Below are 115343 nucleotides of genomic sequence, written 5' to 3'. Positions count from 1 at the left end.
CGTAGCCGCCGGCAGGGCTGCCAGGGCCGCCACCGGGTCCGGGTGGGCCGCCGGGTCCGCCGGTCGACGGGGGCGAGATCACCCAGTCGTCCTCAGCGACGCCGTAGGACGGGCCGCCCGGTGCCTGAGGCTGTCCCGTCTCCTGCGGATACCCGGTCTCCTGCGGATACGCGGGCGGGGCCGGTGGGGCGGACTGCTGAAACCCTTGCGGGGCACCGAGGCCGAGGCCTGTTGGACCTCCGGGGCCGGGCGGGCCTCCAGGACTGTTCGGACCTCCGGGGCCTCCGGGGCCTCCGGGGCCGTTCGGCGCACCGGGTCCACCGGGGCCGCCGTATCCCCCTTGGCCGCCCTGACCGCCCTGGCCCCCCTGCCCGCCGAACCCGCCGGGAGCCCCGGGGCTCGTGCCGCCGGGTCCGGGCGGGGGTGGTGACGGCCGTGACGGATCACCGGGGAAGCCCGAGGGGGCCTCGCCGTAGGGCGGGATCGGCTCCGCGGGCCGGTTCATCTGCGAGGGCCGGGAACCCTGGTAGTCGAATCCACCGTGGGTGGGGCCGGACTGCCCGGGCGGCGGCTGTTGCTGCTGGAAGTGGGGCGCCGGGTTCTGCCCGCCGGGACCGGAACCGGGGCTACCGGGACCGGAACCGGGGCTACCGGGACCGGAACCGGGGCTACCGGGACCGGAACTGGGGCCGCCCGGACCGGGACCGCCAGGACCGGGGGGCCCGGGGGGACGCGGAGCGGCCGGGGTGTACGAGGTCGCGGTGTTCGTCAGGAAGTTCCACCGGCACTCCTCGCAGAACGGCGCCCCGCCCTCACGCGGGGTACGGCACTGCGGGCACAGCTCGGACTCGGGCGCCGGGTCGGGCACCGCGGCGAGATGGGGGCGGCCGCCCTGGCCGGGCGGTGGGGCCGAACCGGGCGGCGGAAAGCCGTAACCGGCGGCCGGGGGAGGCGGGGGAGGTGGCGGGGGCACGGCACCGGCCATGCGGTGACCGCAGACCTCGCACCAGTCGTCGGAACCCGACTGGTGTCCGTTCGGGCAGGTCGGCATGTCGGTGCTTCCCCCTCTCCAGTTCCGGTCCACCGGGGACCGTAAGTCGTACATGGCGCGTTCGTAGCGCGTGCGCACCGCTACGCGCTGTGTGCGTACCGCTCTACTTCTTTACACGAACAGTCTTTGTGGACCGTGTCTCGAGAGTCATCTCGTCGGCCTCCGCGACCTTAGCCTTCAATCGCACAGTACCTGCCGAGGCGTCGACCACGTCCACCACCTTCGAAAGCAGTTTCGCCGTATCCGCGTTTCCTGAGGCGCTGGCGAGCTGAACCGCGCGGCCCAGTTTGGCAGTTGCCCCGTCGACATCGCCCGCTTTGCGGGCATCCAGACCCTGTTGGATGACTTGTGCCAGTTCCGCCTGACCTGTGTAGTGCGCGACCTGCGGATTGATCGACGTGGACGCCGTCATGTCATCCGTCCACACGGCCCGTACGAGACCCTGTGCGCCCAGCGTCTGGGCGGCGCCGTCCCCTTGTGGGATCACCAGGGAGACCCGGGCCGCGAGCATCTCCTGCCCGAGGCCGGCCTCGGGGACCTCGACGCAGACGTGGTAGTCGCGGGACTCGTCCCCCCAGGAGCCGGTGGGGTAGTCACCGGAGCGCGGGCCCGCCTCGGTGCGGCGGTCGGTCAGCTGCTCGACCGTCGGCGCGACCTGCTTGACGAACTTGACGGAGGTGCCGACCGGGGTCCACAGCCGCAGCGCGACGTCCGCGACCTCCTTGCCCATGGCCGTCTCCATCATCTGCGTGAAGTCGGCGGACAGGCCCGCCGGATCGGCCACGATGTCGGCGGTGCCGAGCAGCGCGGACGCGATGCCGGTGACCTCCTTGACCTCCCAGTCAGTGCCGACGCCCCGCGCGTCACAGGTGAAGAGGCCGGCGCAGGCGTCCAGGGCCGCCTTCAGGTCCTCGGGCGACTCGTGTTCGTTGCGGCCGTCGGTGAGCACGATGCCGTGCCGGATGGTGACGTCCGCCGAGGACAGCAGGCGGTCGGCCAGCCGCAGCCAGGTGCCGATCGCGGTGCCGCCGCCGGCGCTGAGCTTGCGCAGCGCCTGCTTCGCCTGGTCGCGGGTCTGCGTGTCGGCGACGGCGAGTTCACCTCCGCCCGGATAGACCTCCTTGGCCACATGCGTCCCGCCGATCACCGCGAAGTGCACGCCGTCGCGCAGCGCGTCGATCGCGGCGGCCGTCGCGTCCCTGGCGCCGCGCATCTTGGTCGGCGGGTAGTCCATGGACCCGGAACAGTCGACCATGATCGCCACAGCCGCGTCCGGGCCCTGCCCCGGTGTGTACAGGTGGGGTGCCGCGACGGCACTCCCGATCGTGCCGCCGCCGGTGGAGGTCACCGTCACGATCGCGTTGACCTCGCGGCCGCCCTCCGGCAGGTACTCGTTCTGGTACACCTCTACCGAGAACTGCGGCACGTTCGACTTCGAGAAATTGGCCATACCTACTCTGCTCCCCCTCAGGACTCCCACGGGACGTGGGTGACAGCGGTGCGCGGACCGGCCCCTTCCGGTCCTGGCGCCCGAGACCGACACTGTTTCGTACGGCTCGTACCGCTTCGGCCTCAGGCCGATCCTGCCCCCTGTTGCGGGGCCGGGAACGGAAGGACGGCCACTGTTACGTTGTCGTGGCCCCCGCCGTCCAGGGCGTGACCCACCAGGACCTGGGCGCTGTGCAGCGGTCGGTCCGCGGCGTCGGCCGGGATGACCTCGGCCAATTCCTCGGCTCCTTCCGCGTAGTTCCACAGGCCGTCGGTGCAGACCACGACCACACCCGGCCGGTCCGGCTTGAAGGAAGCGGTGTGCGGCTCCAGTTCGTACGCGTCCGCCCCGAGCCAGCCCGTGATGGCGTGGGCGCGCTGGTCGGCGTACGCCTCTGCCTCGTTCATCAGGCCCGCGGCGACCATCTGGGCCGCCCAGGAGTCGTCCTCGGTGAGCCGGGCCGGCGGTGCCGACCGGTCCACGGGCACCCAGTAGACGCGGCTGTCACCGACCCAGCCGACGATCAGCAGGCTGGGGGTGACGACAGCGCCGACGAGCGTGCAGGCCGGGGCGTTGACATGCGGCTGGTGTTCCTGGGCCGCCGCCGGGGCGCGGTCCGCCAGGGAGTTGACCGCCTCGGCGGCCGTGAGGATCGCTTCGTGCATGGCCTGCTGCGGGTGTGTGCCGCGGGGCAGGGCCGCCAGGAGCGACTCGTTGGCCGCGCGGGAGGCGGCCAGGGAGGCCTCGTCGGGGCGGGTCGCCGAGGAGACGCCGTCGCAGACGATCGCGACGACCGCGGGCGAACCGTCGGGCAGCGCGGTGGCGGACACCGTGAAGGCGTCCTCGTTGCGGTGGTGGCGCAGCCCGCGGTCGCTGACCGCGGCGACCGTGTCCAGCTCCTGCTCCATGTGATCGCGCTCGCGTGGCTGCGCGTGCCCGCAGTTCTCGCAGTAACCGTCCCGGTCGACCTGGCCCGCGCGGCACGCCACGCAGACCTTCAGGCCCGCGGGGGGCGTCGGGAGGTCTGCCGTGGCCGTCCGCGGATCGGCGGGCGGCACCTCGGGCGGCAGCGGAGCGGCAAGCGGGTACTCGTCAGGTTCCGCCGACGCATGGGCCGGAGGAGCGGGAGCCGATGCCTGGGCCGCGGCACGGGACGGCGTTCGAGCAGGTGCAGGGGCCGGCGCGTGAGCCGGCGTAGGGGACGGCGCCTCGGCATGTGGCGGGACGGACGACTGGGCCGCCGGCTGTTCGGACTGCTGTCCGGACGGCCGGGCAGACGCCCGGCCGGGCCGGTCGAGCCGTATGCCGGGGCTGTCGGAGCCGCCCGACTCCCGGCCGTCGAGGTCCGTCGGCAGCACCATGGCCGCCGGTGTGTCCGAGCCGGCCGGCTCGGGCGCGACCGGCCAGTCCACGGCGGCCGCGGCCGAAGGGGGCCGTGGTGTCGAACCGTTCATGGCGACGGTGGGGTTGTCGTCCGGCGGCACGGGTACGGCCGACAGGTCGTACCCGCACGCACCGCAGAAACGGTCCCCCGACTCCAGCGGTTCCTCACAGCTGGGGCAGGCGGCCAGTTGGGGCATCTGCGACATGAATTACACCCACGTCCGGGGGCGGTAGCGGTTGGCGCGCTCCACCAGATCGATCCTCTCGTCGCCACCCTGGGCGAGCCTGGCCAGTGTCCGGTACGACCGCTCCAGACCGAAGCGCAGGCCCCGCTCGTCCAGGTCACTGCCGAGCAGTACGGTCCGCGCACCGGTGGTCGGTGGGGCGGAACCCTGGATACCGGAGAGTACCCAGTCCAGGGCACAACCAAGGACCTCTGTGGACAACTGCTCGCGGCGCACCGCATCCAGACCATATCCGTCCAGGGCCTCGACCTGGGCCGCGGCCGAGGTCAGGTCGTCCAGGAACGGTGCTCCCGGCGCTCCCGGAGCCGGCGGTGCTCCAGGAACCGCAGGAACCCCTGGAACCCCAGGAACCCCTGGAGCGGGTGGAGCGGGCGGTGCGGGCGGTGCGGCCTCCGCCAGGCGTTGCCTCAGCCGCGCCCGGACGGCGGCGACCCGCGCCGCCGTGTAGTGGATCGAGGACTCCGGCACCGACTCCAACGTCCGTACGGCGCCGGGGCGGTTGCCCGCCGCGAGCTGGACGCGGGCCAGGCCGAAGGCGGCGCTCACAAAGCTCGGGTCGGTCGTCCACACCAGCCGGTAGTACTCGGCGGCGTTGTCCAGCTGTCCGAGGACCTCCGCGCACAGGCCGAGGGCCAGTTTGGGCGCGGGCTCGCCCGGGAACGCGTCGTAGATCGCGTCGAAGGACACCGCCGCGATCTCGTGGTCGCCGGTAGCCAGCGCGGCCACGCCCCGGTACCAGACCACCCGCCAGTCGTCGAGGTGGTCCGCCTCCAGGGCTTCGAGCGTCCTGGTCGCGTGGCCGAACTCGCCCATCTCCAGGCGGGCCCGCAACTCGCGCAGCCGCAGTTCCAGGGAGCCCGCGGGCGCCGCCTGCAGGGCGGCGATCAGCTCCGCGGGCGCGGACGCCATGAGACCCGCCAGGAACCCGGCGTTCGGATCGCCGGGGTCGACATGGGGGACCGACAGGGCGAGCGACGCCGCCGCGGTGTCCAGCGGCTTCACGAGTGAAGCCGGAGCGGGCGGGAGGGCCGCAGAAGTGCCCGGCCCGGCCGCCGGCCCCGGAAAGCCGTTCGTCCCGGCCGACAGCGCCTGTGCGCCGTTCGGCCCCGCCGTGAGTCCCGGAGAACCATTCGGCCCCGCCGTCAGGGCCGGAGAACCGTTTGTGCCGCTCGCCGGTGCTCGCGTGCCTCTCTTCTTCGCCCGTACGGGCACGACCCGGGCCCCCAGCCGCGACACGTCCCCGCTCAGCTTGCCGAACAACTCCGTGTCCGTGACCCTCAGTTCGGGCCCGAACAGCGTGGACAGCGCGGGCCGCGGATGTCCCGTCTGCACGGCGACGACCTCACGCAGCACCCCCGTGAGCTGTTCGGCCATCTCCTGCGCGGAGGCGAACCGGCGGCCCGGGTCGGGGTCGGTGGCCCGCACGAGCAGTCGGTAGAACGACTCGTAGGTGCGGAAGACCTCGATGTTGTCCGGGTCGGGCAGGGAGTCCACGAACACGTTCGTGTAGCCCTGGAAGTCGAAGGTCAGGACCGCCAGAGTGCGGGCGACCGTGTAGAGGTCGGAGGCGACCGAGGGGCCGACGTCGGCGACCTCGGGGGCCTGGTAGCCGACCGTGCCGTAGATGGCCGACTCGTTGTCGTCCATCCTGCGGACCGCGCCCATGTCGATCAGCTTGAGCTGGTCCTCGGTCTGGATCGCGTTGTCGACCTTGAAGTCGCAGTACAGGAGGTTGCGGCTGTGCAGATGGCCGAGCGCCTCCAGCGCCTCGATGCCGTACGCGCACGCCTGTTCCACCGGCAGCGGGTCGCGCTTCCCGGCCGTGGTGCGGCGGTCGTTGGCGATCTCCTTGAGGGACTTGCCGCCGACGTACTCCATGACGATGTAGCCGTCGAGGGAGCCGGTGCGCTGGTCGAGGTGCTCCACGAAGTTGTAGATCCGCACGATGTTCGCGTGCTCGATCTCGGCGAGGAAGCGGCGCTCGGAGATCGCGGCGGCCATGGCGTCCTGGTCGCCCGTGTCGAGGAGGCCCTTGAGGACCACCCAGCGGTCGGACACCGCCCGGTCGACGGCGAGATAGACCCAGCCGAGCCCGCCGTGCGCGAGACAGCCCATCACCTCGTACTGGCCGTGCACGATGTCGCCGGTCTGCAGCTTCGGCACGAACGAGTACGGGTGGCCGCACTTGGTGCAGAAACCCTCCGTGCGCCCGCTGCGCTCACCGCGCGCACGTCCCACGGGGGCCCCGCAGTCGGAGCGCGAGCAGAATCGCTTCCGCTCCGGAACCTCGGGGTTCTCCTGCACCATCGCGCGGGGGTCGGGCCGCGGCACGTCCGGGACCTGTACGAGACCGACGCCGAGCCTGCCGCGGCTGGACGACCCGGCCGCCGAACCGGCGCTGCGCACCGACACCGAACGGCCCGTCGACGGCCCCGAGACGGAGCGCGAGAGACGGCCCGACACCGAACGCCGGGACTGGGCCGACCGCGACGAGGCCCGGGAGGACGCACGGGAACTGGCGCGAGAACTGCCGCTGCCGCGGCCGGAGCCGCGAGAGCTCTTGCCACCTGCCGTGAGCCCGGTCGGCACGGAGCCCACCATGCCTCCCCCAGAGGAGGGACCCCCAGACGAGACGACCGGCGCCAGACCGCAGGTGTCGCAGTACAGCTCGCCGCCGCCCACGTCCTCGTACGACCCCGTGCAACCGGGGCGCTGGCACTCTTTCTGCTGACTCTGCCGACCCTGCTGACCTTCGTCCGGCTGACTCATGACTCCCCCCTCCGGTCCTGTGGTCCGCCGTGGCCGGGGACCCTCGGTACGAGCACTTCGGCGGCCGCCTGCTGATAGCGCAGCACCGCCTGTTCCGCCACCCGCAGGTCACAGGGCGCGCTCCACAGCATGCGGCGCGCCGCGTCGTACCGCTCCACGAGCAGCGGGTCCTCGGCGAAGCCGTGCCGTGCGACCTTCGCCTTGTACGCGTCGAGCCGGCCGCGCAGCTCCGCGCGGACCGCGAGTGGCTCGGTGACCTTGGTCAACGACTCGCGGGCCCGCAGCAGTTCGTCCTCGGCCCTGTCCTCCAGGGACTCCAGGAGGGGTGAGAGGCGGTGCCACTGCGCGTGCCTGCGGTACTCGGAGGCCGTCGCCAACTGCTCCTGCAGCGCCGTCGACGGGCCGCTCACCGCGGGCACCTCGGACGCGGCGATCTTCGCCAGTACCTCGCCGCGCGCGCTCCTCGCCTCGGCCAGCGTGCGGTCCGCGCGGTTCAGCACGTCCCGCAGCCTCACCAGCCGCGCCTCGGCGTCCTGCCGCACGGTGAGCACGGCGTCGATCTCGCGGCGCACCTCTTCCAGGGCGAGCGCCTCGCGGTCGTAGCGGGTCGTGTCGGGGCGTCCGCCGCCCGGCGCCGAACTCCCCTGCGCGGGGGCCCAGAAGGCCAGCGGATCGGACACCACCTGCTCACGCAGCGATGTCAGCGTGCGCGTGATCTGCTCCAGGTCGTCCCCCGACGGATGCTCACCGGGCCGGACGCCCACCGAGTGCGCGAGCCGGCGGGTGCGCTGCAACTCCGCGGCCAGCAGGTCGATCCGCGCGGGCAGCGCCGACCACACGGCGTCGGCCGTGACGACCATGTCCAGCGACTTCGCGTACAACTCGTTCATACGCTCCACGAGTTCGGCGAGAGTGAAGTGCTCGCTCAGCCTGCCCGTACCCGCCATCGTGGGCGCGGCCGCCGTGGCGGAGGTGCTGCCGGCCACCGTGACGCTCGCGCCGCGCAGCAGTTCCGTCAGCTCCACGAGGTCGTCGCGGTTCGACCAGCGTCTGCGGGAGCGGATCTCCCGCGCGGAGCGCAGCGTGGCCGCGTACGCGTCGAAGTACGCCCACAGCAGGGTGATCGATGCCTCGGCGGTCCCCCAGCGCTCCTTGGTCGTGCCGGTGAGCTCGGCGCCTTCGAGGAGTCTGCGGCCCGCGTGGTCCTGCAGGGCGAGGAGCGAGGTCTCGATGGCCTCGTGCTCCGCGCCGAGCCGCGCCAGCGCACGGTCCACCTCGTCCCGGTCCAGTACCGGCCCGGATGGTCCCGCGACGCCCATCGATCACCTCTCGCTCTTGATTGTGCCCGGTTGGATCGTTGGCTACTTGTACTTGACCGGCGGTGGCCCGGACGACTTACCGAGGCTCGCGGCGAGCCACTTGTTGTACGACTTCTGCCAGCCGTCCTTGCGGTAGTCCACCAGGATCTGGTTGACCCGGCGCACCAGATCGTCGGCGCCCTTCCTCATCGCCACGCCGTAGTACTCGTCGGTGAACGGCTCGCCCTTGAGCCCGACCGTCGGATCCTGTGCGGCCTGGCTCGCGGCGAGCGCCCCGTCGGTCACCACGGCGTCGGCCTCACCGAGCTGCAGCCGCACCAGGCAGTCGAGTTGGTTCGGCACGGTGCGCTTCTCGAAGTCGGCGGACGCGACGAGGGTGCCGTCCTTCTTGGCCGCGTCCAGCGCGTCCCAGGCGGTGGAACCCGTCGCCGTGCAGATCCGTTTGTCCGCCAAGGACTTGTCGAGCCCGGTGATGTCCGACTTCTTCGGGGCGAGCACCTGCTGGCCGGTCACGAAGTAGGGCGAGGAGAAGGCCACCTGCTCCAGCCTGGTGCAGTTGATCGTCATGGTGCGCACCACCATGTCGACCTTGCGGTCCTGGATCGCCGGGACGCGCTGATCGGTGGGGATGGCCCGGAAGCGGACGTTCTTGGGCTTCTTGCCGACGATCTGGTCCGCGATCTCGTGCACGAGGTCGATGTCGAAGCCTTCCAGCTCGGCGTCGTCCGACTCGCTGTTCGGGTCGCGGTAGCCGAAGCGGTAGCTGTTCTGATCGACGCCGACGATCAGAAAGCCGCGCTTCTTGATCGCCTGGACCGTCGCGCCGTTCTGGTCACCCGAGGACGGGGCCAGGCTCTGCTTCTCGGGATCGGGGCAATCCGGGGCCCTGACCTGGTCGCCCCTGGCCACGCCCTGCCCGTCGAGGTCCGACGCGTCGTCCTCGCGTGACTGGGTCACCGGCAGCAGCAGCGCGAAGACCGCCGCCAGGGCACAGACGACCGCCATCGCACCCACTCCGCCCCAGCCCCTCAGGCTGGCCCGCAAACGTCGTGCGTTCATCGTCATGCCCCCTCTCACCGGTACTCCGACAGCCTGCGCCCGATACCGAGCACCGCCCCTGCCGCGGCCAGCACCGCGAGCACCGCGGCGCCCACCACGAGGCCGTTCATCGCGCCCAGGCCGTCACCGGCCGCCTGCTCGAACTCGGCGCGCTCGTGCTTGAGCGCGGCCGCCAGGTTCGTGTCCACGCTGTCGAAGCATTCGCCCGTCGGCTTGTCCGCCTTGGAGCCGATGATCCTGTCGAGCGCGCCCTGGTAGTTGCCCAGCGTGTCCTGCTCGCGGGCTTCCGAGTGCCGTTGCTTCCAGACCTTCATGCTGCCGGTCGCGGTCTCGACCGGCTTCACGCCCGCGCTGTCGTCGGCGAGGTCCTCGGCGGCGGCCAGCTTCGTGGTGAGGTCCTTCATCTGCTGCTCGAAGGCGTGGTCGAACGTGTCCACGGTCCTCTTGTCGGCGCCCGTACCCACGTCCGTGGTCTCGGCGCCGCGGGCGACCAGCGTGAGGTTCTCGTTGCCCCTGGCCTTCAGCGAGGCGATCCGGGCGTCGTTCAGCGTGTTCAGCGAACGCACGCCGTGCTCGTACGACTCGTCCAGCCCGGCGCGCGCGACGCTGTGGCCGACGACCAGCCAGAGCAGGACGACCGTGGCGGCGGCCGTGCCGGTGGCCAGGCCGTGGTTCAGCACGCGGTTCGTCCGGCGGTAGTTGCGGCGCTGGGCCCACACGAGGCCGCCGATGGCCAGGACACCGGCGCCGATCGCGATCCACGGGTAGGGCGTCGCGTCGTCGTAGTCGGAGCGCAGCTGCTGGTTCTCCACCGTGTAGAGACGCTCGGCGTCCTCGAGCATCACCTGCATCTTCGAGTTCGCATACCGCAGGTAGGCGCCGCCGAGGGGGTAGCCCTGGCGGTTGTTGGCACGGGCACGCTCGACCAGGCCCTTGTACTCGGGAAGCATCTTGTTGAGCTTGGTGATGGTCTTCTCCGAGGTGGAGCCGGGCTCGGAGTTGGACGCCGCCGTCACCAGTTTGTCCGCGGCCAGACTGATGTCGTCCTCGTACCGCTTGCGGGACTCGGCCGTTTCCTGGCCGCCCGCGAGGAAGCCGCTGGACGCCGCCGTGTTGGCGTCGGCGAGGGAGCGGTAGATGTCGGCCGCGTCGGCGCTCAGCGGCTGGCTGCTGTGCAGCACGTCGTCCGCGGCGGCCGAACGGTCGGCCATCTCCCAGGCGGTGACCGCGCCGAACGTGACGACCAGGACGGCGAGGACGGCGCCGATGACGCGCAGCCGCCCGGGCTCGGTGGTCGCCGCGGCACGCAGCCGGTCGACGCCCTCCGCCCACGCGGTGCGGCGAGGGGGCGCGGCGTCGGGCACACCCGGCCGGCCCTGCGGCCCCGGCGGCGGAGCCTGCGGCGGGACCGCAGGCATCGTGGCCACCGGTGCGCCCGGTGGCGCCGCGGTGCCCTGCTCCTGGTGTGTCACCTGACCTCCCCCATGGTCGACGCCGGTCACCTCCGCCCGGAGCCAGGAAGCACGGGAAGAGAGGCACGGCCGCAAGTATCCCCGCCGGGACCGACATCCGCACAGGCCCTGACTCGATCTTGTTCGGATTGCAGCTCAGCGATGATCCCGTATTACCCCTGCTCATGAATACGCCAACCCGAACAGTTCGGTTCCCGGCGTGCTCAGTCCCTCTCGTAAAACTCCCTCACGCGGGCGTGCGCCCGGGCCGGAGCGCCCTCGTGGTCGAGTCCGAGGAGCGCGGATCCGAGAACCGGCCGGGCGGTGATGACCCGGGGCGCGGCCTTGGGGGCACGCTCGGCCAACAGCTCCCGTACGCGGTCGTCGAGTTGAGGGTGACTGGCGGCCAGGACGCCGCCGCCGAGCAGGACCGGCGCCTCCTCGTCCAGCAGGTCGAGCCGGGTCAGGGCGACGACCGCCATGCTCACGATCTCGTCCGCCAGCCGGTCGACGAGCGCGCGGGCGACCGGGTCGCCGTCCGCGGCCGTGGCGAACAGGACCGGCGTCAGCTCGTGGCGCCGCACGTCCTCGATGTGCTCCAGGTGCAGGGCCTCGATCAGCGCGTACATCGTGGGGAGGCCGAAGTGCGCGGGCAGGGCACGGGCCAGTTCGGTGGCGCTGCCCCGCCCGTCCTCGGCGCGCGCCGCGTGCCAGAGCGCCTCCTCGGCGAGGCCCCAGCCGCCGCCCCAGTCGCCGGACACGCGGCCGAGAGCGGGGAAGCGGGCGACCCGGCCGTCGGGGCGCATGCCCACGCAGTTGATGCCCGCGCCGCACACCACGGCGACGCCCCGCGGCTCCTCGACGCCGGCCCGCAGGATCGCGAAGGTGTCGTTGCGGACCTCCACGGTCGTCCCCCACGCGCGCGCGTGCAGCGCGGCGGCCAACTGCTTCTCCTCCACGGGCAGATCGGCGTTGGCGAGACACGCGGAGACATGGCCGACGGCGGTGACGCCCGCCGCGGCGAAGGCCCGGCCGACAGTGTCGGCGAGCGCGTCCACCGCCTGCCGGACACCGACCGCGGGAGGCCGGAACCCGCCGCCGCGCGCCGTGGCGAGCACGCTCCCGTCGCCCGCCACGACCGCGACGTCGGTCTTGCTGTTCCCCGCGTCGACGGCGAGGACGATCCTGCTGGTCTCCGCGTCGACGGCGACGCCGGTCCTGCTGGTCTCCGTGTCGGCGGCGGGGACATGTGTGTCGGCGGTCAGGCCCTGTGCGGTCACGCCCACGCGAGGTGCCCCCGGTTGTGCGCGATCAGGCGGTCGGTGAGGCCCTCGGCCTGCGCGTACTGGCCGACCAGCGGATGCGCGAGCAGCGCCCGGAACACGCGCTCGCGGCCCCCGCGCAGCGCGGCTTCCAGGGCCAGGTCCTCGTACGCGGTGACGTGCGCCATCAGCCCCGCGAACAGCGGGTCCACCGGCGCCACCGGCAGCGGGGTGATCCCGGCGTGCCGGACCGCGGCCTGCACCTCGATCACCGCGTCGTCGGGCAGGAACGGCAGCGTCCCCCTGTTGTACGTGTTCACCACCTGGTACGGGTTGCCACCCCCTCCCAGCAGGGACGCGGCGAGGTCGACAGCGGCCTCCGAGTAGTACGCCCCGCCCCTCCTGGCCAGCAGCTCCGGCTTCTCGTCGAGCGCCGGGTCGCCGTACATCTCCAGCAACTCCCGCTCCATCTCGGCCACTTCCGCGGCCCGCGACGGCTTCGTACCCAACTCCCGTACGACCTCGTCGTGCGCGTAGAAGTAGCGCAGGTAGTAGGACGGGACGACCCCCAGCCGGTCGAGGACCCCGCGCGGCAGGCGCAGGTCACCGGCGAGGGCGTCACCGTGCTCGGCGAGCAGTTTCGGCAGGACGTTCTCCCCCTCGGGACCGCCGAGTCGCACATGGGTTTCCCAGGTGAGGTGGTTGAGGCCCACATGGTCCAGGTGCACATCGGTGGCGGCGACCCCGAGGAGTCCGGCGAACTTTCGCTGGAAACCGATCGCCACGTTGCACAGTCCGACCGCCTTATGACCGGCCTGGAGCAGGGCGCGGGTCACGATGCCGACGGGGTTGGTGAAGTCGATGATCCAGGCGTCCGGATTGGCACGCCGGACGCGCTCGGCGATGTCGAGCACCACAGGGACCGTACGCAGCGCCTTGGCGAGGCCGCCGGCGCCGGTCGTCTCCTGGCCGACGCAGCCGCACTCCAGCGGCCAGGTCTCGTCCTCGTTGCGGGCGGCCTGTCCGCCGACGCGGAGCTGGAGCAGCACCGCGTCGGCGCCCTCGACACCCGCGTCGAGATCGTCGGTGGTGGTGACGCGCCCGGGGTGCCCCTGCTTGGCGAAGATGCGCCGCGCCAGGCCGCCGACGAGCTCCAGCCGGTCGAGGGCGGGGTCGACGAGCACCAGCTCCTCAATGGGCAGGGTGTCCCTCAGCCTCGCGAATCCGTCGATGAGTTCCGGTGTGTAGGTCGATCCTCCGCCGACGACGGCCAGCTTCACCCTTTGACTCCTGTCAGTGTGACGCCTTCGATGAAGGCCTTTTGCGCGAAGAAGAAGACCGCGATCACCGGCGCCATGACGAGCAGGGTCGCGGCCATCGTGAGGTTCCAGTTCGTATGGTGATTGTCCTTGAAGGACTCCAGCCCGTAACTGAGCGTCCAGGCCGCCGGGTTGTCGCTGGCGTAGATCTGCGGACCGAAGTAGTCGTTCCAGCAGTAGAAGAACTGGAACAGGGCGACCGCGGCGATGCCCGGCTTGGCCAGCGGAATGACGATGCGCCACAGGGTGCGCAGGTCACCGCAGCCGTCGACCTTGGCCGCGTCGAGGTACTCGTCCGGGATGGTCAGCAGGAACTGGCGCAGCAGGAAGATGCTGAACGCGTCACCGAAGGCCATCGGGATGATCAACGGCCACAGGGTGCCCGTCAGATGCATCTGCTTGGCCCAGAACAGGTACATGGGCACGATGATCACCTGGGGCGGCAGCATCATCGTGGAGATCACGAGCATCATCGCGATGCGTCGTCCGCGGAAGCGGAACTTGGCCAGGGCGTAGGCCACCGGGACGCTGGAGACGACGGTCAGGACGGTGCCCAGGCCCGCGTAGAGCAGGGTGTTCCGCCACCAGGTGAGGAAGCCGGGGGCGTTCCAGACCTGCGAGTAGTTGTCCCAGTTCCAGGAGCGCGGCCACAGTGCGCTCGTCAGGGCCTGCTGATCGTCCATCAGGGACGTGAGCAGGATGAAGACGAACGGCAGCACGAAGAACAGCGCGGCCGCGATGCCGAGGGAGTGCACGCCGATCCAGTGCAGCAGCGCCCGGCGGCGGGCGGCGCGTTCCGCCGGACCACGTCCGGTCGGGTTGGCCGGGCCGTCGGCGGGGGACACCGGGGGGCGTGCGGTGACGGTGTTGGTCATGGGGATCAGTCCTCCACCGTGATCAGGCCGCTGCGGCGGCGCATCAGGAGCGCGGTGAACGCCATGGACAGGGCGAACAGCACGAGAGCGACCACACAGGCGGAGCCGGTGTCGAAGCGCTGGAAGCCCAGGTTGTAGATGAGCTGGGGAAGAGTGAGCGTCGACTTGCCCGGATAGCCGGGCTCGTAGATCTGGCCGGCGCCGGCACCGATGACACCGCTGGCCGTCTTACCGGCGATGAGCGGCTGTGTGTAGTACTGCATGGTCTGGATGACACCGGTGACCACCGCGAACAGCACGATGGGGGAGATGTTCGGCAGTGTGACGTAGCGGAATCGCTTCCAGGAGCCGGCGCCGTCCAGTTCGGCCGCCTCGTACTGCTCCTTGGGCACGTCGAGCAGGGCCGCCATGAAGATGACCATGAGGTCGCCGACGCCCCACAGTGCGAGCAGCGTCAGCGCCGGCTTCGACCAGGCCGGGTCGTTGAACCAGCCGGGCTGCGGCAGACCCAGGTCGCCGAGCAGCTGGTTGACAGGGCCGGTGCCGGGATTGAGCAGGAAGGCGAAGGCCAGGGTCGCGGCCACGGGCGGGGCGAGGTACGGAAGGTAGAAGAACGTACGGAACAGGCCCGTGCCCGTCTTGATCTTCGTGATCAGCAGCCCGATCCCGAGCCCGAAGAGGACCCGGCACGCCACCATGATCACCACGAGCCACAGGGTGTTGCGCATCGCGGGCCAGAAGAAGGGGTACTGACTGAAGACGTACGTCCAGTTGGTCAGGCCGTTGAACGTGGGCGGCCGGAAGCCGTCGTACTTCATGAACGAGAAGTAGACGGTCGAGAGCAGCGGATAGACGAAGAAGACGCTGAAGCCGATGAGCCAGGGGGAGAGGAACGCCAGCGTGCGCAGCCCCTCCCGGCGGCGCTTCGAGCGAAGCGTCGCCGTGTGGCCGGAGACGGTTGCCATGGGACTACTTCGCCTTGGCGATGTCGGTGTCAATCTCCCCGGCGGTCTTCTTCAGACCCGCGTCCAGGTCCTTGGACTTCCCGGACTCGTAGTCGTACGCGAAGTTCTGCAGTGACTCCTGGTAGGTGCTGCCGTTGACCGCGGCGGGCGCGGTGTTGCTGTTCGGGTTCTGGGCGATCTTCACGAACGCGTTCATCGCCACGTCGTTCTTGAGCTTCGGCGACTTCAGCGCCTCGAAGGTCGAGGGGACGTTGTTGATGGCGTTGGCGAAGGAGACGACCGCGTCGGTGTCGGTGGTCATGTACTTCACCAGCTCCCAGGCGGCGTTCTGCTTGCTGCTGGTGCTGGCGAGGCCGATGACCGTGCCGGTCAGGAAGCCCTTGCCGTAGGTGTCGGCCTGGTCGTCCGGCACGGGGAAGGGCGCGACGCCCCAGTCGAACTTCACACCGGCGTCCTTCATCATGCCGCCGCGCCACTCGCCGTCGATGTTCATGGCGATCTGCCCGGTCTGCAGCGGGTTCTGCGCCGACCACTCGTCACCGAAGGTGGAGCGGTACTTCTCCAGCTTCTTGAAGCCGCCGAGCGACTTGACCATGTCCTGCTGCCAGGTGAGCAGTTCCTTGAAGGCCGGGTCCTTGGCGACGTTCGACTTGCCGTCGGAGGTGAAGTACTCCGGGCTCCACTGCGCCGCGAGGTGCGGGACGGTGACCTCGTAGCCGTGGAAGTTCGGCATGAAGCCGAGCTGTGAGTAGCTGTCGCCCTTGCTCTTGGTCAGCTTGACCGCGTCGGCCTTGAACTCGGAGAGCGTCTTCGGCGGGGACTTGATGCCGGCCTTCTCGAACGCCGTCTTGTTGTAGTAGAGGCCGTAGGCGTCACCGAGCAGCGGCAGCGCGCAGCGCGTCCCCTCGAACTGGGTGTAGTCCAGCATGGGCTTGGGGAACGTCTTCGCGGTGTCGATCTTCGACTTCCCGAGGAACGGCTTGAGGTCGGCGAAGACCCCGGACGAGCAGAACTTGCCGACGTTGCTGGTCTCGGGGGAGGCCACCACGTCCGGGGCGTTGGAACCGCCGGCGCGCAGCGCCTGGTTCACCTTGTCGGCGTCGACGTTGCCGACGATCTTGACCTTGATGGTGGGGTGAGCCTTCTCGAAGGCCGCGACGTTCGCCTCGATCGCCTTGACCTCGTTGGGGGCGCTCCAGGGGTGCCAGAAGTTGATGGTGGACGGCTTGCTCACGTCGTCGTTCGCGCCGGACGTACTGGAACCGGTACAGGCGGAGGCGGTCATCGCGAGTGCGGTGACCGCTCCGGCGAGACACACGCGGCTGATTTTGGGCATGACGGAACTCCTCGGGACAGGGACGGGAACGGGTACTGCACGGCGTGTGCGTGCCGACGAGGGCATGGCTCACGCGTGGTACGGCGTCTGCGGGAGGTTCTGTGGGCGGTTCTGGAAGTGGTGCTGCGGGAGACGGGTGGAGCGGGATACCCCGGTTTCGGGGTGTGCCTGGGGAAGGGGGCGGGGTCGCGCCCGCGGATCAGGCGGTCGGAGGGATCAGGCGGTGGGACGGATCAGGGGGTGCGATCCGTCGTGTCGAAGACCTCGTCGCGGGTGGCCGCGAGGGCGGACTGCAGGGCTCCGACCAGCACGGGACTGCCGGGTGTCGTGCTGAGGCGGATGGGAGGCCGGGGTACGGCCAGCTCGGCGAGCTCGGACTGGATCAGGGCCCGCAGGGGTTCCCCGCCGGCCGTGATCACCCCGCCCGCCAGGATGATCAGTTCGGGGTCGATCACGGTGACGACCGCGGCGAGGCCGGTCGCCAGCCGGGTCGCGTACTCGGCGAGCACGGCTTCGCCCGCTCCGGGCGTCGTACGGGCCGCCTCGGCGACCACGGCCGCGGCCTTCTCGGTGAGGCTGCCGCCCGGCGGCGGTGTCAGCCCGTGCTCGCGGGCCAGGCTCAGCAGGGCGCGGCGCCCGGCCAGTTCCTCGAAGCCGCCCGAATTGCTGCGGGCGACGTTGCGGATGAGCGGGGCTCCGGGCAGGGGGAGGAAGGCGACCTCGCCCGCGCCTCCGGTGGCGCCCCGGTGCAGCCGACCGCCGATCATGACCGCGGCGCCGAAGCCGCGCTCTCCCCAGAGCAGGGTGAAGTTCTCGCAGTCGCGTGCCTCGCCGATGCGCTGCTCGGCCACGGCGGCGAGGTTGACGTCGTTCTCCACCTCGAAGGGGATCGGGCCGAGCGCGGCGGCCAGCTCCGCCAGCAGACCGGGCGAGTGCCAGCCCGGCAGATGGGGGGCGTAGCGCAGATGGCCGGTGCCGGGATCGAAGGCGCCGGGGGTGCCGATGACGAGCCGGTGGATGTCGGCCCGGTGGAGTCCGGCGTCCTTGACCGCCCCGTCCAGAGCCCGCAGTACGCGGTCCACGGCGCCCTGGGCGCTACGGCCGGGGGTCGGCAGTTCGAACTGCCCGATGGTGCGGCCGGTGACATCGGCGATCGCGGCACGGATACCGGCCGGGGTGATGTCGAACCCGGCGACCCGGGCGGCGGCCGGATTCACCGCGTACAGCTGAGCATTGGGCCCCGGCCGCCCCTCACTGGTGCCGGTGACGAGGACGAGCCCCGCCGCCTCCAGCCGGGCCAGTAGCTGCGAAGCGGTCGGCTTCGACAGGCCGGTCAGCTTGCCGATCCGGGTACGGGACAGCGGGCCGTGCTCCAGCAGGAGATCGAGCGCGGCGCGGTCGTTCATGGCGCGCAGCACGCGCGGGGTGCCCGGTATGCCGGAGGTTCCTGCCATGATGCTCGCCACCTGCCTTTCGGCTGCCCAGCTTCCCAGCGGACGTGAGGCAAAGTCCACCTCGACCCACTGTTAGGAAACTTTCCTGTTCGGTGGGAGGAAAATAGGCCTGCGAAGCGGAAGCCGTCAACAGGGAGCCCCCGCGGAAACGGAGTCGTTACCTGCGGGGCGGCGGTCTCGGGGGCGGGCGGAGACGATGTTCGCCCACGGCACCGTGTGGGCGGCGCCGTAAGGGGCCGGGCCGTACGGCATGCCGACGTACAGGTGCGTGGCGGTCGCGAAGATGCTCGTGCCCAGCCGCTGGTTGGCGCCCGAGGTGCCCGGCAGGCCGACCTTCCCCGGCTCGACCGGTACATCGCTGTCACCGGGGTTGCCGAGCAGGGAGAAGGCGTTGACGGACCCGGCGTCCGCGGCCGTGCCGATGTCCTCGCCGGGAACGCCGACGGCGAGCCGGGTGTTCTGGGCGGTGGCCAGGGCGCCCGGCACGGTACTCACGACGGAGACCTGCTGGCCGAAGTGGTCGGCCTCCTCCGGAGCGCCCACCACGTCCTCGGGGTTCTGGCTGATGTCCCCGAGCTGGCTGGCCTTTCCGGCGGGCGGTGATCCGCAACGTCACGACGCGGCCCGCCTCCTTGACGGTGCCGAGGGCCTCGCCCGGGGAGCCGCTGGCGAGGATCGAGTCCGTGGCGGTCGACGGGCCGGCGACACCATCCCTGAGTGCAAGGCCCAGTGGGCCAGGCACAATCTCATCGACTTCGGGTTCTAGGGGACAAATGAACGACAAGCAACTCATCGAGAAGATCGGCGAACATCCTGAAGGGTACGGCCTGAACGGCACCTACCATTCGACGGCCATGTTCCTCACGGGGGTCGACATCGGCAGGTCGGGCGGATTGCTGCGCGGATTCACCGAGTGGCTGGTGGTCCGCAGGGGCGAGCTCAGCAGCTTCTACTGGCACAAGCTCGTCCTTCTGGACTACTTCCCCGACGTGGATTTCCAGGACTGGAAGGACCCTGGTGAACTGACCCCGGAGCAGCATCAACAGGTCGTGGATCTCTTGCTCTCGCTTGTCCTTGAGTTTCTGGACGTGCGGAACCAGCCGCGAGAACTGGGTCTGATGTACACGCGGTACGAAGCGATGTACGCGCACCTCCGGGAATAGACGAACAAGGGCCGCCCCACTGGCATCTCATGGGTGGGGCGGCCCCTTTCCGTTGTGACCGGGCTCGGTCGAACCAGCTGTCCCGGGACAGCTCCTTTGTGCGCGACGGATCCTCCAACAGGCAGGGAGCTGTCGAGCAATAGTTCTACGGTTCTGTCGTGCTTTTGCCTGAGGAGATTGGCGAGGTCTTCGCGGTGGGCGCGGTGATCGGTGCCGGGTGGACGCGGCGGTCGAGGGATTCCAGGATGGAGGTGATCTCGTTCCCCTGAGGAAGGCGGCCGCCCTGCTGGAGTCGCCTCTGGCGGGCGCGTTCTGGGAAATGGTCCTGGGTCATTACGACGAGGGCGCCACGGCCTCGGTCTACGCCGAGTTCGCCCACCGGCGCGGCTGGCTCGCGCCCGACCGGGTTCTGACGCCCGACGAGTACCGGACGCTGCGGGACAGGGCGCGCTCGTGGGCGGGCGAGGACCGTGTGTGGGCGGATGTCACCGCCGAGTTCGGCCCTCCGTCCATGCTGATCGGAGGGACGAACCCTTACTACGGCAAGACACTCGGTTACCTGGGCGAAGGCATTGAGGAACCGATCGTGTTCTTCCACCTCTGGAACGGCAGCGCCCCGGACGCTGAGGCATCGTGGCCCGAGCTGAAAGAACCCCTCCTGCTTGGCCTGCGCTTCGGAAACGGGCCGTTCCGTGAGTCCTTCACCTTTACCCCCGAGGGGCAGCGCAGGCGCCCGGAGCGTGATTCCGACGCGCGCTGCCACTGACGGCCAACAAGGCTACGAAACGTCGGCGCGACGATCCTGGACCTCTCGGTGCTTGCGCGAGGGGCGCGTGCAGCTTCCCGGAAGTGATCTGTACCTCGGTCAGTAGCTGCCAACGGTTGTCGGTGCGGTTGAAGTCACGGTGCGCACGCGGTGGGCGAGTTTGTGGGCCGGCCGCTGGTGAGCTGGTCAACCCGAGCACGGGTTTCGTTCCGGTCAAGCGGTCTTGCTGTCCAGCCTTGCCAGGATTTCGGCCACCCCCGGTAACGGAGCGCCCAGGTAACGGGCGCGGACGCCGTAGTCGAGGATGCGGCGCAGGTACGGGCGGCCACCGCCTGCCGGTGACCGTCCCACGAACGCCACAGTGGCCTTGTTGTCGAAGACGGGCCGTCGTCTGAAGAAGCTCTCATACAGGCTCACGACCTGCTCGTAGTAGCGGCGGTCCAGCTCGTTGAGCTGGTCGGCGGAAAAGCTCGACGGCGGGACGTAGCGGGGAACGTGGAAGCTCGGGTACTCGGCCATGACATCACTGAAGTCGCGGAGTGTGTGCGGTGCCGGGCCGACGGTGTGGAAAGTCTTTCCGGCTGCCTCCTCGAAGCGTGTCGTGACCTGGGTGACGACTTCTGCGACATAGTCAACGGGGACGAGGTCGAGAGTCGCTTCGTAGTGGCCTGGTATCGCATTCACCTTGCCTTCGGTGAATATCTTGAGCACGGTGTAGATATTGTTGAATTCGCGAATCCTGCCGGTTCGCTCGGCCCCTGTGACGATGCTCGGACGAATCACGGAGACCGGTATTCCGCCTGCGGCAGCCGTCTGTAGCAGGACTTCTGCCTTGAATTTGCTCTCCTCGTAGTCTGTGCCGAATACCTGGCCGACGTCGAGCTCGTCCTCCCGTATGGGACCGGGGCGTTCACCGCAGACGTAGGCGGTGCTGACGTGAATGAGGGGTATCGGGCCGCGGACGCCGTCCTGTGCCAGTCGCAGCACGTTTTCCGTGCCCTGCAGATTGACTTTCCGGTAGGTGGCCGGGGGGCGTCCGAAATCGGTGACGGCGGCGGTGTGCACCACCCGCTCGACGCAGCCGAGGAGTCTGGCGCGGACCTCTGCCGGAAGACCGAGACCTGGCAGTGTCACATCGCCCCTGACGGTGGCGACCGTCCCCGGGCGCAAAGTACTCGACAGGGCGGTGGTGTGCAGTTTCCGGTGATTGTTCCGGACGATCTCGGGCTGTGAGTGGAGGACTGCGATCACGGCGTGTCCCGCCTGCACGAGGCGTGCGACCACCTCTGCTCCCACGAGCCCGGACGCCCCGGTCACCAGCACGTTGAGCGGTGTCGGCGTCGTCATGACTGCGTCGTCCTCAGTTCACGGACCAGGTCGACGACGTCGCCGACCGAAACGACCGTCGTCGACCGGTGCACGCCGATCTCGGGGAGCGCGAATGCGCGCTCGAGGGCTATCGCCAACTCGATCAGTCGTAGCGAGTCATATCCGAGATCCTCGACGAGCCGGATTTCCGTGCGCACTTCCTGGACAGGCTGAGGAGCCATGGCGTGTATGACGTCGGTGATCTGTTCTGAGGTGCCCTCTAACATCATCTTCCGCTTTTCCCGTTTCCTGAATTGATCAGGTTGTGGCGAGGTACGGCTGTCATGTCTAGCAAGTAAACAGAGCTCTTGACAAGCTGTGGGGCGGTGGCTTCCATGGGGAGTCACAAGTTTGTCAATCTGTCACGGGGGTGTTCATCCAGTGACCCTGCTCACTGGCTGGCTTCAGTCTGTCCGTCCTCATCGCGGTGTCTATTTCGCCGACGACTCGGCTGGGTGGAGTTTCTATAGCTACGGGGAGATCGCGCGACGAGTGGTGGGCATTGCGACTCGATTACGTGACGCCGGAGTACGGCACAATGACGTCGTTTGTCTGATGCTGCCCACAGGCCCGGAATTCGTCAGCGCGCTCTTCGGCGTCTGGAGTGCCGGAGCGGCAGCCTGTCCGATGGCCCCACCAGGGGTCTTCGCGGCCCCGGGGCGATTCCTGGAGCATGCGCAGGAACTCCTCGCAACTGCCAAGCCCCGGGCGGTCGTCACCAGCAGAGCCTTCACGGAACTGGTCCGCACCGCCATGGACCGGGCTGATATCCACGCGCACCTCATGGCAGCAGAGGAAGCCGAGGGGTACGAGGCGAGCCCGGCAGGCATGGCTGCTCCGGCCCAGGGGCTCCCCGCAGAGGACGCCCAGGCTCGCACTGCGCTCCTTCAGTTCACATCCGGCTCCACCGGCAGCCCGCGCGGTGTGCGGATCTCCACCGCGAACCTGGTGTCCAACGTGTCGCTGATCAGGCAGTGGCTGGGTTGGGGTCCCGACGACGTCGCCGCCTCGTGGCTGCCCCTGCACCACGACATGGGACTCATCGGCTGTCTCATCACCCCGGTGGTCACCCAGACCGACCTATGGCTCATGCGTCCGGACCAGTTCCTCAGGGATCCGGCCCGCTGGTTGGCACGGTTCGGCCACGGGCAGGCGACCCTGACGGCAACTCCAAGTTTTGGACTCGCATACGCCGCCCGCCGGACAGAGCCGGCGGACCTGGCGGGGATGGACTTCTCGCGGTGGCGTTCGGCCATCGTCGCGGCCGAACCCATCGATGTACGGGCCCTGCGAGGCTTCGCGGATCTGCTCGCTCCCCAGGGGTTCCGGCTTGAGACCTTCCGGCCCGCATACGGCTTGGCGGAGGCGACACTCGCGGTCACCGGCAGCGAGCGGATCCGGGCGCCGCGACTAGTCAGGCCCAACTGGGAGACGATGCGCTTCGGAGAGCCGGTGAAGATCGAGGAAGAGAGCCCCCTGGACAACGTGACACTCGGCGACCGGCCGACGGGATGGCTGGTCGGATGCGGGAGTGCGCTGACGGACACCCGGGTCACGGTGCACGGGGCCGACGGCGCGAACCTCCCGGAGGGAACCCTCGGTGAGGTCGTCGTGCGTGGGCCCGGGGTCGCCGGCGGATACCAATCGGGCGACCCGGTTGGTTCGACGCGGATCGCGGAGGACCGGCTCGTCTCCGGTGACGCCGGATTCCTGCTCGACGGCGAACTGTTCGTTGCCGGTCGTATCGCGGACGGTCTCAAAATTCGTGGCCGCAGTGTCTACGTCGAGGATCTGGAGGTCAGGGCAGTCAGCGCCGGCGGTATCAGCAAGGGTCGGTGCGCGGTGGTGAGTTCACCGGGCCCCGGCCAGGGCGAGATCGTGGTGCTGATCGAGGCTCAGCCCGGTCCTTGGGCGGAACGGATCGCCCGCGCTCTGCGGGCGGAACTGGGTACCGGCCCGAAGATCCGTGTGGTGGGCGGAGGCCCCGGCCTGATCCGGCGCGGTACCAGCGGAAAACCACGTCGCCGGCACATGTGGGAGGAGTTCCAGTCCGGCCGCCTCGGCGGACAACTGCTCCTCGAAGAACCGGCAGACACGACGGGAAACCACCACAGATGATCCTTTCCCTGGAGTACTTACGACAACTGCTCGACGAGTCCCTGGGACACATCGACGCTCCGGAGGGCTTCGGCGCAGTGCTGGAGGGGTCGATCGCGGAAGGGTTCGGCAACGACTCCTCCGACATCGACTTCCTTCTGCTCGACCCCGGCGAGCATGCGCACCCGACGATGCCGACGGTTTTGTTCATCGACGGCCGGCGGGTGGAGATCCGGATCCGCTCCGCGGCCCAGGTCCGTGAGCAGGCGGAGCGCGTGCTGACAGAAGCCCTTGCCGGCCCCCGGCACCTCGCGCGAATCACCCTGGACGAACTGGACCGCTGCCAGCGGCTGCTCGGCGGGATCCCGCTGCTGCGGTCCGACCTGGTGGAGTCAGTACGAGCTGTACTGTCCCCCGCCGAGTTGGCCGAGGCCATCGGCCGCTGGTGCCACGTACTGGCGCTGCGCTCCGCGCGCTACGCGGTCGCGCTGCTGGCCCTCGGAGCGCGGGAGGAAGCAGTGCGGTGGGCCCGTACGGCAGTGCTGCGGGCGGCGAAGACCTGGGCTGTGCGGCACGGTGAGACCTATCTCGGCAGCAAGTGGATCTCCCAGCAGCTCGGCAGGATCAGTACGGGGGAGGAACTGAGTGCCAGGCTGTGGGCGTTGCTCGACAGGGATGGTCCAGACGACCTGTCGGACGACTCCTATGTCAAGGCCTGTCTGGAGCTGGCGGGTGAGTTCGGTGTCGCCGACCCCGTCCCGTCGGCCGAACGGGTGCAACTCGCAGCCGTCCGCACGGTGACCACCTGGCAGCTCGGCGAGAGCGTGCATGTAGTACGGGGCAGGCGCGATGTCTTCGTGCTCCGTAGCGACGCCGCCCGGGTGTGGCGGTCGCTGGCGTTCCATGTCCCCCTGCCCGTGCTGCTGGAGAGCATGGGGCCGGGGGCGGCCGCGGGGCCGCTGATCGCGCAGTTTCATCGACTCGGCCTGATCGGGCTGCGCTGGCAAGGCGGTGGAGAGATCGCTCTCACGCCGCCCACCACGCTGTCTCCGTCGGCCGTTCGGCCGGTGCTGTCGGTGGACGGAGCCGTGACCGCGGACGACGGTCCGCCCGTCTCGCTGGTGCCGCTTCCCGCCCGCCGATTCGCTGCGGCCGGGATGTCCCTGGTCTGGAGCAATGTCATGGTGGAAAACGCCCGCGAGGACATGATCGGCGCCCTTGCAGGCGAGCAGTGGGGCGTCTTCAGCTCCGCATCGCACCGCATGCTGCGCAAGGCGTGCGTCGGGCTGCTCGCCGCCTACGGGATCAACCCGGTGCCTGCAGAGGAGGAGGCACCCCTGCGAGTGCGAGAGATACCGGAGCTTCCACCGCAGGTAGGGCAGGCGATCGATGCTCTGGAGTCGGACCTGAAGGTGGCAGACCGTGCCGCCGGCACGCACAGGCTCGACGCGTTGGACGCCGTCGTTCGCTGGATCCGCGACGTGGCGGACATCGAAGGCTTTCCGTCCTCGTTCGTCTCGCCCGCGGCTTGGCGGGAGACACTGGACATCGGGTACGACTGGGTCCGCCTCGGCGCCTACCTGGACGCGGACTTCCCCATCGAGGAGGCACGGGATCTGCTCGCCTCCGGCGGCAGTCAACCCGGCCTGAAGCCGGAGCGGGACCAGGTTTCGGTGGGGCATGCAGCAGGCTAGGGGCGCGGACGGCGCACTGTACCGCTCACTTCGGGACGCGACCGACTCGATGTCCCGTTACCTCGCCGCGCGCTTTCCGCCCCGCACCCACGGCATCGCGGTGCTGGCCACCTTCGTCTGCGCTTACGCGCTGTACTGCCGGGCGGGTGGCGGGGGCGGTGGCTGGACCGCACCGGTCGGAGCGGTTTCCTTCGTCCTGTTGTTCCTGCAGATGAGGCTGATCGACGACCTCGACGACTGCGCCAGTGACGCGCAGGGGGGCAGCGTGGATGAAGTACGCAGGCGCCGGCGCGCACTGCTGTGGGCCCTGGCGTCCGTCGTCGCGGCAGTCTGCGCGCTCAACGCGCCATGGCCGGCGGCCTGCGCCCTCGCCGTCGTGGCCGTGGCCCTCACCGCCCTCACCCCGTTCGTCCTGCGGCGTTTCCTGATCTCCCGCAGATACCTGCTGGGTATCGCCTACGAGATCGGCCCGGCGATCGTGCTGCTGTACGTGTACGCCTTCTGGACGGAGACGAGCGGGCGGACCCTGCCGTTGGGCGCGGTGGTGACGGCGACCGTGCTGCTGTGGACGGGGTATGAGTTCTGGAAGTTCTCCCGCAAGATCGGCCTGGCGGAGTTCCAGCCCTACGGCCTCTCGTGGGGCGGCGCGACCGTGACCCTGCGCGTGCTCCTGGCGGCGGCTGCGGCGGCGGCCGTCCTGCTCGCCGTCCTCACCCGTGTCTCGCCCGTACTGCCGTTGTACACATGCGTCCTGTGCGCGGCCTTCGCCCTGTGGATCGCGCGTGAGCCCGCCCCGGCGGATCCCGGCAGGTACGCCCCGGTGAACCCCAGGGTTCCGCTGCCCCGATGGCGGGGTCTGCCCTTCGTGGCATTGCTGCAGGCCGGGATCGTCCTGACCGCCGTACTGCCGCTGCGCCCCTCGTGACCGGGTCGAAAGGACTTCACATGCAAGCGCCCATGGGTTGCCTCACGCACAACAGCCCGCCCGACGATGTCGACCGCCTGGCCGGTGGGAAAGGCCGAGGCCTGTACCGGCTGACCGACGCGGGGCTGCGCGTCCCGCCCTGGGCCGTGATCGGTGCCGACGTCTTCCACCGCCACTGCCTGACCGGCGGACTCACGCCAAGACTGCGGGAGTTGCTGGAGAAGTTACGCGAGCAGAACGTCGAGTCGTGCGCCCGGGAGATCGAACAGCTCATTCTCGCTCATGAGCCCGACCCCGAGACGCGGAGTGTGATCGAGGACGCCTACCGCCAAGTGGGGTCGGGCCCGGTCGCGGTGCGCTCGTCCGGAGTGGAGGAAGACGGCGAACTGGCGTCCTTCGCGGGCCAGTTCACCACCTACCTGAACATCTCCGGGTTGCCCCAGGTCGTCCGGCGAGTCCAGCAGTGCTGGGCCTCCGCATACTCCGCCCGCTGCTTGACCTACCGGCTCCGTCACGAACTCCCACCGCGTGAACTGGAGATCGCGGCGGTGATCCAGTGCATGGTGCACGCCGACCGGAGCGGCGTGCTGTTCACGGCCAACCCGGTCACCGGAAGCCGGGACGAGTTCGTGGTCAGTGCCGTCCACGGGCTGGGCGAGGGACTGGTGAGTGGAGCGGTGGACGCCGACACCGTGGTGTTCGACCGCGTCGAAGGAGCCGTCAAGAGCTCTGTTGTCGGCGAGAAACGGCAGCGGTACACCACCGCGGCGGGTCAGGACGGATACGTGGTGCGGGAGGTACCCGCGGACCAGCGGGCAGCGCCCGCCCTCACCGCAGCAGATCTCGCGCGACTACGGGAGGCCGGACGGCGTGCGGAGGAGATCTTCGGGCGCCCGCAGGACGTTGAGTGGGCCATCTCGGGCGACGACCTGTGGATTCTGCAGAGCCGTACGATCACCACGCTGCCCACTCCCGACCGGCCGCCCTCGCCTCCGGCGCACGTCGAAGAGACCGAAGACGCCGAGGAGGAGCAGGGGGAGCTGCGGATCTGGGACAACTCCAACATCATCGAGAGCTACAGCGGCATCACCGCGCCCCTCACCTTCTCCTTCGCCAGCCACGTCTACCACCGGGTCCACGTTGAGTACTGCCGTACGCTCGGACTGCCGTACGCCCAGCGCTGCGCCATGGACGACTGGCTGCGCAACCTGCTCGGCCAGTTCGGGGGCCGGGTCTATTACAACCTGTTCAACTGGTACCGGCTCGTGGGCCTGTTACCGCTGTACCGCATGAACCGCCGGGTGCTGGAGATCTCCATCGGCTCCGCGCCGCTGGATGAGGATCAGGCACAGTCGGTCAGCCCGTTGCGGTGTCGCTCCCGAGGCATCGAACGCTGGTACCGGTTCGTCATCACGCTACGTTTCCTGCGCTACTTCTTGTTCGTCCAGTGGGCGGTACGGCGCTTTCTGGCGCACTTCTACGCCGTGTACGACCGGTTCGAGGACGTCGACTACAACGGTCTTCCCGCCGAGGAAGTGCACCGCCACTTTGTGGCTCTGGAACAGGATCTGATCCTCAAATGGGGGCCGATGGCGGCGCTGGAAGCTGTCATCGGCTGGTGCTTCGGTCTGCTCCTGGCCCTGACGAAACGCTGGCTTCCTGACGCACCCCAGTGGTTCTACTGGAAGGTCGCCCGCCCGCTGGGCGAGGTCGAATCGGTGGAGCCGGCCCGCAGGCTGTCGGCGCTGGCCGAGCGGGTACGCAGGGACCCGGACCTGGAACGTATTGTCACCCAATGCGATCTGGAGGAGATCTACCAGCGGTTGTCGGCTGAGGGTCACCAGGAGATCGTGGACGAGATCGACACCTACATACGCCGTTTCGGCTACCGCAGCCTGAACGAGCTGAAGCTGGAGGAACCGGATCTGCGGCAGGATCCCACGCTGTTCTTCCGGATGCTGCGGGGTGCCCTGGACGCAACCACCACACCGGCCGGTGAGCAGGACGAGAGCGTCGGCGAGCAGGACGTCCTTGCCGTGATCGACGAGCGACTCCACGGTGTGCGGCGCATGGTCTACGCCCTCATGCGCCGCAAGACGCGCAAGGCCTTCGCGGCGCGGGAACGTGTGCGCTTCTGCCGGACCCGGGCTTTTGGCATCGTCCGCCGCATGATGCGTGCCATGGGAGCCGACCTGGCCCGCAGTGGTGCACTGGCAGCCGACCAGGACGTTTTCTATCTGCGCCTGGACGAACTGCTGGCGGGTATCGAGGGCAGGATGCCGCGGCAGGAACTGGCCGCGCTGGTGGAGTTGCGCAAGGGGCAGGAAGCGGAGTTTGCGTGCTGGGAAGCCCCTGCCCGCTTCACCACCACAGGCCCCGCCTACCGTACGGCCGATCTCAAGGCGGCCGGCTGGACACTGCGGACGGAGCCGGACTCGGACACGTTTGCGGCGAGCGGAGAGGAACTGCGCGGCACCCCGTGCGGCCCTGGTGTCGCCGAAGGAGTGGTCCGGGTGATCAGCAGCCCCCACGATGTCGGCGGCGGCGTCCTCGTCGCCTATCGCACCGATCCCGGCTGGGCGGCCGTCCTGCCGTCCGCGTCGGCGCTGCTCATCGAACGGGGCAGCCCGCTGACGCATGTGGCGATCATCGCCCGTGAGCTGCGGCTGCCGACCGTGGTCCAGATCGACGGATTGACGCGCCGTCTCAGGACAGGGATGCGCGTGCGTGTGGACGGGACGTCGGGGACGGTGACGATCCTTGATTGACCGACGGAGCGGACATGTTCGCCCCAGGGTGTTTGTGTCGCTGAACGGGGCGGACAACGTTGGCAAGAGCACCCAACTGCGCTGGCTACGGTACGGACTGCCGCGCGCGGTGAATCTGGGCACTGTGTACCGCTGGTCCCCTCGGCTGACGGCACTACGGGCGGGGGAGGAGGCCGGCACCTACGCCCGCTGGTGGTTTGAGGAAAGCAGCACGGAAGAACACGTCGATGCGCTCTTCTCCGGGCTGGTCGCACGGCGCCGGGCCAGGCCGCGGCTCTCACTGGAGGACCGCGGCCGGCCGATGCTCGTCGCCGTGTGCACCGCGACGGCGGTGGTCAAGGAGGGACTGGACCACGTCGAGGCCCTGCGGCGAGTGGAGCGCCTGAGCAGCCGGTACCTGGCCGACGGCCATCCCGATGACGACCGGCAACTCGATCTGTTGCTACGGCACGAGCGTGACCCGGACTCCGAGGCAGCGCTGGCGCTCGCCCGCGAGCCGCGTCTGTACTCCCGTTGGTACCGCCGCTATCAGCGGGTGCTGGCTGAGGTACTCGACATGCAGGAACGCCTGGGCTGTTACGACGCCGTGGTGGTCCGACGTGACCGGCCGATCCTCGACGTGCAGCGGGACCTGCGCGAGTGCCTGAGGAAACTGGATCTCGATCCACGGCCCCTGCCCGACGGTGAGCCCGGTTCCCTGTTGGTATGCCGCCGGGGTTGGGGAGGAGATTCCTCGCATACTGTCAGGCTCCGGCTCAGTGACCTTGCGAAGGACGCCTCCGTGCGCGGCTGGACGAGCGGACCTTGGACGGCGTGGGAACCGCAGGAGACGGCGGAACTCGTCAGCGAGGAACTGCTCCACCGCGACGTGCGGGGGAGAAGGGTGGAGCTGTGCCTGGACAACGGGGGCGACGAAGCGCTGATGGCTCATCTCCGGAGGATCTGGGGGAGACGGTGCCGGATGCCGCGGGAGGACAGCCAACGCCGCAGGTGAAGTAGTCGTACTCCTTGTCTCCGTGCAGTTGTCGGAGGAACTGTGCAGCCGCGTTCCCTGGCGTGGTCGAACTGCGATCGCAAGTCGGCCTGGTGCAGGTGGTCGCGGGGTGGGGACTGGATTCAGCGAGCGTCGACCTGGGGGTGCTGGAAGGGGCTCCTCGGTCACCGCAAGCCACGGGCGTTGTTCCAGTGGATGCAACGGGTTCGCTGTTCGGGGAGATTATCCTCTGGGTTACCGACGGATATCTCTCGGCAATTGAATATGCGTGGTACGGGGATGAGCCGCCCAGCATACTTCCGGATATCGAAATGATCTCCATCGAGATGCGGGTGTAGCCTGATTCCTTAAGTGTTGCTGATAAGTCTTAAGGGTATGTCCTCGCCTTGGTGTTTTGATGACTCTGGGGGGCGTCTTTCTCGTGGGCTACCCCGTCAGTTCTTCGCCGTATCGCGTGTGGGAAGGCCTTGGAGAAGAAATGGGTGCGATGTCATCAACTTCGGATTTCAGGAGCCGCGTGGGAGGCAAGCAGTACATCGAGTTCGTTGAGCAAATCCGTGACAGGCCGGGCCTGTATGGACTGAATGGTACTTACCATCCGACCGTCATGCTTCTGCTCGGGTTCGACTTGGCCCGGGACGGCGACCTGCTGCGGGGTTTCAGGGAGTGGCTGGTCGTGTGCAAGGGCGAATGTTCCAGCCTCATGTGGTATGCGTTCGTTTTTCAGGAAGCGCTGCCTGGCGTCAGCCTTCGGAACTGGGGACGTCTGGAGCCGGAGCAGGACCTGCACGCGGTCGACGTCCTGTTCTCCCTGGTGCTTGAGTTCCTGCAGGAACGGGATGACGCGTAGCGCACCCCTCCTCCACGAGGACTCCCTCGACTACACCCCCCTCGCCCGCAGCGTCACCCTCGCCCGCCGCAGAGCCGCACGGCTCGTCACCGAGCGGGGGCATCCCGCCCTCGCCGGGGACGTCACGCTCGTCGTCTCGGAGTTGATGACCAACGCCCTGCTGCACGGCAGCCTCCGGGACCGGCTGATCCGCGTACGGATCTCGCTCACCGCCGCTGTACTCCGCGTCGAGGTCAGCGACCCGCGTGGGAAGCGGCTGCCGTGTCCGCGTTCGGCGGAGGACACGGACCAGTTCGGGCGTGGGCTGCTGCTGGTCGGGGCGCTCGCGGAACGGTGGGGATGCGAGCCGCGAGCCGTGGGGAAGGCGGTGTACGCGGAGTGGAGCCTCACGTCTGCCATGACGGTGACGGGCGTGATCCGCTCATGAGCGTGCTGGAGTGACGGGCTACGAGACTGCTGGCGCGGTTCTTACTCGAAGAATTTGAGGCTGTACCCGGGAGACTCCGGCGAGGACCGCGCCCGCACCCTTGCCCTGCTCCAGGGATGAACAGCGCCGAGAGCCCTGAAAACACCCTTGCCACAAGGGAGTTGACATCTTGCATATGACGTCAACGACGGCCGTTTGTCGTGGGGGTTAATGCATGTAGCGACTTACGGTCTCCGGGTGGATGACGAGACGAACCCAGTCTTCGGCCAGGATCCCGGCGAGGTCGTCGGCGCGGACCGGGTCGTCGAGGTTCCAGTAGCGAGCCGCCAGGCGGGCGGCCAGGTCGTGTGCTCCGTCGGGTTCCACCGTGGTGCGGCCGGCGACCGACAGCCAGCGCTCGCGTTCACCCACTGGGGCGGCGACGACGATCGAGGCTCGGGGGTCGCGGCGTAGGCGCCGCACTTTGAGTGTGACCGGACCGGTGAACAGTTGGATCGTGCCCTCGGCAGTGGCCTCGAACCACACCGGCCGGGGCTGTGGCGGGAGTGGCCCTCCGGCCACGGACAGGAACCCGTGCAGGGGGCGTCGGAGGAACTCGAGGTCCTGGGTGGTCAGCGAACTGGCGTCGGTGCTCATCACAGCACTTCCTATAGGCGAGGAGGAATGGTTCCGAGGTCATTGGACGAGGCTTCGACTCGTTCGGAACGGGTGTTCCGAGGACGTTGGTCAAGAAGCTCAGCCGCTGTCGGGGCGGGCTCCCCGGCGTGCAGTGCTTCCACCGATCGGCGTCCTGCGGGGCCCGGAGCCGCTGGGAGATCATCGCCGCCAGGCTCCCGCCGCTGCGGCCCGCACGACGTAGTCCTCGAAGGTCCGGGGCGCGCATCCCAGGACGGTGGCGACGCCATCCGTCGTCCCGGCGATCACCCCGCGTTCCATCAGCACGAACATCTCGGCGACGTGGTGGGCATCGTCCTCGCTCATGCCCTCCTCGACCAGCGTCGCGGCGTACTCGGCGGGGGAGATCTGCCGGTAGGTGAGGGGTCGCCCGGACGCCCGGGAGATCAGTTCGACGGCCTCGGCGAAGGTCAGTGCGCGCGGCCCGGTCAGCTCGTAGACCCGCCCGGCGTGCCGACCGGGCTCGGCGAGCACTGCGGCCGCGACGTCGGCGACGTCCTCGATGTCGATGAACGGCTCGGGAACCACACCGGCCGGAAGTGCCAGCTCGCCGGCGACCAGCGGGGCGTGGAAGACGTCGTCGTCGAAGTTCTGATCGAAGTTCGACGGCCGCAGGACGGTCCACCCAAGCGCCGAGCCGCGCACGGCATCCTCGGCCGAACGCATGTCCAGCCCGAACGTGGAGTCGCCCCAGGTGTCGGCACCGTGTCCGGAGAGCAGGACCAGGTGTTGCACTCCGGCGGCCTCGGCCCGGGCCACGAACTCGTGCACCGGGCCCGGCACGGGCGGAGGCACCACGTAGGCGACGGCGATACCCCGCAGGACCGCATCCCAGTTGCCGGGGTCGGACCAGTCGAACCGGGTCTGGCTCGATCGGGAGGCGGCGCGCACCTGCGTGCCGCGCAGCCGCAAGCGGGCGACGACTCGCCGGCCAGTCTTGCCGGTTGCGCCGAGGACGAGAGTGGTGTCGTTGCTCATGACGCCGATTGAACACGGCCGACTTGGACAAACCCATAGGCAAAAAGCCGGATCGCCTGCGTATTCGTCTAAACTTGCTGAGGTGGACGCGTTCAGTGACCTGATCCGTGGAGTGCGAGCCCACGGCTCGTTGTTCGGCAGCTCGACCCTGTCCCCGCCCTGGGCACTGCACTTCGTCGACGGCGCGCCGCTGACCCTGTGCACCGTCCTCACCGGGGCGGGCTGGATCGTGCCGGAGCACCGTCCGCCCGAGCCGCTTCGCGCCCGCGAGACGATCGTCGTGCGCGGCCCTGCGACGTTCACTTTCGTCGACGAGGTCGGCACCCGGGCCGAACCGATCGCGTGCGGCGAGCACTGCGCGACGCCCGAGCAGGGCGGGACCCGGCACCGGCGCGGCTGGAACGACCGCGGCGGGGACGCCGGTGACGGCCACGGTGCGACGACCTTGATCGTCGGCGCCTATCCCGTGCGCGGCGAGATCAGCCGCCGCCTGCTGGACGCGCTGCCCGTCGTGCTGCGCGTGGACGCCGGGGGCACGGCTGACGCAGTGCTGGACCACCTCGCCGCCGAGGTCGCCGTCGACACGCCCGGCCAACAGGTAGTACTCGACCGGCTGCTGGACTGGATGCTGGTCTGCACGCTGCGCGAGTGGTTCGACCGGCCCGGCAGCGAGCCCCCGGCCTGGTGGGCCGCCCAGCGGGACCCGGTGGTCGGCCACGCCCTGCGCCTGCTGCACGCCGATCCGGCGGCACCATGGACGGTCGCCGCGCTGGCCGAGTACACCGGGGTGTCGCGTTCGACGCTGGCCAAGCGGTTCGCCGACCTGGTTGGCGAACCGCCGCTGACCTACCTCACCTGCTGGCGCATGACGCTCGCGGCAGATCTGCTGGTCGAGCAGGAGACCGCAACCGTCGCGGATGTCGCCCGCACCGTGGGGTACGCCGACCCGTTCGGGTTCAGCGCAGCGTTCAAACGGGTCCGTGGCATCAACCCGAGCGAGTTCCGGCGCACCGCGACCACTGACTTCCCAGCGGCCGAGCGGCCCGTTCCACCCCACACCACCCCGGCCGGTTCGAACGCCTGAACATGGGGTGAGCGGCCCGGGCTCCAGCAACCCCTCCTGCTCGCCGTGCGTTTCGGAGACGGGCCTTTTCGCGAGTCCTTCACCTTTACCCCGAGGGGCAGCGCAGGTGCCCGGAGTCCGACGCGCTCTGCCGCTGACAGCCGACGCGGTTACGAAAGACCGGTGGGACGAGCTTGAAAGCTCCCCGTGTTCCAAGACCCGGCTGCCTGCCCGCAGTGCGATCGACGTCAGGTGCTGGTGAGCGGCGCAGACGGGCCCGTTTCAGTGCAGCGACGCGGTGAACTCGGCCCAGGTGGTGGGAGCGAGACGAAGTATCGGGCCGTCGGGGTCCTTGGAGTCCCGGACGGCGACGGTGTCCGGAACGTTGCGGGCGACTTCGACGCACTCGCCGCTTCCAGTGCTGTAGCTGGACTTCACGAAGTCGAAGCCGTGTATCAATGCATGTCCTCGCTGATGCTCTCGATCAGTCTGAGCGAGTCCTTGGGGGCCAGGCTCAGTCGTGCCGTGCGCTCGAAGAATGAGGTGTACGTGGCGCTCTCGGTGTCGTTCTCGACCCACACGGTAGCGGCGATGCTGTCGACGTGGACCACGTCCACAGCATCGGTCTCGGCGAACGAGAGGATGTTGAAGGAGCCGCCGACGCAAGCGTGGCCGCCCGCTCGGAAGGGCAGTACCTGGATGCGCACATTGGGGAGTTGAGCTGTCTTCAGCAGGTGCTGCAACTGTGCGCGCATCACTTCAGGGCCGCCGACCTGCTGGCGCAGTGCTCCTTCTCCGATCACCGCGTAGAAGCGCAGCGGTTCGGGTCCTGACAGGCGGTCCTGACGTTTCATCCGGACGTCGACGATCCCCTCGATCTCGTCGGGATCATTCCAAAGCCCCTCACTGACAACGATCGCCCGTGTGTACTCGGGTGTCTGCAGCAAGCCCGGGATCAGTGCCTGTTGCCAGGCTCGTACGCCGGTCGCGACGTCCTCCATGGCGATGTACTCCGCCATGGCGCCGGCCTGGGGAGTGTGCTGCCACCAGCCCTTGGCCTTACGGCGATCGCGGTCCAGCTTCGCCAACTCCAGCAGCCGGGCTACCGCCTTCGGGTCCTCCAGTCCGTAGAACTCGCAGAGCACTCGGATGTCCGGGTCCCGCATGGGCACCCAACCCTGCTCCATCTTCACGATTTTCGAGTTGGTCGCAGTGATGGTCTGAGCCGCCTGGTGCTGGGTCTTGCCCGACGCGTCGCGCAGCCGCAGCAGTTCGCCACCGAGCTTGCGTCCCAACACCGTCGACGCTCGGTTTCCGAGTTGAGCAGATCGATTCACGGCTCCAGTGTCGCTCTGCTCGCACTGCGCAGTCGACAACGTTCACTCGATGGAGACAATTGTCTCTCAGATTCTTGCACTCGCGGCAATTGGCCTACTACGTTCGGTGCCCGGTCGCCTACCCGGCGGCCTCGGTTACCGCACAGGAGGCCCGAGTCCCATGGCCGAACCCCCCACCGCATCCGAACCCCTCCTTCACGAGGACTCCCTCGACTACACCCCCCTCGCCCGCAGCGTCACCCTCGCCCGCCGCAGAGCCGCACGGCTCGTCGCCGAATGGGGGCAGCCGGCCATCGCCGGGGATGTCGCGCTCGTCGTCTCGGAGTTGATGACCAACGCCCTGCTGCACGGCAGCGTCCGGGACCGGCTGATCCGCGTACGGATCTCGCTCACCGCCGCCGTACTCCGCGTCGAGGTCAGCGACCCGCGTGGGAAGCGGCTGCCGTGTCCGCGTTCGGCGGAGGACACGGACCAGTTCGGGCGTGGGCTGCTGCTGGTCGGGGCGCTCGCGGAACGGTGGGGATGCGAGCCGCGAGCCGTGGGGAAGGCGGTGTACGCGGAGTGGAGCCTCACGTCTGCCATGACGGTGACGGGACTCGATCCACTCATGAGCGTGCAGGAGTGACGGGACTACGGGGCCGGCGCGGTTCTCACTCGAAGAACTTGAGGCTGTACCCGGTGTTGGTGGGGGCTCCGGGGACGTTGGCCCGGCGGTATGTGGTGTTGCCCCACCAGACGGCCGTGCCGGTGTAGTAGTAGCGGTTGGCCCACGAGTACGGCGTGCCCTTGGCGACCGCGTGGAACATGGTCGGGAATCGGTTGCCGGAGGGCGGGCCCGCGGTGGCGTCGCCGCGCGGCAGGACGAACGTGTGGTGGCCGGGGCCGTCGACGTTCAGTGTGGGGTCCCAGCCCGACATCATGGTCGCGGCGTGCGAGCCGAACAGGCAGCCGTTGCTCTTGTACCAGTCCCAGACGTACGTCGGATCGCCGCCGGCCCGCAGCCGCAGATCGGCGATGCAGTACTGGTTGCTCCAACTGCCGTTCGCGGAGTACGCGATGTGCAACTGCCCGTTGGGGTCGACGATCGGCTGGGGCGCCTCGTTGATGTACGGGTCGCCCACGACCCGCTCCCACGACTCGCGCGGCTGCGAGATGACGTACCGGCCGCCGGTGGTCGTGGTGGGACCGCTCATCCGGGCGATGTAGAGGTTCTGCTCGACGTTGATGTCTCCGGACCAGCCGGACCACACGAACCAGCGCTGGCCGCCGAAAGTGAAGGGCGCCCCGTCGATGGCCCACTTGTCGTCGGGCAGGGCGACCTTGGTGGCGGCGGAGTAGCCGGAGGCCGGGCTGGCCGAGCTGATGTGGTACATGCGGTGGGCCGCACTCGTACCGGCGGTGAAGTAGATGCGGTACTTGCCGTCGTGGTGCACGATCTCCGGGGCCCAGACCTCGCCGAGGCCGCCGGTGTCCCGCCACACCTGCTGCTTGGGTGCGCCGGCGATCCCCTCCAGGGTGGACGCCGACCGCACCGCGATGCCGCCGTCCACGGACTTGGCGGAGACGTAGAGGTCACCGACCTTGATGACGCTCGGGTCGGCGCCGGCGAGGGTGGTGCGGCCGAGCGTGGACAACTGGTCGTCCGCCGAGGGGGTCGCGGCTTCCGCGGGGCCGGAGGTGGTCACGGCCTGCCCGAGGGTAAGTACGGCAACGAGTCCGAGCGGAAGCAGGCCGGTGAGCCAGCGGGTGGGGGACATCAGGTTCCTCCCAGTCGTGTCCACGTCAGAGAGCGCTCTCAGAGCATCTCCGCGTAGTGACGGGCCGTCAATATGAGGGGCGACCTCGACCGGCTTCATCGCCATCAGCGTGGTGAGCAGGAAATCTGGAGGAGTTGCTCAAGCCGACAGGGCCCGGACCGCGTGTCGCGGTCCGGGCCCTGCCCCGTGCGGTGCCGCCCTGCGGCGGCGGTGCGTCAGCTCTGTGCGGTGTCGTCGCCCGCCTGCTCGGCGCCCTCAGCTGAGCCTGTCTTCTCGCGCATCTTGCGCACCAGCTCCGCCTTCTGCTCGGCTGCGCCCTGGCGGTCGAGGTTGCGGTACGGGCCGTTGTTCTGCCGTTCGGCGCGGGACAGCTTCTTGCGCTGGCCGCCACCCATGCCCACGGGGTTGTTGATGTTCTTGCTCACGGTCACGGGTTCTCCCGGTAATGATGTGAAGTGATCTACGGACTCATCGGTGGAGGACGGGCGCCGACGTCGAAGGACGTCAGCGGGGGCCCATCACGCTCTCACTCGTAAATCGGCGTCTGGAAGAACATGACAAAGACGTTACCCGGTTCCGTCAGCCCCGCGCACCAACCTTTTCGCCGCCCCGGCGTCGGCCGGGCCTTCGGCGGGCGCCCGGGGTCAGCCGCCGTAGGAGAACCTGTACCCGGTGAAGTCGGCGACATGGACGTACCCGATGCGCTGGTAGAGGGCGTTGCTGGTGGGGTTGTCCGGGTCCGTGAACAGGACGACGTCCGTCGCGCCCGCGGTCAGCGCGGCCCTGCTCGCCTCGACCGTCACGGCGCCCGCGTAGCCGCGGCCCCGGAGGTGGGCCGGGGTGTAGACGGGGTCCACCCGGACCATGCCGCCGACGATCGAGGTTGCGGCCGCCATCGAGACGGGAGTGCCGTCCGGGGCCTCCCAGAACGTGAAGTGCCTGTCGCCGAACCGCGAGTCGTCCCAGGAGCCGGCGTCGATCAGGTCGATGGAGCGCTGCTCCCCGACGTCGACACAGAACTCACGGCACCAGCGCACGACTTGCTCACGGTCCTTCCCGCCCGTGATGCGACCGCGGCCCTCCGGGCGCGACTGCGGTGGGGTGAGCGTACCGAGGCGGTAGAGATGCGTCCGCCAGAAAGGTACTGACACCGCGCTCGTGTGCCGCTGCCATGCCTCGGCGAAGGCGCCGGCGGTGTCATGGTCCGCGATGACGTTGGAGGGCGAGTGGCCGAGGCCGGCCAGGTGAGCGACGAGGGCGTCGGTCTCCTCGACGGAGAGGGGGGTGAGGCCCAGACGGCCGCGCGGAGTGAGATAGGAGATCGCGCGGACCTCGCCTCCTGACTCCAGTCGGCCGAAGACGGCCGCTTCGGCGTCGCGTTCGGCCGCCCCGCGTATCCGCAGTTTCTCGATGTCGGTCAGGGGAGTGTTGTGCAGGGCGGGGCGAGTGCGCAGGAAGTTTCCTGCTTGGGCGAGGAAGTCGTCGACGTCTTCGGTGAGTTGCCAGTCATCCGGGAGCATCCTTCAGGATCCCGAATGTTCTCGGCTCGCGCCGCTGGTATGTGCATCAGAGATGCACCGTCGCCACGACCGGTCCAACGCCTTTCAGCCATGTCTCTCTACGAGCTCTTGGCGGCCCCCTTGCTCGTGTCCGCCGCCGATGAGCTGCTCGCAGAAGGGGACGCATTGCCGGCGCCGTCGTTGTTGCATGCCGTCAGCGTCAGGCCGAGGGCCACTGCGGTCATGGTCAGTACCGAGATCTTCCGAGTGCGCATGCTGGTGTCTGTCCTCTGCGTGGGGCTGTCGCGCCGCTCCTGGGGAGCGGGCGGGCGAGTGAGCTGGACGGCTGGTCGTCCGGGTGGCTTTCTGTCCTCTCAGACAGTCGGCGTGGTCGCCCCCGTTGCATTTTGATCGTGCTCAGGACACGTTCGTGACATGACGGTGGTCGCGTTGTGATGTGCCGCAAGCGGAGCCATCGCCGCAGGTGACGGTGGTCGTAGGCCTGGTCGGCATCTCGTGGGGAGTGTGGCGGGCCGTCGTCGGCGGGGTCCATGCCGGAGGTTTCGGTGTACAGAGCGCGCCAATATGGTGGACCGATGACGTCGATCAGGAAGTTCCAAGTCACCTTCGACTGCGCGGAGCCCGAGCGCGTCGCTCGTTTCTGGTGCGAGGTGTTGGGGTACGTCGTCCCGCCGCCGCCGGAGGGGTTTGACACGTGGGACGACTTCAAGCGCTCGCAGCCACCTGAGGAGCGGGATTCATGGTTCGCCTGCAGTGATCCCTCAGGTGTCGGCCCGCGACTGTACTTTCAGCGCGTCCCCGAAGGGAAAGCTGCCAAGAACCGGCTGCATCTCGACGTGCGGGTCGGCACCGGACTCGTGGGTGAAGAGCGCCTGGCCGTACTTGAGGCCGAGTGCGCACGACTGGTCGCGCTCGGCGCGGTACACGTGCAAACACTGTTTGCCGATGGCGTCAACGAGTCGTGCATCCCGATGCAGGACATCGAGGGCAACGAGTTCTGTGTCGACTGAGGGGCCGATCAGCAGCCCTGATCCGTCCGTGCGTGACCGCGCCGTCCAGGAAGCCGGGGACATCGTGCGCGCGGTCCACCGCGAGGCTGCCGGTGGCTGACTGACGCTGGGCGCTGCGCGCGGGCCGACCGCCTTCACTCGAACGAGTGTGTCGAACGAACGAGTGTGTCGAACCGTTACGGCGGTCGCCGGGCCGCAGATGAGTGCGTGAAGCGGCAGTGGGAAGTGGGATGGATGGCAGCGGGACGGCGCCCGGATTGCTCCGGATGCCGCCCCGCACGCCCGCACGCCCGCACGTATGAGAAAGGTCTCGCCGCTACTTCGTCGCATTTGACGGTACGACCGCCGGCGGTGCCAGTGGGGACGCTGCCTGTGACTGGGCGGACCCTGTGTTGGAGTAGGCCGACGGGGCCGCCATGCCTGCTGTCGGGTCGGGGGCCGGTTCGTTGTCCGGCTGGGCCGGGAGGCCGCCCACGATGCGGATGTCCGCCCGGTCGAAGGCCTGCTTGATGCGCCAGCGCAGTTCGCGTTCCACCGTGAGGGCCTTGCCCGGCATCGTCTTGGCGGAGACGCGGACGACCATCGAGTCCAGGATCACGCTGTCGAGGCCGAGGACCTCTATCGGGCCCCACAGACGCTCGTTCCAGGGCTCGGCCTTGCTCATCGCCTCGCCGACCTCGGCCAGCACCGCACGGACGCGGTCGAGGTCCTCGTCGGAGCGGACCGTGACGTCGACGCCCGCCGTGGCCCAGCCCTGGGAGAGGTTGCCGATGCGCTTGACCTCGCCGTTGCGGACGTACCAGATCTCGCCGTTGTCGCCCCGGAGCTTGGTGACCCTCAGGCCCACCTCGATGACCTCGCCGGAGGCCACGCCCGCGTCGACCGTGTCGCCCACGCCGTACTGGTCCTCCAGGATCATGAAGACGCCGGAGAGGAAGTCGGTCACCAGGTTGCGGGCGCCGAAACCGATCGCCACACCCGCCACACCGGCGGAGGCCAGCAGTGGCGCCAGGTTGATCTGGAACGTGCCGAGGATCATCAGCGCCGCTGTGCTCATGATCGTGAAGGACGCGACCGAACGGAGCACCGAGCCGATGGCCTGGGAGCGCTGGCGGCGGCGTTCGACGTTGACCAGGAGGCCGCCGAGTGCCGTGCCGTCGACCGCCTGGGCCGTTCGGTTCATGCGGTCGATGAACTTCGTGATGGTCCGCCGGATGGCCACTCTGAGCGCCACGGCTATGACCATGATGAGCAGCACCCGCAGTCCGATGCTGAGCCATGTGGACCAGTTCTGTTCGACCCAGCTCGCGGCGTTGTTCGCGCCTTCCTGGGCGTCCTGGAGCGTCGGCGACGTCGGTTCCTCGGTGGGATCGGCGGCCGACAGGACGGACAAGAACACGGCAGGTACCTCCAGGCGTAGCGGTCCGCCCGGGGCAGGGATATCGGATGGAGTGCCGTTGGGCGGAAACACCACACTAACGGGGCACCGTGTGCGGATCGTTGCAATGTTCGAGGGAGAGACTGTGCTCACCTGGGGATGAACAAGGTGACGAACAAGGTGTGGTCGAAAACACTCCCAGCCCGTTACGGGGACATGGTGGCGCTTCCACCAGGCATGAGGGGAGACTGACTACAGATCGTCCCGGCGCGAGCCACGCGCCGCCGGCGTACAAGGAGGCCATCCGTGCCGCATGTCCTGGTCCTCAACGCGTCGTACGAGCCCCTCGGCGTCGTACCGCTCCGCCGTGCGCTCGTCCTCGTCCTCGAGAACAAGGCTGTCAGTCTTGAGGAATCCGGCGCCTTCATGCACAGCGCGACCGTCACTGTCGCCGCGCCCAGCGTGGTCCGGCTGAAAAGGTTCGTGCGGGTCCCTTACCGGGGGCCCGTTCCGCTGACCCGCCGGGCGCTGTTCGCCCGGGACGGCGGCCGGTGCATGTACTGCGGTGGCGTCGCAACCAGCGTCGACCACGTCATCCCGCGCAGCCGCGGGGGTCAGCACGTCTGGGACAACGTGGTGGCGTCCTGCCGCCGCTGCAACCACACCAAGGCCGACCGACACCTGGTCGAGATCGGCTGGCGCCTGCGCCACAAACCCGCCCCGCCGTCGGGGCTCGCGTGGCGCATCATCGGGACCGGGCACAGGGATCCGCGCTGGATGCCCTACTTGCAGCCGTACGGCGCGGAGGACGCGATGGCCCGGATCGACGGCATTTCCGCCTGACGACCCGGGCCTTCGTCTTGCCCCCGGTGGCGCTGGTGCCGCAGTCCTGCGGCATTCCAGCGGCCTTTCAGCGGCACTGGTGCGGCTAGGCGAAGCGCAGCTCCGCCGGAGCGGCCGAGCGTCGCAGCAGCGGGAGTGAGGTCGCGGCGGCGAGCAGACAGGCCGCGTACCCGGCAACGGGCACGAGCAGCGGCACCAGCAGGGGGATCGCCGCGGCCTCCACGACCGTTCCGTACGCGACGTACACCGCCGTGCCGCCGAAGGCCGCGAGCAGCATCGCCGGGGCCAGCGGCAGCGCGGTCTCCAGCAGCAGCGCCCGGCCGAGCACCTTCAGCGGTACGCCCGCCGCGGCCTGCGCGGCGAGGCCCCGGCGCCGGGTGGCGAGCGACTCGGCGGTGCCCACCGCAAGGCCGGCCAGGCTGATCAGCAGCGCCACCAGGACGGCGGCGCCCGCCAGGTTGACGCCGGTGGTGTAGAACGCCACGTCCTCGGGGCTGTACGGCCGGCTCTCCCGCGGGTGGTGCACGGAGTCAAGGAACATCTGGCGTACGCCCATGAAGCCCACGCCCACCACGGCCACCAGGAGGACGGCGGCGTGCGTGCGCGCGGTGGCCCACGGGTCGGCCCGGAGCCGTTCGGCGGCGAGCAGGATCGCGGGGTTCCCGGTCCGCGCGGCGAGCCGCCCGCCGGTGGCCCGTGCGGTGATTCCGGCGACCGCCACCGCGCCCGCACCGGTCAGGGCCACTGTGGAGAACACCAGCAGGGGGAGCGCGCCGGTCTCCGGTCCGGTGCTCCGCATGGTGATCAGCAGGGCGGCCGGGCCCACCAGCACCGCCGGCACCACAAGGGCGAGGACGGCGACCCTGCCGTGGCCCGGCCGCACCCGGCGCACCCAGCCGAGCGGCGAGGCCACGACCCGGCGCAGCGCGACCACACTCACCAGCACGGCGAGGAGCGGCACGGCGAGCGTCACCAGGACGAAGCCGGCCCAGGCCGGGAGTGGAAGCCCCTGCTGCACCGTGTTCAGCAGGAGAAGCGCGGAGAACACCGCGGCGACCGCCGCCCCCAGCAGGCAGGCGAGGCCGGACTCCAGGGCCGCGATGTGCCGAACCTGCCTCGACGTCGCCCCGGCGAGACGCAGCCCGGCCATCCTGCGGTCGCGGTGCACGGCGCCGATACGGGCGCACTGGCCGAGGAAGCCGAGCACCGGCACCCACAGGAGCAGCAGCGTCGCCACCACTCCGGCGCGCTGTCCCGGCTGGTTCAGGAGTCCGTGGAAGTACGGGGTGTGCGCCTGCCCTCGTACCGAGGCGATCGCGACCGCCGCGAGCCCGAGGCCGGTGGCCAGGGCGGCTCCCACCGCCGTCAGCAGCACCCGCCACCACTCCCGCCGGTCCGAGCCGCGCGTCAGCAGCCACGCCAGGTTGAGGTTCCCGGTCATCGGGTCACCTTCAGGGCCGCCGCCACGTCCTCGGCGACGGTCCCGTCGCGCAGCCACACCTCGCGGTCCGCGTACGCCGCCACCTGCGCGTCGTGCGTGATCAGGAGCACGGCCGCGCCGGTCTCCCGGGCCGTGTGCACCAGCGCCGTCATCACCTGCTCGCTCGCGAGGGAGTCGAGCGCGCCGGTGGGCTCGTCGGCGAAGACGACCTTCGGGCCGGTCACCAGCGCCCGTGCCAGCGAGACCCGTTGGGCCTGGCCGCCGCTCATCTCTCCGGGCCGCAGCGCCTCCTGGCCGCGTACGCCGAACCGCTCCAGCCACTCACCCGCCCGCTCATGGGAGTCCTTGCGGGAGGCTCCCGCGAGCAGCAGCGGCAGCGCCACGTTGTCGAGCGCCGTCAGCTCGGGAATCAGTTGCCCGAACTGGAACACCACGCCGAACTCAGTACGCCGCAGCTCGCTCAGCCGTCCCTCCGGCAGCTGGTCCAGGCGTTGCTCGGCGTAGACGACCGAGCCCTCGTCGGGCCGGACGATCCCGGCCAGGCAGTGCAGCAGCGTGGATTTGCCGCTGCCGCTCGCGCCGGTGACGGCGAGGATCTCTCCCGCTTGCAGCTCCACACAGGCGCCGCTCAGGGCCCGGGCCCTGCCGTGCGCTTTGGAGAGTCCCCGCGCCGCCAGGATCGGTACGGCCTTGTGCGTACTGCTCATGCTGGATCGACCTCCGCGGTCAGAGTGGTGAGCCGGGCCGCGGTGGTGGTCATCCAGCGCAGATCGGCGTCGAGGTGGTTGAGGGCGTAGTCGGCCGAGAGGACTGTCGAGAGGTCGGCGCCCGGCGTGGTCTTGACCGCCGTGAGTTCCCTCATCCGGGTCATGTGCGCCGTGCGCTGGGCACTCAGATAGCCGGCCGCGTCGGCTGCGGAGGCCGGGCCGGCCGGGTCGGCCGAGGCGAGGATCGCGCAGACGACCTTGGCGAAGATCTCGTTCGTCACGAAGGGCGCGGGCGGGGTGATCTCGCCCGTCCAGCCGACGAGTTCCCTCGCTCCCTCGGCGGTGGACCGGTACAGCGTCCGTTCCGGGCCGCCGTCCGAGTCGGTCCTGTCGACCTCGGCGAGTCCGTCGCGGACCAGCCGCTGCAAGGTCGTATAGACCTGGCCGTACGCCAGTGGGCGGGCCTGCGGGAAGCGCTCGTCGTGCCGTCGCTTGAGGTCGTAGCCATGGCTCGGACCTCTGGCGAGCAGCCCCAACAGGATGTGGCGGGTGCTCATGCCGGCCATTATGCACTCAGTATATGTAGCGAGTGAATAGTTACCATGGAGGCTGCCGGAAAAGTCATGGATAGTGTTTGTGTGTGCACCCTTGGCGATGGTTATGGGCGTCCGTCGGGGAAAGAATGTGATCAGGGACACGTTGTCCGGGCTGTTACGTCTGCGGGCCCGCCCGTTGGGTAGGGCTGGCCTGACCCGCCCGCACGACTACTAAGGAGGCCATTGTGGCCGCATCGGCTCAGCTTCTGCTCTCGGCCCTTTCCAAACGTCCGGCGGACGTGCCCGCCGACCCCGATTCCCACCCGCTCTACTGCATCTTCAGCGCCGAGGGCTCGTGCGCCGAGGCGCCGCTCACCAGTGAGCCGCCGCTGCCCGATGCCGCACCCCTCACCAGTGAACCTCCTCTCGCCGACGCCGCACCCCTGACGAGCGAGCCGACCTCCACGGGCGCCGCCGCCGACCTGGACCCGTCGGGAGTCTGATGCCGCTCTCCCGGCTCGCCGCGCTGTACGGCGTCGCCACGTCCTACAGCCCGTCCCCCGGCCGTACGGTCGCGGCCTCGGACGCGGCGGTCGTCGCCGCGCTGGCCGCGCTGGGAGTCGCCGCGGGAACCCCGGACGCCGTCCGCGGCTCCCTCGCCGCGCGCGAGACGGAACTCCGGGAGCGCCTGCTGCCACCGACGCTGGTGTGCTGGACCGGCACCAGCACCAGTACCGCCACTAGCACCGGCAGTGGTATTGACATCGATACCGGCAGTGGTACTGATGCCGGCGCCGGGTTCGCCGACCGCGGTGATTCGGCATCCGCATCCGCATCCGCAGCCGCCTCCGCCGATCGTGGGCCGGGAGCCGCCTCCGGCGGTGGTGGTGCGGCTGCGGAAGGCGGTCCGGGCCCCGCCGGCCCGGAGGGCGGAAGGCCCGGCGACTCCTCGCTCGCCTCAGCCCTCGCCGCGCTGCCCGCCGGGACACGCCTGCGCGTCCGGACCGAGCAGGGAGAGACCCGGGCCTCCGTGGAGCGGCTTCCGCCCGGGGTGCACGAGCTGGAGGCCACCGCCCCGGACGGACGCAGCGCGCGGGCCCATCTCGTCGTCGCCCCGACGAGGCTGCCCGCGCCCCCCGGGCGTACCTACGGGCTGCTCGTACAGGTTTACTCGCTGCTCTCGCGGCGCTCCTGGGGCATGGGCGACCTCGGCGACCTCGCCGAACTGACGGCCTGGGCGGGACGCGCGCTCGGGGCCGGATTCGTACAGGTCAACCCGATGCACGCGGCCGTGCCCGGCGCACCCACCGACCCGTCCCCTTACCGCCCCTCCTCGCGCCGCTACCCCGACCCCGTGTACCTGCGTGTCGAGGACATTCCCGAGTTCGCGTACGTCGACGAGGGCGAGCGCGGCCGCGTCCGTGCGCTCCTGGAACGAGCAGCCCGGCAACGCGAATCAGTGCTCGACAAGGGCGCGTTGATCGACCGCGACGCCGTGTGGGAGCTGAAGCGCGAGGCCCTGGAACTGGTGCGGGACGTGCCGCTCGGGCCCGGCCGCCGGGCCGCCTACTGCGACTTCCTCGCCGAGGAGGGCGAGGCCCTGGAGGACCACGCCACCTGGTGCGCGCTCGCGGAGGTGTACGGCTCCGACTGGACACGGTGGCCGCCGGGCCTGCGCGACCCCCGCTCGGCCGAAACCGCCCGCGCCCGCACCGAGTTGATGGACCGCGTCGACTTCCACAGCCGGCTCGCCTGGCTGACGGACGCCCAGCTCGCCGCCGCCCAGCGCGGCGCCCGGGACGCCGGCATGGCGGTGGGGCTCGTGCACGACCTCGCCGTGGGAGTCCACCCGGGCGGCGCCGACGCCTGGGCGCAGCAGGAGTACTTCGCGGCCGGCATGTCGGTCGGCGCGCCCCCGGACGCGTTCAGTGTCCAGGGCCAGGGCTGGGGGCTGCCGCCCTGGCGCCCCGACCGCCTCGCCGAGTCCGGCTACGCCCCGTACCGCCGCCTCCTGCGCGCCCTCTTCCGGTACGCGGGCGCCCTCCGTATCGACCACGTCATGGGGCTCTTCCGCCTCTGGTGGATTCCGCTGAACCGCCCCGCCACCGAGGGCACGTACGTCCGTTACGACGCCGAGGCCATGCTCGCGGTCCTCGCCCTGGAGGCCTCCCGCGCCGGGGCCGTGGTGATCGGCGAGGATCTCGGCACCGTCGAGCCGGGCGTGCGGGAGACCCTCCAGGAGCACGGGGTGCTCGGCACCTCCGTCCTCTGGTTCGAGCGCGACTGGGACGGCACGGGGCTGCCGTTGCCCCCCGAGAGCTGGCGTGCCGACTGTCTGGCCACCGCCACCACCCACGACCTGCCGCCCACCGCGTCCCGGCTCACCGGCGACCACGTCGAACTCCGCGACCGGCTGGGCCTGTTGACCCGCCCGGTGGGGGAGGAGCGGGCCGAGTCGGCCGCTGACGTGGGGGAGTGGCTCGCGCTGCTGGCCCGGCTCGGACTGCTCCAAGGAGCGGCCGGCGGTGTCTCGGAGCAGTCGGAGGAAGCCGAGATCCAGGCCGTGCACCGCTTCCTGCTGCGTACGCCCGCCCGCCTCGTCGGGGTCTGGCTCCCGGACGCCGTCGGCGACCGCCGCCCGCAGAACCTGCCGGGCACCTGGGACCAGTACCCGAACTGGCGCCTGCCCGTCGCCGACGCGGAGGGGCGCCCCGTCACGTTGGAGGAACTCGCCGCCTCACCCCGGCTGCACGCCCTCATCGAGGTCGTGCGCGAGGGCCGTACCCGCACGGCCGGCGGGCGCGGACCGGTCCTGTAGGGGGCTCGTACGGGACCCCGGGCGCGCGGGCGCGACAGGAGTTCGCTACGTTGGCACCGTGGACACCAAGAACGCCCTGCGCGCCGGCGCCCTGGCTGCCGGTACGACGCTGATGATGCTGATGATGTCGTCCCCCGCGCTCGCGGTGACGCCCGACGACGGCGACGACCCGGGCCCGGGCCTGAGCGTCGTCGAGACGCTGGGGCTCTATGTCGTGGCGCCGATCGGGTTGTTCCTGCTGATCGCCGGCCTGGTCTGGGTGCTCGACGGCTCCACGGACCGGCAGCCGAGGCGCAAGCCGGGAGGCAAGGGCCAGGGCAAGATGCAGGGCAAGGACCAGGTACACGCTTCCTGATCCCGGTCCCCGCCGGGGTTACGAGTTTCCTTTCGAGGGCGCCGTCCTCGCGCACGTACGCAACTGATGCCGTACGGGGGCGACGACGGCGCCCTCGACTGCTTCGAGCGGCCTCCATCAGACCTTTGTCCGGCCTCGGAGTCCGTCTCTCAGTCGAGCGGGCCCGGGTGCGGGGCGGTCACATAGCGCTGGATCGTCGGCGCCAGCCAGGCCACGATCTCCTCGTGGTGCAGGTCCACGGCGGGCGGGAAGCGCAGGACGAACCGGGTCAGCGCCATGCCCAGCATCTGTGACGCGACGAGCGCCGCGCGGGCCGGGGCCTGCTCGGGATCGGGGCACAGGCGCAGCGCGAGCGGCAGCAACTGCTCCTTGAAGAGGCCCTGCATGCGCTCGGCCCCGGTGGCGTTGGTGACTCCGACCCGCAGCAACGCCGTCAGCACCTCGTTCTTCTCCCACAGAGTCAGGAAGTGCTCGACGAAGATCCGGCCGACGTCGTCCTTCGGGACCTTCTCCGGCACGGGCAGCCGCAGATCGATGTCGATGGCCGCGGCGAACAGCCCCTCCTTGTTGCCGTAGTAGCGCATCACCATCGACGGGTCGATCTTCGCGTCCCGGGCGATGGCGCGGATGGTCGCGCGCTCGTAGCCGTCGGCGGCGAAGCGCTCGCGTGCGGCGGTCAGGATGGTGGCGCGGGTGGCGTCGGAGCGGCGGAGCGGCTGAGGAGGCTCCGGAAGCGAGTCGGTGTGGGTCACGCCAACAAGCGTAGGCCAACAAGTGTTGACGGTCCACGGGGGTCACTCTATGGTGGCCTACGGGCGTTGGTCAACGAACGTTTGCCTACAGTCGTTTGCCTGCGAGTGTTGGCCTACAAGCGTTTGCCCACGCATGGTGGCCAGTGAATGTCGGCAACCCGTTGTTGGCCAACGCCCCCGACCGGAACCCACCGGCACCAGGAGGCCGCCATGCACGGCAAGATCCGTACCGCCACCACCGGCACCGACGCTGCCACCGACGCCGGCACCGGCCCTGCCACTGACGCCGCCACCACTGCCCCCGGCACCGCGTCCCGCAGCGTCATCGTCGTCGGTGCGGGCCCCACCGGGCTGCTGTTGGCCGGCGACCTCGCGACCGCCGGCGTCCCCGTCACCCTCGTCGAGAAGCGCCCGCACGGGATCAGCAACCTCTCCCGCGCCTTCGTCCTGCACGCCCGCACGCTGGAGCAGCTCGACGCCCGAGGGCTCGCCGACGAGCTGGAGGCCAAGGGGCAGACCCTCGACCGGCTGCGCCTCTTCGCCCGGCTGACCGTCGACCTCACCACCCTCCCCTCCCGCTTCAACCACCTGCTCGTGCTGCCGCAGTACGAGGTGGAGAGGGCGCTGGAGCGGCGCGCGGTGGAGGCGGGGGTGCGGTTCGTGTACGAGACCGAGGTGACGGGTCTCGCGCAGGACGCGGACGGCGTGACCCTCAGGGCCCGCGGGGGCCGCGGGGCCGACGGAGAGGCGAAGGAGCTGCGGGCCGCGTACGTCGTCGGGACGGACGGGATGCGCAGCGCCGTACGGGAGTCGGTGGGGCTGTCCTTCCCCGGGCAGTCGGTGATCCGTTCCGTCGTCCTCGCCGACGTCAGGCTCGCCGAGAAGCCCGAGACGCTGCTGACCGTGAACGCGGTCGGGGACGCGTTCGCGTTCCTCGCGCCGTTCGGGGACGGCTACTACCGGGTGATCGGCTGGCACCGGGGCCGCAACGTGGCCGACGACGAACCCCTCGCCCTCGACGAGGTCAAGGAGATCACCCGGCTCGCACTCGGCCGTGACTTCGGTATGCACGACGCCCGTTGGATGTCCCGCTTCCACAGTGACGAGCGGCAGGCTCCGGAGTACCGGGTGGGCCGCGTGTTCCTCGCCGGGGACGCCGCGCACGTGCACACCCCCGCCGGCGGGCAGGGCATGAACACCGGCCTCCAGGACGCCGCGAACCTGGGCTGGAAGCTGGCGGCGACGCTCAACGGGTACGCCCCGGCCGGTCTGTTGGACACTTACCAGTCCGAGCGTCACCCCGTCGGCAGGTCCGTCCTGCGCAGCAGCGGCGGAATCGTGCGGCTCGCGATGGCCAAGCGCCCCTGGACGCTGGCGGCCCGCGCCCTGCTCACCACGTTCCTCGACCACGCCCGCCCGGCCCGCACCCGCATGGTCGGCCAGATCACCGGCATCGGATTCGCGTACCCTGCCCCGCGCGGTGCCCATCCGCTGGTCGGCAGGCGCGTCCCGGACGTGGCCCTGCGGGACGGCCGCCTGTACGAGGCCCTGCGGGACGGCAGGTTCGTCCTGGTGGCCCCGGCCGGCACGGCCGCCGGAACCGAGGTTCTCAAAGACCGCGTGAGCGTGGTGACGTGGGCGAGCGAGCGCCGTACGAGCCTGCTCGTCCGGCCGGACGGGTACGCGGCCTGGGCGGCGGAGTCGCCGACCCCGGAGGAGACGGAGACGGCACTGACCGAGGCCGTCGGCCGGTCCGCTCTATAGGGGCGCTGGGCCGTGTCGATGTGCGGCTCCGCCGCGTGGGCGCGACAAGCCCCCACCGGGCCCGCGCGACCCACGAACGACACGTGCCCGCCCGCGCGGCACGCGTAGAGGGGGCGCCCGGCGAAACACCGGGCGCCCCTTCCGCGTGCCACTCACCTGTGGGTCGGCGCGGCCTACTCTCCGGTAGGCGAAGCCGCTGACGCCGCCGCGTCCGCGGCCTGGGCCTTCAGTGCGCGCTCGACGCCGGAGCGGGACTCCGAGATCAGCCGCCGCAGCGCCGGGCTCGGTTCGGCCGAGGCCAGCCACTCGTCCGTCTTCGCCAGGGTCTCCGCATCGACCTGGACCGACGGGTAGAGGCCGACCGCGATCTGCTGGGCCATTTCGTGCGAACGCGAGTTCCAGACGTCCTTGACCGCCGCGAAGTACTTGTCCGTGTACGGGGCGAGCAGTTCGCGCTGGCCGGTCTGCACGAAGCCGCCGATCACGGCTTCCTGGAGGGAGTTCGGCAGCTTGTCGGACTCGACGACCGACGCCCAGGCCTCCGCCTTCGCCTCCTCGGTCGGGCGGGCGGCCCGGGCGGTCGCCGCGTGGCGCTCACCGGCGGAGGTCTTGTCCCGCTCGCACTCGCCCGCGATCTCGGCGTCGTCGAAACGCCCCACCGCCGCGAGCCGCTGCACGAACGACCAGCGCAGCTCGGTGTCGACGGCCAGGCCCTCGATGGTCTCCCGGCCGTCGAGCAGGCCCTCCAGGAGGTCCAGCTGCTCGGGCGTACGGGCCGTCGCCGAGAAGGAGCGTGCCCAGGCCAGCTGGTGGTCGCTGCCGGCCGCGGAGGACCGCAGGTGGGCCAGCGTGGCGTCCGTCCAGCGGGTCAGCAGCGCCTCGCGGGCGTTCGGGTCGGCGTACAGCTCGACGGCCATCTTCACCTGCCGGTGCAGCGACTGCACGACGCCGATGTCCGACTCCTTGCCGATGCCGGAGAGGACGAGCGAGAGGTAGTCGCGGGTGGCCAGCTCGGCGTCGCGGGTCATGTCCCAGGCGGAGGCCCAGCACAGGGCGCGCGGCAGGGAGGCCTCGAAGTCGCCGAGGTGCTCGGTGACGAAGGCGAGGGACTGCTCGTCGAGGCGGACCTTCGCGTACGAGAGGTCGTCGTCGTTGAGCAGGATCACGGCCGCGCGGGGCTTGCCCACCAGCTCGGGCACGGCGGTCAGCTCGCCGTCCACGTCCAGCTCCACGCGCTCGCCGCGCACCAGCTTGCCGCTGCCGGCCTCGGCAGCGTCCAGGTCGTAGAGGCCGACCGCGATGCGGTGCGGGCGCAGGGTCGGCTCGCCCTTCGCGCCGGCGGGCAGGGCCGGGGCCTCCTGGCGGATCGCGAAGGAGGTGATGATCCCGTCTCCGTCCGTCTCGATCTCCGGGCGCAGGATGTTGATGCCCGCCGTCTGCAGCCACTTCTGCGACCAGGTGCTCAGATCGCGCCCGCTGGTCTCCTCCAGCGCGCCGAGCAGGTCGGACAGTTGCGTGTTCCCGTACGCGTGCGCCTTGAAGTACGCCTGCACGCCCCGGAAGAACTCGTCCATGCCGACGTACGCCACGAGCTGCTTGAGGACGCTGGCGCCCTTGGCGTACGTGATGCCGTCGAAGTTGACGAGCACGTCGTCGAGGTCGTTGATCTCGGCCATGATCGGGTGGGTGGAGGGCAGCTGGTCCTGCCGGTACGCCCACGTCTTCATGGAGTTCGCGAAGGTGGTCCAGGAGTGCGGCCAGCGGGAGCCCGGGGCGTACGCCTGGCAGGCGATGGAGGTGTAGGTCGCGAAGGACTCATTGAGCCACAGGTCGTTCCACCACTCCATCGTCACGAGGTCGCCGAACCACATGTGGGCCAGCTCGTGCAGGATGGTCTCCGCCCGCACCTCGTACGCGGCGTCCGTCACCTTCGACCGGAAGACGTACTGGTCGCGGATGGTCACCGCGCCCGCGTTCTCCATCGCACCCGCGTTGAACTCGGGCACGAACAGCTGGTCGTACTTCTTGAACGGGTACGCGTAGTCGAACTTCTCCTGGAACCACTCGAAGCCCTGCCGGGTGACCGCGAAGATCGCGTCCGAGTCGAGGAACTCGGCGAGCGAGGGCCGGCAGTAGATGCCGAGCGGCACACTCTGCCCGTCCTTCTCGAACACGCTGTGCACCGAGTGGTACGGGCCGACGATCAGCGCCGTGATGTACGTGGAGATGCGCGGCGTCGGCTCGAACTCCCAGATGTCGTCCTTGGGCTCCGGCGTCGGCGAGTTGGAGATCACGGTCCAGCCGGTGGGCGCCTTCACGGTGAACTGGAAGGCGGCCTTCAGGTCGGGCTGCTCGAAGCTCGCGAAGACCCGGCGGGCGTCCGGCACCTCGAACTGGGTGTAGAGGTAGGCCTGCTGGTCGACCGGGTCGACGAACCGGTGCAGCCCCTCACCGGTGTTCGTGTACGCGCAGTCGGCCACGACCCGCAGGATGTTGCGACCCTCCAGGATGCCCGCGAGCGCGATCCGTGAGTCCTTGAAGACCTCGGCGGGATCGAGGGAGTCACCGTTGAGGACGACCTCGTGGACGGCCGGGGCCACCAGGTCGATGAACGACCCCACGCCGGTCTCGGCCGCGTCGAACCGCACCGTGGTCACGGACCGGTAGGTGCCGCCCTCCGCCGCGCCGGAGAGGTCGAGATCGATCTCGTACGAGTCAACGGTGAGCAGCTTCGCCCGCTGCTGCGCCTCTTCGCGGGTCAGGTTTGTGCCAGGCACGCGGTCATCTCCTCGCTTGGTGTAAGTTGCGTCATCCTTCCACGGCGGCTGCGGGAGTGCGATGTCCGTTTCCCGCCGGTGTCCGGGGCGTCGCGGAGCCACCCTGGAGCCATGACCAGCTATCACGCGCAACCCATCGAGCCCCAGGCGCTGAAGGAACTCCGCGAGACCGACGACGCGGGGCGTCCCTGCGGCCCCGTCGTGAACACGGAGAGCAGGGAACCGCTCCGCTGCTGCCTGAGGCGCAGCGAACCGGGCGAGCGCATGGCCCTCGTCTCCTACGCGCCCCTTCGCCGCTGGGCCGCGGAAACCGGTGCGCGGCCCGGCGCGTACGAGGAGCAGGGGCCGGTTTTCATCCACACCGAGGAGTGCCCGGGCCCGGACCTCGCCGGATACCCCTTCGCCCGGCCCGGCGCCCTGCGCACCATCCGCAGTTACTCCGCCGACGGCCACATCCTCGGCGGACGTTTCCTGGAGATCCCGGAGTCGGCCGACGAGGCGCTGGACGCGGCCTTCGCGGAGGCCTTCGCCGACTCCGAGGTGGCCCTGGTGCACGTCAGGGCCGTCGAGTACGGCTGCTTCCTCTACGAGGTACGCCGCCCCTGACGTGCCGAGGCCCACGCCGGACCCGGGCATGGGCGAGGGCGAGGGCGTGGGCAGGGAGGAGTGGCACGTAAAGGACGGGGAACCCGGTTCGAGTCAAGTAGCCCGGCTATGAACCGAGTTGAGGAGGAATATCCCTATGACGGGAAAGCGCGTCCTAGGAGTTGCCACCGTGCTGGTGCTCACCGCGGGGATGGCAGCCTGCTCCGACGGGGACGACACGTCGGACGGGAAATCGAAGGACGGAGCGAAGGGTACGTCCGCGTCACAGAAGGGGGCCTCCGAGGCCCAGGTGGTGCGGGCCGCCCACCAGAAGACGACCGCGGCGGACACCGCGAAGATGACCCTCGCCAGCGAAGCGGCCGCGGCCGGCAAGTCGGTGACGGTACGTGGCACCGGCGTGATGGACCTGGAGGACGGCGCCAGCAGCATGACGCTGACCTCCCAGGGCCAGGAGATACAGCAGCGTGTCCTCGACGGCGTCGTCTACCAGAAGGCGCCGGCCGAGCAGCGCGCCCAGCTCGATCTGCCCAAAAACAAGACCTGGATGAAGATCGACCCGGCCCGGCTGAAGGGCTCGGGCGGTACGGGCGGACAGGTCAACGACCCGGCCGAGTCCTTCGCGTACACCAAGGGCGTGACCGACGGCGACGTCACCAAGGTCGGGACGGAGACGATCGACGGGGCGCGCACCACGCACTACCGCGTCAAGGTCGACGTGAAGGATCTGGCCAAGGGCGACCAGGCCAAGGCCGAGCAGCTGCGGAAGCAGCTGGGCACCTCGACGCTGCCGCTCGAACTGTGGCTCGACGACGAGGGCCGACTCCGGCAGGAGACCATCCGGCTCACCCTGCGCCCCCAGTCGGGGGCGGGGCAGAAGGACCAGAAGGTCACCAGCACCACCACGCTCAAGTTCAGTGACTTCGGTACCGAAGCCGACGTCGAGGCGCCGGCCGCCGCGGACACGGTGGACGTCACCAAGAAGCTCGCAGACGCCTCGAAGTCCCAGGACACGGCCTGACCGCCCCGCAGTGACGCAGGGAGCAGGACCCCGCTAGGGGCGCGGGGAACTGCGCGCTCAGCCCCCGCCGGCCGGCACCCGTCCACGGCGGCATCCGTCCACGGCGGGACGTCCATGGCGGGACCCGTCCATGGCGGGCGCCGCATGGCCGCCGGGCCGCCGGAACGAGCTGAGGCCGACCGGGGCTGCACCCGGTCGGCCTCAGCAAGTCCCGGCCCTGTTCAGCCGCGGCAGCGGTCAGCTGAGCTCCGCCGCCACCAGCTCCGCGATCTGGACCGCGTTCAGCGCCGCGCCCTTGCGGAGGTTGTCGTTCGAGACGAAGAGGGCGAGGCCGTGCTCCACCGTCTCGTCGGCGCGGATACGGCCGACGAAGGACGGGTCCTGGCCGGCGGCCTGGAGAGGGGTCGGGATCTCCGAGAGGGCGACCCCGGGGGCGCCTCCCAGCAGCTCGGTGGCGCGCTCCACGCTCAGCGGCCGCGCGAAACGGGCGTTGATCTGGAGCGAGTGGCCGGAGAAGACCGGGACGCGGACACAGGTGCCGGAGACCTTGAGGCCCGGGATCTCCAGGATCTTGCGGGACTCGTGGCGGAGCTTCTGCTCCTCGTCGGTCTCGTACGAGCCGTCGTCGACGATGGAGCCGGCCAGCGGCAGGACGTTGAAGGCGATGGGCCGCTGGTAGACGCCCGGCTCGGGGAAGTCGACCGCCGAACCGTCGTGGGTCAGCTTGTCCGCGTCCGCGACGACCTTCTGCGCCTGGCCGTGCAGCTCGGCGACACCGGCGAGACCGGAGCCGGAGACGGCCTGGTAGGTGGCGACGACGAGGGCTTCCAGGCCCGCCTCCTGGTGGAGGGGCTTCAGCACGGGCATCGCGGCCATCGTCGTGCAGTTCGGGTTGGCGATGATCCCCTTGGGCCGGTCCGCCACGGCGTGCGGGTTGACCTCCGAGACGACCAGCGGGACCTCGGGGTCCCGGCGCCAGGCGGAGGAGTTGTCGATCACGACCGGGCCCTGGGCGGCGACCTTCTCGGCGAGGGCCCTGGAGGTGGCGCCGCCCGCGGAGAACAGCACGATGTCGAGGCCGGAGTAGTCGGCGGTGGACGCGTCCTCCACCGTGACCGCGTCGCCCTTGTAGTCGATCGTCGAACCGGCCGAACGGGCCGAGGCGAACAGACGCAGCGTCTCCACCGGGCTGTATCCATTCCTGTTGGCACGCTCGGCGAGGATCCTCAGCATGACCGTGCCGACCTGACCGGTGGCTCCGACGATTCCTACCTTCACAGCGACTCCTTTTGCCTGTTCGTTACTGGCCATCGTTTCCATCATGCGTCTCACCCCGGCCCACGTGTCCAATCCTTTGCCCGGATCCTCTCGCTTTCGTGTACCGGTGTGACATACGCCTCTGTCGAGGTCGGGCGAACGTTTCTCGCGCCACCGGCGTCCTAGAGGAAACGCGGCGAGGGGAGAGCTGGCTGTGCTGCGCAGAAAAGCCCGCCGCGTCCAGGGGGGCGGGGAGACGGTCGGGGGAACGCTCCCCGGCTTCCTGGACGCGGCCGACGACCCCCTGGACGCGGTCCAGGAGCGCCGGGTGCGTGCGGTGCTCGCACTCGGCGGGGTGCCGCAGACGGACCTGCCGGACGGGGTACAGCAGGTCCGTCTGCGGCTTCTGGAACGGGAGGCGAGCGGGGCCGAGGCACCCCGTGACGTGTCGGCGTGGGCTGCTGTCGTCGCCTCGAACCTGGCCATGGACTGGCACCGGGCCAGACGCCGGCAGGAGCGGATCGGTGAACGCCTGGCCTCGCTGAGGCCCGCGGAGCACGCCGTGGGCGACTCGGGCGAGGACACCAAGGTGCTGTCGCTCGCCGTGGCCCAGGGCCTGGACGAGCTGCCCGACGCCCAGCGGCAGATCCTCGTGCTGCGCTTCTACGCCGATCTGCCCGTCCGCGGGATCGCCGAGGAGCTCGGCATCCCGGAGGGCACCGTCAAGAGCAGGCTGCACACGGCGGTCCGGGCGCTGCGCGCCCGCCTGCACGAGGACGAGGTGGTGTGACATGCCCGAGTACGAAGGCGCCGAGTACGGAGAAGCCGAGTACGAGGGGATCGACGCGCTGCTGGCCGCGATCACGGACGAACCCCTCCCCGAAGGAGCCCGGGACGACGCGCGGTTCATGGCGGAGCACCGGTCGGCGGTCGCGGACGTGGCCCTGCTCAGGGAACAGCTGCGGATCATGGGCGACACCCTGATCGGGGAGGAGCCGCCGCCGGGGGAGCCGCCGCCGGGGGAGCGGGCAGCCGGGGAGCGGGCGGCCGAGAAGAAGACCGGGCCGGTACGCGTGCCGGCCCGGGCGCCCGCCCCGCTCAGGCCGCCGAGGGAGGCCAGAACCCGGCAGTCGCGCCGGTACCGGCGTTACGCGGGAGCGGCCGTGGGCGCCCTCGCGATCGCGGCGGGCACGGCGCTGCTCGGCGGGCTCGTGTGGCTCGGCGTGGAGGGGGGCGGCGGCTCCGGCTCCAACGACGCGTCGGCGGCGAAACAGCAGGACGGCGGCGTTCACGACTACTCACCGGAGATGCACCTCGCCTGCGCGAAGGTCCTCGTCGAGGGGACCGTGCTGAGCATCACACCCGTGGGCGAGGGGAACGTACGCGTCGTACTCGAGGCGAAGCGCTACTACCGGCCCGAGCAGTCGGTGACGGACCACCCGACGATCACCGTGACGCTGCTGGAGAGCGCGCGCGACGACCTGAAGGTCGGCACGTACACCCTGGTACGGGTGCCGGTGTACGCGCAGGACCGCCAGGACTGGGAGACGGGCTGGGGTGTCGGCGACGCCCGCAAGGAGATCCTCAAGGCCCTCCCGGGAGCACGCGGCATGAAGTGCGCGGGCCCGAACGAGGGCCGGGGCTGAGCAGAACGGAAGCAGAGACGCGTGGGTGTCCTTGTCGTACCGTCTGCCCATGCACAAGGAGCTGCGGGTGGCGGCCTACGCCGTGTGCGTGCGGGACGGGCAGATGCTCCTCGCGCGCTGGGTGGCGCGGGACGGCGGCAAGCGCTGGACGCTGCCCGGCGGCGGCATGGACCACGGCGAGGACCCGTACGACACCGTCGTCCGGGAGGTCGAGGAGGAGACCGGCTACACGGTCGAGCCGGTCGCCCTGCTCGGCGTCGACTCGATGCGGCGGACCCACCCGCGCCGCCTCGGCGCCCCCGTCGGCTTCCATGGTCTGCGGATCGTCTACGAGGCCCACGTCACCGGCGGCGAACTGCGGTACGAGACCGACGGCTCCACCGACATGGCGGCCTGGCACCCCCTGGACGAGGTGTCCTCGCTGGACCGCGTGGGACTCGTCGACGTCGGGCTCGCACTGTGGCGGGAGCGGCCCGGGACCGGGCGCGTGACGGGCATCCCGGAGCACCCCGCGGACGCCGGTAACTGACGCGGGGAACTGACGCCGGAACCAGGAGGCCACTGATGGATCTCCGCGGCGTCGCGACAGCCGACAGTGCCTGCCCCTACCCAGGCAGGTGAACGTGGAGTGACCGGGCCGCCTCGGTTCGGAGAGGGCTCGGTGGACGCGGAGGGTGGTCCAAGATCCACGTACGGTGATCGGCGCTGCCCGTTGCCGTCCAGTTAACGCGCAGGTCACCCCCGGTGCCAACCATCAAGTATGAGCGGGAAGTTCGTGTGAGCGAACCGCCCGCGACCACTGCTGACGCGTTCGCACCCGGGGAGACCGCGCCATGTCGCGCATACGCTCTGTCGCCACCGCCGCTCGTGACCGCCGCGCCTTCCTTGCCGCCACCGGGGCGGTGTCCCTCTCCGCGGGCATCGGCTTCGCGCTGCGGCCGGGTACCAGCGAGGCCGCCACCGAAACCGCCGCCAACACCGCCCACCATCAGCCCGTGGCCGTCTCCCGCAGAGCGCCCGCCGCGCCCCTGGCCCCGTACACCCGGGGCACCACCCTCTCGACCATCGCGACCGCGCGGCCGGGCTCCGGGTTCAGGCGGCTCGGCGACGGGCCCGCCTGGCCGCGCGTCGTGCGCGGCGACCTGGCCGCCCCCAAGGCGGGCCGGGCCGAGCGGCGCACCGCGCTCGCCGCGTTCGTGCAGTTCACCGACCTGCACCTGGTCGACGTACAGCACCCGCTGCGGTACGAGTACCTGCGCGCCCAGACCGCCAGCGCCTGGCGCCCCCAGGAGTCCCTGTCGGTGGCCGGCGCGGTCTCGCTCGTCGAGCGGGTCAACGCGCTGCGCGGAGCCCCTGTCACCGGCTCCCCGCTGCACTTCGTGATGACCACCGGCGACAACACCGACAACAACGCCAAGACGGAGCTGGACTGGTTCCTGAAGGTGATGAGCGGCGGCCGCATCACTCCCAACTCCGGTGACCCGGCCCGCTACGAGGGCGTCCAGAACAGCGACCTCAAGCTGTACTGGCAGCCGGACGCCGCGCTGCGCGACGCCGACAAGCAGCTCGGCTTCCCGCGCGTCGACGGCTTCCTCGCCGCCGCGATCCGCGAACTGCGCAGCCCCGGCCTCAACCTGCCGTGGTACTCCACGGTCGGCAACCACGACTCCCTGCCCGGCGGCTGCTACGCGCCCGGCGACTCCTTCTTCGCCGAGTTCGCGGTCGGCGGCAGGAAGCTGATGACGCTCGACGCGTCGGTCGGCACCGGCTTCTGGAAGAACGTCAAGAAGGGCGGCGACCCCAAGGGCGCCGACTTCAAGGCGATGCTCAAGTCCCAGGCCCGCAGAATGCGTTCGGTCACCCCGGACGAGGGCCGCGCCCCCTTCACACCCAGCGAGTACCTCCAGGCCCACCTCGACCCGGCGCACACCGGCACGGGCCCCGTCGGACACGGCTACTCGCAGGCCAACCTCGCCGCGAAGACCCAGTACTACACCTTCCGGATCGCGGACGACCTGCTCGGTGTCAGCCTCGACACCACCGACCCGGGCGGCCACTACGAGGGTTCGGTCGGCGCCGGCCAACTGCGGTGGCTGGAGCGCACGCTGAAGGCGGCCGAGAAGAACAAGGAACACGTCATCGTCTTCAGCCACCACACCAGCAAGACGATGCGCAACCTCCGCGAGGACCCGGCCCACCCGGGGGAGCGGCGGCACGGCGGCGACGAGCTGCTGTCCGTGCTCGGCGCGCACCGCCCGGTGCTGGCCTGGGTGAACGGCCACAGCCACAAGAACGACATCACCCCGCACTCCGCCCCGGACGGCCGTTCCTTCTGGGAGGTCTCCACCGCCTCGCACGTCGACTTCCCGCAGCTCGCCCGGGTGATCGAGGTCGTCGACAACCACGACGGCACGGTCTCCCTGTTCACCACGCTCATCGAGTCTGCCGCCCCGCACGCCACGGACTTCGCGGACCTCTCCCAGACGGGCCTGGCAGCCCTGTACCGGGAACTCTCCTTCAACGCCCCGGGCGCCCGCACGGACCTCGGCGGCGACGCGAACGACCGCAACACGGAGCTGGTGCTGAAGAAGAGCTGAAAGGGGGCCGGAACCGGCTCAACCGTCCCGGGCCGAGGCAACCCGTACGCCCACCAGCAGAGTCCCTCCCGTCAGTTCACGTATGACTCACGCATGGCTCACCCACGAGTCACCCACGAGTCACCCACGACGGAAGGCACCTGACATGTCACCCCGTACCCTGCGCCTGCGCCTGGGCCGCCTCGGCCTCACGGGGGTAGCCGCACTCGTCGCGGCCTCTCTCACCGCTCCGGCGGCCCTGGCCGACTCCTCCGCACCGGCGAGACACCACGGTCCGACCCGGCTGGCGATGGACGCGGCCGTCAAGGACGGAGTCCCCGGCGTGACCGCCCAGGTCAAGGACAAGTACGGCACCTGGAAGGCCACTTCGGGCGTGGGCGACCTCAGGACGAAGCAGCAGCCCCGCTCCGCACAAGACCGCTACCGCGTCGGCAGCATCACCAAGTCGTTCGTGTCGACGGTCCTGCTCCAACTGGAGGCGGAGGGAGAGCTGTCGCTCGACGACACAGTGGACCAGTGGCTGCCGAGTGTGGTCAGCGGCAACGGCCACGACGGCCGCAGGATCACCCTGCGACAGCTCCTCAACCACACGAGCGGCATCTTCGACTACACGGCGGACGACGACTTCGTCCGGACCTACTTCCTGAAGGACGGCTTCTTCGAGCACCGCTTCGACGAGCTGTCGCCCGAGGCGCTCGTGAAGATCGCGATGGCCCACAAGCCGGACTTCGTGCCCGGCACCTCGTGGAACTACTCCAACACCAACTACGTCCTGGCCGGAATGGTGATCGAGAAGGCCACCGGCCACGCGTACGGGGACGAGATCCGGCAGCGCATCATCGAACCGCTCGGACTGGGCTCCACGTTCGTCCCGGGTACGTACCCGAAGGTGCCGGGGCCCAGCAGCCGGGCGTACGGAAAACTCGCCGAATCGGCCACCGGCCCGACCTATGACGTCACGGAGCTCAACCCCTCCCTGGCCTCAGCGGCGGGCGAGATGATCTCCGACTCGGGCGACCTCAACCGCTTCTACTCGGCGCTGCTGCGGGGCAGGCTCCTGCCGGGGAAGCAACTCACCGAGATGAAGGCCACCGTCAAGGTCGACCAGATCCCGAACGCCGGTTACGGACTCGGCCTCATCGAACGCAAGCTGAGCTGTGGTGTCGTCGTCTGGGGTCATGGCGGCGGCATCCACGGCTCCACCTCCGAGGCCGTCACGACCGCGGACGGCCGTCACTCGCTCGCCTTCAACTTCAACGGCGACTGGTCGGGGAACAGCGACGCGGTGGTCGAGGCGGAGTTCTGCGCGAAGCCGAAGTAGCGCCCCGCCCCTGACCCCGCCCCGGGCCCCGGGCCCGCCCGGTGTCCGTCTCTACCGGCTACCGGGGCAGCACCACGACGTACGCGGCCGGATCACGGTCCCCCGACGCCATCAGAGCCGTGCGTACGACAGTCGCCTGTTGCTCCGCCGCGTCGCGCAGCTTCTTGGGCGTGACGTGCACGACGATGATGCCGAGACGTTCCAGGTGTTCGCGCTTGCGGGCGTATTCGGACCACATCGCGTCGTCGTCGTGACGCGGGGCCCGGGTGTCGAGTTCGACGGCGACGGCGTGGTCGGGCCAGTACGCGTCGAGGCCGCCGAGGTGTTGGCCGCCGGGCAACTGGAGGTCCACGTTCCAGACCGGGTCGGGCAGGCCGTGCTCGGAGACCATGCGGTAGAGCCGGTCCTCGGCGATGGCTCGGCCCTCGGCGAGCAGGGAGTCGACCGCGTCCACCACATGCGGACGGCTCAGCAGCCGGGCCCGGGTCAACTCCCTCACGACCGCGGACGGTTCGCAGTGGCCGCCGCGTACCGCCTCGGTGAGCAGCCGGCGTACGACTCCCGCGTCCGTGAGGTCGGCCACCGCGTCGGCCAGCGCGCGGGGGACGGGCGCCACCGGGATACCGGTGATCTGCTCCGGCTCCGGCATGCCCGGCGTCCGGACGATCCGGACGCAGCCCGTCGAGCGCAGTCGGCGCAGCCGTGGGACGAGGACGTCGATGCGGTCCAGGGACAGCAGCGGGGGAGCGGACGAGAAGCGGTGCAGGGCGAGCGCCGCGAGACCGGTGATCATCACGTCGGCGTACCGCTGCGGGGCGTGCGCCGTGCCGGCGCCGGGCTGGGCGGGGACGGTGGGCTCGGCGGCGGGGGAGCGGGCCGCGTACAGGAGGATCGCGTGCAGCCGCTCCTCGCCGGTGGCGGGGCCCGGGCGGAGCAGGAAGACCCCCGGCAGGAGCTGCTGCCAGGACCCGCCCGGCCGGCACTGCGCGTTGATGTCGGCGGTGCTCATGCCGCGCGACCGCAGTTGCGCGGCGGTCAGGACACGCTGCTGGACGTCGGACAGGTGGCGGAGAGGCCGGGGGGAGAGCGGGGTGTTGTGGTTCATGACCTCGAATCTGCCGCGCCCGGCCTCCGTCCTAACCGCTGTTACACGTCCGTCGACAGACCCGGACAAGCCCGCCCTAAAGTGCAAGCGTTCGACTGCCGAAAACCCCTGGTCCGTACGGGGGTCACGGCACCGATGACCCGAATTCCGTAACTGTTGCGCACGCCCCCGCCGTCAACACCCCCAGCGCCGCCCCCCTTTCGAGTGCGGGGACGCGGGGAACGGCGCAATCTTTCAGGGGCGCGGGGAACTGCGCGACCAGCCACAGCGCACCCGCGCTCGACGACTCACCCGCAACTCACCCGCAGCGCCCCGACAGTTCACCACCAGGTTCACCCGGCAACTCACACGCCGGCACCCACATCACACGCCTGCCCCCGCAGGGCCCGCGCCAGATCATCTCGAGCCTCAAGAACCAACCGCCGAAGCGCAGGCGCAGCCTCCCGACGGGAGGCAAGCCACGCATCGGCCGCCGCAAGCGTCCCCGGCGAATCCTGCAGCGCCGGGAACAGCCCCCGCACCACATCCATCCCGATCTGGATGGACCGCTCCTCCCAGACCCGCTCGATCACCTCGAAGTACTTCGAGGCGTACGGAGCGGCCAGTTCCCGGTGCGACCCCTGTGCGAACCCGGAGATCGTCGCCTCGGCCAACGCGTTGGACAGCGAGTCCGACTCGACCACCACCGCCCACGCCTGCGCCTTGACCGCCGCGGAGGGCCGTGACGCCAGGCACCGCACCTGATGCCGCTTGCCGGACGCGGTGTCGTCCCGGGCCAGTTCGGCGGCGAGCACACCCTCGTCCGCGACCCCGTGTGCGGCGAGCGGTCCGAGGAACGCCCAGCGCAGCTCCTGGTCTACCTCCAACCCGTCGATCTTCGCGGTGCCCTCCAACAGGCCCCGCAGTAGCTGGAGATCGGCCTCGCTCGACGCGACCGCCGCGAAGAAGCGCGCCCACGTCAGCTGGTGCTGGCTGCCGGGCCCGGCGAGCCGCAGCTCACGCAGTGCGCCCTCGGCGAGCAGCCGCCCGACGGTGTCCCGCCTCTCGGGCGCCACGTAGAAGGTGAGCGCGGAGTTCGCCCACGCGTGCAGCGTCTGGAGCACGCCGATGTCCGACTCGCGGCCCGCGAAGCGCAGCACCAGGTCGACGAAGTCCCGGGCGGGCATGAGCGCGTCGCGGGTCAGGTTCCACAGCGCCGACCAGCACAGGGCGCGGGCGAGAGGGTCGGTGATGTCGCCGAGGTGGGCCCGCAGCGTGTCCAGCGAACCCTCGTCGAAGCGGATCTTGCAGTACGTGAGGTCGTCGTCGTTGACGAGGACCAGCTCGGGGGCGTCCGCGCCGGCCAGTTCGCCGACGACCGTGCGCGGACCGTCGACGTCCACCTCGGCGCGCGCGTACCGCACGAGCGAACCGTCCGCGCCCTCCCGCCGGTAGAGGCCCACCGCCACCCGGTGCGGGCGCAGCTCGGGATGCGACTCGGCGGCCTCCTGCAGGACCGACAACTCGGTGACACGGCCCTCCGCGTCGAGAATCACCTGAGGCGTCAGGGAGTTGACGCCGGCAGTCTGCAGCCAGGACCGCGACCAGGTCGCCATGTCGCGCCCGCTCGTCTCCTCCAGCGCCGACAGCAGGTCACCGAGGCGCGTGTTCCCGTACGCGTGGCGCTTGAAGTAGCGGCGGGCGCCCTCCAGGAAGGCGTCCCGGCCCGTGTACGCCACCAACTGCTTGAGGACCGAGGCCCCCTTGGCGTACGTGATCCCGTCGAAGTTGAGCTTGGCGTCCTCCAGGTCGCGGATGTCGGCGGTGACCGGGTGCGTGGAGGGCAGCTGGTCGGCGCGGTACGCCCAGGCCTTGCGGTTGTTGGCGAAGGTGATCCAGCCGTTCGTGAAGCGGGTCGCCTCGACCAGCGAGAGCGCGCCCATGAAGTCCGCGAAGGACTCCTTGAGCCACAGGTCGTCCCACCACACCATGGTCACCAGGTCGCCGAACCACATGTGGGCCATCTCGTGCAGGATCACGTTCGCCCGGCGCTCGTACGACGCCTGGGTCACGTTGCCGCGGAAGATGAACTCCTCGCGGAACGTCACACAGCCCGGGTTCTCCATCGCGCCGAGGTTGTACTCCGGCACGAACGCCTGGTCGTACTTCCCGAACGGGTACGGGTAGTCGAAGTGGTCGTGGAAGAAGTCGAGGCCCTGCTTGGTGACCAGGAAGACGTCGTCGGCGTCGAAGTGCCTGGCGAGGCCCTTGCGGCACAGCGCGCCGAGGGGGATCTCCAGCCGGCTGCCGTCGTCCAGGACACGCTCGTACGAGTCGGTCACATAGTGGTAGGGGCCGGCGACGACAGCCGTGATGTACGTGGAGATCGGCTTGGTCTCGGCGAACGTCCAGAGACCGTCGGAGAGTTCACCGACGCCGTTGCTCCACACGACCCAGCCCTCGGGGGCCCGCACCTCGAAGCGGAAGGGTGCCTTGAGGTCGGGCTGTTCGAAGTTCGCGAAGACGCGGCGGGAGTCGGCCGGCTCGTACTGCGTGTAGAGATAGACCTCGCCGTCCTCCGGGTCGACGAAGCGGTGCATGCCCTCACCGGTGCGGCTGTAGGCGCACTGGGCGTCGACCACCAGTTCGTTGTCCTCGGCCAGGTCCTCCAGGAGGATGCGGGAGCCGTCGAAGACCGCGCCCGGGTCGAGGTCCCTGCCGTTCAGTGAGAGGGCCGTGACGCTCGGCGCGATCAGGTCGGCGAAGCTCGTGGCGCCCGGCTCGGCGCTGCGGAACCGGATGGTCGTCACCGACCGGAAGGTGCGCGGCTCGGCGTCCGTCCCGCCGACCGCGGAGCGCAGGTCCAGGGACACCTCGTACGCCTCGACGGACAGCAGTGCGGCCCGCTGGCGGGCCTCGTCGCGGGACAGATTCTCACCGGGCACGGGCGGCACTCCTTCGTGGCGTCATGGGTATGCGTGAACAGGAAGGATCCTGTCATGCGCCTCTGACACGGGACACCCGGGAATGGCACGGACGACCGATCTCGTTGAGTCTGGAAGCAGCACTGTTGAGTCTGGAAGCAGCACTCAGGACTCCTGACGCCGAAGACGCCGGCTACGCCCCCACGAAGGAGAACCATGCCCGAGCCTCTGTCCGATCCCCTGTCCGAGCAGACCTCCGCCAAGACCCCCGTCGACTTCTGGTTCGACCCGCTGTGCCCTTGGGCGTGGATGACCTCGCGATGGGTCCTGGAGGTGGAGAAGGTCCGGGACATCGAGGTCCGCTGGCACATCATGAGCCTCGCGGTACTGAACGAGCCGAGGCTGGACGAGCTCCCCGAGGACTACCGCAAGTCGATGTCCAGCACGGCGTGGCAGCCGGTCCGCGTGGTGACCGCGGCCTGGCAGAAGCACGGCGCCGAGGTCCTCGGCCCGCTCTACACCGCGCTCGGCAACCGTTTCCACAACGAGGGCCAGGGCGCGACGATGGAAGCGATCGCCGGCGCGCTCGACGAGGTGGGCCTCCCCGCGGACCTGATCGACTACGCGGACCAGACGGACTTCGAGTTCGAAGCCGAGTTGCGTGCCTCCCACAAGGAGGGCATCGACAAGGTCGGCCAGGATGTCGGCACGCCTGTCATCGCTGTCCCCGGCGCCGACGGCGAACAGATCGCGATCTTCGGCCCGGTCGTCACCCCGGCACCCAAGGGCGAGGACGCCGCCAGGCTGTGGGACGGCACGCTCCTCGTCGCCTCGGTGCCGGGCTTCTACGAACTGAAGCGCACGCGCACGAAGGGCCCGGACTTCAGCAACCTGTGAGGCAGTCCTGTGAGGTTGCGGGGACTCACTCGGGCTCGGGCATCTTCCGGGGAGGGTCGAACGGTTTGTCGACGTACGCGTACCGGATGTTGCGGCAGTCGCGGTCGCCGGTGACGCAGATCCAGTAGTCGTCGACGAACGCGTTGTCCTTCTGTTTGTCGGCGAGTTTCCGGATCACGTTCCGTTCCCGGTCGTCCTTCGGCTGGCGGTGCGGCTCATAGGTGCCGCAGGTGTAGCAGCGAAATGTCCTCGGCATCCCGTAACCATCACCCGGAGTCCCCCGTACCGGAAGTACCGGAAGGCCTCGGTTGAACCTGCCGTCCGCCGATCGGTGGACCCCGGGGACGATCGGTGGACCCCGGGGATGGGGAAAACCCCCGCGAGTCATGTCCTCGCGGGGGGTCTTCCGTTCATCCGCCTGCCTGCGTGAAAGGTGAGAAGACGGTCACGAGGCAGGACGCTTCGGGTGTTCTGCGGGGGTGCTGAAGGCGCTCCGCGGGTGCCCTTCGGCCAGCCTCCGGACCCTTATTGCGAGTGTCTTGCAAATGCATTCTAATAGCAAGAGAGTGAAGCGGCGTGCTCGAGCGCGCAGAAGGGCCCTCGCGCGAACCGTCCTCCGCGCGAGGGCCCTTCCATGGCCGGTGATCAGCGGCCTGAGCTCCCGTCAGCTCCTGGCACGCGCCCTCTGCCGGGCGTATCCGACCGCCGCCAGGAGCAGCGTCAACCCACCTGTCGCGTACAGCTGCACCCGCGTGTCCGGCTCCCTCGCCATCAGTACGAAGATCGCCAGCATGCCCGCCAGCGCCACCCAGGTGAGCGCCGGGTACGCCCACATCCGTACGACCAGCTTCTGCGGAGCCTCCCGTTCCAGCCCGCGCCGCAGCCGCAGCTGCGAGACCGCGATGAAGATCCAGACGACCAGGATCACCGCCCCGATCATGTTCAGCAGCCAGGGGAAGACGTCGTCGGGCCGCCAGTAGCTGAGCAGCACACAGCCGAAGCCGAACACGGAGGAGGCCAGCACGGCGACGCGCGGCACCCCGCCGGACACCCGGCCGAGCGCCCGCGGCCCCTGGCCCCGCTCCACCAGCGAGTACGCGATGCGCGAGGCCCCGTACACATTGGCGTTCATCGCGCTCAGCAGCGCGACGAGGACGACGACGTTCATGAGCGATCCCGCGCCCGGGATGCCGAGGTGGTCGAGGGTGGCGACGTAGGGGCCGTTCTCGACGACGGCCTGCGAGTCCCACGGGACGAGCGTCACGATGACGGCCATCGAGCCGATGTAGAAGAGCGCGATGCGCCACATCGCCGTGCGTACGGCGCTCGCGACTCCCCGGACCGGGTCCTCGGACTCGGCCGCGGCGATCGTCACCGTCTCCAGGCCGCCGTACGCGAAGACCGAGGCCAGCAGGCCGATGACCAGCCCTTCGCCGCCGTTCGGCAGGAAGCCGCCGTCACCGGTGAGGTTGGTGAGGCCGGGGGCGTCCGAGCCCGGCAGCACTCCGGCGATCGCCAGCACGCCGAGAATCAGGAACAGGGCGATGGCGCCCACCTTCAGTGCGGCGAACCAGAACTCGAACTCGCCGAAGTTCTTCACGGCGGCGAGGTTCGCGGCGCAGAAGGCGACCATGAACAGGGCCACCCACGCCCACTCCGGCGTTCCGGGCAGCCAACCGGTCATGATCTTCGCGGCGCCGATCCCCTCCAGGCCGACGGCCGTGCACAGCAGCACCCAGAACGACCAGCCCGCGGTGAACCCCGCCCACGGCCCGATGGCCCGCTCGGCGTGCGCGGAGAAGGAACCCGACGACGGATACGCGGCCGACATCTCGCCCAGCATCCGCATCACCAGCATGACGAGGAGACCGGAGACGGCGTACGCGACGACGATGGACGGGCCGGCGGCGGCGATCCCCGCCCCTGAGCCGACGAACAGGCCCGCGCCGATCACCCCGCCGAGGGCGATCATCGACAGATGGCGCTGCTTGAGACCGTGCGAGAGCGAGGCGTCGGTGCCGGGAGCGATGTCTTGAGTGGTACGGGACATGAGTGGGGTGGTCCCTTACGTGCGACTGGGCAAAAACGCCCACAGTCTGGGCGGCCCCCACGCTCACACGAAGAGGCCGTCCAGTATGCGGACACGCCCGGCACCCAGGGTGAAACCCCGACTACACGGTCCCGACAACGCGGTCCCGACAACACGGTTCCGACTACACGTTCCTGACTACGCGACCGAGGTGTAGTGCGAGGCGTCGCCCGTGATCGAGTAGCTCTCCTTGCCCTCGATGCCGACCGGCACGCCACCGGCGACCGTCACCCGGTTCAGACGGCGCGGCAGCGCAGCCGTCGGGAAACCCATCCCACCTCAGTGACCAGCATCACGGCCCCACGGGTGTGCACGGCACCCTTTGTCAGAGGTGCACCAACCCCCGCTTCCCCCCTTTGTCGACCGCTGACGGTGATCGACCCAACCGGCCTGGGATAGCGTCAAAGCGTCCCGCCGCCCTCATCCCCGCCGGAGCCCCCATGACCACCGCCGTCGCCCCCGCCCGCCCGCGCCAGGTCCTCGCCGACCTCCTCCCCGCCTCCCGCGTCAGGGACATCGCACTCGTGGCGGGCGGCGCCGCGCTCACCGGCCTCGCCGCCCAGATCGCGGTGCCCGTACCGGGCTCCCCGGTGCCGGTGACCGGCCAGACCTTCGCCGCCCTGCTCGTCGGCACCGCGCTCGGCGCCGGCCGCGGCCTCTCCTCCCTCGCCCTGTACGCAGTGCTCGGCCTGGCCGGTATGCCGTGGTTCTCCGAAGGAACCTCCGGCGCCACCGCGTCGTTCGGCTACATCCTCGGCATGCTGCTCGCGGCGACCGTCGTGGGCACGCTCGCCCGCCGTGGCGCCGACCGCTCGGTCGTCCGCATGGCGGGCGCGATGCTGCTGGGCGAGGCGATCATCTACGCGGTCGGTGTCCCGTACCTGGCTGTCGTCGCCGACATGACGGCGGCCCAGGCCGTGGCGGCGGGCCTCACCCCGTTCCTCATCGGCGACGCCGTCAAGGCCGTGCTGGCGATGGGCGTGCTCCCCACGGCCTGGAAGTTCGTCAAGCGCGAGGGCTGACGGCCAGGTTGTAGTTCCTGCGGAAGAGGCTCGCCGGGTCGTACGGCGACTTCAGCCCGGCGAGCCTTTTGTGCGTCCGCGGGTCATACAGGCCCTGCACCGGTTCCGCGCCGCCCCACCCCACCTCGACCTGCGAGGGGCGTCTCCGTGCGGGCCTGAGGACGGACGGGACCTACGACTCGCTCCCCCCGAGCCCGGGTCGCCGCTGTGTCCACCACAGACCCACCGCTCCCGCGGAGATGAGTGCGGCGCCCACCGCGCCCAGCGGCAGAACCTGGTCGGCCGGCCCGGTCCTGGGCAGATCCTCGCCCCCGGTCTTGTCGCCGGCCTTGTCACCACCCGGGGTGACCGGGCTGTTGTCGGTGCCGAGCAGGAGAGGCGTCGCGGGGGCGTTCGGCGCGGGGTTGTTCGCACCGAACGGAACCGGGCCCTGCTGCCAGAACGTCTTCTTGCCGTCGGTGTCCTGGACGGGCAGGCAGATCTTGCCCGCCTTCTTCAGATCGTATGTCGCGTCCGCGGCGTACGATTTCGACTTTCCGGCGGCCAGATTGTCGATGGCGCAGGCGTAGCCGCTGTTCGACCCCTCGGGGAGATCCTTCTCGGCGATTTCCGAGCATCCCTCGACGCTCTTGACCGAGAGACCATCGAATCCGACCACGAGCAGTCGAATTTTGCCGCTCTCCTTCGTTCCGCTGTTCTTTACCGTGGCGGTGATCGCCGTTTCCTGCGAACTGTTGTCGACGTTGATCTTCTCGGGAAGTGAGGTCGTCAGCTTTACGCCTGCGGGCGCTTCGTCAATGACCTTCCCTCCCTTGCCGCTCATCGGTCCCGGATCGTCCGCCCCGGCGGAGAAGGAAAAGATCATCACCGCCGAGAAAGATGCAGTGAGCAGCGACCCCGTGGCGATCGTCGTGCGACGAGAACCCATGTTCGTCCCCCTTGTATCCCCGTGTCTGCGCCTGAATTCGCAGTACTTGAAGAGGTACCACAAGATTTCTCCGGACTATGCTGGTGCGGTGCAAAGTTGTGGACATTGTGCTTCTTTGCGGTTCTTCTGGGGCACGTGTTGAAGGGGGGCATGGGGGTGCCGGGAATAACGAGGGGCGGTATTCCGGGGTTGCTGGTGACAGGTCGATACCGACTGGTCGAGAGTATTGGCCAAGGAGGAATGGGGCGGGTGTGGCGAGCCGCCGACGAAACACTCGACCGACAGGTCGCCGTCAAGGAAATGCGCATAGACGGTGTGGACCAGGAGGACGCCGGCACCCGCCGCGAACGGACCCTGCGCGAGGCCAGGGCCACCGCCCGGATCGACCATCCCAGCGTGGTGCGCGTGTACGACGTCGTGGACGAGGGCGAGCGCCTGTGGATCGTGATGGAACTGGTCGACGGGCGCTCCCTCGAACGGGTCGTGGCGGAGGACGGGCCGCTGAGTCCGCGTGACGCGGCCAGGATCGGACTCGCACTCGTGGCGGCGCTCGGCCAGGTGCACGCGGGCGGCGTTCTGCACCGGGACATCAAGCCGGGCAACGTCCTGGTCGAGCGGCGCGCCGGCCGGGTCGTGCTGACCGACTTCGGCATCGCCGCCATCCAGGACGCGGAAGCCCTGACCATGGTCGGCATGCTGGTCGGTTCCCCCGACTACATGGCACCCGAGCGGATCTCCGGCCGTCCGCAGGGTCCGCCGTCCGACCTCTGGTCCCTGGGTGCCACCCTCTGCGCGGCACTGGGTGGCCGTTCCCCTTTCTCCCGGGCGACGACCCTCGCGACCCTGCACGCCGTGCTGTACGAGGAGCCCGAGATCCCGCCGGCGGCGGCGGGGGCGTTGCGGGAAGCGCTCACCGCCCTGCTGAAGAAGGATCCGGCGGAACGCCCCGGGCTGGAGGAACTGGTCTCGCTCCTCGCCCCGGCGGCGGACGGCAGCACGGGGACGGCGGCGCCGGCTGTCGCTGCCCCCGGCGCTGGCCCTGACCCCGGTCATGGCCCCGGCTCAGGCCCTGGCCTCAACTCCGGCTCCGGCCCCGGCTTCGGCTTCGGCGAGGGGGAGACCCCGCCGGAGGCGACGCCCATGCTGACGCCCGCACCGGCACTCGTTACGGAGCCGGTGCAGGACGCCGTCCCCGTCGCACAGGACGCCGTACCCGTTGAAGTGGCAACGCCCGCCGAGCCGGAGCCCCCAGCCCCCGAACCGCCCCCGGCACCGGAGACACCCGGCCCCGCCCCCGGCGTCGAGAACACATCCTCCGAAGCCCCGCTCGAAGGCACCCCCGAGCTCCCCTCCGCGGGCGCGACGCCCGCGCACCCGTTCCGCGCACCGGGAATCAGGCTGGAGCGGACGCAGGCACCGGAGCCGTTGGAATCAACGGCACCAGAAGCATCAGTACCGGAAGCATCAGTACCGGAATCAGCCATACCGGGGCCGACGGAATCACCCGACTCGTCGAGCCCGCCGAGCCCGCCGTCCTCGCTGCCCCCGCCACCCGAAGGCAGCGTTGAACCGCCCAGGCGTCCCCGGGTCACCCCGGTGCCGACCGGCGAACCGCTCGGCCCCGCCGGCCCCGCCGGGCCGGTCGGCCCGCGCCGCACCGAGAGCTGGACTCGTGGCCGTAAAGGCCTCGTGGCCGCCGTGGGCGTGGTCGTCGCCGGAGCCCTCGCCGGTCTGCTCATCCCGATGCTCGGTGGGTCGCCCGGCGGCAAGGACAAGGCCTCCCCGTCCTCTTCCGCCTCCGGCGGGAGCAGCGCGCCCCCCACCGTCGCGGGTACCGCGCGCCCGGCGGGCTCCCGCACGGAGGCCGGTATGTACGCCTGGGTGCCGCCCGACGGCTGGGACCGCGTGGCGCAGAGCGGCGCCGAGGTCCACTACACCTCACCCGACCGTAAGCAGGAGATCCTGGCCAACGCGTCCCCGGCCCGCGGCAACCTGATGGACCAGTGGGAGAAGACGGAGAAGAGCACCAGCAAGGGCCTGGACTACCAGCGGATCCGTCTGGAGGAGACCACGTTCCGCGGGAACCCCGCGGTCGTCTGGGAGTACACGGTCACGGCCAAGGGACTGCCCTGGCACGCCCGCCTGCTCGGCTTCGACACCGGCGGCAAGTCCTATGAGCTCACCACCTGGTACCGCCCGGACATAGAGGACCGGGCGCGCCGCGTCTACGACAACATCCGGAACAGCTTCACTCCCCTGTGACCGCACACGACGACGCCTCCGCGGAATCAGGACCAGGACCGCGAAGGCGTCGTACGGGACAGCGGTGGAGCGGTGGAGTGGTGATACGGACAGGTGTCAGACCTGCTTGGCGTCCGGGGCGTCCGGCGCGTCAGATGTGTCCGACGCCGCCACGCCCTCCGGGAGTCGTTCCTTCCCGCGGCGCACCTTCTCCAGCACCAGCGCGATGCCCACCACGACGGCCGCCACCAGGAGCGACAGCAGGACCGTCTTGCGGCCGTCGTGCTCGGTGTCGGTGAGCATGTAGCCGAGTACGAAGACGATCACCGCGATCGTCGCGTACGTCAGATACGGATACAGCCACATCCGCACGACCAGCTTCTCCGGCGACTCGCGCTCGATGATCTTCCGCATGCGCAGTTGCGAGAGACAGATGACGAGCCACACGAAGAGGGCGACCGCGCCGGAGGAGCTGACCAGGAAGAGGAAGACCGAGTCGGGGAACTCGTAGTTGAAGAACACCGCGACGAAGCCGAAGGCGACCGAAGCGAGGATCGCGGTCATCGGGACGCCACGGCTCGTGGTGCGGGCGAAGGCCTTCGGTGCGTCACCGCGCTGACCGAGCGAGAACGCCATACGGGAGGCCGTGTAGAGGCCGGAGTTGAGACAGGACAGGACGGACGTCAGCACGATGAACTTCATGATCTCACCGGCGTTCGGGATGCCGAGCGAGTTCAGGGCGGCGACGTACGAGCCGTCCTTCTGGATGGCTGCGGAGTCCCAGGGAAGAAGCGTGACGACGACGAAGATCGAGCCGAGGTAGAAGACGCCGATGCGCCAGATGACGCTGTTGGTGGACTTGGTGATGGCGCGCTGCGGGTTCTCCGACTCGCCGGCCGCGAGGGTGGCGATCTCGCTGCCCATGAAGGAGAAGACGACGAGCAGGATGCCGGTGAGGATCGAGCCGGGCCCGTTCGGCAGGAAGCCGCCGTGGGCCGTGAGGTTCCCGAGGCCGGCGCTGTCGGTGTCGGCACCCGGGAGTGCGCCGAAGACCGCGAGCCCGCCGATGACGATGAAGACGCCGATCGCGACGACCTTGATCCCGGCGAACCAGAACTCGAACTCCCCGTACGAGCCCACGGAGACCAGGTTCGTCGCGGTCAGTACGAACATGACGATGAGCGCCCAGCCCCACTGCGGCACGGCCGGGACCCAGCTCTCCAGGATCACCGCGCCCGCCGTGGCCTCGATCGCGAGCACGACGACCCAGAAGAACCAGTACAGCCAGCCGATCGAGAAGCCCGCCCACCGGCCGAGCGCCCGGTCGGCATGCGCGGAGAACGAGCCCGAGGTCGGATTGGCGGCGGACATCTCGCCGAGCATCCGCATCACGAGGACGACCATCGTTCCGACGAGGGCGTACGACAGCAGAATGCCGGGGCCCGCGGTGGCGATACCGGAACTGGAACCGACGAACAGGCCGGCGCCGATGACTCCGCCGATCGCGATCATCGACAGGTGACGGTTCTTGAGCCCGGCCTGAAGGCCGTCGCCGGGTTTTCCAGGACCTTCGGGGCCGTTACCGGCCTTCGTCAGGGTCGGCTGCGAAGTCATGGGCGGTGTTCCTTTGCGCCGGGGACTGTGGGGGGAGGTGGGGCGAATGGGGAGAGGGGACTGTGTGGGGGCTGCTGATCGCCACGGTCCACCCGGGGATTCCCGTACGAGCGGTGTACGGGTGGTGGATATGAGGTGTGGCGAGCCGGTCCAGTGAATCCCAGGCGAATGGATTCTTGAACCTTTGAATCCAGATTGTTACTTGAGCTTTCCATGAGCTTCCGTAGTGTTACTCACACTTTTCCGGCAGCCCCCTCGCGGCATTTCGTGCGCCTGCCCCGACGGGGCCGATCCGAAACAGCCGTGTCACACTCGGACCATGCGCGTGTACCTCGGCTCCGACCATGCCGGTTTCGAACTCAAGAACCACCTCGTCGAGTGGCTCAAGTCCTCGGGGCACGAGCCCGTCGACTGCGGGCCGCTCATCTATGACGCCCTGGACGACTACCCGCCGTTCTGCCTGCGTGCCGCGGAGCGTGCGGCGGCCGACCCCGAGGCCCTGGGTGTCGTGATCGGCGGGTCCGGGAACGGTGAGCAGATCGCCGCGAACAAGGTCGAGGGGGTGCGGGCCGCTCTCGCGTGGAGCGCGGAGACCGCCGCGCTCGGGCGACAGCACAACGACGCCAACGTCGTCGCCGTCGGGGCGCGGATGCACTCGGAGGAAGAGGCGACGAAGTTCGTCGAGACCTTCCTCAACACGCCGTTCTCCGGCGACGAGCGCCACATCCGCCGGATCGACATGCTGTCGGCGTACGAGACGACGGGCGCCCTTCCGGCGATCCCGCCGCACCACCCGCAGGGCTGAGGACTCACTTGCCCGGGGGTCGGTCCCCAAACGTCCGGCCCCCCCCGGCACGTCCGGCCCCCCCCGGCACGTCCGGCCCCCCCCGGCACGTCCGGCCCCCCGGCACGTCCGGGCCCCCGGCACGTCCGCCCCCCCCCGAACGCCCGGTCCGCGACCGCCGGACGGGCCGAACGCTGTCGACCAGGAGGTCCGCGTGCCCGAGGGGCACACCATTCACCGGCTGGCCGAGGACTACCTCGCCGCCTTCGGTGGCCGCAGGGCACGCGTCACCAGCCCGCAGGGCAAGTTCGCCGACGCCGCGGCCCTTCTGGACGGCACGCCGCTCACCACGGCGGAAGCCCACGGAAAGCACCTCTTCCTCCGCTTCGGGACGGAGGACTGGACCCACATCCACCTCGGCCTCTTCGGCAAGGTGAACTTCGGGGGTGTCCCCGCGCCCCCGCCCACCGACACGGTCCGCCTCAGGCTCATGAACGACACCGCGTACGTGGATCTCCGCGGCCCCACCACCTGCACCCTGATCGCGGACGCGGAGAAGCAGGCGGTACACGACCGCCTGGGCCCCGACCCGCTGCGCCGGGACGCCGAGCCGGCCCGCGCGTACGCGCGCGTCTCCCGCAGCCGTACGACGATCGCCGCCCTCCTGATGGACCAGAAGGTCATCGCGGGCGTGGGAAACGTCTACCGCGCGGAGGTCCTCTTCCGTCACGGCATCGATCCGTACCGGCCTGGCAGGGACATCACGCCGTCCGAGTGGGACGCGATGTGGGCGGACCTGGTGGTGCTCATGCGCGAAGGGGTCCGCAACAACCGCATCGACACGGTCCGCCCGGAGCACGAACCGGACGCGATGGGCCGCCCGCCGCGCAAGGACGACCACGGCGGCGAGGTCTACGTGTACCGCAGGGCCGACCTGCCCTGCCACATCTGTGGCGGCGAGATCCGCACCGCCGCTCTCGCCGCCCGCAACCTCTTCTGGTGCCCCACCTGCCAGAAGGCCTGAGAGCCTGTGTCACATCCCCGGCCGCCTCAGAAGCCGTGCGGCAGCCAGGGAGCCACGACGGAGGCGAAGCCGAGCGAGGCCTCCGCGAGGGCGCCCTGGCGCAGCTCCCGCACCCGTCCCGCCGCGGCCAGCGAGGCGAGGGACACGCCACCGAGATAGGCCGCCCCCAACTCCCGTACGGACAGACTGAGATCGGCCGCGTCGGCGGTCCGCGCGCAGGACGCCCCCTTCGTGTCGCCCGTGAGCCGCCAACGCCCCTCGTTCCAGGGGCAGAAGGCGTCCACGACATCGAGCACCACGTCCACCGGTGCCTGATATGTCCGCGCCTCAAGCGCCGCGCCGACGTCCACGAGCCGCACATGGAGCGAGTCCCGCGGTGCCACGCCGCACCGCCGGTTGTCGGAGACGAGATGCTGCCAGGCGTCGTCCAGGGGCCTGTTGTACGTCTTCACCGTCGACGTCAGATCGATGTCGAAGAGATGCCGCCACAGCGCCGCGTACGCAGCCGGGTCCAGCGCCTCCAGATCGCGCAGCTCGACCGTGCCCTTCGGCCCGGCCGCGTCCCAGTCCGGCTTGTTGAAGTAGCGCGCGTAGCCCACGACTTCGTCGCCCCGCCGCGCGAGCACGCACTGCAGCGGCGACGCGCCCTTCCGGTCGCTCTCCGGGTCGAGCAGCGGCAGCCGCTCCCAGCCTGGCCGCCGCTCCAGCATCCCGGGCCGGGTCGCCACCTGTCGCGCGTACACCGCCTCGCAGGCGTCGCGCACGTCCGGCGCGTCCGGTTTCACCAGCCGCAGCCGTACGTCGTCCGTGCCGTCCGGCACCGAAAGACGCACCCGGGTCGTGTCGATCTCGGCGCGCAGCTGCTGGGTCGCGATGCCGTAGCCGAAGCGGCCGTAGATGGCCGGTTCCGATGCGGTGAGCACGGCGAGCGGCTCGCCCCAGGACCGTACGTCGTCCAGTTGGCGCCGCATCATCGAGGTCAGCACCCCGCGCCTGCGATGCGTCGAGGCGACGCTCACCATCGTGACGCCCGCGGCCTGCACGGCGGCGCCGCCCGGGACCGTGACCCGGAAGGTGAAGGCGCCGGCCGTGCCCACGCACTCGTCACCGTCCCAGACCCCGATGGAACGGTCGTGCTCCGTGAGGTCGCTCCACAGAGCCCGCTCCTCGGGGGATTCCGGGACCCCGCCGAACGCCAGCTCCAGTTTCCTGTACCACTCGTCCCAGTCCGCCGGACGCAGCACGCGCAAGTCTGTCGTCATGTCCCCATGCCTACCAGGGCAATCCGGGATCAGCGACTGGATTTCTCCCAGCCCGGGGGCGGCAGGTCCTCATCCGGCCGTACGCTCTGCGAGGACCGGGTTTCCCTGTGACTTCCGTCCCCGGACGGGGGACAAGTGGGACCTCCCGTGCCAAGCACCTGGTCCGATGGATAGGGTCCCGAACTAATGGCAGCAGGACGAGAGCGGCGAGCGGAAGCCGATACGTTCACGGCCCGGTTGAAGAAGCAGGTACACCGGGTCCGCACCGGGCTGCGCAGATCCGCCGTCGACTACTTCCGCGGCGACGGATCCGACTGGGTCGCGCTCGCGGGTCTCCTGATGACCATTCCCGTGATCGCCTTCGTCACACTCATGAACTCGGTCTGGTGCTCGCCGGCGATGCTCGTCCTGCCGATCGTCGCGGGCGGGCTGCTGCTGCGGCCGTCGAGTCTGCTCGGACTGTACGCCGCGGCCGCCACCGCGCTGATCGTGGAGTCCGTGAAACTCGGCCCCTACACCGAGGGCGCTTCCCGGGTGACACCGGGCATCGTGCTGGTCGTGGCCGCGTGCGGGTTCTTCGGGCTGCTGATCGCCCAGTTCCGCAGCCGGGTCGGAGTGCCGTGGCGCCGCGGCGGCACGATGCTGTTCGACCTGCGCGAGCGGATCCGGGTGCAGAGCAAACTGCCGAAGCTGCCGATGGGCTGGCACCGGGAGATGGCGCTGCGGCCGGCCGGCGGCCAGTCGTTCTCCGGTGACTTCGTTGTCGCGGCCCGCACGAACGGCGGGCGCACCCTTGAGGTGGTCCTCACCGACGTCTCCGGCAAGGGGATGGACGCGGGGTCGCGAGCGCTGCTCCTCTCCGGCGCGTTCGGGGGCCTGCTGGGCTCCCTGCCGCCGCACGCCTTCCTGCCCGCCGCGAACGGGTACCTGCTGCGGCAGGACTGGGACGAGGGGTTCGCCACGTCGATCCACCTCGTGCTGGACCTGGACTCGGGGGACTACGAGCTCTTCACCGCGGGACATCCGCCGGGCCTCCAGCTCAGCGCGGGCAACGGACGCTGGGAGGAGAAGACCGCGGAGGGACCGCTGCTGGGGGTGTACGACGGTGCGCAGTTCGACCCGGTCAAGGGATCACTGCGCCCCGGCGACGTTCTGATGCTGTTCACGGACGGGCTGGTGGAGACCTCCGACCGGGACATCGTCGAGGGCATAGACCGGCTGACCGGGGAGGCCGACCGGTATGTGGCCGGCGGCTTCCACGGTGCGGCCTGGCACCTGATCGAGGCGGTCGCGAAGGACGTGAACGACGACCGGGCGCTGCTGCTGATCTGCCGCGAGGGCGCCACGACCGGGCCCGCCACGCTGTGAGTTCCACTCGGGTGCCAGCTGCCTGATGCCGGCTGCCTGACCGGGTGCCGGGTGCGGGCCGGTGGGGGCTGGTCGCGCAGTTCCCCGCGCCCCTGAAGGCCCCCGTCAGCCGATCTGCGCCGGCTCCCGCACCTGCGGGTCCGCCCGCCCCTTCCCGCCAGGCAACACCCGGGCCAGCCACTCCGACCGCCCCGCCGCCAGCGGACCCAGAACGGCCAGCACCAGCACGTACCCCGCGATGAAGGGCGACAGCCGTTCGTCGAGCCCCGCCGCCGCGGCCATCGTGGCGAGGATGAGCGCGAACTCGCCGCGAGCGAGAAGTGTGGTGGAGATGTTGGCGGCAGGCCCGGCCCCGAAGCCGTAGATACGGGCCGCACCCACCCCCGCGAGCACGTTCATGACCAGCGTCACGGCCACCGCCGCCAGGACCGGCCACAGGACCGTCGCGAGGTCGCCCGGGTCGATGGAGAGACCGAAGGCGAAGAAGAACATCGCGCCGAAGGCGTCCCGAAGAGGGTGGACCAGCTTGCGTATGCGCTCGCCGGAGGTCGTGCTGCCGAGCATCAGGCCGACCATGAACGCGCCGATCGCGTCCGCGACCCCGAACCACTCCGAGACCCCCGCCACGAACACGGCCGCGCCCAGGAAGGAGATGACCAGCAGTTCGTCGTCCTTGGTGTCGAAGAGGCGTCCCACGATCCGCGTGCCGAAGCGGGCGGCGAGCGCCAGCAGCAGGAGGAAGGCGAAGGCCTTGCCACCGTCCAGGACCGCCGCGCCGAGGGAGTCGGCGCCGGACAGGATCGGTTGGAGGGCCGCCAGGTAGAGGGCGAGGAAGATGTCCTCCACGACGATGATGCCGAGGATCGGCTTGGTCTCGGGGTTGCCGAGCCGTCCTGTGTCGACCAGCACCTTCGTGACGATCGCCGACGAGGAGATGCCGAGCACTCCGGCGAGCACCAGCGCCTCGGATGTACCCCAGCCGAGGGCGAATCCGAAGCCCAGGCCCGCTCCGACGTTCAGGGCGAGATAGGTCCCTCCGGAGAGTGCCATGCGGCGCCCGCCCGCCTTGAGGTCGTCCATGTGGAACTCGAGGCCGAGGTAGAAGAGCAGCAGCACCAGGCCGAGCGCGGAGAGCATCTCCATCTCGTGCGGGTCCGAGACGAGGACGAAACCGGGCGTGTGGGGGCCGAGCAGTATCCCGGCCAGGATGAAGAGGGGGATGGTGGGGAGCCCGATCCGGGCACCCGCGCGGGCGAGAACGGCGGCGGCCAGAAAGGCACCGCCCATGGCGATCAGGAGCTCTGCGTGTCCGATGGGCCCGTTCCTTCTTGGTCGAGTGGGGGCGGTGAGCGGGGCGAGTGTTGCGAGCGATATAAGGAGGTCAAGGGAGGGTCAAGGAAGCGTCAGTAGTTAGTTTACCAAATGATTAAGGAGTGACAGTTGGGTGGGGTTTTCCCCACCTGGGCCCGGCGGCCGTCCTCATGGCCCGGGTGGTCCCGGATCCGTAGCTTCGAGACATCGGCAGCGACCGCTGCGACGAGCGGCACGACGGATGACGGAAGGCGGACCCGGCCATGGGGCTGCGCAGGAAGCGGTACGAGGACGGGAACGCCGTACACGACCCGACCGGCCCGGCGGGCGACTGGGCCGTCGAACTCCGGGGCGTGCGGCGCCAGTACGGGCGTGGCTCCTCGGCGGTGCACGCCCTGCGTGGCATCGATCTCGCCCTGCCGCGCGGCAGCTTCACCGCCGTCATGGGGCCCTCCGGCTCGGGCAAGTCCACGTTCCTGCAGTGCGCGGCCGGTCTCGACCGGCCGAACGGCGGCACGGTCCGGCTCGGCGGCACCGAGATCACGGGCATGAGCGAGAACAAGCTGACGGCGCTGAGGCGTTCCCGCCTGGGATTCGTCTTCCAGGCGTTCAACCTGTTGCCGTCCCTGACCGTCGAGCAGAACATCGTGCTGCCGATGCGCCTCGCGGGCCACCGGCCCGACCGGCGACGGGCGGCCGACATCCTGCGTCAGGTCGGCCTCGACGGCCTCGGACGGCGACGCCCCGGCCAGCTCTCCGGCGGCCAGCAGCTGGGGGTCCCCCCAGGCCCTTAAGGCACTGGGGGAGGGTCGCCATCGCCCGCGCCCTCGTCACCCGGCCCGATGTCGTCTTCGCGGACGAACCCACCGGCGCGCTCGACACGACGACCGCGTCCGAGGTCCTCGGGCTCCTCAGGCAGGCCGTGGACGGGCTGGGGGCCACGGTCGTCATGGTCACCCACGACCCGACGGCCGCGGCCTGGGCCGACCGCGTGCTCTTCCTCGCCGACGGTTCGATCACCGACCGCCTCGAAGGCGCCTCGGCCGACCGGATCGCCGCCCGTATGACCGCCCTGACGGTCCCTTCGTACGCGGGAGCGGCAGTCACGGGAGCAGCAGTCACGGGAGCGGCAGCCTGATGTTCGTGCCCAACGGGCTCGCCCGCGCCGCCGTCCGCTTCAAGCCCGCCGCGTTCGTGGGCACGTTCGTCGCACTCGCCATGGCCGCGTTCATCGTCTCGGCCTGCGGCATCCTCCTGGAGACCGGCCTGCGCGCCTCGGTCCCGCCCGTCCGCTATGCCCAGGCCCCTGTGATCGCCGCCGCCGACCAGCGCGCCCACCTCGTCACCGGGCACGGCGAGGACCGCGAGGACGACCCCGTGCCGGTCACGGACCGGGCCCGCCTCGACGACTCGCTGGTCGCGAAGGCGGGCTCGGTGCCGGGTGCGCGGGCGGCGGTGCCGGACGTGACCTTCCCCCTCCGGACGCGTACGGGTGAGCGGGTCACCGCGCACGGCTGGGGCTCCACCGCCTTCACGGGCGAACGGCTGACGGCGGGACACGCTCCCCGCGAGGGCGAAGTCGTCCTCGCCGAGGGCAGGATCGGCGACCGCACCGAGGGCAAGGTGGGCGCCCGCGTCACCCTCACGACCGCCGACGGCCCCCGCACTTTCCGCGTCGCCGGCCTGACGAAGGCGTGGACGGCGGGGGAGACGGGGAATGCGGAGGAGGCGGCGGAGCCCACGGCTTGGTTCGCCGACACCGAAGCCGTTCGCATCTCCGGGCACCCCGGCCGCATCGACGCCATCGCCGTCCTCCCGAAGGACGGAACACCCGCCGCGACCCTCAAGTCCCAGGTGGCGCACGCCCTCGGGAACCGCGCCGAGGTGCACACCGGCGACGACCGCGGGGCCGTGGAGGACTCCTCCCTCGCCGAGGCCAAGGAGATGCTCATCGCACTCGGCGGCTCCTTCGGCGGCATCGCCGCGACGGTCGCCGTCTTCACGGCCATGGGCACCGTCGCCCTGTCGGTGGCCCAGCGCGCCCGCGAGTTCGCCCTGCTGCGTGCCATCGGTACGACCCCGCGCCAGATCCGCCGCTCCGTCGCCACCGAGACCCTGCTCGTCGCACCCCTCGCGGGCCTGGCCGGCTGCCTGCCCGGAATCGCCCTGGCCAAGTGGTGGTTCGGGCAGCTCAGGGACAAGGGCGCCGTCCCGGAGGCCGTCGGCCTGTCCGTCTCGTACATCCCGCTGCTCGCGGCCATCGGCACGGTACTGGTGGCCGCGCTGGTCGCGGGATACGCGGCCGCCCGCCGCCCGGCCAGGACCAAGCCGGGGCAGGCGCTCGTCGAGGCCTCCGTGGAGCGGCTGCGCCCGGGCTGGATCCGCACCCCGCTGGGGATCGCGGCGGCCGTCGGGGGCCTTGTCTGCGCGGGGTTCGCCGCCTCACTGACCGGCGAGGACGCCGCCAACGCGGCGCTGGGCATCGTGATGCTGTTCATGCTTGCGGTGGCACTGCTGGGGCCGCTCGTCGCACGTGCCTGCGCCGCCCTGTTCGGGCTTCCGCTGCGCGGAGCGGGCGCGTCCGCCTCACTCGCCGCCGCCAACGCCCGTACGAACGCCCGTCGGATGGCCTCCGCGATCACCCCGATCGTCCTCGCGACGGCCTTCTCGTCCGTCCTCGTCTTCATGCACGCCAGTGAGGAGCGGGCCACCCAGGAGCAGCAACGGGACGGCATCGTGGCCGACCACATCGTGACGTCCGACGCGGGCCTCGCCCCGGGCGCCGTACGGGAGGCCGCCCGCGTCCCCGAAGTCACCGCGGCCGTCGGCCTGTTGAAGACCGAGGTCCTCTTCCGGGGGAACGGGATGCTCGACTCGGCCTCCGCGCAGGGGGTCACGGGCTCGCCTCGCGACCTGGCCCGCGTGCAGGACCTGAAGGTCGAGAAGGGCGCCCTGTCGCTGGAACGGGGCGAGGTCGCGGTCGACGCCGCACTGGCCAGGAGCGCCGGCGCCGGCGTGGGCGACCGTATCGAGCTGCGCCTGCCCGACGGTACGAAGACGTCGCCGCGCGTCGTGGCCACGTACGGGAGGGGCATGGGGCTGTCCCAGGTCACCATGGGCCGGGCCGGCCTGGCGGCCCGCGTCACCTCCGCCTTCACCACCGAGGTGTGGACACGCGGCGGGAGCGCCGCCGACCTGGCGAAGGTGGGCACGGTCCTGGACCGCGGCGACTACGTCACCGCCCGGTCGCGCGACCTCGAACTGAACGAGTGGGCGAACACCGTCATGGCGGCCGTCCTCGGCGGCTTCGCGGCCGTCGCCGCCGCCAACACCCTGGTGATGACGGTGCTCGACCGCCGCCGCGAACTGGACACACTGCGGCTCATCGGCTCCACCCGCCGCCAGGTCATGCGCATGATCCGCTGGGAGGCGCTGCTCGTCGCACTGGCCGGGATCGCCCTCGGCACGGCCATCGCGCTCGCCACCCTCGTCCCGATGATGAAGGGTCTGACGGGCCAGGCACCGTACATCCCCCCGCTGGTGTACGGCTCGTTCGCGGCGGGCATCCTGGTCCTCGGACTGACGGCGGTGACCGTGCCGGCCAGGGCGGCGCTACCGAACACTTGCCCAGTGCTCCACCCTTCAGGGTGGAGTGGAGGTGAAGGGCATCCTGCCCATAGCGGCCCGGAGGGTCGCAGCGGCATGGCTAGAATGGCCTTGCCGGACAACGGAGTTGTCCGGCCTACCGCCGGACGGGCGGGAAGTCAGGCCTGCGGAGGCCCTGTAAGACCGACCCTCACCGGTCGGCAGAGGCCCGTGAAACAGGAACCCGTGGTGGTACTGCGTAGCAGTACGGACCGGAATCGCCTGCCCTCGGGCAGGCGAGGGCGTCAAGGGGCACACTCGACGCATGACCGACAACGAGCGCCGAACGCCTGGGCCCTCCTCCCCGACTCCGACTCTGTCGCTCACAGAGGTCGAGGCCCTGGCGCGCAGCGCGCACGCCGCCCAGAGGGACAAGGCGGGCCGCCCGTACGCCGAGCATCTGCGGGCGGTGGCCGACGGGGTGCGGGCCCGCGGCGGCGACGAGGAGCAGATCGCCGCCGCCTGGCTGCACGACTCCGTCGAGGACGACGCACTCTCCGAGGGCTGGCTGCGCGAAGCCGCACTGTCGGCCCGTACGAAGGCCATCGTGCTGGCGGTCACCAAGCGGCCGGGCGAGTCCCCGGAGACGTACGCCGGACGCATCCTGGCCGTTCCCGGAGCCCTCCTGGTGAAGGAGTCCGACCTGTCCCACAACGCGAACCCGACACGGCTCGCGGCCCTCGACGAACCAACGAGGGCCCGCCTGACCCAGAAGTACGCGACGATGCGCGAACTCCTGGGCCTACCGCAGCCCTGAGCGCTCCTAAGGGGCGCGGGGAACTGCGCGACAAGCCCCCACCGGACCGGCAGGCAGGCACATACGCATACCGCAAGCCCGCAGGGCCTTTAGCCGGGCCAAGCCCTCAGGGCTTGGCCCGCTCGCGGGCGAGCTCCGTGGCGTCCCGCTTGAACGCCCACTCCATCTTCGGCTCCATCGCGAAGCGGAACATACGCTGCACGAGCGGGGTGCACAGGGCGGTGATGACGGCCGCGGCGATGACGGAGACCAGGACCGAGCCGACCGGACTGTTCAGCCAGGCGTAGTCGTCGTACCAGCCCCAGAAACGGGAGCCCTTGGCCAGGAAGCCGTGCAGCAGGTAGCCGTACAGCGTGCCCGCGCCGAGCACCGTGAACCACATCCTGCGGCGTGGCACCCACGCGAAGAAGCACGACGTGAGCACCATCGAACAGCCGAACATGGCGAGCGTCATCACAACACCGGCCCACCAGGGCGCACCCAGTTCCTGGGCGCTGTCGCGATGGTAGAACCAGGCCGAACTCATGCGCGGCCCCGCCCAGTACGCGAAGGCCAGAGTGACCGCGAGGACCGGCACCGACAGGACCCGGACCTCCTGGCGCCGCATCAGCTGGAAGTGCTCGGGCTTCATGCACAGGCCCACGACGAAGAACGGCAGGAACTGCAGGACGCGCTGTAGGTCCAGGTCGTCGCCGATGTCGGGGGAGACGGAGGCGAGGACGGCGATGGCGAGCGCGAGCGGCACGGGCCAGCGCACGACCTTCCACAGCGGGACGGTCATCCGCCACACGAACAGCGCGACCAGGAACCAGGTGAGGTACCAGGGGTCCAGCAGGCTGATCGGGTGGCTCGGGTCGTCGTCGGCCCACTTCTTGAAGAAGGAGTACGCCACCTCGAAGAGGACGTACGGCACCGCGACACCCGTGATCAGCCGCCGCAGCCGGTCGGGGCGCATGTCGAAACTGCGGGAGAAGTAACCGGAGATGAGGATGAAGGCCGGCATGTGGAAGCTGTAGACGACCATGTAGAGCGCCTCGGCGGCGCGGCTGTGGTCGGTCAGCGGTTCCCAGGCATGGCCCATGGCGACGAACACGATCGCCAGGTACTTGGCGTTGTCGAAGAACGCGTCGCGCTGCTTGACAGGTTTGGCGTCCGGCCCGGCGGTGGCGGTGCCCGCCTGCGGAGCCTCGGGTGGTCGCGGACTCGGTACTCCCGGTGCCGATGCCGGTGACCGGGCCGGCGGGAGCGGAGCCTTCTGTTGGCCGTGCGGACGGAGCGAGTTCGTCACAGACCCACCCACCAGGAGCTGGGGGAGACGATCCGCGACCTCGCTGCACATGCGGGGGACGAGGCAGCGTAGGACATCTGAAACACCCTAGCGTTGTCTGTGGGATTCCGTAAAACCCCTGAGGCGAGTCCTGCTTATGGTTCTGCGGGTACCCAGTATTCGGGGAAGTTGACATGGCAACGACTATGGCGCTCGCCACATCACGTACGGGTGGTGCGTCCAGGTTTGTCACGACTAAACGCCGCATAACGTTCGCGGGCGACTCTGGTGAAATGTCCGGTTGAGTCAGCTTTAGTGATCTGTTAATAACCCCCGTGTCGGGCCGATGGGTGTGCCTGTGCCGACAATTCGAATTACCTGCGAACAAGTTGTGTGGACAGATGTGTGGGCATGGAAACGATCGTTCTTGATTTCCCAGGGGCGGGTGACTCGAATTGCCGTGCGTCGTCCGGCCGTTCGCGTCGGTGACCGATGGATACCTCACCCGCCGCATACGGGGGGCCTGTTGGTGGCACGATGGTTCTGGCGGGGGTGTGCGGGGCTGCACCTCCGGGCCGGGAGAGCGGACCGACCGTAGGGTGTGATCAGTTGTGGCCATTTCGCTGTCAGTGGTGCTGCTGTTGGCGATCGTCCTGGTGGTGTTGATCCGGGGTGGATCGATCAAGGCGGGGCCGGCGGTTGTCGCTGTGCTCTTCGGGTTCTTCCTTGCCTCCACGGGCATGGCGGACGACATTCAGCGCTTCCTCAACTCGGTAGCGGAGACCATCAACTCGATCCAGTTCTGAGCGGGCCCAGAGGCCCGGCGAACCGTGGGCGCGCGGCGGAGGAGCGGATGTGAACCCGAAGACCGACCGGCGGCTGCGCGAGAGCTGGGAGAGTCCGGTCGGGACCCTCCGGTGGGACCGCCTCGGACCGGTGGACGGCCCGCCGGCCGTGCTGCTGCACGGCACCCCGTTCTCTTCCTGCGTGTGGCACGAGATCGCCCCGGCGCCGGCCGCCGAGGGCTACCGGGTCCACGTCTGGGGCATGCCCGGCTACGGCAGCTCGGGAAAGGGCGAAGGCCAGGACGTCTCACCGAGGGCGCAGGACGAGGCGTTCGCCGGGCAGGCGGCGTTCTACCGCCAGATCGCCTAGATCGCCCCAGGCCGACCAGCGCCACACGGACGAGATCCAGGGCCTGTACCCCGCACGATGGACCTGCCCGTCACCGTCTGCTGGGGCGCGGAGGACAGCTGGATCCCGCCCGCCAAGGGCGAGGAACTGGTCGCGTTGATCCCCGGAGCCCGTCTGCGCGTGATCCCGGCCGCCGGCTACCCGGCCGCCGACCACCTCGTCCCCCTGGACGCCCCGGCCCGGCTGCTCGCCGCCCTGCTCACGTTCCTCCGCGACTGACCCGCCCGCACGGAACGAGTCAGGGCCAGACCGGAGGAGTAAACCTCTGGCCTGGCCCTGAACTGTCGAGAGCGGGCGACGGGAATCGAACCCGCGTAGCTAGTTTGGAAGACTAGGGCTCTACCATTGAGCTACGCCCGCACAGAGCGCGCCGCAGGTCAGTGACGCGCGGCACAGGAGCATCGTAGCGGGTCGCACCCCGTCGCCGCACACCGCGGTCCGGCGGGGGAGGACGCCACGGGAAATGCGGGCGTCGCACGGTCCCCGGGCATGTACCCTACGTGTCGCACCAGACGGGGTGTGGCGCAGCTTGGTAGCGCGTCCGCTTTGGGAGCGGAAGGCCGTGGGTTCAAATCCCGCCACCCCGACCACCGTGCCGGATCACCGCGCCGGACCATCTGCCGGACCATCGGCATGATCGCCTTTTGGGGCGTGTACCGCCTGCGGCTACTATGCAGACTGCGCGCCCGTGTGTCTGCGTTTGTTACGTCCCTCAAGGGCCGCCAATCCGCTGAGGCTCCGCCGTATCCGGCGGAGAACGTCAGCAGAACCCCGAAGAAGTCAGCCCCCAAGGAGACCCAACCGTGAAGAGCGCCGTGGAGACCCTGAACCCGACCCGGGTTCGGCTCAGCATCGAGGTGCCCTTCGAGGAGCTCAAGGACAGCCTCGACGCGGCGTACAAGAAGATCAACCAGCAGGTCACGGTGAAGGGGTTCCGGAAGGGCAAGATTCCGGCCCGTGTCATCGACCAGCGGTTCGGCCGTGGTGCGGTTCTGGAGGAAGCGGTCAACGACGCGCTTCCGAAGTTCTACACCGACGCGGTCAACGAGGCCGAGCTGAACGTCCTCGGCCAGCCCGAGGTCGACATCACGGAGCTGAAGGACGGCGACACGCTGAACTTCACCGCCGAGGTCGACGTCCGCCCGACCATCGAGATCCCGGACTACTCCGGCATCGAGGTCGAGGTCGACGCCGTCGAGGTCGGCGAGGAGGACATCGACAAGGCCGTCGAGGAGCTGCGTGAGCGCTTCGCGTCGACCGCCCCCGTCGAGCGTGCCGCCGAGGAGGGTGACGTCGTCACCCTCGACCTGGAGGCCAAGGTCGACGGCGAGGTCCTGGAGGACGGCGTCGCGAGCGGCGTCTCCTACACCATCGGCTCCGGTGAGCTGCTGGACGGCATCGACGACGCCGTGAAGGGCCTGGAGGCCGGTGGCGAGGCCACCTTCGCCTCCGAGCTCAAGGGCGGCTCGGCGGCCGGCAAGGAGTCCGAGGTCACCGTCAAGGTCAGCCAGGTCGCCAAGCGCGAGCTGCCCGAGCTGGACGACGACTTCGCGCAGCTCGCGTCGGAGTTCGACACCCTCGACGAGCTCCGCGCCGACAGCCGCAAGCGCCTTGAGAACATGAAGCAGTACGACCAGGCCACGCAGGCCCAGGAGCGAGTCCTGGAGAAGCTGCTGGAGCTCGTCGAGGTGCCCGTTCCCGAGAAGCTCCTCGAGGACGAGATCAACACCCGCAAGCACAACCTGGAGCACCACCAGCTCGGCCAGATGGGCCTCGACCTCGAGAAGTACCTCGAGATCCAGGGCAAGACGGCCGAGGAGTTCGACGCCGAGAACAAGGAAGCCGCGGTCAAGGGCATCAAGACGCAGTTCGTCCTGGACGAGCTCGTCAACAAGGAGAAGCTGAACGTCAGCCAGGAGGAGCTCACCGAGCACCTCATGCGGCGTGCCGCCTCCTCCAACATGTCCCCCGACCAGTTCGCCCAGCAGGTCGTCGAAGGCGGCCAGGTTCCGATGCTGGTCGGCGAGGTCGCCCGCGGCAAGGCTCTTGCCGTGGTCGTCGAGGCCGCCACCGTCAAGGACACGAACGGCGAGGTCGTGGACCTGGACGACGAGGACGAGGACGAGGCCTCCGCGGAGACCTCTGCCGAGGACTCGACCGAGGAAGCGGCTGAGGAGGCCCCCGAGGCCACCGACGCTCCCGAGGCCTCCTCGGAGAAGTCCGAGGCCTGAATCCGCCTCTGCAGTACGCCCTACGGGCCCCCAGGAATTGTCCTGGGGGCCCGTAGGGCCTTCCAGGGGCGCGGGGAATGGCGCGGGCGACCCACGACAAGCCGCACCCGCCGACGCACCGCCGGAGGCAGACGCGCCTGCGGCCCGGCGGTGGCCGAGCGCGCGGTTCCCCGCGCCCCTGGAGGGGGCTGGGCCCGGCGAATTCCCTGCTGGGCCCCGCGGAGCGCATGCGCTCACAGCGAACAGTTCCTTCTCCGGGATTCCCCGGAGGGACCCGCGCGTTAGGGTCCATGAGTACGAGGGCAGGGGAGTCCCCGGAGCCGTCCGACACGGCGCGCACACGGGGTCCCACGCCCCCAGCAGAAGACGTGTAGACGGCCCGGCGCCGTCGTAAGACGAGCAGGTGGATACGTGACGAATCTGATGCCCACAGCCGCCGGCGACCCCATCGGTGGTGGCCTCGGCGACCAGGTCTACAACCGGCTGCTCGGCGAGCGGATCATCTTCCTCGGCCAGGCGGTCGACGACGACATCGCCAACAAGATCACCGCGCAGTTGCTGCTCCTTGCCTCCGACCCGGAGAAGGACATCTACCTCTACATCAACAGCCCCGGCGGCTCCATCACCGCGGGCATGGCGATCTACGACACGATGCAGTACATCAAGAACGACGTCGTGACGATCGCGATGGGCATGGCGGCCTCCATGGGCCAGTTCCTGCTGAGCGCGGGCACTCCGGGCAAGCGCTTCGCGCTGCCGAACGCGGAGATCCTGATCCACCAGCCCTCGGCCGGCCTCGCCGGTTCCGCGTCGGACATCAAGATCCACGCCGAGCGGCTGCTGCACACCAAGAAGCGGATGGCGGAGCTGACCTCCTTCCACACCGGCCAGACCGTGGACCAGGTCACCCGCGACTCGGACCGTGACCGCTGGTTCGACCCGATCGAGGCCAAGGCGTACGGCCTCATCGACGACATCATGCCCACCGCTGCCGCAATGCCGGGCGGCGGCGGCACCGGGGCGGCGTAGGGCGGCCGGCGCCGACCCGGGCGTCGGCGCAGGCCGGCACCCACCCCTCCCCCGCCCAGCCGACCGCCTCAGCCCTTATCAGGCTCTTCAGGAGACACAGTGAACGACTTCCCCGGGAGCGGGATCCACACCCGCGCGCAGGCCGAGTACACGGGTCCCAGCGCGGAGTCCCGCTACGTCATCCCGCGCTTCGTCGAGCGCACCTCGCAGGGCGTGCGTGAGTACGACCCGTACGCGAAGCTGTTCGAGGAGCGCGTGATCTTCCTCGGCGTGCAGATCGACGACGCCTCCGCCAACGACGTCATGGCGCAGCTGCTGTGCCTGGAGTCGATGGACCCCGACCGTGACATCTCGATCTACATCAACAGCCCCGGCGGCTCCTTCACGTCCCTCACTGCGATCTACGACACGATGCAGTTCGTGAAGCCCGACATCCAGACTGTTTGCATGGGTCAGGCCGCCTCGGCCGCCGCGATCCTGCTGGCGGCCGGTACGCCGGGCAAGCGCATGGCACTTCCGAACGCGCGCGTGCTGATCCACCAGCCCTACAGCGAGACCGGCCGCGGCCAGGTTTCGGACCTCGAGATCGCGGCCAACGAGATCCTCCGGATGCGCGGTCAGCTGGAAGACATGCTGGCCAAGCACTCGACGACGCCCATCGAGAAGATCCGCGAGGACATCGAACGCGACAAGATCCTCACGGCCGAGGACGCCTTGGCGTACGGTCTGGTCGACCAGATCATCTCGACCCGGAAGATGAACAACGCCTCGGTCGCGTGACGCGTCGCTGTATCGTCTGCCGCTCCTTGGCGCGGTTCACGACAAAGTGAACCGCGCCAAGGGGGGCCCGAACGAGGGGCTCGGCAAGGTACCGTCGGACATAAGGCAGCACCAGGAGCCGCTGGACCTAGGCGTCTCCCAGGCGAAGGGGAAGCACACCGTGGCACGCATCGGTGACGGCGGCGATCTGCTCAAGTGCTCGTTCTGTGGCAAGAGCCAGAAGCAGGTCAAAAAGCTCATCGCAGGCCCTGGTGTGTACATCTGCGACGAGTGCATCGATCTCTGCAACGAGATCATCGAGGAAGAGCTCGCGGAGACGAGCGAGGTGCGCTGGGAGGAACTTCCCAAGCCTCGCGAGATCTACGAGTTCCTCGAGGGATACGTCGTAGGCCAGGAGCCGGCCAAGAAGGCCCTCTCGGTCGCGGTGTACAACCACTACAAGCGGGTCCAGGCCGGCGAGAACAGCGCGGGTCAGAACCGCGAGGACGCCATCGAGTTGGCGAAGTCCAACATCCTGCTGCTCGGCCCCACAGGCTCGGGCAAGACGCTGCTGGCGCAGACACTGGCCCGCATGCTGAACGTCCCGTTCGCCATCGCGGACGCGACGGCACTGACGGAGGCGGGATACGTCGGCGAGGACGTCGAGAACATTCTGCTGAAGCTGATCCAGGCAGCGGACTACGACGTCAAGAAGGCCGAGACCGGCATCATCTACATCGACGAGATCGACAAGGTGGCTCGTAAGAGCGAAAACCCGTCGATCACGCGTGACGTGTCGGGCGAGGGTGTCCAGCAGGCCCTGTTGAAGATTCTGGAGGGCACCACGGCCTCCGTGCCTCCGCAGGGCGGACGCAAGCACCCCCACCAGGAGTTCATCCAGATCGACACGACGAACGTCCTGTTCATCGTGGGCGGTGCCTTCGCGGGCCTGGAGAAGCTCGTCGAGTCCCGAGCGGGTGCCAAGGGCATCGGCTTCGGCGCGACGATCCGCTCGAAGAAGGAACTTGAGGCGAAGGACCGCTTCGAGGACGTCATGCCCGAGGACCTGGTGAAGTTCGGCATGATCCCCGAGTTCATCGGCCGTCTCCCGGTCATCACGTCGGTCCACAACCTCGACCGCGAGGCCCTCCTCCAGATCCTGGTGGAGCCGCGCAACGCGCTGGTGAAACAGTACGAGCGCCTCTTCGAACTGGACGGCGTGGAGCTGGAGTTCGAGCGCGAGGCCCTTGAGGCCATCGCCGACCAGGCGATCCTCCGCCAGACCGGCGCGCGCGGCCTGCGCGCCATCATGGAAGAGGTCCTGCAGGCGGTGATGTACGAGGTCCCGTCCCGCAAGGACGTGGCCCGTGTCGTCATCACCTCGGAGGTCGTCCGTTCGAACGTGAACCCGACCCTGATCCCGCGCGACGCGCGGGGCCGCGGCCCGGGGGAGCAGAAGACCGCCTGAGCGGCAAGCAGACGAGTAAGGGGCGCCCGGCTGGAACTTGCCGGGCGCCCCTTACGGCGCCCGACCGTGGGAGCCATCGAGGGCAGTCAGTTCCGCATATGCGGATGCTGCGGCCCCGGAGTGGAGGCTCGGTCAGTATCCGGATGTCGTTCGTCTTCGATCCCGTCTGGCGCGGGGTGTTCCTGGTAGCTGGGAACAAGGCGAGCGGGCGGCAGTGGGGAGCGTGGTGTCCGAAGGCGATCAAGCAGGCTGACGCCAGGTACGCCGCGTACCTTGAAGCTCGGCAGCATGAATGACGTGACCGCCGAGATCACTCCGGAGAAGCGTGCCCGCATCGACGAGATCAAGCGGGAGATGGTCGACGCGGAGCGGGGTTACGAACTCGCCCCTCTGTACAAGGCTCAGAGGATGACGCAGGTCCAGGTCGCCAAGGCGATGGGCGTGACGCAGGGGCGTATCAGCCAGATTGAGCGCGGGGGTGTCCAGTTAGATACCTCGACGATGGCTGTGTACCTTCAGGCCATCGGTGGGGAGCTGACGATACTGGCCACGGTGGGGAATGTGTCCGTAAGGTTTTGACCGGACTCGGCGATGTCATGCCGTCCGGTCGGCGGCGCAGGCTGGACCGCGGGCTGTTCGTAGTCGCGTTCGACAGAGAGGGGTTTGCTGCTTGACCGGCGTCAAAGGCCTCTCTCTTGTTCGCGACGGCATCCGGGAAGACGCTGCTTGTCTTGGCTCCCGTTCAGCCCGGGCATCAATGTGGGGCCGCCGCACGGCAGGGGCGCCTGCAGGGAAGGCGGCGTGACCGGCTCTCGTACGCCAAGGAGGGCACCCAGCGATCTTCGTCGGGCGCCCTCCTTGTGTGCTTTCACGTCATCCCTACATAGATCAAGCCAAGTTCACACTGGGCGCTGGCGTCATGGTCACCTCAAATGATCGTCTAGGTCAAGCAAGGGTTGACCACCTTGCGGCAGACCCGAAACGGGAGGTTCAGAGTATGAAGATGAAGCGCGCCGTGTTGGCGCTGTGTGTGACGGCAGCAGCTGGGGCCGTGCCACTGGTTGCGGCCTCGACGGCACACGCTGACCAGATCAACTGCGTTAACTACGTGGCGAGCCATGGCTACACCGCAGGCCCCAAGGTGAGAGCCGCCTGTAGCAACGGGGCCATCACCTCTGTGCCCGGGACGGTCGCTAACCCGCACTGCCTCACGAGGTTGGCGGCGATCAACGTTAGGCTGTCTGTCGCCAATCCGGCTTGCCTGCGTGCCTGAGTAGCGAGCGCGGGACACGAGAGAGGGGCGCCGGTGAGTTCTATCGGGCGCCCCTCCTGGTAGCTGGCGCTACTTCGCCACGCGGGCTTCCTTGCGGACATCGGCCGCAATCTGGGCCGATTCGTCCAACGTGTATGTCTTGGAGCCCGTGGTCGGTTCCACCACCCCCATGGTGCTGTAGTCGGCCCAGATGCACATGTGGGTGTTCTGGGTCTTCTCCGTGAGCTGGTTCTTGCTCTTTGCCTGCTGGCACTTCATCAGAGCCCCCGCAAAACCATCGGGCGAGACGGACTTGGGCTCGCCGATCAGCTCGATGTTATCGTCCGTCTCTGACTTCATCTGAGTGAAGGTGACGTCGAGTGCCTTCCCCGGATCCTTCACCTCGCCGTAGACGCCGAGAAGCGTGATGTTCTCGGCGGTTGCGGTCTTCGCTATGTCGGCGGGGTCAGTGGGATCGAGAGTCGTCAGGTCCATCGTCGAGTAAATGGCAGCGATCGACGTGGAGTTGGTAACCCCGGCCTTCGCAAGGTCCTTTGCGTCACTGGAACTCGCCTTCTTCTCTTGGGCGTTGCCCTGACGCCGGTACTTGTCGGACGAGAGCGCCGAGGGAGCCGTCAGCTTGTGCGGCCCGTCGTCCGCGATGTCCGAGGAACCGCTGCCGCCGCCCCCGCCGATGACGAAGTACGCGCCGACGGCGATCGCGGCCACGACCGCCACCGCGCCGACGATGAGGCCCGTCTTCTTCTTGCCCCCGCCGGGAGCCGGCGGCATCGGGGCGCCGTAGGGGGCGCCGGGGGGCTGCTGACCGTACGGCGGCTGCTGGCCGTAGCCGGGCTGCTGCTGAGGAGCCCCGGGAGGCGGCTGCTGGGGGTACCCGTAACCGGGCTGCTGCGGGGGAGCCTGCTGCGGGTAGCCGTAGCCGGGCTGGGGGGCCTGCGGCTGGCCGTAGGGACCCGGTTGACCGTACGGTCCGGGCTGCTGGGGCTGCCCGCCGTACGGGCCCGGCTGGTTGTAGCTCATCTGGATTCCTCCGCTGAAACCCCCGCCTTGGGCGAGGGGTGAACAAACTTCTGCGGGCAGGGCGGAATGACGGCGCCGCCGGAGCGGAGCGTCATCACTCGATCGCCGTGGGTGATAATTCACAAGCTGACGTGCTAGATTGTGAGGCATGGAGTCTCTCGCATGAAGCGGGCGTTCAAGTACCGCTTCTATCCGACCGATGCGCAGGCGGCGGAGCTGTCGCGCACGTTCGGATGCGTGCGGAAGGTTTACAACATGGCGCTGACCGCCCGTACCGAGGTGTGGGCGCTGCGGCAGGAGCGGGTCAACTACAACGCCACGTCGGCGATGCTGACGGCATGGAAGAAGACAGAGGAGCTGGCGTACCTCAACGAAGTGTCCTCGGTTCCGCTCCAGCAGGCGCTGCGGCACCTGCAGACGGCGTTCACGAACTTCTTCGGTAAGCGGTCCAGGTACCCGCGGTTCAAGTCGAAGAAGAAGTCGCGGAAATCGGCCGAGTACACCACCTCTGCGTTCCGTTTTCGGGACGGATACCTGACGCTGGCGAAGATGGCCGAACCTCTGGCGATCGTGTGGTCCCGTCCTTTGCCGGAGGGGGCGCAGCCTTCGACGGTGACTGTCTCGCAGGACGCGGCTGGGCGCTGGTTCGTGTCCCTGCTGTGCGAAGACCGCGGCGTCGGACAGCTCCCAGCGAATGGGACCGCCGTCGGGGTCGACGCCGGGCTCAACAACCTGCTGACCCTCTCCACCGGAGAGAAGGTCACCAATCCGAGGCATGAGCGGAAGGACCGTGCCCGGCTCGCCAAAGCTCAGCGGGAGCTGTCCCGTAAGGCCAAGGGTGACGGGGTCAATCGGGCCAAGGCCCGTCGTAAGGTGGCTCGCATCCACGCCCACATCGCCGACCGGCGTCGTGACCACCTGCACAAGCTGTCCACCCGGCTCGTTCGTGAAAACCAAACGATCGTGATCGAGGACCTGACTGTTCGGAACATGCTGAAGAACGGCAAACTCGCCCGCGCCATCAGCGATGCAGCGTGGAGCGAGTTTCGGAGCATGGTCGAGTACAAGGCCGCCTGGTACGGCCGCGAGGTGATCGCGGTGGATCGGTGGTTCCCTTCGTCCAAGCTGTGCTCCCGCTGCGGCACAGTGCGGGAGAAGATGCCGCTGAATGTCCGTACCTGGACGTGCGACAACTGTGGAACGGCCCACGATCGCGATGTAAACGCGGCACAGAACCTCAAGGCCGCCGGGCTGGCGGTGACGGCCTGTGGAGCCGGTGTAAGACCCCAACGGAGCACTCCGGGCGGGCAGTCGGCGGTGAAGCAGGAAACCCCAGGGCGCGAGCCATGGGACTCCCCCCTCCAAGAGGGGTGAGGAAGCCAATCTGGGTTCCCCTCCAGTCGGTCATCCTCAGGTCAGTAGTCAGTGCTGCAGAGAGACGAGGTGCTTATACGTTCCCGACATCCTGGCGCAGGCGTTGGGTGCGGGGCGCGCCGGAGGGCTCACCGTTACGAAAGAATCGTGTTTCGGGACACGGCCGTGACACCTCTAAACTGGGTCCGTGACCGACAACGCTCAGCAGCAGCCGCCAGCCAACACCCCCGAACTGCCGACCCAGTACGCGCCGGCCGAGGTAGAGGGGAAGCTGTACGAGCGCTGGGTCGAACGGGGTTACTTCGCCGCCGACGCGAACAGCGACAAGCCCCCGTACACCATCGTCATTCCGCCGCCGAACGTCACCGGGTCCCTGCACCTCGGCCATGCCTTCCAGCACACGCTCATGGACGCCCTGACCCGCCGCAAGCGCATGCAGGGGTACGAGGCGCTCTGGCTGCCCGGCATGGACCACGCCGGTATCGCCACGCAGAACAAGGTCGAGCAGCAGCTCGCCGAGGAGGGCAGGTCGCGGCAGGACCTCGGGCGCGAGGCGTTCGTCGAGCGCGTCTGGCAGTGGAAGGAGGAGTACGGCGGCAAGATCCTGGGCCAGATGCGTCGGCTCGGGGACGGCGTCGACTGGGACCGCGAGCGGTTCACCATGGACGAAGGGCTGTCCAAGGCCGTCCAGACCATCTTCAAGAAGCTGTACGACGACGAGCTGATCTACCGCGCCGAGCGGATCATCAACTGGTGCCCCCGCTGTCTGACGGCCATCTCCGACATCGAGGTCGAGTACCAGGAGGACGACGGCGAGCTCGTCTCCATCACGTACGGCGAGGGTGACGAGACCCTCGTCGTCGCCACCACGCGTGCCGAGACCATGCTCGGTGACACCGCCGTCGCCGTTCACTCCGACGACGAGCGCTACCGGCACCTCATCGGCAGGCGCATCAAGCTCCCGCTGACCGACCGCACCATCCCGGTCGTCGCGGACACGCACGTCGACCCCGAGTTCGGCACGGGTGCAGTCAAGGTCACCCCCGCCCACGACCCGAACGACTTCGCCATTGGCCGGCGCCACGGCCTGGAGTCGATCACCGTCATGGACGAGCGGGCGGTCATCACCGTCCACGGCCCGTTCGAGGGACTCGACCGCTACGAGGCGCGCAGCGCCATCGTCGGCGCGCTGCGCTCGCAGGGCCGGATCGTCGCCGAGAAGCGTCCGTACGTCCACAGCGTCGGGCACTGCTCGCGCTGCCGGACCACCATCGAGCCGCGGCAGTCCCTGCAGTGGTGGGTCAAGGTCGGCCCGCTCGCGCAGGCCGCCGGTGACGCGGTCCGCGACGGCCGGGTGAAGATCCACCCCGAGGACATGTCGAAGCGGTACTTCGACTGGGTCGACAACCTCAACGACTGGAACATCTCGCGTCAGCTGTGGTGGGGCCACCGCATCCCGATCTGGTACGGCCCGGACGGCGAGACGGTCTGCGTCGGCCCCGACGAGCAGCCGCCCGGCACGGAGGCCGAGGGGTGGACGCAGGACACCGACGTCCTCGACACCTGGTTCTCGTCCGGCCTGTGGCCGTTCTCCACGCTCGGCTGGCCCGAACAGACCCCGGACCTCAAGAAGTTCTATCCGACCGACGTCCTGCTCACCGGCCACGACATCATCTTCTTCTGGGTCGCCCGGATGATGATGTTCGGCCTGTACGCGATGGACGGCGAGGCCCCCTTCAAGACCATCGCCCTGACCGGTCTGGTCCGTGACGAGCGCGGCAAGAAGATGTCGAAGTCGTTCGGCAACGTCGTCGACCCGCTCGACTGGATGGACGAGTACGGCGCCGACGCCGTCCGCTTCACCCTGGCCCGCGGCGCCAACCCCGGTACGGACGTGCCGATCGGCGAAGCCTGGGTCCAGGCGTCCCGGAACTTCGCCAACAAGATCTGGAACGCGACGCGGTTCGCGCTGATGAACGGCGCGACGGTCGAGGGCCCGCTCCCGGACTCGTCCGAGATGTCGGCGACGGACCGGTGGATCCTGTCGCGGCTCAACGCGACGGTCGCCCAAGTGGACGCGCTCTACGAGGACTTCCAGTTCGCGAAGCTCTCCGACGCGCTGTTCCACTTCGCCTGGGACGAGGTCTTCGACTGGTACGTCGAGCTGTCGAAGACGACGTTCATGGCGGGCGGCGCCGCCGCCGAGGTCAGCAAGCGGGTCCTCGGCGAGGTCCTGGACGTCATGCTGCGGCTGCTGCACCCGGTCGTCCCGTTCGTGACGGAGACGCTCTGGACCACCCTCACGGGCGGTGAGTCGGTCGTGATCGCCGACTGGCCGAACGCTGTGCTCGTTCCTGGGGCCGACGCCCCGGGCGGCTTCCGCGACACCAACGCCGAGCGCGAGATCGAGACGCTCCAGCAGGTCATCACGGAGGTCCGCCGCTTCCGTGCCGACCAGGGGCTGCAGCCGGGGCAGCGGGTGCCGGCCAGGCTGACCCTCGACGGGACCGCGTTCGCCCCGCACGAGGCGGCCATCCGCCAGCTGCTGCGTCTGCAGCCCGAGGGGGACGCCTTCGCCGCCACGGCGACGCTGCCGGTCGCGGGTGCGCTGGTCGCGCTCGACCTCTCCGGCACGATCGATGTGGCTGCCGAGCGGAAGCGGCTCGCGAAGGATCTGGCCGCCGCCGAGAAGGAGAAGGCCCAGGCGAACGCCAAGCTCGGCAACGAGGCGTTCCTCGCGAAGGCGCCGGACCATGTCGTGGACAAGATCCGGGCGCGGCTCGCCAAGGCCGACGAGGACATCGTCCGCCTGGAGGCGCAGCTGGAGGGGTTGCCGCAGCAGGCGTAGGCAGGTATGTGTTCGGGCCTCGAGCCCCGGGCCCCGGAACCATGGACGGTTCCGGGGCCCTTGCCCGTGCGGGGCGCTGGGCGCTTCCTCCGGTGCGTTGGGGAGGTGCGGGTTGTCTGTGGCTGGTCGCGCAGTTCCCCGCGCCCCTGAGGAGGGCTGTCTGTGGGGCTCCGTAGACTGGGTGTGTGAGTGAGTTCCCGCACGACAGCAGTGAGTCCGATCCGTTCGACGAGATCGTCGAGGCCGAGACGGAGCGCGATCCCGATCTCGCCTTGATCGAGGCCGGCAGCCGCACCCTGCGTACGCAGGGCGGGCAGCCGCAGGCCGACCTTCCCGCGCGCCCGGACGACCCGGAGGCCGACAAGGCGCTGCGCGAGGTCGAGGCCGAGCTCGCCACGCGGTGGGGCGAGACCAAGCTGGAGCCGTCCGTGAGCCGGATCGCCGCGCTCATGGACTTGCTCGGCGATCCGCAGCGCGCGTATCCCGCGATCCACATCACGGGGACCAACGGCAAGACGTCGACGGCCCGCATGATCGAGGCCCTGCTCGGCGCCTTCGAGCTGCGCACCGGGCGGTACACCTCGCCCCACGTCCAGTCGATCACCGAACGGATCAGCCTGGACGGGGCATCGATCCCGGCCGAGCGGTTCGTGGAGACGTACCAGGACATCCAGCCGTACATCGAGATGGTCGACGCGGCTCAGGAGTTCCGGCTGTCCTTCTTCGAGGTGCTCACGGGCATGGCGTACGCGGCCTTCGCGGACGCGCCCGTCGACGTGGCCGTCGTGGAGGTCGGGATGGGCGGCAGCTGGGACGCCACGAACGTGATCGACGGGGATGTCGCGGTGGTGACTCCCATCGATCTGGACCACACCGACCGGCTGGGGGAGACCCCGGGGGAGATCGCCAAGGAGAAGGCCGGGATCGTCAAGCAGGGGGCGACGGTGATCCTGGCCCAGCAGCCCGTCGACGCCGCCCAGATGCTGCTCAAGAAGGCCGTCGAGGTCGATGCCACCGTGGCCCGCGAGGGGCTCGAGTTCGGTGTGATGAGCCGACAGGTCGCGGTGGGCGGGCAGCTGCTGACGCTCCGGGGTCTCGGCGGGGAGTACGAAGCGGTGTACATCCCGCTGCACGGGGCGTACCAGGCGCACAACGCCGCGGTGGCGCTCGCCGCCGTGGAGGCGTTCTTCGGCGTCGGGTCCCAGCGGCCCGAGGCGCTCGACATCGACACGATCCGCAAGGCCTTCGCGTCGGTCTCCTCGCCGGGGCGCCTGGAGATCATGCGCCGGTCACCGACCGTCGTACTGGACGCCGCGCACAATCCGTCGGGCGCCCGGGCGACCGCGGAGGCGGTTCAGGAGGTCTTCGACTTCAGCCGGCTGATCGGCGTCGTCGGGTCGAGCGGGGACAAGAACGTACGGGGGCTGCTTGAGGCCTTCGAGCCGATCCTCACCGAGGTCGTCGTGACGCAGAACTCCAGCCATCGTGCGATGGACGTGGACGAGCTGGCCGGGATCGCCGTCGAGGTGTTCGGGGACGACCGTGTGCAGGTCGAGCCCCGGCTGGACGACGCTCTGGAGGCCGCGATCACCCTGGCCGAGGAGGAGGCCGAGTACGCGGGCGGTGGCGTCCTCGTGACCGGTTCCGTGATCACGGTCGGCGAGGCCCGGCTGCTTCTGGGGGGAAACTGAGCCGTGCGTACGCTCTGTGCTTCGACGCTGATCGGTGAGTTCTTCGTCATCGGGTTCGCCGGGCTTGTGGCGATGAAGGATCCCGATCTGTCCATGACCATGGTCTGGACGGTGAGCGGGATCGCGATGGTGCTGTGTCTGCTGCTGTGCGGGATGATCACGCGGCCGGGAGGTGTCCAGTTCGGCTGGGCGCTGCAGATCGCGCTGATCGGGAGCGGGTTCGTGGTGCCGGTGATGTTCTTCCTGGGAGTCGTCTTCGCCGCGCTGTGGTGGGCCTCGGTCCACTTCGGACGCAAGGTGGAGGAGGCGAAGGCGCGGTTCGCCGCGCAGGCGGACGCGGGGGGCAGTACGGCGTAGGGGCGACCTCCATGGACCCGTACTCAAGGCCTCAAGGCCTCAAGGGACTCAAGGGCTCCGCCCTCGAACCCCGTATCGGCCTGGACCGAACCCCGCGGGCGGCGGGGGCGACAACAGGGTCGGCGCCGTAGCACCTGGCCGTAGCACCTGACGGTGAGTGACACGCATTCGGACACGCCCTGTAGCCTCGTAATCCGCACATTAGTGACCCGAAGGAGCCACCACCGTGAGCCAGCGCACCCTCGTCCTTCTCAAGCCCGACGCCGTCCGTCGTGGCCTGACCGGCGAGATCATCGGCCGTATCGAGCGCAAGGACGGCTGGCAGATCACCGCGCTGGAGCTGCGCACGCTGGACCAGGACACGCTGGAGCAGCACTACGGAGAGCACAAGGGCAAGCCCTTCTACGAGCCGCTGGTCGCCTTCATGGCCTCCGGCCCGGTCGTGGCGCTGGTCGTCGAGGGCGAGCGCGTCATCGAGGGCGTACGGGCGCTGGCGGGCCCGACCGACCCGATCGCCGCCGCTCCCGGCTCCATCCGTGGTGACTTCGGCGTGATCGTCCGCGAGAACCTGATCCACGCCTCCGACTCCGAGGAGTCCTCCGAGCGTGAGCTGAAGATCTTCTTCCCGGGCCTGGTGTGACCTCTGCGGCACAGCAGGCAGCGGCCGCCTCGCCCGGGGGCGGCTGCGCGCCGGGCAGGGCCGCCCTCTAGGGTGTAGCGAACAGGCTGTAGTGAACAGGCTGTAGTGAAAACCTTCTGAAGCCTTGTCAGGCAGGTAGGCGTCTGACCTGCGGTCTGCGCAGAATGGTGGCCGGTCGCTGGCATATGCGTGGCGATCGGGGGAACGCATTCCCCCGATGGGCCGTCTCCAGAAGCGAGACAGCGGGTCATCTGGTGACAATGGCGAAGACCCTCGCGCAGTGTTCGTGCAGGCGAGACTACGATGGAAGCCTTCACGTCTCAGCGCTCACCCTCGCCGTCCTAAAAAGCCATCAAAAGCTCCACTTGGGAAGGCCAGACGAATCCTGATGGGGAACTCAATGTCGTTCATCGGCCGTGACATGGCTGTCGACCTCGGGACCGCCAACACGCTGGTGTACGTCAGGGGTCGCGGGATCGTGCTCAACGAACCCTCCGTCGTCGCGATCAACACCAACACCGGTGGCATCCTCGCCGTCGGCTCGGAAGCGAAGAAGATGATCGGGCGGACGCCGGGCAACATCGTCGCCGTCCGTCCGCTGAGGGACGGCGTCATCGCCGACTTCGAGATCACCGAGCGCATGCTCCGCTACTTCATTCTGAAGATCCACAAGCGGCGCTACCTCGCCCGCCCCCGGGTCGTCGTCTGCGTGCCCTCCGGCATCACGGGCGTCGAGCGCCGTGCCGTCATCGAGGCGTCGTCCCAGGCCGGCGCCCGCCAGGTACACATCATCGAGGAGCCCATGGCCGCGGCCATCGGTTCCGGTCTGCCGGTCCACGAGGCCACGGGCAACATGGTGGTGGACATCGGCGGCGGCACCACCGAGGTCGCGGTCATCTCGCTCGGCGGAATCGTCACGGCACAGTCCATCCGCGTGGCCGGCGACGAGCTGGACAACGCGATCATCCAGCACATCAAGAAGGAGTACTCGCTCCTCCTCGGTGAGCGGACGGCCGAACAGATCAAGATCACGATCGGTTCCGCGTACGACCTCGACAAGGACGAACACACCGAGATCCGCGGCCGGGACCTGGTCTCCGGCCTGCCTAAGACCGTCGTCATCTCGGCGGCCGAAGTCCGCAAGGCGATCGAGGAACCGGTCAACGCGATCATCGACGCGGTCAAGACCACCCTCGACAAGTGCCCGCCGGAGTTGTCCGGCGACGTCATGGACCGCGGGATCGTACTGACCGGCGGCGGCGCCCTGCTGCGCGGCCTCGACGAGCGGCTGCGCCGCGAGACGGGCATGCCGATCCACATCGCCGAGGACCCGCTGGACAGCGTGGCGCTCGGCGCCGGCAAGTGCGTCGAGGAATTCGAGGCGCTCCAGCAGGTGCTGGACGCCCAGCCGCGCAGATGACGTAACTCTTCGATTCCGCCGTACGAGATGATCCCTTCTCGTACGGCGGATCGTTGATATTGAGGCATAAGCTCCCCAAGGAACCTGCGGGTTCCGGCCTCGGTTCCCCGCTCAGGGGCACTCCGGAGCCCTCCAGGGTTCTTCGGAACCCGACTGGGTGAGCCACATACGAATTCCGACGAGGAAGGCACGGCCGCCGCACGTGAGGGACACACGAGAGAGCCGGCTGCTCCTGGTGCTGCTGATCGCCATCGCGTTCGCTTTGATCACGGTGGACATCCGCGGTGGTGAGGACTCCCCGGTCGACGGTGCCCGCCGTGGCGCCGCCACGGTCTTCGGCCCGATCGAGGACGGGGTGTCGACCGCCGTCGACCCCGTCGGCAACGCGATCCAGGCCGTGAAGGACTCCGGTGGCCGCCACAGCCGCGTCGCCCAACTCGAGCGGGACAACGCCGGGTTGAAGGCGAAACTGGGCAGTGACGACCGTAACCGCAGCCGCGTCAAACAGCTCGACAAGATCCTCAAGACGGCAGGCGCCGGGCAGTACGGCATCAAGGGCGCCGAGGTCATCGCCATAGGGGCGGCCCAGGGCTTCTCCTGGACCGTCACCATCGACGCCGGCGCGAACGACGGCATCAAGCGCGACATGACCGTCCTCAACGGAGACGGACTGGTCGGGCGCGTCACCACCGTGGGCCCCGGCACCGCCACCGTGCTGCTCGCCAACGACCCCGACTTCACGGTCGGTACGCGCATGGAGTCCAGCGACGAGCTCGGCTTCGCCTCCGGCCAGGGCGACCGCCCGCTGCGCGTGGAACTGCTCAACGGCAAGGCCAAGATCAAGAAGGGCGACCGGCTGGTCACCTTCGGCTCCCAGGCCGACAAGCCGTTCGTGCCCGGTGTTCCCGTCGGCCTGGTCTCCCGCGTCGACCCGTCCGGCGGCGACCTGACCCGCACGATCTACGTCACGCCGTTCGCGTCCTTCTCCAAGCTCGACATCGTCGGCGTCGTCGTCCAGGCCCCGCGCAAGGACCCGCGCGACGAGGTGCTGCCGCCCAAACCCAAGCCAACGCCCACGCCGACCGTGACCGTGACGGTCACGCCGTCGGCCGGCGCGCCCGCCGACGGCGTGCAGCAAGAGCAGTAGGAGCTGAGTTCCCCATGCGCTTCAACCGAATGCTGCTCTCCGCCGCCCTGGTGATCGTCGCCCTGGTGATCCAGGTCAGCGTCCTGGCCCGGCTGCACCTGCCGGGCGCCGTACCGGACCTCCTGCTGCTCACCGTCCTCGGCCTCGCCCTGGTCTACGGCCACGTCGGAGGCGCCCTCGTCGGCTTCGGCGCGGGCCTGCTCGCCGACCTGGCCCCGCCCGCCGACCACGCCGCCGGGCGCTACGCCCTCGTGCTGTGCGTCATCGGCTACCTCGTCGGACTCGCCAAGCCCGACAACGGCCAGCTCAAGTCCGCGACGGGCCCCATGGCCGTGGTGGTGGCCGCCGCGGTCGGCTCCACACTCCTGTACGCCGGAGTGGGCGCCCTCGTCGGCGACACCGCCGCCCGCCACGTCGGCCTCGGCAACCTGCTGTTCACGGCCGCCCTGTACGACCTGCTGCTCGCCCCGTTCGTGGTCCCCGGGATCATGGCCCTGGCCCGGCGCGCCGAGAACGATCCGCTCGCAGAGGCCAACGGTTCAGGGAAGTCGGCCGACGTCGCCGCGGGCTGGCTGGCCTCCGGCACGGGCCTGCGCATCGGCAGCCAGCGCGGGGGACTGAGAGTGCGGGCCGCGAAGGCCCGGGTGGCCCGCGCGGGACGCATCAAGGGGGTCAAGCGGCTGTGACACCGGCGCTCACGACAACAGCACACCGAACGAGCAGTACGAACCGTATGAGCCGCATGGGCAGTACGAGCCGTACGAGCCGTACGACCACAGCACACCGAACGAGCTGAGGGAGGGGGAGCAGTGACCAATATTCCGGAGACCGGCCGGACCCCACGGGTCCAGATCCGGCTCATCGTCATCCAGATCCTCGTACTGTCCCTCCTGGGCACCCTCGGCGGGCGCCTCTGGTACCTCCAGATCCGCAACGGCGACGAGTACGCCAAGGAAGCCTCCGGCAACCACGTCCAGCAGGTCGTCAGCCCCGCCGTGCGCGGTTCGATCCTGGACGCCCGCGGGGTGCCGATCGCCGACAACGAGACCCGGCTCGTGGTCTCCGCGTCCCGGACCGACCTGCTGAAGATGGAGGACGACGGCGACGCCGTCCTCACCAAGCTCGCGGACGTCCTCGGCATGAAGGCCGCGGACGTGCTGGACAAGGTCCGGCTGTGCGACGCGAAGACCCCGCAGCCCTGCTGGAACGGCTCCCCCTACCAGCCGATCCCCATCACCGACGAGGCCACGCCCAAGCAGGCACTGCAGATCCGCGAGCGCGCCGAGGACTTCCCCGGTATCTCCGCGGAGCCGCAGGCCGTCCGCCGTTACGCCGCCCCCGGCAAGGCCAACACCGCGCAGGTCCTCGGCTACCTCTCGCCCGTCACCGACACGGAGATCACCAAGGCCGAGAACACCGACTCGCCGTACCTGCGCTCCGACCAGGTGGGCCGCTCGGGCCTGGAGCGCCAGTACGACAAGGCGTTGCGCGGCAAGGCCGGCGTCACCCGCTACGAGGTCGACAACCTCGGCCGGGTCATCGGCCAGGCCAAGAGCGACGAGGCCGAGCCCGGCGCGAACGTCGTCACCAGCATCGACTCCCGCGTCCAGCGCGTCGCCGAGTACGAGCTGAACGAGGCGATGAAGACCGCCCGCAAGGAGATCGACCGGAACACCGGCGTGAACTACAAGGCCGACTCCGGTGCCGTGGTCGTCATGGAGGCCAAGACCGGCCGGGTCGTGTCGATGGCGTCCAACCCGTCGTACGACCCGAACGCCTGGGTCGGCGGGATCTCCGGCAAGGACTACACGAGGCTCACCGGCAAGGACTCCAACTACCCGCTCCTGAACCGCGCGATCCAGGGTCAGTCGGCCCCCGGCTCGATCTTCAAGGTCGTCCCGACAGCCGCCGCCATAAACGCCGGCTACTCCTTCGACGGCCCCTACCAGTGCGGCGCCTCGTACTCCATCGGCGGCCAGGTCTTCAAGAACTTCGAGTCCAAGGGATACGGCCCGATCAGCCTCGGCCGCGCCCTGGAGGTCTCCTGCGACACCGTCTTCTACGGCCTCTCCCACGCGGAGTGGAAGAAGGACGGCGGCATCAAGCCGAACAAGAACGCAAAGAACTGGTTCTACAAGACGGCCCACCAGTTCGGCCTCGGCAAGGAGACCGGCATCGACCTGCCGAACGAGGTCACCGGCCGCGTCCCCGACCGCAAGTGGAAGCAGGACTACTGGAAGGCCAACAAGGACGCCTGGTGCAAGTACGGCAAGAAGGGCGGCTCGTACGCCCAGCAGATCGCGTACGAGAACTGCCTCGAAGGCAACAGGATGCGCGCCGGTGACTCCGTCAACTACTCGATCGGCCAGGGCGACACGCTCGTCACGCCGATCCAGATGGCGACGATCTACGGGGCCATCTCCAACGGCGGCACGCTCTACGACCCGACCGTCGGCAAGGCGGTCGTCAGCCCGGACGGCAAGTCCGTCCAGGAGATCGAGCCGAAGTCGCACGGCAAGCTGCCGATGACGAAGACGACCCGCGACGCCATAGACGGTGCCCTGGAGGGAGTCGCGACCCGCGGTACGGCCGCCTGGAGGTTCGAAGGCTGGCCGCAGGACGAGGTCCCGATGCACGCCAAGACGGGTACGGCCGAGGTCTACGGCAAGCAGACGACCTCGTGGTTCGCGACATACACCAAGGACTACACGGTCATCATGACCATCTCCCAGGGTGGTACGGGTTCCGGCGCCTCGGGCCCCGCCGTGCGCAAGATCTACAACGCGCTGTACGGAGTCTCCGAGGACGGCAAGATCGACAAGAAGAAGGCCCTGCTCGCCACGCCGCAGAAGAACCTGCCGAAGATCGAGAAGGACGGGTCGATCGACTCCCCGAAGGCCGAGGTGTACCCGCCGAAGGCGGAGGAGCAGGCCACCGAGGAGGGACAGCAGCAGACGGCGGGCGACAACCCGGCCGCCGCCGTGCCCAACCCCAACACGGGCAACAACCGGGACAACCGCAGGCGCTCGGCCCGCCCGAGGAAGAGGCGGAGGGCGCTCGTATGACCGGCGCGAACGGCTTCTCCGTCTCCGGATACGGACCCGAACGCGGCAGCTGGACGCGGGTGTTCGCCCGCGACTCGCTGGCCCGCAGACTCGACTGGCCGATACTGTTCGCGGCCATCGCGCTCTCCGTGATCGGCGCGGCCCTCGTCTACTCGGCGACCCGCAACCGCACCGAGCTCAACCAGGGCGACCCGTACTACTTCCTGTTCCGGCATCTGCTCAACACGGGCATCGGCTTCGCCCTGATGATCGGCACGGTCTGGCTCGGCCACCGCAACCTGCGCACGGCCGTACCGATCCTGTACGGGATCTCCGTCTTCCTGGTCCTGCTGGTGCTGACCCCGCTCGGCGCGACCATCAACGGCGCCCACGCGTGGATCGTCGTCGGTGGCGGCTTCTCGCTCCAGCCCTCCGAGTTCGTGAAGATCACGATCATCCTGGGCATGGCGATGCTGCTCGCGGCCCGGGTCGACGCCGGCGACAAACCGCACCCCGACCACCGCACGGTCCTACAGGCGCTCGGCCTGGCCGTCGTACCGATACTCGTCGTCCTGCTCATGCCCGACCTCGGTTCGGTCATGGTCATGGTGATCATCGTGCTCGGTGTGCTGCTCGCCTCCGGCGCCTCCAACCGCTGGATCTTCGGCCTGATCGGGACGGGCGCGCTCGGGGCGATCGCGGTCTGGCAGCTCGGGATCCTCGACGAGTACCAGATCAACCGCTTCGCCGCGTTCGCCAACCCCGAACTGGACCCGGCGGGCGTCGGCTACAACACCAACCAGGCACGGATCGCGATCGGCTCCGGCGGCCTGTTCGGCACCGGTCTCGGCAAGGGCTCGCAGACCACCGGCCAGTTCGTGCCCGAGCAGCAGACGGACTTCGTCTTCACGGTCGCAGGCGAGGAACTCGGCTTCGTGGGGGCCGGGCTCATCCTGCTCCTGCTCGGCGTCGTCCTGTGGCGGGCCTGCCGCATCGCCCGCGAGACGACCGAGCTGTACGGCACGATCGTCGCCGCCGGAATCATCGCCTGGTTCGCCTTCCAGGCGTTCGAGAACGTCGGAATGACCCTCGGCATCATGCCGGTCGCGGGTCTCCCACTGCCCTTCGTCTCGTACGGAGGTTCGTCGATGTTCGCGGTGTGGGTGGCGGTGGGACTGCTGCAGTCGATCAGGGTGCAGCGGCCCATGTCGGCGTAGCCGTTCCACCGGGTCCGCCCGGAGGGGCGCGGGTTTATTCGCGTGCAGGCCGGTCATGGCTGAGCGCGCAGTTCCCCGCCCCCCTTTCGGGGCCTAGATTCAGGTCATGGCGGACACCAAGCGGGAGATCGAGCGTAAGTACGAAGCCGATGCGAATGCCGGACTGTCGGATTTGCCGGACCTGACGCGTGTGCCGGGCGTCTCGGCCGTCATCGACAAGGGCGTCGCCGAACTCGACGCGACCTACTACGACACGGCCGACCAACGCCTCGCCGCCGCGTCACTCACCCTGCGCCGCCGTACCGGTGGCGACGACGCGGGCTGGCACCTGAAACTCCCGGTCTCCGACGGCGTACGGGACGAGATCCACGCCCCGCTGTCCGACACGGTGCCCCACACCCTCACCGGACTCGTCCGCTCCCGGGTGCGCGACGCCGAACTGGTCCCCGTCGTACGGCTGCTGTCGGCCCGCGACGTCCGCCACCTCGTCGACGAAGCCGGGGGCCTGCTCGCCGAGATCAGCGTCGACCGCGTACGGGCCGAGCGGCTCAGCGGCGGTGACGGCACCGCCCAGTGGACCGAGATCGAGGTCGAACTGGCGGACGAGGGCGACCCCGCCTTCCTCGACAAGGTCGAGAAGAAACTGCGCAAGGCCGGCGTCTCCCGCTCCAAGTCCTCGTCAAAACTGGCCAGGGCCCTGGGCGAGACGGGCCGCAAACCGCGCAAGGAAGCCGTCGTGGAGGCCGCGCCGGTCACCGCGGGCGACCACGTCCTCACGTACCTCCGAGCCCAGCGCGAGGCGATCGTCGAGCTCGACCCGGCCGTCCGGCGGGACGTCCACGACGCCGTGCACAGCATGCGCGTCGCCACCCGCAGGCTGCGCAGCACGTTCCGCTCGTACGGCACCATCCTGGACCGGGCCGTCACCGACCCGATCCGCGACGAACTGAAGTGGCTGGCGGGGGAGCTGGGCGTCGACCGCGACCAGGAGGTCCTCACCGAGCGCCTCACGGCGGCCCTCGGCGACCTGCCGCGCTCCCTGCTCGCCGGCCCCGTCCGCGGCCGCCTGCGCACCTGGGCGGGGGCCCGCCGCTCCGGCTCACGGCGCCGACTGATCGCGGTCCTGGACGGCGGCCGCTACCTGAACCTCCTCGTCTCCCTCGACGCGCTCCTCGCCACCCCGCCACTGCTCAGGGCCGCCGCGGACACCACGGAGAAGGCGATCACCAAGACGGTGCGCAAGGACTTCGACAAGCTGTCCGGCCTGGTGGGGGCGGCCGTCGACCTGCCGTCCGGCGAGGGCCGCGACCTCGCGATCCACGAGGCCCGCAAGAAGGCCAAGCGCACCCGTTACGCGGCCGAACTCGCCGCCCCCGTACTCGGAAAGCCCGCGAAGAACCTGGTGGGCGACATGAAATCCCTCCAGGGCCTGCTCGGTGAGCACCAGGACAGCGTGATGGCCAGACTGGCACTGCGCGACCTGGCGACCCAGGCGCACGCGGCGGGGGAGAACGGCTTCACGTACGGGGTCCTGTACGGGCGCGAGGAGCGCAACGCCGCGTCCGTGGAGGCCGGGCTGCCGGAAACGTGGGAGACGATCAGGAGCCGAACGGCTGTCTGAGTGGCCGGTCGGCGGCACCGGCTGGTGCGAGGGACTCGGGGAAGCGGGCGGGGGGTGCCCGCGAGCACGTTAGGCTGGACAATCACCCCTTCTCAGCTCACGAAAGTTCGCGAGATGCCTGCCGAATCCGCTGTATCGGTCTTTCCACAGCTCGAAGCTCTGCTCCCGCATGTGCAGAAGCCGATTCAGTACGTCGGCGGAGAGCTCAACTCCACGGTCAAGCCCTGGGAGGACTGCGACGTCCGCTGGGCGCTGATGTACCCGGACGCGTACGAGGTCGGACTGCCCAACCAGGGCGTCATGATCCTCTACGAGGTCCTGAACGAGCGCGAGGGCGTGCTCGCCGAGCGCACCTACAGTGTCTGGCCGGACCTTGAGGCGCTGATGCGCGAGCACGGCGTCCCCCAGTTCACGGTCGACGGACACCGGCCGGTGAAGGCCTTCGACGTGTTCGGGCTGAGCTTCTCCACGGAACTCGGCTACACGAACATGCTGACCGCGCTCGACCTCGCCGGCATCCCGCTGGAGTCGAAGGACCGCGGTCTCGACGACCCGATCGTGCTGGCCGGCGGCCACGCCGCCTTCAACCCCGAGCCGATCGCCGAGTTCATCGACGCGGCGGTCATCGGCGACGGCGAGCAGGCCGTGCTCGACATGACCGAGATCATCCGCGCCTGGAAGGCGGAGGGCCGCCCCGGCGGCCGCGAGGAGGTCCTCTTCCGCCTCGCGAAGACGGGCGGCGTGTACATCCCGGCGTTCTACGACGTCGAGTACCTGCCGGACGGCCGTATCGCCCGCATGGTCCCCAACAAGTCGGGTGTCCCGTGGCGTGTGTCCAAGCACACGGTCATGGACCTGGACGAGTGGCCCTACCCGAAGCAGCCCCTCGTCCCGCTCGCGGAGACGGTCCACGAGCGCATGTCGGTGGAGATCTTCCGCGGCTGCACCCGAGGCTGCCGCTTCTGCCAGGCGGGCATGATCACCCGCCCGGTCCGTGAGCGCTCCATCACGGGCATCGGCGAGATGGTCGACAAGGGCCTCAAGGCCACCGGCTTCGAAGAGGTGGGCCTGCTCTCCCTCTCCTCGGCGGACCACTCGGAGATCGGCGACATCGCCAAGGGCCTGGCGGACCGGTACGAGGAGGACAAGGTCGGCCTGTCCCTCCCCTCCACCCGCGTCGACGCGTTCAACGTCGACCTGGCCAACGAGCTGACCCGCAACGGCCGTCGCTCCGGTCTGACCTTCGCCCCCGAGGGCGGCTCCGAGCGCCTGCGCAAGGTCATCAACAAGATGGTCTCGGAAGAGGACCTGATCCGGACGGTCTCGACGGCGTACGGCAACGGCTGGCGCCAGGTGAAGCTGTACTTCATGTGCGGCCTGCCCACCGAGACCGACGAGGACGTCCTCCAGATCGCGGACATGGCGATGAAGGTGATCGCCGAGGGCCGCAAGGTCTCCGGCCAGAACGACATCCGCTGCACGGTGTCCATCGGTGGCTTCGTCCCGAAGCCCCACACGCCGTTCCAGTGGTCCCCGCAGCTGTCGGCCGAGGAGACGGACGCCCGCCTGACCAAGCTCCGCGACCGGATCCGAGGCGACAAGAAGTACGGCCGCTCCATCGGCTTCCGCTACCACGACGGCAAGCCCGGCATCGTCGAGGGCCTGCTCTCCCGCGGTGACCGCCGCATCGGCTCCGTCATCCGCGCCGTCTACGAGGACGGCGGCCGCTTCGACGGCTGGCGCGAGCACTTCTCGTACGACCGCTGGATGCGCTGCGCCGACAAGACGCTCCCCGCCTTCGGCGTGGACGTCGGCTGGTACACCACCCGCGAGCGCACCTACGAGGAGGTCCTGCCCTGGGACCACCTCGACTCGGGCCTCGACAAGGACTGGCTCTGGGAGGACTGGCAGGACGCACTCGACGAGACCGAGGTCGACGACTGCCGCTGGACGCCGTGCTTCGACTGCGGGGTGTGCCCGCAGCTCGACCTCGACATTCAGGTCGGCCCGACGGGCAAGAAGCTGTTGCCGCTGACGGTCAAGACGCCCACGGCAAGCGGACACGTTCACTGACCGGCGTCACGACCGGCTGGCTCCGCGGCTGCGCGACTTCGGCGGCTGCGTCGGTTACGGAATGCGGCCCACGCGGAGGAAAGCCGCGGTTTTGGATCCGTACCGGCCGCTGACGCGTCCTGGTGAATATGGACCTGGAGAAAACGCCGCAGTCCGCGCCACCCGGGACAACTGGGACGCCTGGGGACCTTGGGAAAGTTGGGGCACCTGGGGTGCCCGAACTGCCCGAGCCGTCCGCCACCTCCCGTACGCCCGCGCGGCAGCGGGACGCCGCTCCCGAGGGGTGCCTCGCCGTCGCCATCCGTATTCCGGTGCGGATCGTGGTGTTCGTGCTGATCGTGCCCGTGCGGATGGCGTGGGACGCGCTGGTCGTCGGTGGCCGGTTCCTCAAGGACACGCTGTTCCGGCCGTTCGGCCGGGCTCTCATGTGGGTGTTCGCGCCGGTCGGACGGGCCGTCGTGTGGTTGGTGGAAGGCATCGCGACCGTCGTCGGGTGGCTGCTGACCGGACTCAGTTACGCACTGATGTGGCTGGGCCGGCTGGTGTTCGTGTGGCCGTGGGTGGGGCTGTGGCGTTACGTGGCCGTGCCGGTGGGGCGGGCGCTGGCCTGGCTCGGGCACGTGCTGCTCGTCGTCCCCGCCCGGTGGCTGTATGAGCGGGTGCTGACGCCCCTCGGCCACGGCGTCGTGTGGACGCTGCGGGGGCTCGGAGCCGGCTGCGCCTGGCTGTGGCGGATGTCGGTGGTCGCCCCGACGGGCTGGCTGTACCGGGCTCTGCTCGCGCCGACCGGGCGGGGCATCGCCTGGATCACCAAGGGGGTGTGGGGCGGCGCGGTGTGGGTTTCCCGCGGATTGTGGGCCGGTGTTGTGTGGGTCGCTCTTGGGGCGTGGGCGGGTGTTGTGTGGGTCGCTCGTGGGATGTGGGTCGGCATCACATGGATCGCCGGAGGGTTGTGGGCCGGCATGACATGGGTGGGCGGAGGGGTGTGGGCCGGACTGACGTGGGTGGGCCGGGGGGTCCGCGCCGTGGTGGTCTGGCTCGCCATGGTCGTGGGGACACTCTTGCGGTGGATCTTCGTCGTACCCGCCGTCGCCCTGTGGCGCTGGGTGCTCGCCCCGGTCGGACGCGGCATCGCCGTCGTCGCGCGGGAGATCGGCGGGGCCGTGGGGCACGCGTGGCGGGTCGCGGGCTACGTGTCGCTGGCAGTCGGGCGGTTCCTCGGGCGACTCTTCCGGTGGATCTTCATCGAGCCGGTGCGATGGGCGTACCAGAGCGTGCTCACTCCTCTGGGGCATCTCGTGCGGGACGCTTTCTGGCGGCCCGTGGCGGAGGCCGCCCGGAGCGTGGGGCGCGCCACCCGGCAGGCCCTGGCGAGCGCCCGGGAGACGGCACGGCAGACCAGGGCCGACATCCGGCGCATGGTGTTCGGGGCCCCGCGCGAGCCCGAGCCTGTGCCCCTGGCCGGACCCCGGAGCGAGCCGGAGCCGGGGCGCCTGGTCAAGCCCGACGCGTCCCTGTAATGCGCGCCGGACCGCTCCTGTGGGGAACCGGCGGGCGCCGGGACACGTACTCTAGGTAGTAGTACGACCGCAACTCACGAAGGACTGAGCGACACTGGGCAAGCGACAGCCCGAAGGCCCGCCGCCCGCACCCGCGGTGCAGCGCATCCGACTGCGCTACACCAAGCGCGGCCGCCTCCGGTTCACCAGCCACCGTGACTTCCAGCGTGCCTTCGAGCGCGCGTTGCGCCGAGCCGAGGTGCCCATGGCGTACTCGGCTGGGTTCACGCCGCACCCGAAGGTGTCGTACGCCAATGCCGCACCCACCGGCACGGGCAGTGAGGCCGAGTACCTGGAGATCGCGCTCACCGACGCGCGCGATCCCGACAAGCTGCGCGAGCTCCTCGACGAGTCGATGCCCGTCGGGCTCGACATCATCGACGCGGTGGAGGCCCGTACGTCGGGTCTCGCCGACCGGCTCACCGCGTCCGTGTGGGAGCTGCGCCTCGACGGCGTGTCTCCCGAGGACGCGGAGCGGGCGGTCGACGCCTTCACGGCGGCCGAGACCGTCGAGGTGCAGCGCAAGGCGAAGAACGGGATGCGTACGTTCGACGCCCGTGGCGCTGTCGCCAGTCTGAAGGCTCACAGTGCACAGCCGGAGGCGCCCAGTGCGCAGCCGGACGCACATGATCCCCAGGCTGATAGGCCGACCGACCAGGCTTGTGCGATACTGCGGCTGGTTGTTCGGCACGTGACGCCTGCCGTTCGACCCGACGACGTTCTGTCCGGTCTCCGAGCTGTGGCCGACCTGGCGCCGCCGGTCCCCGCAGCGGTGACCAGGCTGGCGCAGGGGCTTTTCGATGAAGAGACCGGCACGGTGACCGACCCACTCGCGCCCGACCGCGAGGCAGCAGCATCCTCTCCGGTTTTCTCCGGAGACACCGCGGCTGCCACCGCGAAGGCGTCGGCGTAAGGAAGGTCCCGCGTAGGGACGGACGTCGAAGCGCCGCCCTTGTATCCGGGAGCCACCTGGGTCGGGCAGCGCACCGACCAGAAGACTTTCGCCAGGCCGTACGCACACATGGCGTACGGAACCGGCGAGACAGGACACAGAGAGCTCCCGTGCGGCGCCCGCGCCCCGGACGGCGGCACCGCGCAACGCGCGAGCCGCGGACGTCACCGGATCTGCGGCGCCCGGGAGCCTGACGGGAGATCCACCCGCATGCTTGAGCCGACCGAACCCACCGAGCCCTTGAAGGGCTCCGACAACGACACCCCCAGCGACACGCTGCCGCCACGCCGGCGCCGTCGCGCCGCTTCACGCCCCGCGGGGCCGCCCTCGGCGAACGCCGAGAGCGCCGATGTGGCAGAGACCACGGCGCCGGCCATACCGGCTGTGAGCTCCGCCGACCTCGCGGCCGAAGACACACCGGAGACCGAAGCGGCGGCAGAGGCGCAGGAGGCGGCTGTGACCGCCGAGACGCCCGTGGACGTACTTGTAGAGGCATCCGCCGCAGAGACCGCCCCCGCCCCGCGTGCGCGCCGTCGCGCCACGCGCCGGGCGTCCGCCCCCACCGGTGCGCCGCAGGCCGCCGAGACGGCGGACACCACCGGGCCCACCATCGCCGCGCCGGCCGCCGAGGTACCGGCTGCTGCTGTCGCTGCTCCGGCGGTGGAAGAGGCATCGCCCGTTGAGGCCGAGGCTGCTTCCGCGCCGCGTGTGCGTCGTCGTGCCACGCGTCGGGCCACCGCTCCGACGGGTGCGCCGCAGGCGGCTGCTGTCGAGGCCGCTCCGGTGTCCGTTGAGGCGCCTGTGGCCGACGAGGCTGCCGAGGTACCGGCTGCTGCTGTCGCTGCTCCGGCTGTGGAAGAGACACCGGCTGTCGATGCTGAGGCCGAGGCCGAGGCCGAGGCCGCTCCCGCGCCGCGTGGGCGTCGTCGTGCCACGCGTCGGGCCACCGCTCCCGCGGGTGCGCCGCAGGCGGAGACCGAGACCACCCAGGCGGCGCCCGTAGAGGCGCCCGCCGAGCCCACTC

The 115343-nt window shown here is 69.6% G+C and carries 94 protein-coding genes, 2 tRNA genes and 4 pseudogenes (2 of these 100 cut by a window edge); 57 read left to right on the top strand and 43 right to left on the bottom strand.

What is annotated here, in order from left to right:
• The 14 genes from AB0D14_RS16665 to AB0D14_RS16600 all read right to left on the bottom strand — a co-directional run.
• A protein-coding gene (locus tag AB0D14_RS16665; protein ID WP_362779297.1) for an FHA domain-containing protein crosses the window boundary here: on the bottom strand, positions 1-1051 show its 5' portion. 482 nt of this gene lie to the left of the window's left edge; the window shows 1051 of its 1533 coding nt (coding positions 1-1051); its start codon is at positions 1049-1051; the stop codon falls past the left edge of the window.
• A 103-nt stretch (positions 1052-1154) separates the two neighbouring features.
• Positions 1155-2501, bottom strand: a complete 1347-nt coding sequence (locus tag AB0D14_RS16660; protein WP_362779296.1) for a VWA domain-containing protein — start codon at positions 2499-2501, stop codon at positions 1155-1157.
• 122 nt (positions 2502-2623) lie between these two features.
• Entirely contained in the window at positions 2624-4129 is a 1506-nt protein-coding gene (locus tag AB0D14_RS16655; protein ID WP_362779294.1) for a protein phosphatase 2C domain-containing protein, read from the bottom strand.
• A 3-nt stretch (positions 4130-4132) separates the two neighbouring features.
• Positions 4133-6937 (bottom strand): tetratricopeptide repeat protein, encoded by a 2805-nt coding sequence (locus tag AB0D14_RS16650; RefSeq protein WP_362779292.1) that lies wholly within the window; start codon positions 6935-6937, stop codon positions 4133-4135.
• Positions 6934-8256: a hypothetical protein gene (locus AB0D14_RS16645; protein WP_362779290.1), complete on the bottom strand. Its 1323-nt coding sequence runs from the start codon at positions 8254-8256 to the stop codon at positions 6934-6936. Before AB0D14_RS16645 ends, AB0D14_RS16650 begins: the two co-directional genes overlap by 4 nt.
• A 42-nt stretch (positions 8257-8298) precedes the next feature.
• On the bottom strand, positions 8299-9315 hold the full coding sequence (locus tag AB0D14_RS16640; RefSeq protein ID WP_362779288.1) for a glutamate ABC transporter substrate-binding protein: 1017 nt from the start codon (positions 9313-9315) through the stop codon (positions 8299-8301).
• A gap of 14 nt (positions 9316-9329) precedes the next feature.
• The gene (locus AB0D14_RS16635) at positions 9330-10787 is read right to left on the bottom strand and encodes a hypothetical protein (protein ID WP_362779286.1); all 1458 of its coding nucleotides are present in this window, start codon (positions 10785-10787) and stop codon (positions 9330-9332) included.
• 203 nt (positions 10788-10990) lie between these two features.
• Positions 10991-11950, bottom strand: a complete 960-nt coding sequence (locus AB0D14_RS16630) for a BadF/BadG/BcrA/BcrD ATPase family protein (RefSeq protein WP_362779350.1) — start codon at positions 11948-11950, stop codon at positions 10991-10993.
• Positions 11951-12042: 92 nt separating this feature from the next.
• Positions 12043-13308 carry a 6-phospho-beta-glucosidase gene (locus tag AB0D14_RS16625; protein WP_362779285.1) on the bottom strand — a complete coding sequence of 422 codons (1266 nt, stop codon included), beginning with the start codon at positions 13306-13308 and terminating at the stop codon, positions 12043-12045.
• Positions 13305-14222: a carbohydrate ABC transporter permease gene (locus tag AB0D14_RS16620; RefSeq protein ID WP_362779282.1), complete on the bottom strand. Its 918-nt coding sequence runs from the start codon at positions 14220-14222 to the stop codon at positions 13305-13307. Before AB0D14_RS16620 ends, AB0D14_RS16625 begins: the two co-directional genes overlap by 4 nt.
• Positions 14223-14227: 5 nt before the next feature.
• Positions 14228-15187: a sugar ABC transporter permease gene (locus AB0D14_RS16615; RefSeq protein WP_362779281.1), complete on the bottom strand. Its 960-nt coding sequence runs from the start codon at positions 15185-15187 to the stop codon at positions 14228-14230.
• 4 nt (positions 15188-15191) lie between these two features.
• Complete coding sequence (locus tag AB0D14_RS16610) at positions 15192-16523, bottom strand: ABC transporter substrate-binding protein (protein ID WP_362779279.1); 1332 nt, start codon at positions 16521-16523, stop codon at positions 15192-15194.
• Positions 16524-16756: 233 nt separating this feature from the next.
• A complete protein-coding gene (locus AB0D14_RS16605; protein WP_362779276.1) occupies positions 16757-17977 on the bottom strand; it encodes an ROK family transcriptional regulator in 1221 nt (406 codons plus the stop codon).
• Positions 17978-18103: 126 nt separating this feature from the next.
• Entirely contained in the window at positions 18104-18520 is a 417-nt protein-coding gene (locus tag AB0D14_RS16600) for a hypothetical protein (protein WP_362779273.1), read from the bottom strand.
• A 230-nt stretch (positions 18521-18750) separates the two neighbouring features.
• Here AB0D14_RS16600 and AB0D14_RS16595 point away from each other — a divergent pair, with 230 nt between their 5' ends.
• Together AB0D14_RS16595 and AB0D14_RS16590 are read left to right on the top strand one after the other, a co-directional pair.
• Positions 18751-19140: a hypothetical protein gene (locus AB0D14_RS16595; RefSeq protein WP_362779270.1), complete on the top strand. Its 390-nt coding sequence runs from the start codon at positions 18751-18753 to the stop codon at positions 19138-19140.
• Positions 19141-19357: 217 nt separating this feature from the next.
• On the top strand, positions 19358-19906 hold the full coding sequence (locus AB0D14_RS16590; RefSeq protein ID WP_362779268.1) for a hypothetical protein: 549 nt from the start codon (positions 19358-19360) through the stop codon (positions 19904-19906).
• A 213-nt stretch (positions 19907-20119) separates the two neighbouring features.
• Here AB0D14_RS16590 and AB0D14_RS16585 read toward each other — a convergent pair whose 3' ends face one another.
• A complete protein-coding gene (locus tag AB0D14_RS16585) occupies positions 20120-21253 on the bottom strand; it encodes an SDR family oxidoreductase (RefSeq protein ID WP_362779266.1) in 1134 nt (377 codons plus the stop codon).
• Positions 21250-21456 (bottom strand): hypothetical protein, encoded by a 207-nt coding sequence (locus AB0D14_RS16580; protein ID WP_362779264.1) that lies wholly within the window; start codon positions 21454-21456, stop codon positions 21250-21252. The genes AB0D14_RS16585 and AB0D14_RS16580 overlap by 4 nt, the downstream gene beginning before the upstream one ends.
• A gap of 136 nt (positions 21457-21592) precedes the next feature.
• Between AB0D14_RS16580 and AB0D14_RS16575 the strand changes: the two genes are divergently transcribed.
• The 8 genes from AB0D14_RS16575 to AB0D14_RS16540 all read left to right on the top strand — a co-directional run bounded on the left by AB0D14_RS16575 (position 21593) and on the right by AB0D14_RS16540 (position 31029).
• Positions 21593-23392 carry an AMP-binding protein gene (locus AB0D14_RS16575; RefSeq protein WP_362779263.1) on the top strand — a complete coding sequence of 600 codons (1800 nt, stop codon included), beginning with the start codon at positions 21593-21595 and terminating at the stop codon, positions 23390-23392.
• Positions 23389-25065: a hypothetical protein gene (locus AB0D14_RS16570; protein WP_362779261.1), complete on the top strand. Its 1677-nt coding sequence runs from the start codon at positions 23389-23391 to the stop codon at positions 25063-25065. Before AB0D14_RS16575 ends, AB0D14_RS16570 begins: the two co-directional genes overlap by 4 nt.
• Positions 25052-25990, top strand: a complete 939-nt coding sequence (locus AB0D14_RS16565; RefSeq protein WP_362779259.1) for a hypothetical protein — start codon at positions 25052-25054, stop codon at positions 25988-25990. Before AB0D14_RS16570 ends, AB0D14_RS16565 begins: the two co-directional genes overlap by 14 nt.
• A 20-nt stretch (positions 25991-26010) precedes the next feature.
• On the top strand, positions 26011-28758 hold the full coding sequence (locus AB0D14_RS16560) for a phosphoenolpyruvate synthase (protein ID WP_362779257.1): 2748 nt from the start codon (positions 26011-26013) through the stop codon (positions 28756-28758).
• Positions 28759-28867: 109 nt separating this feature from the next.
• Positions 28868-29752, top strand: coding sequence for a hypothetical protein (locus AB0D14_RS16555; RefSeq protein ID WP_362779254.1), 885 nt, complete (start codon positions 28868-28870; stop codon positions 29750-29752).
• Positions 29753-29814: 62 nt separating this feature from the next.
• Positions 29815-30090: a hypothetical protein gene (locus AB0D14_RS16550; protein WP_362779252.1), complete on the top strand. Its 276-nt coding sequence runs from the start codon at positions 29815-29817 to the stop codon at positions 30088-30090.
• A gap of 179 nt (positions 30091-30269) precedes the next feature.
• Entirely contained in the window at positions 30270-30602 is a 333-nt protein-coding gene (locus AB0D14_RS16545; RefSeq protein ID WP_362779250.1) for a hypothetical protein, read from the top strand.
• Entirely contained in the window at positions 30592-31029 is a 438-nt protein-coding gene (locus tag AB0D14_RS16540; RefSeq protein ID WP_362779248.1) for an ATP-binding protein, read from the top strand. The genes AB0D14_RS16545 and AB0D14_RS16540 overlap by 11 nt, the downstream gene beginning before the upstream one ends.
• Before the next feature lie 207 nt (positions 31030-31236).
• On the opposite strand, the gene AB0D14_RS16535 is transcribed toward AB0D14_RS16540, so the two are convergent.
• Complete coding sequence (locus AB0D14_RS16535) at positions 31237-31665, bottom strand: pyridoxamine 5'-phosphate oxidase family protein (protein WP_362779246.1); 429 nt, start codon at positions 31663-31665, stop codon at positions 31237-31239.
• 180 nt (positions 31666-31845) lie between these two features.
• Entirely contained in the window at positions 31846-32682 is an 837-nt protein-coding gene (locus tag AB0D14_RS16530; RefSeq protein WP_362779244.1) for an NAD(P)H-binding protein, read from the bottom strand.
• A gap of 82 nt (positions 32683-32764) precedes the next feature.
• Here AB0D14_RS16530 and AB0D14_RS16525 point away from each other — a divergent pair, with 82 nt between their 5' ends.
• On the top strand, positions 32765-33766 hold the full coding sequence (locus tag AB0D14_RS16525; RefSeq protein ID WP_362779242.1) for an AraC family transcriptional regulator: 1002 nt from the start codon (positions 32765-32767) through the stop codon (positions 33764-33766).
• A 261-nt stretch (positions 33767-34027) separates the two neighbouring features.
• Here the strand turns inward: AB0D14_RS16525 and AB0D14_RS16520 are convergent, their stop codons facing one another.
• A complete protein-coding gene (locus tag AB0D14_RS16520; RefSeq protein WP_362779347.1) occupies positions 34028-34201 on the bottom strand; it encodes a DUF397 domain-containing protein in 174 nt (57 codons plus the stop codon).
• Complete coding sequence (locus tag AB0D14_RS16515) at positions 34201-35040, bottom strand: helix-turn-helix transcriptional regulator (protein WP_362779240.1); 840 nt, start codon at positions 35038-35040, stop codon at positions 34201-34203. The genes AB0D14_RS16520 and AB0D14_RS16515 overlap by 1 nt, the downstream gene beginning before the upstream one ends.
• 202 nt (positions 35041-35242) lie before the next feature.
• Between AB0D14_RS16515 and AB0D14_RS16510 the strand changes: the two genes are divergently transcribed.
• On the top strand, positions 35243-35707 hold the full coding sequence (locus AB0D14_RS16510; protein WP_362779238.1) for an ATP-binding protein: 465 nt from the start codon (positions 35243-35245) through the stop codon (positions 35705-35707).
• A gap of 25 nt (positions 35708-35732) precedes the next feature.
• On the opposite strand, the gene AB0D14_RS16505 is transcribed toward AB0D14_RS16510, so the two are convergent.
• The 4 genes from AB0D14_RS16505 to AB0D14_RS16490 form a co-directional block, all read right to left on the bottom strand.
• Positions 35733-36839, bottom strand: coding sequence for a glycoside hydrolase family 43 protein (locus AB0D14_RS16505; protein WP_362779235.1), 1107 nt, complete (start codon positions 36837-36839; stop codon positions 35733-35735).
• A 215-nt stretch (positions 36840-37054) separates the two neighbouring features.
• Positions 37055-37270: a DUF6243 family protein gene (locus tag AB0D14_RS16500; protein WP_362779232.1), complete on the bottom strand. Its 216-nt coding sequence runs from the start codon at positions 37268-37270 to the stop codon at positions 37055-37057.
• A gap of 213 nt (positions 37271-37483) precedes the next feature.
• Positions 37484-38359: a GNAT family N-acetyltransferase gene (locus AB0D14_RS16495; protein ID WP_362779229.1), complete on the bottom strand. Its 876-nt coding sequence runs from the start codon at positions 38357-38359 to the stop codon at positions 37484-37486.
• 98 nt (positions 38360-38457) lie between these two features.
• Complete coding sequence (locus AB0D14_RS16490; protein WP_362779226.1) at positions 38458-38613, bottom strand: hypothetical protein; 156 nt, start codon at positions 38611-38613, stop codon at positions 38458-38460.
• A 321-nt stretch (positions 38614-38934) separates the two neighbouring features.
• Here AB0D14_RS16490 and AB0D14_RS16485 point away from each other — a divergent pair, with 321 nt between their 5' ends.
• Complete coding sequence (locus AB0D14_RS16485; protein WP_362779224.1) at positions 38935-39369, top strand: VOC family protein; 435 nt, start codon at positions 38935-38937, stop codon at positions 39367-39369.
• Between the two features lie 316 nt (positions 39370-39685).
• Here AB0D14_RS16485 and AB0D14_RS16480 read toward each other — a convergent pair whose 3' ends face one another.
• A complete protein-coding gene (locus AB0D14_RS16480; protein WP_362779221.1) occupies positions 39686-40768 on the bottom strand; it encodes a mechanosensitive ion channel family protein in 1083 nt (360 codons plus the stop codon).
• A gap of 285 nt (positions 40769-41053) precedes the next feature.
• Here AB0D14_RS16480 and AB0D14_RS16475 point away from each other — a divergent pair, with 285 nt between their 5' ends.
• The gene (locus AB0D14_RS16475) at positions 41054-41590 is read left to right on the top strand and encodes an HNH endonuclease (protein WP_362779220.1); all 537 of its coding nucleotides are present in this window, start codon (positions 41054-41056) and stop codon (positions 41588-41590) included.
• An 85-nt stretch (positions 41591-41675) separates the two neighbouring features.
• On the opposite strand, the gene AB0D14_RS16470 is transcribed toward AB0D14_RS16475, so the two are convergent.
• From AB0D14_RS16470 to AB0D14_RS16460, 3 genes are read right to left on the bottom strand one after another with little or no spacing between them, the layout of a single operon-like run.
• Entirely contained in the window at positions 41676-43031 is a 1356-nt protein-coding gene (locus tag AB0D14_RS16470) for an FtsX-like permease family protein (protein ID WP_362779217.1), read from the bottom strand.
• Positions 43028-43738 (bottom strand): ABC transporter ATP-binding protein, encoded by a 711-nt coding sequence (locus AB0D14_RS16465; protein ID WP_362779215.1) that lies wholly within the window; start codon positions 43736-43738, stop codon positions 43028-43030. The genes AB0D14_RS16470 and AB0D14_RS16465 overlap by 4 nt, the downstream gene beginning before the upstream one ends.
• Positions 43735-44295: a PadR family transcriptional regulator gene (locus AB0D14_RS16460; protein ID WP_362779213.1), complete on the bottom strand. Its 561-nt coding sequence runs from the start codon at positions 44293-44295 to the stop codon at positions 43735-43737. The genes AB0D14_RS16465 and AB0D14_RS16460 overlap by 4 nt, the downstream gene beginning before the upstream one ends.
• A gap of 224 nt (positions 44296-44519) precedes the next feature.
• On the opposite strand from AB0D14_RS16460, the gene AB0D14_RS16455 reads away from it, so the two are divergent.
• From AB0D14_RS16455 to AB0D14_RS16445, 3 genes are read left to right on the top strand one after another with little or no spacing between them, the layout of a single operon-like run.
• Positions 44520-44777, top strand: a complete 258-nt coding sequence (locus AB0D14_RS16455) for a hypothetical protein (RefSeq protein ID WP_362779210.1) — start codon at positions 44520-44522, stop codon at positions 44775-44777.
• Positions 44777-47092: a 4-alpha-glucanotransferase gene (gene malQ, locus AB0D14_RS16450; RefSeq protein ID WP_362779209.1), complete on the top strand. Its 2316-nt coding sequence runs from the start codon at positions 44777-44779 to the stop codon at positions 47090-47092. Before AB0D14_RS16455 ends, malQ begins: the two co-directional genes overlap by 1 nt.
• 58 nt (positions 47093-47150) lie before the next feature.
• Entirely contained in the window at positions 47151-47447 is a 297-nt protein-coding gene (locus AB0D14_RS16445; protein WP_362779208.1) for a hypothetical protein, read from the top strand.
• A gap of 149 nt (positions 47448-47596) precedes the next feature.
• Here the strand turns inward: AB0D14_RS16445 and AB0D14_RS16440 are convergent, their stop codons facing one another.
• Positions 47597-48199, bottom strand: coding sequence for a TetR family transcriptional regulator (locus AB0D14_RS16440; protein WP_362779207.1), 603 nt, complete (start codon positions 48197-48199; stop codon positions 47597-47599).
• A gap of 210 nt (positions 48200-48409) precedes the next feature.
• Here AB0D14_RS16440 and AB0D14_RS16435 point away from each other — a divergent pair, with 210 nt between their 5' ends.
• Positions 48410-49963, top strand: coding sequence for an FAD-dependent monooxygenase (locus AB0D14_RS16435; RefSeq protein WP_362779204.1), 1554 nt, complete (start codon positions 48410-48412; stop codon positions 49961-49963).
• Between the two features lie 173 nt (positions 49964-50136).
• On the opposite strand, the gene pepN (AB0D14_RS16430) is transcribed toward AB0D14_RS16435, so the two are convergent.
• Positions 50137-52740, bottom strand: coding sequence for an aminopeptidase N (gene pepN / locus AB0D14_RS16430; protein WP_362779202.1), 2604 nt, complete (start codon positions 52738-52740; stop codon positions 50137-50139).
• A gap of 111 nt (positions 52741-52851) precedes the next feature.
• On the opposite strand from pepN (AB0D14_RS16430), the gene AB0D14_RS16425 reads away from it, so the two are divergent.
• Positions 52852-53346 carry a DUF1203 domain-containing protein gene (locus AB0D14_RS16425; protein WP_362779200.1) on the top strand — a complete coding sequence of 165 codons (495 nt, stop codon included), beginning with the start codon at positions 52852-52854 and terminating at the stop codon, positions 53344-53346.
• Between the two features lie 136 nt (positions 53347-53482).
• Positions 53483-54364: a hypothetical protein gene (locus AB0D14_RS16420; RefSeq protein WP_362779198.1), complete on the top strand. Its 882-nt coding sequence runs from the start codon at positions 53483-53485 to the stop codon at positions 54362-54364.
• A gap of 237 nt (positions 54365-54601) precedes the next feature.
• On the opposite strand, the gene AB0D14_RS16415 is transcribed toward AB0D14_RS16420, so the two are convergent.
• Complete coding sequence (locus AB0D14_RS16415; RefSeq protein WP_362779196.1) at positions 54602-55642, bottom strand: aspartate-semialdehyde dehydrogenase; 1041 nt, start codon at positions 55640-55642, stop codon at positions 54602-54604.
• A gap of 262 nt (positions 55643-55904) precedes the next feature.
• Between AB0D14_RS16415 and AB0D14_RS16410 the strand changes: the two genes are divergently transcribed.
• The 5 genes from AB0D14_RS16410 to AB0D14_RS16390 all read left to right on the top strand — a co-directional run bounded on the left by AB0D14_RS16410 (position 55905) and on the right by AB0D14_RS16390 (position 61185).
• A complete protein-coding gene (locus AB0D14_RS16410; protein ID WP_362779345.1) occupies positions 55905-56411 on the top strand; it encodes a sigma-70 family RNA polymerase sigma factor in 507 nt (168 codons plus the stop codon).
• Between the two features lies 1 nt (position 56412).
• A complete protein-coding gene (locus tag AB0D14_RS16405; protein ID WP_362779194.1) occupies positions 56413-57267 on the top strand; it encodes a hypothetical protein in 855 nt (284 codons plus the stop codon).
• A 49-nt stretch (positions 57268-57316) separates the two neighbouring features.
• Complete coding sequence (locus tag AB0D14_RS16400; RefSeq protein ID WP_362779193.1) at positions 57317-57796, top strand: NUDIX hydrolase; 480 nt, start codon at positions 57317-57319, stop codon at positions 57794-57796.
• Positions 57797-58100: 304 nt separating this feature from the next.
• Complete coding sequence (locus AB0D14_RS16395; RefSeq protein WP_362779190.1) at positions 58101-59864, top strand: TIGR03767 family metallophosphoesterase; 1764 nt, start codon at positions 58101-58103, stop codon at positions 59862-59864.
• Positions 59865-60009: 145 nt separating this feature from the next.
• Entirely contained in the window at positions 60010-61185 is a 1176-nt protein-coding gene (locus AB0D14_RS16390) for a serine hydrolase domain-containing protein (RefSeq protein WP_362779188.1), read from the top strand.
• A gap of 58 nt (positions 61186-61243) precedes the next feature.
• On the opposite strand, the gene AB0D14_RS16385 is transcribed toward AB0D14_RS16390, so the two are convergent.
• Together AB0D14_RS16385 and pepN (AB0D14_RS16380) are read right to left on the bottom strand one after the other, a co-directional pair.
• Positions 61244-62290 (bottom strand): hypothetical protein, encoded by a 1047-nt coding sequence (locus AB0D14_RS16385; protein ID WP_362779186.1) that lies wholly within the window; start codon positions 62288-62290, stop codon positions 61244-61246.
• Between the two features lie 344 nt (positions 62291-62634).
• Positions 62635-65214 carry an aminopeptidase N gene (pepN, locus tag AB0D14_RS16380; RefSeq protein WP_362779183.1) on the bottom strand — a complete coding sequence of 860 codons (2580 nt, stop codon included), beginning with the start codon at positions 65212-65214 and terminating at the stop codon, positions 62635-62637.
• Positions 65215-65433: 219 nt separating this feature from the next.
• Here pepN (AB0D14_RS16380) and AB0D14_RS16375 point away from each other — a divergent pair, with 219 nt between their 5' ends.
• Positions 65434-66090 (top strand): DsbA family protein, encoded by a 657-nt coding sequence (locus AB0D14_RS16375; protein ID WP_362779342.1) that lies wholly within the window; start codon positions 65434-65436, stop codon positions 66088-66090.
• Positions 66091-66115: 25 nt separating this feature from the next.
• Here the strand turns inward: AB0D14_RS16375 and AB0D14_RS16370 are convergent, their stop codons facing one another.
• The 3 genes and pseudogenes from AB0D14_RS16370 to AB0D14_RS16360 all read right to left on the bottom strand — a co-directional run.
• Positions 66116-66346, bottom strand: coding sequence for a hypothetical protein (locus AB0D14_RS16370; RefSeq protein WP_362779180.1), 231 nt, complete (start codon positions 66344-66346; stop codon positions 66116-66118).
• Positions 66347-66754: 408 nt separating this feature from the next.
• Complete coding sequence (locus AB0D14_RS16365) at positions 66755-68140, bottom strand: amino acid permease (RefSeq protein WP_362779177.1); 1386 nt, start codon at positions 68138-68140, stop codon at positions 66755-66757.
• 177 nt (positions 68141-68317) lie between these two features.
• Positions 68318-68431, bottom strand: a pseudogene (locus AB0D14_RS16360) (TauD/TfdA family dioxygenase); the annotation flags it as partial.
• A 188-nt stretch (positions 68432-68619) separates the two neighbouring features.
• Here AB0D14_RS16360 and AB0D14_RS16355 point away from each other — a divergent pair.
• Entirely contained in the window at positions 68620-69201 is a 582-nt protein-coding gene (locus AB0D14_RS16355; protein WP_362779175.1) for a biotin transporter BioY, read from the top strand.
• A gap of 172 nt (positions 69202-69373) precedes the next feature.
• Here the strand turns inward: AB0D14_RS16355 and AB0D14_RS16350 are convergent, their stop codons facing one another.
• Complete coding sequence (locus AB0D14_RS16350; protein WP_362779173.1) at positions 69374-70129, bottom strand: hypothetical protein; 756 nt, start codon at positions 70127-70129, stop codon at positions 69374-69376.
• A gap of 150 nt (positions 70130-70279) precedes the next feature.
• Between AB0D14_RS16350 and AB0D14_RS16345 the strand changes: the two genes are divergently transcribed.
• The gene (locus AB0D14_RS16345) at positions 70280-72391 is read left to right on the top strand and encodes a serine/threonine-protein kinase (protein ID WP_362779171.1); all 2112 of its coding nucleotides are present in this window, start codon (positions 70280-70282) and stop codon (positions 72389-72391) included.
• Between the two features lie 96 nt (positions 72392-72487).
• Here the strand turns inward: AB0D14_RS16345 and AB0D14_RS16340 are convergent, their stop codons facing one another.
• Positions 72488-73984, bottom strand: coding sequence for an amino acid permease (locus AB0D14_RS16340; RefSeq protein WP_362779170.1), 1497 nt, complete (start codon positions 73982-73984; stop codon positions 72488-72490).
• A gap of 319 nt (positions 73985-74303) precedes the next feature.
• Between AB0D14_RS16340 and AB0D14_RS16335 the strand changes: the two genes are divergently transcribed.
• Together AB0D14_RS16335 and AB0D14_RS16330 are read left to right on the top strand one after the other, a co-directional pair.
• The gene (locus AB0D14_RS16335; RefSeq protein WP_362779168.1) at positions 74304-74789 is read left to right on the top strand and encodes a ribose-5-phosphate isomerase; all 486 of its coding nucleotides are present in this window, start codon (positions 74304-74306) and stop codon (positions 74787-74789) included.
• Positions 74790-74982: 193 nt separating this feature from the next.
• A complete protein-coding gene (locus AB0D14_RS16330; RefSeq protein ID WP_362779167.1) occupies positions 74983-75792 on the top strand; it encodes a DNA-formamidopyrimidine glycosylase family protein in 810 nt (269 codons plus the stop codon).
• A 26-nt stretch (positions 75793-75818) separates the two neighbouring features.
• Here AB0D14_RS16330 and AB0D14_RS16325 read toward each other — a convergent pair whose 3' ends face one another.
• Positions 75819-77054: a GNAT family N-acetyltransferase gene (locus AB0D14_RS16325; protein WP_362779165.1), complete on the bottom strand. Its 1236-nt coding sequence runs from the start codon at positions 77052-77054 to the stop codon at positions 75819-75821.
• Positions 77055-77240: 186 nt separating this feature from the next.
• Between AB0D14_RS16325 and AB0D14_RS16320 the strand changes: the two genes are divergently transcribed.
• A complete protein-coding gene (locus AB0D14_RS16320; protein ID WP_362779163.1) occupies positions 77241-78422 on the top strand; it encodes a PP2C family protein-serine/threonine phosphatase in 1182 nt (393 codons plus the stop codon).
• 105 nt (positions 78423-78527) lie between these two features.
• On the opposite strand, the gene AB0D14_RS16315 is transcribed toward AB0D14_RS16320, so the two are convergent.
• Entirely contained in the window at positions 78528-79709 is a 1182-nt protein-coding gene (locus tag AB0D14_RS16315; RefSeq protein ID WP_362779161.1) for a cation:proton antiporter, read from the bottom strand.
• 287 nt (positions 79710-79996) lie between these two features.
• Here AB0D14_RS16315 and AB0D14_RS16310 point away from each other — a divergent pair.
• The 3 genes and pseudogenes from AB0D14_RS16310 (at position 79997) to AB0D14_RS16300 (ending at position 84135) form a co-directional block, all read left to right on the top strand.
• Positions 79997-80871 (top strand): annotated as a pseudogene (locus AB0D14_RS16310) (ABC transporter ATP-binding protein).
• A pseudogene (locus AB0D14_RS16305) lies at positions 80871-83348 on the top strand (FtsX-like permease family protein); the annotation flags it as partial. The pseudogenes AB0D14_RS16310 and AB0D14_RS16305, both read left to right, overlap by 1 nt.
• A gap of 295 nt (positions 83349-83643) precedes the next feature.
• Complete coding sequence (locus AB0D14_RS16300; protein WP_362779340.1) at positions 83644-84135, top strand: HD domain-containing protein; 492 nt, start codon at positions 83644-83646, stop codon at positions 84133-84135.
• 106 nt (positions 84136-84241) lie between these two features.
• Here the strand turns inward: AB0D14_RS16300 and AB0D14_RS16295 are convergent, their stop codons facing one another.
• Positions 84242-85423 carry an acyltransferase family protein gene (locus AB0D14_RS16295; RefSeq protein ID WP_362779158.1) on the bottom strand — a complete coding sequence of 394 codons (1182 nt, stop codon included), beginning with the start codon at positions 85421-85423 and terminating at the stop codon, positions 84242-84244.
• A 590-nt stretch (positions 85424-86013) separates the two neighbouring features.
• Here AB0D14_RS16295 and AB0D14_RS16290 point away from each other — a divergent pair.
• Positions 86014-86208: a hypothetical protein gene (locus AB0D14_RS16290; RefSeq protein ID WP_362779156.1), complete on the top strand. Its 195-nt coding sequence runs from the start codon at positions 86014-86016 to the stop codon at positions 86206-86208.
• Between the two features lie 73 nt (positions 86209-86281).
• Positions 86282-86815, top strand: a pseudogene (locus AB0D14_RS16285) (alpha/beta fold hydrolase).
• Between the two features lie 70 nt (positions 86816-86885).
• Here the strand turns inward: AB0D14_RS16285 and AB0D14_RS16280 are convergent.
• Positions 86886-86956: transfer RNA gene (locus AB0D14_RS16280), tRNA-Gly, on the bottom strand.
• Between the two features lie 153 nt (positions 86957-87109).
• Here AB0D14_RS16280 and AB0D14_RS16275 point away from each other — a divergent pair.
• The 6 genes from AB0D14_RS16275 to AB0D14_RS16250 all read left to right on the top strand — a co-directional run bounded on the left by AB0D14_RS16275 (position 87110) and on the right by AB0D14_RS16250 (position 92662).
• Positions 87110-87186, top strand: a tRNA-Pro gene (locus AB0D14_RS16275).
• A 213-nt stretch (positions 87187-87399) separates the two neighbouring features.
• Positions 87400-88827, top strand: a complete 1428-nt coding sequence (gene tig / locus AB0D14_RS16270) for a trigger factor (protein ID WP_362779153.1) — start codon at positions 87400-87402, stop codon at positions 88825-88827.
• Positions 88828-89250: 423 nt separating this feature from the next.
• Positions 89251-89856 carry an ATP-dependent Clp protease proteolytic subunit gene (locus tag AB0D14_RS16265; RefSeq protein ID WP_362779337.1) on the top strand — a complete coding sequence of 202 codons (606 nt, stop codon included), beginning with the start codon at positions 89251-89253 and terminating at the stop codon, positions 89854-89856.
• A gap of 99 nt (positions 89857-89955) precedes the next feature.
• On the top strand, positions 89956-90636 hold the full coding sequence (locus AB0D14_RS16260) for an ATP-dependent Clp protease proteolytic subunit (RefSeq protein ID WP_362779150.1): 681 nt from the start codon (positions 89956-89958) through the stop codon (positions 90634-90636).
• 160 nt (positions 90637-90796) lie between these two features.
• The gene (gene clpX, locus AB0D14_RS16255) at positions 90797-92083 is read left to right on the top strand and encodes an ATP-dependent Clp protease ATP-binding subunit ClpX (protein WP_362779148.1); all 1287 of its coding nucleotides are present in this window, start codon (positions 90797-90799) and stop codon (positions 92081-92083) included.
• A 288-nt stretch (positions 92084-92371) separates the two neighbouring features.
• Positions 92372-92662 carry a helix-turn-helix transcriptional regulator gene (locus AB0D14_RS16250; protein WP_362779145.1) on the top strand — a complete coding sequence of 97 codons (291 nt, stop codon included), beginning with the start codon at positions 92372-92374 and terminating at the stop codon, positions 92660-92662.
• Positions 92663-93425: 763 nt separating this feature from the next.
• On the opposite strand, the gene AB0D14_RS16245 is transcribed toward AB0D14_RS16250, so the two are convergent.
• Entirely contained in the window at positions 93426-94376 is a 951-nt protein-coding gene (locus AB0D14_RS16245) for a hypothetical protein (protein ID WP_362779143.1), read from the bottom strand.
• A gap of 162 nt (positions 94377-94538) precedes the next feature.
• Here AB0D14_RS16245 and AB0D14_RS16240 point away from each other — a divergent pair, with 162 nt between their 5' ends.
• The 15 genes from AB0D14_RS16240 to AB0D14_RS16170 form a co-directional block, all read left to right on the top strand.
• Positions 94539-95750 (top strand): RNA-guided endonuclease TnpB family protein, encoded by a 1212-nt coding sequence (locus AB0D14_RS16240; RefSeq protein ID WP_362779140.1) that lies wholly within the window; start codon positions 94539-94541, stop codon positions 95748-95750.
• 187 nt (positions 95751-95937) lie between these two features.
• Entirely contained in the window at positions 95938-98598 is a 2661-nt protein-coding gene (locus AB0D14_RS16235; RefSeq protein WP_362779138.1) for a valine--tRNA ligase, read from the top strand.
• A gap of 185 nt (positions 98599-98783) precedes the next feature.
• Positions 98784-100289: a folylpolyglutamate synthase/dihydrofolate synthase family protein gene (locus AB0D14_RS16230; protein ID WP_362779135.1), complete on the top strand. Its 1506-nt coding sequence runs from the start codon at positions 98784-98786 to the stop codon at positions 100287-100289.
• Positions 100290-100292: 3 nt separating this feature from the next.
• A complete protein-coding gene (locus AB0D14_RS16225; protein ID WP_362779133.1) occupies positions 100293-100646 on the top strand; it encodes a DUF4233 domain-containing protein in 354 nt (117 codons plus the stop codon).
• Positions 100647-100872: 226 nt separating this feature from the next.
• Positions 100873-101286, top strand: coding sequence for a nucleoside-diphosphate kinase (gene ndk / locus AB0D14_RS16220; protein WP_362779130.1), 414 nt, complete (start codon positions 100873-100875; stop codon positions 101284-101286).
• A gap of 400 nt (positions 101287-101686) precedes the next feature.
• On the top strand, positions 101687-102706 hold the full coding sequence (locus AB0D14_RS16215) for a rod shape-determining protein (protein ID WP_362779128.1): 1020 nt from the start codon (positions 101687-101689) through the stop codon (positions 102704-102706).
• Between the two features lie 202 nt (positions 102707-102908).
• Positions 102909-103853, top strand: coding sequence for a rod shape-determining protein MreC (mreC, locus tag AB0D14_RS16210; protein WP_362779126.1), 945 nt, complete (start codon positions 102909-102911; stop codon positions 103851-103853).
• Between the two features lie 14 nt (positions 103854-103867).
• On the top strand, positions 103868-104539 hold the full coding sequence (mreD, locus tag AB0D14_RS16205; protein ID WP_362779123.1) for a rod shape-determining protein MreD: 672 nt from the start codon (positions 103868-103870) through the stop codon (positions 104537-104539).
• A gap of 123 nt (positions 104540-104662) precedes the next feature.
• Positions 104663-106918, top strand: a complete 2256-nt coding sequence (mrdA, locus tag AB0D14_RS16200) for a penicillin-binding protein 2 (RefSeq protein WP_362779121.1) — start codon at positions 104663-104665, stop codon at positions 106916-106918.
• On the top strand, positions 106915-108114 hold the full coding sequence (rodA, locus tag AB0D14_RS16195) for a rod shape-determining protein RodA (RefSeq protein WP_362779118.1): 1200 nt from the start codon (positions 106915-106917) through the stop codon (positions 108112-108114). Before mrdA ends, rodA begins: the two co-directional genes overlap by 4 nt.
• Before the next feature lie 106 nt (positions 108115-108220).
• Complete coding sequence (locus tag AB0D14_RS16190) at positions 108221-109735, top strand: CYTH and CHAD domain-containing protein (protein ID WP_362779116.1); 1515 nt, start codon at positions 108221-108223, stop codon at positions 109733-109735.
• A gap of 114 nt (positions 109736-109849) precedes the next feature.
• Complete coding sequence (locus AB0D14_RS16185; RefSeq protein WP_362779114.1) at positions 109850-111808, top strand: TIGR03960 family B12-binding radical SAM protein; 1959 nt, start codon at positions 109850-109852, stop codon at positions 111806-111808.
• A 212-nt stretch (positions 111809-112020) separates the two neighbouring features.
• Positions 112021-113328 carry a hypothetical protein gene (locus AB0D14_RS16180; RefSeq protein ID WP_362779112.1) on the top strand — a complete coding sequence of 436 codons (1308 nt, stop codon included), beginning with the start codon at positions 112021-112023 and terminating at the stop codon, positions 113326-113328.
• 136 nt (positions 113329-113464) lie between these two features.
• Entirely contained in the window at positions 113465-114280 is an 816-nt protein-coding gene (locus tag AB0D14_RS16175) for a TIGR03936 family radical SAM-associated protein (protein WP_362779109.1), read from the top strand.
• Between the two features lie 249 nt (positions 114281-114529).
• Positions 114530-115343, top strand: partial view of an Rne/Rng family ribonuclease gene (locus AB0D14_RS16170; protein ID WP_362779107.1) — the 5' portion only. The gene runs 3470 nt beyond the window's last position; 814 of the gene's 4284 nt are visible here — the first part of the coding sequence; the start codon lies at positions 114530-114532; its stop codon lies off the right edge, out of view.

This window comes from Streptomyces sp. NPDC048484 (genome assembly GCF_040651415.1).
GTDB lineage: Bacteria > Actinomycetota > Actinomycetes > Streptomycetales > Streptomycetaceae > Streptomyces.
This window is presented reverse-complemented; position numbering and strand designations above follow the sequence as displayed.

Excerpts from the sequence above, each read along its gene's own strand:
- AB0D14_RS16660 (WP_362779296.1), bottom strand. The coding sequence starts at position 2,501 with ATGGCCAATTTCTCGAAGTCGAACGTGCCGCAGTTCTCGGTAGAGGTG.
- AB0D14_RS16655 (WP_362779294.1), bottom strand. The coding sequence starts at position 4,129 with ATGTCGCAGATGCCCCAACTGGCCGCCTGCCCCAGCTGTGAGGAACCG.
- AB0D14_RS16650 (WP_362779292.1), bottom strand. The coding sequence starts at position 6,937 with ATGAGTCAGCCGGACGAAGGTCAGCAGGGTCGGCAGAGTCAGCAGAAA.
- AB0D14_RS16645 (WP_362779290.1), bottom strand. The coding sequence starts at position 8,256 with ATGGGCGTCGCGGGACCATCCGGGCCGGTACTGGACCGGGACGAGGTG.
- AB0D14_RS16640 (WP_362779288.1), bottom strand. The coding sequence starts at position 9,315 with ATGAACGCACGACGTTTGCGGGCCAGCCTGAGGGGCTGGGGCGGAGTG.
- AB0D14_RS16620 (WP_362779282.1), bottom strand. The coding sequence starts at position 14,222 with ATGACCAACACCGTCACCGCACGCCCCCCGGTGTCCCCCGCCGACGGC.
- AB0D14_RS16615 (WP_362779281.1), bottom strand. The coding sequence starts at position 15,187 with ATGGCAACCGTCTCCGGCCACACGGCGACGCTTCGCTCGAAGCGCCGC.
- AB0D14_RS16610 (WP_362779279.1), bottom strand. The coding sequence starts at position 16,523 with ATGCCCAAAATCAGCCGCGTGTGTCTCGCCGGAGCGGTCACCGCACTC.
- AB0D14_RS16605 (WP_362779276.1), bottom strand. The coding sequence starts at position 17,977 with ATGGCAGGAACCTCCGGCATACCGGGCACCCCGCGCGTGCTGCGCGCC.
- AB0D14_RS16595 (WP_362779270.1), top strand. The coding sequence starts at position 18,751 with ATGAACGACAAGCAACTCATCGAGAAGATCGGCGAACATCCTGAAGGG.
- AB0D14_RS16585 (WP_362779266.1), bottom strand. The coding sequence starts at position 21,253 with ATGACGACGCCGACACCGCTCAACGTGCTGGTGACCGGGGCGTCCGGG.
- AB0D14_RS16580 (WP_362779264.1), bottom strand. The coding sequence starts at position 21,456 with ATGGCTCCTCAGCCTGTCCAGGAAGTGCGCACGGAAATCCGGCTCGTC.
- AB0D14_RS16570 (WP_362779261.1), top strand. The coding sequence starts at position 23,389 with ATGATCCTTTCCCTGGAGTACTTACGACAACTGCTCGACGAGTCCCTG.
- AB0D14_RS16565 (WP_362779259.1), top strand. The coding sequence starts at position 25,052 with ATGCAGCAGGCTAGGGGCGCGGACGGCGCACTGTACCGCTCACTTCGG.
- AB0D14_RS16560 (WP_362779257.1), top strand. The coding sequence starts at position 26,011 with ATGCAAGCGCCCATGGGTTGCCTCACGCACAACAGCCCGCCCGACGAT.
- AB0D14_RS16540 (WP_362779248.1), top strand. The coding sequence starts at position 30,592 with ATGACGCGTAGCGCACCCCTCCTCCACGAGGACTCCCTCGACTACACC.
- AB0D14_RS16535 (WP_362779246.1), bottom strand. The coding sequence starts at position 31,665 with ATGAGCACCGACGCCAGTTCGCTGACCACCCAGGACCTCGAGTTCCTC.
- AB0D14_RS16530 (WP_362779244.1), bottom strand. The coding sequence starts at position 32,682 with ATGAGCAACGACACCACTCTCGTCCTCGGCGCAACCGGCAAGACTGGC.
- AB0D14_RS16510 (WP_362779238.1), top strand. The coding sequence starts at position 35,243 with ATGGCCGAACCCCCCACCGCATCCGAACCCCTCCTTCACGAGGACTCC.
- AB0D14_RS16505 (WP_362779235.1), bottom strand. The coding sequence starts at position 36,839 with ATGTCCCCCACCCGCTGGCTCACCGGCCTGCTTCCGCTCGGACTCGTT.
- AB0D14_RS16495 (WP_362779229.1), bottom strand. The coding sequence starts at position 38,359 with ATGCTCCCGGATGACTGGCAACTCACCGAAGACGTCGACGACTTCCTC.
- AB0D14_RS16490 (WP_362779226.1), bottom strand. The coding sequence starts at position 38,613 with ATGCGCACTCGGAAGATCTCGGTACTGACCATGACCGCAGTGGCCCTC.
- AB0D14_RS16485 (WP_362779224.1), top strand. The coding sequence starts at position 38,935 with ATGACGTCGATCAGGAAGTTCCAAGTCACCTTCGACTGCGCGGAGCCC.
- AB0D14_RS16470 (WP_362779217.1), bottom strand. The coding sequence starts at position 43,031 with ATGACCGGGAACCTCAACCTGGCGTGGCTGCTGACGCGCGGCTCGGAC.
- AB0D14_RS16465 (WP_362779215.1), bottom strand. The coding sequence starts at position 43,738 with ATGAGCAGTACGCACAAGGCCGTACCGATCCTGGCGGCGCGGGGACTC.
- AB0D14_RS16460 (WP_362779213.1), bottom strand. The coding sequence starts at position 44,295 with ATGAGCACCCGCCACATCCTGTTGGGGCTGCTCGCCAGAGGTCCGAGC.
- malQ (WP_362779209.1), top strand. The coding sequence starts at position 44,777 with ATGCCGCTCTCCCGGCTCGCCGCGCTGTACGGCGTCGCCACGTCCTAC.
- AB0D14_RS16435 (WP_362779204.1), top strand. The coding sequence starts at position 48,410 with ATGCACGGCAAGATCCGTACCGCCACCACCGGCACCGACGCTGCCACC.
- AB0D14_RS16425 (WP_362779200.1), top strand. The coding sequence starts at position 52,852 with ATGACCAGCTATCACGCGCAACCCATCGAGCCCCAGGCGCTGAAGGAA.
- AB0D14_RS16420 (WP_362779198.1), top strand. The coding sequence starts at position 53,483 with ATGACGGGAAAGCGCGTCCTAGGAGTTGCCACCGTGCTGGTGCTCACC.
- AB0D14_RS16405 (WP_362779194.1), top strand. The coding sequence starts at position 56,413 with ATGCCCGAGTACGAAGGCGCCGAGTACGGAGAAGCCGAGTACGAGGGG.
- AB0D14_RS16400 (WP_362779193.1), top strand. The coding sequence starts at position 57,317 with ATGCACAAGGAGCTGCGGGTGGCGGCCTACGCCGTGTGCGTGCGGGAC.
- AB0D14_RS16395 (WP_362779190.1), top strand. The coding sequence starts at position 58,101 with ATGTCGCGCATACGCTCTGTCGCCACCGCCGCTCGTGACCGCCGCGCC.
- AB0D14_RS16390 (WP_362779188.1), top strand. The coding sequence starts at position 60,010 with ATGTCACCCCGTACCCTGCGCCTGCGCCTGGGCCGCCTCGGCCTCACG.
- AB0D14_RS16385 (WP_362779186.1), bottom strand. The coding sequence starts at position 62,290 with ATGAACCACAACACCCCGCTCTCCCCCCGGCCTCTCCGCCACCTGTCC.
- AB0D14_RS16370 (WP_362779180.1), bottom strand. The coding sequence starts at position 66,346 with ATGCCGAGGACATTTCGCTGCTACACCTGCGGCACCTATGAGCCGCAC.
- AB0D14_RS16365 (WP_362779177.1), bottom strand. The coding sequence starts at position 68,140 with ATGTCCCGTACCACTCAAGACATCGCTCCCGGCACCGACGCCTCGCTC.
- AB0D14_RS16355 (WP_362779175.1), top strand. The coding sequence starts at position 68,620 with ATGACCACCGCCGTCGCCCCCGCCCGCCCGCGCCAGGTCCTCGCCGAC.
- AB0D14_RS16350 (WP_362779173.1), bottom strand. The coding sequence starts at position 70,129 with ATGGGTTCTCGTCGCACGACGATCGCCACGGGGTCGCTGCTCACTGCA.
- AB0D14_RS16345 (WP_362779171.1), top strand. The coding sequence starts at position 70,280 with ATGGGGGTGCCGGGAATAACGAGGGGCGGTATTCCGGGGTTGCTGGTG.
- AB0D14_RS16340 (WP_362779170.1), bottom strand. The coding sequence starts at position 73,984 with ATGACTTCGCAGCCGACCCTGACGAAGGCCGGTAACGGCCCCGAAGGT.
- AB0D14_RS16335 (WP_362779168.1), top strand. The coding sequence starts at position 74,304 with ATGCGCGTGTACCTCGGCTCCGACCATGCCGGTTTCGAACTCAAGAAC.
- AB0D14_RS16325 (WP_362779165.1), bottom strand. The coding sequence starts at position 77,054 with ATGACGACAGACTTGCGCGTGCTGCGTCCGGCGGACTGGGACGAGTGG.
- AB0D14_RS16320 (WP_362779163.1), top strand. The coding sequence starts at position 77,241 with ATGGCAGCAGGACGAGAGCGGCGAGCGGAAGCCGATACGTTCACGGCC.
- AB0D14_RS16315 (WP_362779161.1), bottom strand. The coding sequence starts at position 79,709 with ATGGGCGGTGCCTTTCTGGCCGCCGCCGTTCTCGCCCGCGCGGGTGCC.
- AB0D14_RS16300 (WP_362779340.1), top strand. The coding sequence starts at position 83,644 with ATGACCGACAACGAGCGCCGAACGCCTGGGCCCTCCTCCCCGACTCCG.
- AB0D14_RS16265 (WP_362779337.1), top strand. The coding sequence starts at position 89,251 with ATGCCCACAGCCGCCGGCGACCCCATCGGTGGTGGCCTCGGCGACCAG.
- AB0D14_RS16250 (WP_362779145.1), top strand. The coding sequence starts at position 92,372 with ATGAATGACGTGACCGCCGAGATCACTCCGGAGAAGCGTGCCCGCATC.
- AB0D14_RS16245 (WP_362779143.1), bottom strand. The coding sequence starts at position 94,376 with ATGAGCTACAACCAGCCGGGCCCGTACGGCGGGCAGCCCCAGCAGCCC.
- AB0D14_RS16240 (WP_362779140.1), top strand. The coding sequence starts at position 94,539 with ATGAAGCGGGCGTTCAAGTACCGCTTCTATCCGACCGATGCGCAGGCG.
- AB0D14_RS16215 (WP_362779128.1), top strand. The coding sequence starts at position 101,687 with ATGTCGTTCATCGGCCGTGACATGGCTGTCGACCTCGGGACCGCCAAC.
- mreD (WP_362779123.1), top strand. The coding sequence starts at position 103,868 with ATGCGCTTCAACCGAATGCTGCTCTCCGCCGCCCTGGTGATCGTCGCC.
- rodA (WP_362779118.1), top strand. The coding sequence starts at position 106,915 with ATGACCGGCGCGAACGGCTTCTCCGTCTCCGGATACGGACCCGAACGC.
- AB0D14_RS16190 (WP_362779116.1), top strand. The coding sequence starts at position 108,221 with ATGGCGGACACCAAGCGGGAGATCGAGCGTAAGTACGAAGCCGATGCG.
- AB0D14_RS16185 (WP_362779114.1), top strand. The coding sequence starts at position 109,850 with ATGCCTGCCGAATCCGCTGTATCGGTCTTTCCACAGCTCGAAGCTCTG.